Below are 115,343 nucleotides of genomic sequence, written 5' to 3'. Positions count from 1 at the left end.
TGACAAGTACCGTCGCCGCCACTGGTGGCACGGGCACGTTCACGTACCAGTGGGAATCATCATCGGACAACACTACCTGGGGGGCAATTTCCGGCGCCACCGGCGAAAGCCTCACGCCCGGTCCGCTCACGGCCACTACTTATTTCCGGCGCCTGGTGCGCTCCGGGCCGTGCGCCTCCTTATCCAGCACCGTTACAATAACCGTGGCTCCCGCCTTAACGGCTGGTAGCATTGCTGCCAACCAAGCTCTCTGCGCCGGAGGAACCCCGGCTCCGCTCACCAGCGAAACGCCGGCCACAGGCACCGCAGATAACATCGCGTATCAATGGGAGTTATCGGCGGATAACACAACCTGGACGCCTATCAGCGGTGCTAATGGGCCAGCTTACGCGCCAGGTCAGTTGAGCGCTACCACTTATTTCCGGCGCCGGGCCAGTTCAGGCACCACTTGCGCCCCTGTCTTTTCCAACGTCGTTACTATTACCGTAGCCCCGGCGCTGACGGCCGGTACCATTGCCGCCGACCAGACCGTGTGCGCCGGCGCTCCTGTTGCGCCACTCACCAGCACGGCCCCGGCCACGGGTGGAACGGGCACGTTTGCTTATCAGTGGGAGTCATCCGGAAATAACGCGGACTGGGCGCCTATCGTGGGGGCCACGAGCGAGACCTTTGCACCTGGGCCGCTTACCTCTAACACCTATTTCCGCCGCCGCGTAGCGTCGGGGACCTGTGCACCGCAGTATTCACCCTCCGTCGCCGTTATAGTGTTGCCGAACCTGACGGCCGGTAGCATTGCCTCTAACCAGACCCTCTGCGCCGGAGGAACCGCAGCTCCGCTCACCAGCACCAGCGAGGCCGGCGGCGCGGGCAATATCGTCTACCAGTGGGAGTCAACCGTGGATAATGGAGCCTCCTGGACGCCTGTTAGCAGTGCCACCGGATCAACGTATGCACCGGGCACGCTCAGTGTTACCACTTCCTTCCGCCGGCAGGCCAGTGCGGCTGGTGCCTGCGCTCCAGTCTTTTCTAATGTCGTGACCATCACCGTCCTGCCTGCCCTTACGGCCGGCACTATCGGCACCGACCAGACGCTGTGTCCGGGCGCCACTCCCGCCTCCCTCACCAGCACGGCAGGTCCTGGCGGGGGCACGGGCACGTTTGCTTATCAGTGGGAGTCTTCTGGAAATAACGCGGATTGGGCGCCCATCGTGGGAGCTACCGACGCCGGCTTTGCACCCGGCCCGCTTACGTCCGACACCTACTACCGGCGCCGGGTCACGTCAGGCACCTGCGGATCGGTGGTTACGCCCTCTGTCTTTATACGGGTACTACCGGCGCTGACCGCGGGTAGCATTGCCGCTAATCAAACCATCTGCGCGGGCGCTACGCCGGCTCCGCTCACCAGCACCGGCGAGGCCAGCGGGGGCACGGGCACGTTTGCTTATCAGTGGGAATCGTCGGCTGATGGTGTTAGTGCCTGGGGGGCAATTCCGGGCGCTACCAACCCGACTTTCGCACCCGGCCCGCTGACGGCCACCACCTACTACCGCCGCCGGGTGACGTCGGGCACTGGCACCTGCTCTATCAGCTTTTCCAACGTCGTGACTATCCAGGTACAGCCCGTTGTGACGCCTAGCGTGAGCGTAGCGCCGCCACCAGTGCAGTGCCCCGGCACGGCCCTGACCTTCACGGCCGTAGCCACAAATGCGGGCCCCGCGCCGACGTTCAGCTGGCTGGTGAACAATGTAGCCGTTGCCAGTGGGCCCACGTTCACCAGCAGCACCTTGGTCACGGGCGACCAGGTGCGGGTAGAGGTAACGCCCACGGCGGGTCTGTGCAGCGCGGCTCCGGCCGTGGCAACGGTTACGGTGACGCGCACCCCGACGCCGCTGCCCACGCTGGCCATTGCTGTGCAGCCGGGCGGGCCCGTGTGCCTGGGCGCGCCACTTACGTTTAGCGTAGCCAGTGTAACTGAGGCTGGCCCGGCCCCAGAGTACCAGTGGCAGATCAACGGCAACGACGTGAACGGCGCCACCGGCCCGGTCTTTACCAGCACGACGCTGCGCGAAGGCCAGACCGTAACTCTGCGCCTGCGCACGATCAATGCCTGTGGCCAGCCCGTTACGGCCGTATCCAACGGCGTGCCTGTGCGCATCCAACCGCCGGTTGACGTGGATGCCGGTCCCGACAAGGAGATTCTGGCCGGCACCTCGGTTATCCTGGAAGGCCGCGCCGGCACCTACCCCGTGACGTGGACGCCGGCGACGGGCCTCACGATTTCGCCCAACGACCCACTACGGCCGCGGGCCGCGCCCACGGTGACCACAACCTACACCCTCTCGGCCGGAGAAGGCGGCTGCGCCGATAGCGACCAGGTGACGGTGACCGTGCGGCCGGCTATCCGCATTCCCAACGCCTTCACGCCCAACGGCGACGGCCGCGACGACACCTGGCAGATTGAGTTCATCGAGCAATACCCCGACAACACCGTGAACGTGTTTAACCGCTGGGGGAACAAGGTTTTCTCGGCTACTAATTATAGCCGGGCTAATGAGTGGCGCGGTGATATGAACGGCCAGCCCGCGCCGGTCGGCACTTACTACTACGTCGTCGTCACGAAAGGCCCACTGGGCAAGTCCTATAGCGGGTCGATTACGATACTGTACTAATCAACTGGCTGGTGGCGACCAACGCCGCCAGTTCACCTTTCTTTTTTGCTGGACTTATAAGGCAAACCCTGTTATGAAAAGAGCTCTATCTCTACTGCTGCTGCCGCTGCTGCTACTGGTGGCGGCGCCCGCCCGTGCCCAGCAGCAGGCGCAGTACAGCCAGTACATGAACAATAATTACATTCTGAACCCGGGCGCAACGGGCGTAGAGGATTACATCGATATCAAGTTCAGCTACCGCACCCAGTGGACGGGTCTGGAGGGGGCGCCCAAAACTTACTACGTCAGCGGCAGCTCCTCGCTGGGCAAGTGGCGCACCACCACCAAACGTACCCTGCGCGACCGGCGGCGGCCGTTTCACGCCCTGGGGGGCCTTGTGTACAGAGACGAAACCGGGCCCACGAGCCGGACCGGCGCCTATGTTTCCTATGCCTACAATCTGGTGCTCCGGCCCGACCTGCGGGCGGCGCTGGGCGTGTCAGTCGGCATGCAGCAGTTTGCCGTCGATGGGCAGAAGCTGCGGTTCTTCGACCCCACAACCCAGGCGGCCAGCGCCGCCTCGCAGGTGCTGGATGGGTCGGTGGGCCTGTGGGTGTACAGCTCGAGATTCTACGTGGGCCTATCCAGCGCGCAACTGCTAGCCAATAAGCTCGACTTTTCCTACGGTCCTAATCAGCTGGGTGAGGGCGCGCCCGGCAACTCCCTGAAGCGGCACTACTTCGCCACGGCCGGGGTGCGGGTGCCGCTTAGCCGGGAGTGGTCGTTGGTGCCGTCGGTGCTGGTGAAGGCCGTGAACCCGGCCCCGCTTTCGGTTGACATCAATGCCAAGCTCAAGTACCAGGATTTGCTGTGGGTGGGCGTGTCCTGGCGCGCCTTCGACTCGGCCGTGGCCATGGTGGGCCTGAGCTACGAGCAGCTTACCTTGGGCTACTCCTACGACGCCGGCCTCTCCGAACTAGCCGGCTACCACGGCGGCAGCCACGAGGTGCTGCTGGGATTGCGCCTAAAGAAAAAGGCTCAGACGGTGTGCACCAATCGGTTCTGGTAATATTTGCCCCCCAGCGCCTCCGTAGCCAATTATCCTTGCCGGGCCCGCGCCTTTAGCTGCTCACTGCACCTCCTACTTGTGGAGTGGATGCAGGCCAGGGTAGGGGAGTAAGAACCCGAGCGTGCTGCCACAGATGGTAGGGAGGTTGAACAGGTGCAGCCAGAATTCTCAGATCCTGAGGGCTGAAAAAGCCCCCCAGCTGCTAGCAGAGACCGAAAGCTAAACTAGCAAACGCGGGAGGTATTGGAATACATAACCAGGTAGGAGGCAGTACGCGGAGGAAAAGACAGCCGGGCGCCATGCTGCAAGTAAAAACGGTGGCGGCGAAGTAGGTCGGCGCTTACTTGGAGCTTTTAAATGCAGAGGCAACCTGCTGCCTTATACCCATCGGTGGCCGCATTCCGAGTGGGGGGCTTTTTCCTTCTGCTGTCAAGCTTTGTCCGCGTAACCCAATGCCATGCCTCCTCCCTCTGACGCTACGGTGTTTCACCGCTCCACTCTGCTCACCCAGCTCGCCGGCCAGCCCAACTGGGATTTGATCGTCATTGGGGGCGGAGCTACGGGCCTGGGCGTAGCCCTGGACGGGCTCAGCCGGGGCTACCGAACGCTGCTGCTCGAGCGGGTGGACTTTGCCAAGGGCACGAGCAGCCGCAGCACTAAGCTGGTACATGGCGGCGTGCGCTATCTGGCCCAGGGCGACGTGGGGCTGGTGCGCGAAGCACTCATGGAGCGGGGCCTGTTGCTCCAAAATGCCCCCCACCTGGTTACCAATCAAGCTTTTCTTATTCCCGTCTACTCCTGGTTCGATGCGGCCTTCTACACCGTGGGCCTGAAGCTCTACGACTGGCTGGCCGGCTCGCGCAGCCTGGGACCGTCGGAATACCTGAGCCGGGCCGAAACGCTGCAACGCCTGGGTAATGTACGCTCGCAGGGCCTGCGTGGCGGCGTGCGCTACCACGACGGGCAGTTTGACGACGCCCGCCTGGCCGTAAACCTGGCCCAGACGGCCATCGAGATGGGCGGCACAGTGCTCAACTACATGGCTGTGCGCGGGCTGCTAAAAAATGCGCAGGGCCGCGTGTGCGGCGTGCAGGCCACCGACGAAGAAACCGGCCGCCCCTACGAGTTGCGGGGAAACGTCGTAATCAACGCTACCGGCATTTTCATCGATGAGATCCGGCAGCTTGACACACCTGGCACGCACCCGCTGGTGCAGCCCAGCCAGGGCGTGCACCTCGTAGTGGACCAGTCGTTTTTGCCCGGCAGCGATGCCCTGCTGATTCCCAAAACCGATGACGGCCGCGTGCTGTTTGCCGTGCCTTGGCAGGGACGAGTGGTGCTGGGAACGACGGATACGCCCCTGAAAGAGCCCAGCTGGGAGCCGCAGGCCCTGGAAGCCGAAATCGAGTTTATCCTGCGCACCGCTGGCCGTTATCTGGCGCGCCCGCCCGGGCGCCACGACGTGCGGAGCGTATTCGCGGGCCTGCGCCCCCTGGCCGCCGCGGCCGGCGCCACCCCCACCAAAGACCTCTCGCGTAAGCACCAGATTCTGGTTTCTGCCGCGGGCCTGATTACCATCAGCGGCGGCAAGTGGACCACCTATCGCCGCATGGGCCAGGACGCGGTAGATCAGGCCATTGTGGTGGGAAATTTGCCCCCGCAACCCAGCCGCACGGCCCAGCTGGCCATTCACGGCTCCCAGGCTACGCCCGACCACACCCACCACCTCGCCGGCTACGGCCGCGACCGGCCCGCCTTGCAGCGCCTCCTGGAAGAGCGGCCAGCGCTGGGGCAGCGCTTGGCGCCGGAGCTGCCATTCCAACAGGTACAAGTGGTGTGGGCTGCCCGCTATGAGCTGGCCCGCACCGTTGAGGATGTGCTGGCCCGCCGCGTACGCGTACTTTTTCTCGACGCCGCCGCGGCCGTGCACTGCGCCCCCGTAGTGGCAGCCCTGCTGGCTGAAGAACTAGGCCGCGACGCCCAGTGGGAGCAGCAACAGGTGGCGGCCTTCACCGCCCTCGCCCGATCTTACCAACTCATCACCCCGGAATGACTTCCATGAATGTAATCTATGTGACGGATTTGATCGGAACCGGCGTATTCGCCATATCCGGTACGTTAGCCGCTTTGCATAAAAAGAAAGACCACGATATTCTCACCCTGTTCATCTTCGCGTTTGTAACCGCGGTTGGCGGAGGCACCCTGCGCGACGTCATCATCCACGCCTACCCGGTGACTTGGATCAGTGACGCCAACTACCTGATAGTCATTCTGGCCAGCGCCCTGATTGCCATTGTTTGCCGCCGCTGGTGGTTGGGCATCCTGCAACGCCCCTTGCTGGTGTTCGATACCCTCGGAATCGGAATTTTCACTATTCTGGGCCTGGAGAAAGCCCTGCACGCGGGCGTGAATCCGTGGGCGGCGGTTTTGCTGGGTATCGTTTCGGCACTGTTTGGCGGCGTTATCCGCGATACGCTCGCCAATGAGGTTCCCTTGGTATTTGAGCGACAATTGTATGCTACTCCCTGCCTGACAGGCGCACTTCTGTATGTTTTGGCCCTCAGGCTGCAAATAGACCCAACCGTTACTTTTCTGGTGTCGGTTGGCGTGATTACGGGCTTTCGACTACTGGCCGTGAAGAAAAGCTGGTCGTTGCCGCCAATTCGGGTGTAACGTAGCTTTTACTATTGTTTTACCTATCCGGTAGAAGGGGAGACGTTCGCAGCCTCTTGCCGCGCGGCCCATACGATGCCTGGGGGGCTTTTTCAGCATAACAATTGAGGCTGAAACTGGGCAAAAAAGCCCTCCATATCTACACTATGTCTCCTGCAAGCAGTTTACGCCCTTTTGCTTAACCCGGAAGATGCAGTTGAGTAACGATCAGTAGTCCTAATTCGGCTCCCATCAGGAAGAGCACCATCTGCCACCAATACAGGCGCTTGAAGTAGCCTCCCGGCTGGGGCCACCACAACACTACCGGCAGAAATAACGGGACAAAGCTTTCACTCAAGGTGTCGCCCGTCGACCGCAGACTTAGACTCGTGACGATGGCCAGTCCGGCGCCCGCCAGCAACAGATACTGCTGCTAGCGGGGAATCTCGGGAATCATGATACGGGCCGGTTAGTACGTCTGGTTGGCCCCCGCCACCGTGTAGATCGGGTCTTCCATAACATTGACGTCAATGATGGATCTGGCATTGTCCAGCAGCTTCCGACAATCAGGACTCAGGTGACGCAGGTGCACCTTCTTGCCGGCCCGGTGGTAGCGCTCCGTCAGTTTGTTTAAAGCTTCAATGGCCGACATATCGGCCACCCGGCTTTCTTTGAAGTCGATGACGACTTCCGAGGGGTCGTTCTGTACATCAAACTTCTCGCTGAAGGTTTGCACCGAGCCAAAGAACAGCGGCCCGAACAGCTCATAGTGCTTTACACCGGCTTCATCGTTGTACTTGCGCGCCCGGATGCGGGTGGCGTTTTCCCAGGCAAAGACCAAGGCAGCAATGATAACGCCGATGAGCACGGCCAGGGCCAGGTTGTGCAGGGCTACGGTAATGCCCGTCACCAGCACCATCACCAGTACATCGGAGGCGGGCATCTTACCAAACGTCTTCAGCGAGGCCCACTCAAACGTGCCCACTGATACCATAATCATCAGGCCCGTGAGGGCGGCCATGGGTACCCGCTCAATAAAAGAAGCCCCGAACATGATGAAAACCAGCAGCATAACTGCCGCCACAATGCCGGAAAGGCGGGCGCGGGCACCCGACGAAATGTTGATCAGACTCTGGCCAATCATCGCGCAGCCGCCCATTCCAAAAAAGAAGCCCGAAGTAATATTGGCTACGCCCTGCGCCACGCACTCTTTGTTGGTGCGGCCCCTCGTTTCCGTGATTTCGTCAATAAGGTTCAGGGTGAGCAGGCTTTCAATCAGGCCCACACCTGCCACGATGGCCGCATAGGGGAAAATCAGCGCCAGCGTTTGCAGATTGAACGGCACAGCTGGAATATGGAAGGGCGGAAAGCCGCCTTTAATGGAGGCAATATCTCCGACGGTTTTGGTATCAATACCCAAGCCGATAACCAGCGCCGACACCACCAAAATAGCAGCCAGAGAAGCTGGAACGGCCTTCGTCAGGCGCGGCAACCCTACGATAATGGCTATGGTGAGACCCACGAGCCACAGCATAGTAAGTAAGGGCGTTCCCGTTAGCCAGTGGCTTACCCCAGCAGCGTCCATCGTCTGAAACTGCACGATCTGGGACAGGAAAATAACAATGGCCAGCCCATTGACGAAGCCAAACATCACCGAGTGCGGCACCAGGCGAATGAACTTGCCCAGCCGAAACACTCCGGCCAGTATCTGCAGAATACCGGCCAGCACAACGGTGGCGAAAATGTACTCTACCCCGTGGCTTTTGGCCAGAGCTACCAACACCACGGCAACTGCCCCCGTCGCCCCGGAAATCATGCCTGGCCGGCCACCTAGCAGGGAGGTAACGAGCCCCATCACAAAGGCGGCATATAAGCCCACCAAAGGCGGTACTCCCGCAATGAGGGAGAAGGCCACCGCCTCCGGAATCAAGGCCAGGGCTACTGTGAGGCCCGAGAGAATTTCATTCTTAAAATTTATTTGGTACTGAGTGAAGTATTGAAGTACTTGTTGCATAAAACGCACTGAGAATGGACAAAAGGAAATCTGTCTGCTTTCAGTTGAAAGCAGGGAGAAGAATATCTAAAGCCAAACTTCAGGGCGGAGTAAGCTGAAAAATGGAGGCGTGATGCAGGGGCATAAGCAGAGAAGAAGTGCCTGGAGGTGAATGTCAAGCGAACCCAATCAGGCTAACACTTCGAAGGATGACTCTGACAGTTTATTTTTGAATGATGGGCATTTAGAGCAGCGGCTTCCGGGCTCGCACCTCGGCCACCCGGCGGGCCAGATCCTGACTATGCAGCGGAATACCCCGCGCGTTTAAATGCGTCGCATCGTGCCAGTACCGCAGGTTGTTGGAAAGCTCGGCAATGGGCTGTTGGGCATAGTTGATATAGAGAATAGATTCAGCCCGCAGCACAGAATCAACCAGGGCGGAAGTGGCCGCCAGATGGCGCGGCCGCTGATAATAGGTGGCGGTAAAGCAAATCAACTCTATCTGCTCCTGTTTGCAAATGGCAATAAACTCGCTTAGATACCGCAGATGGGCCCTATTGAGGTAGGGAGGTTCCGCGTTAAGCTTTTCCAGCGCATAGAGCGTGCGTGCGCTATCCTGAGGTGAGGGCGTTTCTGGCTCATAGCCTTGATTAAGAGGCGCATCGGGCTTACTGCTCACGTAGTTCTTGGCGAGGCTCGCCACGTTGCTGTTATGGCGGTACAGCGCAAAGCTGAACTTCAGCGGCGCCAGCCACGTCCATTCGTTGGTATAGGCCGTCACAAGCGGGTTTTGCCCATAGTAATACTTCAGATACTGAATGTCTTCCGGGTAGCTGGGACGCAGATACTCATCCAGATCGACGTGCAGCAGAATCGTGCGGGGCAGCTTTTGCTTTTGCCGCAGGACACTCAGCAGGGCCGTATGAAAAATCTGCGTGGTGCCATGATGGCCAAGGCTGAACGTGCCCGGGCCCAGACTATCAGGGCAGATATTAGACACCAGCCGCGAGTCGCCCATCAATACGATGGGGGGCGGAAGCAAGTCCAGGTAGGTATTGACTAGGCCTCCTCGCTGGCCGTTGCGGACCCGCTCGTACAGATTATCCAGCAGCCACGCGCCGCCGCGATCCAGCGAAAAAAGCCCCCCCATAAAGAGCAAAAAGAAGATGGTGAAGTTCTTCATAACGAGTAGACGAGGAGGTTAAAACTGAAAATAAATAAATTGCCCCCCAGAGCTGACACCGAAGCACAAGAGCACAACGACCAGCCCCAGGGACACAGCCAGCGGCTTGGCCCACCCGTTCGTCGGAGCCAGCAAGTGAAAATCGTGGCGGCGGAGGAAGGCATATTCGAGCAGCAGCAGCACGGCTACGCGAGGCATAAACGTGCCCAGCTTTTCCAGGTCTAGCGCGGGTGGCGCCGTGTGCAGCACCTCCGTCACGTGGGTCACGACATACCATGCTTGCTCAAAGGTAGTCGCGCGAAAAAACACCCAGGTCAGGCAAATAAGGTGGAAGGTGAGGAGCACCCGCAGGAGTTTAACAGGCCAGCTTAGCGGCTCGCCAACACGTACGCCGAGAAGTTTTTCTACGCTCAAATACAAGCCATTGAGAAAACCCCAGATGACGAAATTCCAAGAGGCTCCGTGCCATAATCCTCCCAGCAGCATGGTTAGCATGAGGTTGCGGTAGGTAAAGATTTTGCCCAACCGACTGCCCCCTAGCGAGATATACAAGTAGTCGCGCAGCCAGGTAGAAAGGGAAATATGCCAGCGCCGCCAGAACTCGGTGACGCTCTTGGCAAAGTACGGTAGGCGGAAATTCTCCATTAGCTTAAACCCCATTACCTGCGCCGAGCCCAAGGCAATGTCGGAATAGCCGGAGAAGTCGCAGTAGATCTGGATGGCAAAGGCATAGGTAGCCAGCAGCAAGGACCACCCGGAGTGCATTTCATAATTATTATAAACTGAGTTGACGTACCCGGCCAGCACATCCCCGACCACTACTTTCTTGAACAAGCCCCACAGTATACGTTGTAAGCCCATCACCACCTCATTGAAGTCGAAGTGCTTTTCCTCGTGAAACTGCGGCAGCACGTTCTGGGGCCGCTCAATTGGCCCGGCCACGAGCTGAGGATAGAACATGACGTACAACGAGTACAGGCCCAGATGACGCTCCGCCGGAAAGTTGCCCCGATACACTTCAATGGTGTAGCTCATGGCCTGAAACGTGTGAAACGACAAGCCAATGGGCAGGATAATGCCTAAGTAGGGCAGCTCATATTGCGTGACGTGAAGCGAGTCGAGCAGGGCCCCCACGTTATCGAGAAAGAAATTGTAGTACTTGAAGATGGCCAACACCCCCAGGTTAGCTATTAAGCTAAGGATAAGAAATTGCTTGCGCCGCGGTCCGGTAGCCTTTGCAATCTGTATACCTGCTACATAGTCGATGAGAATGGTGAAAAACAGAATCAGGATGTAGGCCGGAATAAAGGCCATATAAAACCCGCAACTGGCTCCTAGCAACAGCCACCATCGATGACGGTGGGGAAGGATGTAGTACAGGGTGGTGACAACCACGAAAAAAACGAGGAACTCAAAGGAATTAAAAAGCATAGCCAGTCAAGGCACGGCTGCTGGAGCTGCACCAAGTATGAAATTCAAACAGGTAATAGAATAAAGCTTTTAACTGCCTACGCCCGCAGGCACGGCAAAGCAGGGCCACCAGGAACGCCTAGCTAGCCGGTATTAAATAACAGGCTCCCTTTACAGGAGCCTACCGCGTCAAGGCGGGGTAAAAAATAAGATGTGACTAAGCAACATTAATAATAATATGTTCGGGAAATAGGGAGTACTGCAGTAGAGAATGCTACAGGACGATTCGTAAAGATGCAAAAGTAGGCTGAACGAATCACTAAAAAATGTATAATTCGGACTTCCTGGTATTTCTACTTAATCTGCTACCGGCTCTGGTTTCGCCCGGTCAGTGTTTAATGAAGCGCACACGCCTGGTTCCTGCCTGAAGGTAGTAAAGCCCCTGACTAAGCTGGGAGATATCGAGCGTGATCTGCGTACCCTCGGCCACCTGACGGTCGACCACTTGACCGCGTCCGTTCCAGATAGTAATCGGCGTTTGGCTAACAATACCGCTCACCGTTATTATTCGGTCCGCCGGGACCGGACTAACAGTTAATTCAGACTGATGAATCGGCGAGACCGTTACGACGCCGGAGAATCTAACGACCCCATTGGTATCGGTTTGGCGCAGGCGGTAATAAATTTTTGGATGGGTAAGCGCAGTAGCATCTAAAAAGGAATAGCTACTTCGACTAGCAGTAGTACCCCGGCCTACTACTTGCCCTACGGCAGCAAATTCAGTTCCCGTCGTGCTCCGTTCAATTGTGAACCCAGCATTATTCTGCTCGCTGGCCGTGACCCACTGCAGCTGTATGCCATCCGGCACCGCCCGAGCGTCAAATTGGACTAGGCTAACTGGTAGCGGCCGCCCTAGCAGCGCGTTGGATTTTAAGGCTGCTAGCCAGCGCTCTGCCATTTTTTCCTCCCCTTGCTCGTTTGGATGCAGCTTATCGTAAAGGTCCTCTGAACCGAAACCTGTATAATGATCGACGATAATTATCGACGACTCATCTGTGGTTTTCGCGCTTGCTAAGGCCGGAAGCAAGGCGTTAAACGCAGGTATCTTATTTTGAACGTCATTGTTTGTAAGATCGGTTGGTAATACCTGAGCTACAAGTACACTCACCTTCGGGTTAACCGCGCGCAACGCATCAATCAGTTTGCCTATATCGTCGCGGGTATCCTCCACACTAGAGGTACCTAAAAGGTCATTGGTACCAGCATGGAGGAGCACAATGTCAGGCTGAGCGTAAGCCGCCCATTCCGGGATATAGGGGAGCAATTCATCCGCTCGCAGGCCCGAGGCTCCGTCATGGTTGGGGTCAAAGTCCTGGAAGATAGTAGCCCCTCCCTCATTCGTGTTTTTAGAACCCACAAAATCGACGTCATACTTCTCCTCCTGCAACTTGAGCCACAGAGGACGACGATATGTAGTGTGCTCCGGGGTTCCGTGGGTAATCGAGTCGCCTAAGAGCATTATCTTGACTTGCGCTCTGCTCTGCAGCGCTGGCAATACCAAAAAACATACTAGGAATACCATTAAGGAGCATAAACTCCTTCGGATTGGGGCAAGCAGCGAAGTAGAATTATACGGGACAGGGGTCACTGTAGTGGTTTGTCGGCGTCGTAGCAAAAAGGGCAGCTCCCTATACGAAGTAAAAGTGTAAATGGCTCGTTTTAGAGTCTCTTAGTCACCTGTAAGGCGTTTACCGATAGTATAGCCTAATTTATGGGTGGTATGTAAAACAAGCCTGCCGCAGGCATGCAGTGCATACTAGAGGAGGGTAAAAGACCGCAAGTTGAAGAAAGTTTATCCAAACTTAATCAACTGCAGTTTTATGAAAGAGGATTTAATAGGAAAGCTCCCGTCATCAATAAGTACTGCTATAAGGTGTAAGAAGGGTTAGATAATAAGTCATCCTATGATATGAATTATATATTATATTTGTTTAGTGATATGAGTTAGTCGTCTGCCTTCCTTTAGCTTAACCATATGAGAGCAAAATTCAGTGACCATCCTTTAACAAGACGACATAAGCGGCTAAGCTATCGGCTAAGGTTAGGGCTTGTTCTTGTCATTGGGTTTATGCTAATCTTAGCCATTGCCTACTTGGTAAATCGGGGCTATCGCTATCCAGACAAGCGGACCGATTGGCGAAGTGAAGTGCCACGTGATTAGGTGCGTAAGAGAAACGGTTGTTATAGATACCTTATTGCGGTGGCTTTGGTCAGTCAGCCAAAACACCACGATGAAGGACAGAATAGCCGAACGGGCCACCAAATGAACTTCCTGCTCGGCCAGCTGGGGCAGAATTGTGCGTTCCAGCCCTACCATGCCGCCCTAACTGGCATTCACTAAAAACAGGAGGATAAATTGTTGCCAGTTTTCGCGCAAGCCGAGTCGAGGAGACATGGGGCACTTGAAAGGAGATAAAGCAGGAAAGCCCGACGCGGGTCGGAGGCAGGCGGCCGCGGCCAGACCAAGTTAATGCGGCAGCTTTTCGCGCAGGGCGCTGTAGGTCCAGGTGCCGGCCAGGGCGGCCAGAATCAGCACCGCCGCACCGGCCACCCCACTGCCCAGCTGCGCGAACAGCGGGCCGGGGCAGGCGCCGGTCAGGGCCCAGCCCAGCCCGAAGATGATGCCGCCAATCCAGGTGCCGTGGTTGTACTTTTTATCAGCAATGGCGATGGGCTCCCCGTTGAGGCTTTTCACGTGGTTGCGCTTGATAAGCTGAATGGACACCAGGCCCACCAGAATGGCCGAGCCGATGATGCCGTACAGGTGAAAGCTCTGGAAGCGGAACATCTCCTGGATGCGCCACCAGCTGATGACTTCGCTTTTGGTCAGGATGAGGCCGAACAAGACGCCCAGCACCAGTTATTTCAGATTTTTCATGGAGGGGGAGGTTAAAACAGCAACGGGTAAAACACCCAGGTCATGAGCAGGCCACCGATAAAGAAGCCGATGACGGCGACTAGCGACACCCACTGCAGGTTGGAGAGGCCCGAGATGGCGTGGCCCGAGGTGCAGCCCCCGGCGTAGCGGGTGCCGAAGCCGACCAAAAAGCCCCCCAGCACCAGAAACACCCAGCCTTTCCAGTTGGCCAAGTTTTCCAGGGCAAACAGCTCTTTGGGTAATAAGCCCGAGAAGTCCGTCAGGCCCATCTGGGCTTTCAGGTCGCGGACCGTTTCGGCCGAAATGGCAATGGTATCGGGGTGGCCCAGCACCTGGTAGCCTAAAAAGCCCCCCACCGCAATGCCGAGCACAAAAAACAGGTTCCAGATTTCGGCACGCCAATTATAAGTCAGAAAGGGAATGCCCGCGGGCACGCAGGCAGCGCACACGTGGCGCAGCGAGGAGCTGATACCCAGGGCTTTGTTGCCGATGAGCAGCAACGCGGGGACGGTCAGCCCGATCAGGGGGCCGGCCACGTACCAGGGCCAAGGCTGGCGAAGTAACTCAAGCATAAAGCAGAAAAATCAAAAGAAAAACAGGGAAAAAAGTGGCCTGCGGCATGGGCTGTCAGGCCGGCGGGCAAGGAGCCGGGGGCTAGCGAACCAGCTTCTCGGGCCAGTCCATGACGCCGCCCAGCAGGTTAGCGACGGTCGTAAATCCGGCGCCGGTAAGCTGGGCGGCGGCCGTGGCGGAGCGGGCTCCGCTGCGGCAGTACACGTAAGTGGGCTGAGCTTTATCCAGCGCGGCCACGCGCCGGGCAAACTCAGGGCTGGTCACGTCGAGATTGACGGCCCCGGGCAGGTGGCCGGCGGCAAACTCATCAGGCCGGCGCACGTCCAGCAGCAGCGCGCCGGGCTGGCGCAAGCCGGCGGCAAACTCGGCCGGTTTTAGGTTTTGGTAGGCTTTCGAAGTTGAATTAAATAGACCGAACATGGCTGGGGTAGGTTAGAAGGGTTAAGTGCAGGAAGCAGGCTGCCGCCCCGCCGGGGCCGGACGGCAGCTCACGCTGGCAGAATTAGTGGGCCGCGGCTGCGGTCTGGAAGGACTTTACGGCCTCGTTTAAGTCCAGCACCTTCGTGCCCGGCAGGGCCGGCGCCACGATGCTGGCCCCGGCGGCCGAGCGGTAGCCGCCGGCGCAGTGCACCACGACGGGCTTCCCGGCCGGGATTTCCTGCACCCGCTCGCGCAGCTCCGGCAGCGGAATGTTCAGGGCGCCGTCAAACAGCGGCTCGGCCTGGGCTTCGGAGGCATTGCGGATGTCCACGATGGTGTAGGCTTCCGGGTGCTGGCGGAACTGCTCCACGTCCAGCTTCGGCAGGGTTTCATCGTTGGCAGGCGTGCCCACCAGCGCACCCTTTATCAGGGCTTCGTAGCCGATTTTGGCGGTTTTCTGAATCAGGTCTTCCCGGGCCGCCTCATCGGCTGCTACCAGGTAAAACTTCTCCTCGGGGCCGACAATGGAACCCAGCCAGGTTTCAAATTTGCCCCCCAGCTGAATATTGAGGGCACCGGCCGTGTGGCCTTGCTTGAACTCGGCTTCGGGGCGGGTGTCCACCACCAGCACGCCGGGCTCCGGTTGAACGTCGGCGGCAAGGCGTGGTACCTGCTGCACGCTGAGCGCATAGGCCGGGGCACCGGCTTTATTCAGGGCCACATCGTAGCCGAAGTACTTGGGAATGAAGGGCTGATCAGCCAGCAGCTCCTGCACAAATGCCTCCTCGGTTAAGGGCCGCAGGGCATAGTTGCCGATTTTCTCGGCCCCGATGGTGCTGCTGTTGGCCCCGCTCAAAGCTTTGCCGCAAAGCGAGCCCGCGCCGTGGGCCGGGTACACCAGCACGTCATCGGCGAGCGTCATCAGCTTTTCGCGCAGACTGTGGTACATCTGCTTGGCCAGCTCTTCGCGCTTGGCCATAATGTTGCCGGCCTTTTCGCGCAGGTCGGGGCGGCCCACGTCGCCGATGAACAGGGTATCGCCGGTAAACACGGCCACATCCTGGCCTTCGCGGCTGAGCACAATGCTGATAGAGTCGGGGGAGTGACCGGGCGTATTCAGAGCCCGGAAAGTCAGCTTGCCTACCGTGAACGAGTCGCCTTCATCGAAGGCCTCAAATGCATAATCGGCTCCCAGCAGCTTGCTCACCCGGATGATGGCGCCAGTTTGCTGGGCAATTTCCAGGTGGGAAGAGACAAAATCGGCGTGAGGGTGGGTTTCAATGACGCTGACAATCCGGGCCTCATTCGCCTTCGCGTAGTCGTAATAGGGCTGCGGGTCACGCGCGGGGTCAATGAGCACGATTTCGCGGGCGCACTCACTGAGAATAGCATAGGAGAAGTGGGCCAGGCCCTTGTCTTCAAACTGTTCGATTTTCATAATAGGAGTAGTTGGGAGGTGAGGAAAGCAGATGAAAAAGCGGTGATGGCAGGAAATGAGGGGGAATCCAAAAAGCAGCCAGAATTGAGCTTAGGTGGTAAAAACCAGTTCGCGCAGCAGAATAAAGGCACCCATGGCCAGAGTAAACCAGCCGAAAGCCGGCTTGAGCTTGGCGCCCGGGATGTAGCGGGCCAGGAAGGTGCCCAGCACAATACCCCCCACAGCGAAGGCCAGGAAGCCGAGCAAAAAAGGCCAGGCAATGGGGGTGCCGGCGCTCAAATCCCCGGTGAACCCGATGAGGGAGTTGACGGCAATGATGACCAGGGAGGTGCCCACCGCTGTTTTCATGGGCAGGCGGGCAAACAGCACCAGGGCGGGAATAATCAGAAAGCCGCCGCCCGCGCCCACAAAGCCCGTGAGTACGCCCACTACAGCGCCCACTGCCAGGATGAGCGGGTAGTTCACGCGGTGCTTGTGGTGCATGTCGTCGTCCAGGATTTCCTCGGCCTGCTTGCTGCGGATCATGGAAGCGGCGGCCACTACCATGAGCACGGCAAAGGCCACTAGTACCAGCAGATCTTTGGTGAAGGCAATGCTGCCCACCGTAAACAACTCGTGCGGAATGGCGGGCATCAGGTACTTGCGGGTCATAAATACCGACACCAGCGAAGTGGCCAGAAACACCAGGGCCGTGGGAATGGACACCAGGCCCTTGCGGAAGTAGCCCGAGGCGCCCACCACCGAGGTAGAGCCCACCACAAACAGGGAGTAGGCCGTGCTCAGCACCGGGCTCACGCCCATCAGATACACCAGCACCGGCACGGTGAGAATGGAGCCGCCCCCGCCCATAATGCCCAGGGAAAGGCCGATAAAGATGGCCGCGAAGTAGCCGACGAGGTGTAACATGCGAGCTTATGTGAATGTATGTAATTATGAAAAGATGTTCATGTATATGGTCAAAAAAAGGCCGGCTCCGATTACAGGAACGTGCAGCTGGCCAGGCACTGAATCACGTCCACTACTTCGCGCATTTTCAGCGAATAAAAGATGTTTTTGCCGTCGCGGGTGCTGCTCAGAATGCCCTTGAGCTTCATGCCCGTCAGGTGGTGGGAAAGCAGGCTTTGCTCCACGCTCAGCTTTTCGCTGATATCAGTAACCGAGAGGCTCTCCTGACCCGAGAGCAGCTGCACAATGGCAATGCGGGTAGGGTGGGCCGTGGTCTTGAGGATGAAGGCCACCTTCTCCATCTTTTCGGTGGTCAGATTTAAGTCAGTGGGCGCGGTAGTGGGTGTCATATGGCGCTTCAAATGTATGATCATTTGTTCATGTATACAAAGGTCCCGGGTGTATTGGTTCCAATGCTGTTATTTTCCTCTCGGGAATGCTGCCAAGCTTTCGCAGAAAAAGCCATCGAGTTACCACTCCCCATTGTCATTCGCCTGGTCGGATTCATAGCACTTTAACAGCTAGCACTACTTCACGCCCTTGCTGGGCAACGCCACGATAAAGGTGGAGCCCTGGCCCGGCTGGCTTTCCACCCGGATGCTGCCCCCGGCCTGGTCCACGATTTTTTTGACCAGGTACAGGCCCACGCCCGAGCCTTCCACGTGGGTATGCAAGCGCCGGAATAAGGTAAAGAGCTGCCCCTGCTGCGCCGTATCTAGGCCCAGACCATTGTCCTGCACGCGCAGCACTATCTGGCCCTCGGTGCGCTGGCTGCTCACCCGCACCAGGGGAGGGCGGTCGGGGTGGCGGTACTTGAGGCCGTTGCTGACCAGGTTGAAGATCAGGCTGCGCAGGTTCTTTTCCGAGAAGACCAAGGAGGGCTCACCCGCAAGGTCTACCTCGATCTGGCCGCCCGAGGTGGTGAGTAGGGGCTGCAGGTCTTGGCGCACGTCCTCGACCACGGCCGCTAATCTGACGACTTGCCGCGAGTGGGTGACTTCCTCCTTCATGGTCCCGATTTCGGTCAGGCTGTTGAGCGTATGGCGAAAGCGCTCAATCGCCTGCTTCATCATCTCCAGGATGCCCGGTACCTGACCCGCTTGCTGGGCCGCGGGGGCCAGTTCCTGGGTTAAGGTCAGCACCAAGCTTTCCAGATTCACGATGGGCGCTTTCAGATCGTGGGAGGCGGCGTAGACAAAGCTGTCGAGCTCCGCATTGGTCTGCTCTAGTAGGGTATTGGCCTCCAGCAGCTCTTCGTTAGTGATGCGCAGCTCTTCGTTGACCACGGCCAACTCCTCGTTGGCGGCCTGTACCTGCTGTTGCTGCTGCAGCTGCTGCGCTTCGAGGTGTTTGCGGGCCGTGATGTCTTCCAGGGTCGTGTAGCCCCAGTCTTGCCCGTCCTCGGTGAACAGGACGGAGGTTACCCGGCACCAAAAGTGGAGACCATTAGCCCGTATAAAGTAGCTTTCGAGCACATAGGAGGGCAGGTGGTGAGACCATAAGGCTTCGCGCAGGCGGTTCCAGTCGGCTTTATAGTGAGGGTGAACGAAGTCCAGGATAACCCGGTCCAGCAGCTCCTCGGGGCTCTTGAGACCCAGCATAGCCGCAATGGCCGGGTTGGCCTGGCGGATAGTTAAATCGGGGCCAATGATTTTCTGGCCTAGCGGGGAGGCTTCAAACACACTGCGGAAGCGCACCTGGCTGTGCTGGTAGGCCTCAGCCAGGGCCTGATACTCGGCCTGGACGACGCGCTGGGCCTTCAGGAGCGCTATTTCGGCCCGAAGGGCTTGGTTTTCCACTTCCAGGGAAGGGCGGTCAGAGAAAGACATAGCAGAGTGAAAAGCAACGTCAGGGAAGCCAACAGAAGATACTAAAGGAAGTGGTACGTAACGGATAAACGTCCGGACGCTACCCAAGCATAACTCAAAAATAAAAATACCAGCTACGCGCCTCGTTTGTGCAAAGGTATTTCAGGCATAAACCTGCAACCTTTCTAAGGAAAATAAGCTGGAACCCGGCGTAGGATTCGACGGACAACTAATCCAGAAAGCTCATGGATGGCATGCCGATGGGAGCTCCGGGGGGCATTTCTGCCGCCGGTGGGGCGGTGAACGACTTTGGGTCGGCGCGGAACTGCTCGATCTGCGACAAGCCAAAAAGCAGGTTGGCTTGCTGCGGCCCTTTGCCCCGCTTGGCTTCCTTGCGCATCCACTGTTGTAAGTCGTCTATGGCCAGCAAGGCCTGTCCGCGCACGCTGGCGGAGGCTCGGTTGTCGGCCGCGAGCTGTAGCAGGTACTTCAGGGTCAGGTTGTTGACCACCGTTTGGAGCGCGCCGGCGTAGCCGGTTTCGGGCTTGGCGCGCCAGGTACGATCCACCAACCGCTCAACTACGGGCAGGAACCCAGGCTGCCGACTGTCGCGGGCCTGGTATTCGATAAGGCGCGCGGCGCGCTGCGGGTTGAGCAGGGAGGCGATAGTTGGGCCGGCGGCGGCTTCGGCGGCAGCCAGCGGATCGAAGGTGGGGCCGGTGTAGCCCGCAAAGGTTTCCAGCGTCTTGGGGTAGCCCGATGGCCGGGGCGGAATTTTGGCAATCAGCGCCTCAGGCAGCTGTAGCGCGGCCGGCGTGACAGTGGTTAGCAGCGCCTCAAACGCCTGCCACTGCACGGCCGGGTCCACCATCTGGGTCGGAGCCTGACCATCGTTTTTCACGGCGTGAGTGAAAAATTGCCCCCCAAGCGATTTGGCCACAGCTTCTACCTGGTAGCGGTGGAGCAGATACATGGGCACCAGCACTTCTTCCAGCGTAGCCATGGGCGCCTCGGAGCGGATGGCTTTTTCAGAAAACTGGTCGAGCACGTGGCGGCGCACTTTCATCAGCGTGGCTAGCTGAGCAATTGGGTCGGTGCCGTCTTCCCACTGGTTGGCGGCCGGGTGCGCGTAGCCACCAATGTCGGGGATGAAGCGGTGGCCCTGCTGCAAAGTCTCCTGCATGATGCGCTCGAGCGCCTGGTTTTCGTCGGTGCCCTTGGGGAAATCGGCGTATCCCCATGTTATGGCGCGCTTGTCCCAGCTGCCGATGCCCACGGCGTAGGCCTGCGATAAGTCGAGGGTGCCGTCGGGCTGCAGACTGAATCGCGGAAACGGATAATCCATCACCGAAGCGCGGTCTTTGGTGCTGGCGGTAAAGTTGTGGTGCAGCCCGAGCGTATGACCGATTTCGTGGGCCGACAGCTGGCGAATACGAGCCAAAGCCATCTGCTCCATTTTGTCGGATACGGGCTTGCCATCTTCGTAGGGCTGCAATAAGCCCTCAGCAATAAGGTAGTCTTGCCGGTGCCGGTCGGCGCCCAATGACACGATGCCTTTGATGATTTCACCCGTGCGCGGGTCCACGTAATTGGCCCCGTACGAATAGGCCCGCGGCACGCCCGACCGGTTGATCCAGTTGACCATATTGTAGCGGATGTCCATAGGGTCGGCGCCCACCGGCAGCTCTTTTATCTGGAAGGCATCCTTGTAGCCAGCTGCCTCAAAGGCCTGATTCCACCACGCGCCACCATCCAGCAGGGCTTTTTTGATGGACGCCGGCGCTCCCCGATCGACGTAGTACACAATAGGCTTCACGGCTTCGCTGACGGCGGCCGTGGGGTCCTTCTTTTCGAGGCGGTGCCGCACAATGAAGCGCTGCGCCAGCGGCTGACTCATGGGGGCGGCAAAGTCCAGGTAGCTAAAGTCCTGGAAGCCGGAGCGGGGGTCAAACTTGCGGGGGCGAAATCCCTTTTCGGGTAGCTCAATGAAAGCTTGGTGCATCTGCACGGTCACGGCGTTCGGGTCGGGCGCAATGGAGTAGTCGGCGCCGCGGCCGGGCGTGCTCGTAAACGTAATCATGGCCTCGAACTCCGTGTTCTTGGGGAAGTTGCGCGTGTTTTCCAGGTACACAGCCGAGCGCGACTCGTCGACTTTGTAGGGGATGGGTTGCCCGGTGCCGGGGCCGCCCATCAAACTGGAGCCGGGCCCCTGATACCCGCGGCTGCCCAGCCCTTCAGCAATTTTCTGGCTGTCGCGCACCAGAAAAGGCGTGAGGTCGATCAGCACTTTCGAGCCTTCCGTGGCCACCGGCGCGAATCCCCAGATAACGGACTTAGCAAAGGCATTATCTACTGCGCGCTGCTCGTCGGCGTTGTCGGTCACGGCCCGGTAGTCGTAGTTGGGCTCGATGAGCAGGATTTTGCCCCCCACCCGAATAAACTTGGCAATGGCCGAGCTGCTCTGGCCCCGCTCAATGCCTTTGCCCACGCTGCTGGCCAGGGAGCCGAAGTACAAAAACTCCTGGTCGAACCGCTCAACTTCCAGGAAAATTTTGCCCGTTTTCTGGTCGTAATAGAAAGGAAAGTAGCCGTCGAACTTCTGCATGCCTTTGACCTGCGCGGCCAGCGAGCCGGTGGGCTTGGCGGCGGCTTTGGTGGCCGGGGCGGCTTGCTGGGCAAGCGCTGCCGGTCCGTGGAGGGCCAGCAAGCCGATGATGAGAAGTTCGAAAGAATTGCGTGTAACGTGCTTCATGCAGGAAAGGAGTAGGGACGCGAGGTAAGGCAAGTAAGGTTACAATAATTTAGGGAAGGAACCCAATTATCAGCGTTTTAGACATCGTGGGGGGCAAATTTGGCTAGTAGTCCTGCCAGCTTACTGCGCAGAGCCGCGCCCCGATCCTGAAGCACAAGCAATGCCGGTTCGAAAGCAGGTCAGGTTCCGATTTATCATAACAGTACAGGAGAGTCGGGGCGGGGAATTACTGCTCCTTACACTTGCAAATGCTTTTCTCGCCTAACGTCCCACACTCGCCTGCGCCGCACCAGAGGTATACTTAAGGGTACATGCGGCTGTGCCAATCCTCACAACATGGTTCTGCGCTACGTTTTTCTGCTCCTGGGGCTTCTGGCTATCAGTCTGCAATCGGTTGCTGCGCCGGGGGGCAATTTTAACATTCGCGACTACGGAGCCAAAGGCGACAGCGCCACCCTCGATACCGACGCGATAAACAAAACCATAGAGGCGGCCGCCAAGGCGGGCGGGGGCACGGTGTACTTTCCGGCCGGCACTTACCGCAGCTATTCTATCCGGCTGCAAAGCCGCATTTCGCTTTATCTGGATCAGGGAGCAACGCTGCTGGCCGCCACGCCGGTAGGCGAAATCGGCTACGACGCGCCGGAGCCGGGCGCGGGCAACAGCTTCCAGGATTTTGGGCACAGCCACTGGCACAACAGCCTCATCTGGGGCGAAAACCTGACCGATATTTCCATTCTCGGCCCCGGCACCATTTACGGCCACGGCCTGACGCGGGAAGGGCCGCACCGGGCGCCGGTGGGCAATAAAGCCATTGCCCTGAAGCTCTGCCGCAATGTTATTTTGAAAGATTTCACGATGCTGCTTGGGGGGCATTTTGCGCTTCTGGCCACAGGCGTCGACAACCTCACCATTGATAATCTGAAGATTGACACCAACCGCGACGCGCTGGATATTGACTGCTGCCGAAACGTGCGCATTTCTAACTGCACCATCAACTCGCCCTGGGATGATGCTATCTGCCTGAAAAGCTCGTTTGCGCTGGGCTACGCCCGGGCTACCGAAAACGTCACGATCACCAACTGCCAGGTCAGCGGCTACGACCGGGGCACGTTGCTTAACGGCACCTGCCAGCGCAAAGAAGCGCACCTAGTGCCTGACAAGGAAGGCCCTACCGGCCGCATCAAGTTCGGCACCGAGTCGAACGGGGGCTTTAAGAATATTGCCATCAGCAACTGCGTGTTTGAGTACTGCCGGGGGCTGGCGCTGGAAACCGTAGATGGTGGTCTGCTAGAAGACGTGACCATAAGCAACATCACCATGCGCGACATCATCAACGCGCCCATTTTCCTGCGGCTGGGCGGGCGGCTGCGGGCCCCGGCCGGCACCGAGATTGGCAAGTTGCGCCGCATCAACATCAGCAACGTGAACGTGTACAACGCTGATTCGCGCTTCGCCACGCTCATCAGCGGTCTGCCGGGCCACCCCATCGAGGATGTCCGGCTCAGCAACATCAACATCTGGTACAAGCTTTTGGAAGCAGCTGATGCCAGCGCTATACAAAAGGTTGTGCCGGAGCATGAAAAGGACTACCCGGAGCCCCAAAAATTTGGGGTGATACCTGCCTACGGCTTTTTCATTCGGCATGTGAAGAACATCGAGCTGAGCAATGTAAGCGTGAAGTTTCTGGGTCAGGAAACGCGACCTGTCCTTCTGCTCACCGATGTGCAGGGGGCCACGCTGCGAAACGTAACGACCCAAAAGCCCCCCACGGCCCCCACGCTGGTCCTTAGCGACGTGAGCAACCTGACGATTGCAGACAGTGAGCATCTGAAAAATCAGAAGCTGCGCCACGTAAAATCGAAGGCATTGTAACGTAAAATTTGCCCCCCAACTATGAAAACGTATGTTACGCTCGCCTTTCTCAGCTGCGCTGTTTTGCTCACCGACGCGGCTCAGGCCCAGATTGGCCGGCGCTTTCCCTCGGAGCGCAAGGTGGTGAAAGACCCCGTGACAGGCACCATGCTCACTTTCCTGACCAGCACCCCGGCCGGCGACTCCAAGATTTACCCCACCCACAACCAGTGGACTTCCGATGGGCAGTGGCTGATTTTTCGCTCCGGCCGGGTGGAAGGGGAGGCCATGGCAGTGAATGAGAAAACCGGCGACATGGTGCAGGTATCAGAAGGCGGCTACACGGGCATGCTGAATGTGGCCCGCAATGCCATGAAGCTCTACTTTATGCGCCGTCCGCCCGGCAAGTCTGCCCCCACTAAAGATGCCGCAGCGGGCCCGCCAGCGCCAACATCTCTGCAAATTGTAGAGGTGGATCTGGCTAAGCTCTTTGCCGACAGCCAGGCCGGTAAAGTGAAGTCGGCCAAGACCTACCAGCGCGTGTGCGGCACCACGCCCGCCGCCATACAAGCCGGTGGCGACATGGCTCTCGACGGCGACGAAGCCTGGGCCTACTTTCGCGTAGGGAAGGAAGAAGCCGCCCGACATTTGCCCCCCGAAACGAAGCTGGAACCCAATTTTGGCCCTCGCAACATGGGCGCTGGGCCATCCGGCATTGCCGCCATGAACATCAAGACCGGCGCCATCAAGCACGTCGTGTCGGTGCCGTTTCAGATTGGGCATATTCAAACCAATCCGTGGGTGCCCGGCGAGCTGGTTTTTTGCTGGGAAACCGGCGGCAAGTCGCCCCAGCGTACCTGGACGGTGCTGGCTGACGGCACCGGGCTGCGCCCTCTGTACCCCGAATCGGAGTACGAATGGGTGACGCACGAAGCTATTATTTCCAAAGATGAGACGGCCATGGCCATTATGGGCCACCGTAAAATACCGGCCGCCGCTACAGAAGTAGCCGCAGGTACGCCTGTGAGCGGGGCCAATCCCGGCCAGGAAGCCGCTTGGGGGCCATCGGGCACCCGCGAAAAACCAACTGGCCTGGCCATCGTCAACTTTCGCACCCGGGAAGTGGTGATTGCCGGTCAAACACCCAGCGGCAGCGGCCTCTGGCACGTAAGCGGCTCGCCCGATGGCCGTTGGGCCGTGGGCGACGACTTCGCCCGCAACGTCTACCTGATCGACCGGCACACCCGCGAAATGCTGCTGCTCTCCGCCGGCCACAAACAAACCGCCGCCGACCACCCGCACCCCACCATGAGCCCCGACGGCACCAAAATCGAAATCCAATCAGCCATGCTATCCGATGACAACAAGAGCATGAATATCTGCATCATCCCAGTGCCGGAGGAATGGCTGAAACGGCAGTATAAGTAAGCCTGGGGGGCTTTTCGTAAATAAGAACGTCATGCAGAGCGGCAGCGAAGCATCTCGCGTGCTGACGAGAAATTACTACTCTAATGGCGAGCGAGATGCTTCGCTGCCGCTCTGCATGACGTTCAATTGATGTGCGCTATATGAAGGCTTTTGACTTCTGGAAAATTGTCTCAAAAATCATTTTTGGCACTTGTGCGCTTACTCTGGCAAGTGCAGCTCCGGTTTTTGCCCAGGAAGACCGGGGCTACAAAGTCTACCAGTTTCCGGCCAACATGATTCCTCGCATTGATGGTCAGACTGATGATTGGGACAGCTTCCCCAGCGAGTACGTAGTCGGCACCGACCAGCTGTGGGACGACTCAAAGCGCTACCCCAAGCCCGACGCTACCAACCTAGACGTGAAAGTGCGCGTGGCCTGGGTGAAGGGCCTGAACCGGCTTTATTTCTTGTATGAGGCCTACGACAACTACTGGGACTTCACGCTGCCCGGCCTGCACAACGACACGTTCGAAATCATCGTCGACGGTGACTTATCCGGCGGCCCGCTCATTGCCGAGCAGCACCCCAACCAGAACTTGCCGCTGATGGAGCGGTACTTTGACTTTCACGGCGTGCACGCCCAGAACTACCACATTTTCACGCCGGCCGTGGGCAAAGACTGGGCTCTGGCCTGGGGCAGTCAGCCCTGGATTAAAGAGCTGCCCTACGCCAACATTGCTTATTCCTATGACTTCAAGCCCGGCCAGCCCGGAAAGCTGGTAGCCGAGTTCTGGATTACCCCTTTCGATTACGCCGGAACCGAAGGACCCGCGCGAGCCGTGGAATCGGTGCTGACCGACAACAAGAAAATCGGCCTCACCTGGGCCGTGATTGACTACGACGACGTAAACGACGAGCGTAAAAAAGGCTTCTGGAACCTGTCCAAAAACCACAAAATGTACGGCAATTCCAGCCTGGGGACCATTTTTACGCTCCTGCCGCTGGCCGAGAAATACCAGCCGAAGCTACAGGCCCAATGGTCATTCAGCGTGACTGATATGGCGCAACGACAAGTAACCTTCAGGGACGAAAGCCACGGCAGCATTAAGCGCTGGCACTGGGATTTTGGCGACGGCACCACATCCAAGGAGCAAAGCCCGGTGCACCGCTACAAGGAAGCCGGCAAGTACATCGTCGTCCTGAACGTGGAAGGACCGGATGGTAAATCCCGTATGGCGAAGGTGTGGGATGTGGCGGTGAAGTGAATCTTAGTCAGCTATGGAATAGCCTAGAAGAGTATTAGCGAAGATTGATTACTTGCTTTAATGGGTTGTCGTTATCCACAAGGTACTTCTTATCAATCTGTAGATTGCCAATGATGTCTCGGAATAAGTCACCTCGGTAATCCTTAAGCCGGTCCTTACCGAAAAGGATACGAAACTGATATAATTTACTGTCGTTCACATACACCAAGCAATAGCCCTTGTACGTCTTACCATGCGCAAATAGACCCACGTTTCGTTCGATGGCAAAAGCTTTTTGCATTACCAATTTCTTCAGTGTATCACCTTCGACTACGCGAAAATTTGGAAAGGCACTCTTCGCCAATTCCTGGGCAAGTGCAGGGTAGTCCAGAGAGGAGTTGTCCTTTATCAAGCGGCTAAAAGTGACGCGCTCAATACTATCGAGACTGTTGGGCGGCAGCAGGACTAATTCTTGGCCGCTATCTTGATTAACCAAATGTGCCTTCCAATTAGGAGGTACACAAATTACTTCCCGACCAGACTCAAAAACTGACCAATTAGCTAATTCGAGGCTATTGTCTCGCTCTATATTAAAGGAAGTGACAGTTGCCGTGTCAACCTGCATTTGTGTTGCCGCTTTTAATTGTTCATCGCTGACATTTGGTCTGCATTGTGTGCAGATAGAGGCTATTGTAAGTAATAGGAGTATGCGGAAGAGCGAAATGCTATTTAAGAAGTAAGTCATTTTACGGTAACTGGTTCTGCCCGTAAAGATTCATTAAATCAGTAAAGCATTCCAGCTTCTCAAGTTATAACTACTTCAACGTCTGCACTGAGCTGTCATTGATGCCATACGGGTGCTGCTTGAGTAGCTGGATAGTTTCAGCCCCAGCTAACAGAACCGGGCCGTAGCCGTGGGCAGCGTACAAATTCACTGGTCGGTAGTAGTAGAAAGCGGGGTCGAAGCCCATGCCGGTGCCTACGCAGGTGCCTTCTACCTGTCCCTGGGCGTTTACTTTAGTGCTGACCGCGTTCCAAGCCAATAGAGCCATGGGGCCGTAGGCTTTGGCATCGAGCCAGCCTTGGTTGATGGCGTGGGCAATGGCGTAGGCGTAGATGGCGGTGGCGGAGGTTTCGAGGTAGGAATCGGGGCGGTCGAGGAGCTGGTGCCAGAAGCCGCTGCCGGCTTGTTGGGCGGCGAGGCCGCGGGCGTGGGCGCGCAGCAGCTCCAACACGGCCGGGCGACCGGGATGGTCGGCGGGCAGCACGTCGAGCAATTCAACTTTTGTCAGCAGTGCCCAGCCGTTGGCGCGGGCCCAGTGAAACTCCGGATGTACGCTCATTTCCTGCACCCAGCCGTGCATATACAGCCCCTTCGACTTATTGAACATACGGGGGGCAAATTGGGTGACTTGCTTCACAGCCTCGTCGTAGTAGCGCCGCTCGCCGGTGAGCTTGCCCATCTGGGCCAAAGCCGGCACGCTCATGTACAAATCGTCGAGCCAGAGCGTGTTCGGCTGGGGTCGGTTGCGGGCCAGGGTGCCGTCGGCCAGGCGGAACTCCTTGGTCATGATGAAGTCCATGAAGTTGTTAATCATGGGGCGCAGGTCGGCCGAAGTGTTGGCGCGCTGGGTTTTAATCATGGCGGCGCACAGCGAGCCGGCATCGTCCAACGCTTTCGGATACAGCACTGAGCGCATGGGCGTAGGGGCCTCGGGGTTGGTTTTCTGATAGGCACTAAAGTAGGGGCCTAGCTCGCTCAAAAACTTCAGGCGGCTCACAGTATAGGCCGCGTACTTTGGGTCGCCGGTGGTTTCGCTGGCCCGCAGCATGCCCGAATACGTTACACCCCACTCGTAGCTGGTGAGGCGGAAGTCGCCGGGGCGAATGATGGCGTCGGGCGAGAATTTGCGCCGGTCGGTGATGGGCGCGTTCGTGTTTTTATCGACCAGCTCAGCGGGCGTGGCGGTGTTCAGGTAGTTGTACACACGGTCCAGCACTTGCTTTACTTCCTCGGCTTTCACCTGCCCGTAGGGTATCGGGTAATCAGGCTTGAGCAGGTGCAGCGGCGTGGTGGTGTCGTTGGTTTTGGGTGGGGTGGTTTGCGCCAGCAGGGGCGCAGTGTTCAGCAACAACGCCAGCAGGGGCAGTCGGGAAAGCGTAGAAGAAAGGCTCATGCAGTTTGAGGCAGATAGCGGAAGAAAAAACCGATTGTTTTGCATTCCTCCGACAACATCCCAACGAAGCCCGGCGAGGGAGGCAGGGCTCGTTGCAGTGGTCTGGGGGGCATTTTTTAACCCAGAGAATGCACTACTACCGCAGGATAGACAAGAAATACCGGCCAACATACCTGCACCGTACTGTCGCTGCCGATTACAGCTATTCAGCGGGTATATATCACGCGCACTTTTGTGAAAGCAGAGGTAGAAAAAGTCGTACTTATATTAAGGTGCAATCTTCAGTCAGTCCTTCCTATTCACCTTCCAAAGTCCCCAGCCGTTCTACTCCCATGACTACGATATCACAACATGAACTGGCGGCGGCGCTGGCAACCAATACCCCACCGGCTGAGCGCCTGCAGCGCGCCCTCGATCTGGTAGGGCCACATTTGCTGGTAGATCGGTGCTTTCTGTACGTGCGCGACCCGTCGCAGGGGCGCGGCCGCATTGCCTTTGTGTGGCGCAAGAACGCTACTGTGCCCGATCCGCGCCACGACTGGCAGAATGATACGGGCGACTTGCCCCAGGAAGATCCGCTGTTTCGGGCCGCGCTGGCTGCCCGGCCTTCGGTTTACGTCGAAGATGTCACTCAGGCGGGGCCGGACGTGCTCAACCAGGACTTTGAGCGCCGCACCTTCGGCCACCGGGCCCTGGTGCACGCCCACATCACGGAGCAACAGCAGCTGTGGGGCATTTTGCAGCCCTGCGTATTCGGTGCCCCGCGGCCCTGGACGCCCGCTGACCGGGAGTACATTGAAGCTGCCATTCCCCTCTTGCTGCCAGTCATTCAGGACTATATACGCTCGCTGAGTAAGGTGTAGCCATTCGTTAAGCGCGGGGCTGCAACAGCTTCGCAATGAGGCCCGTCCAGCCGGTTTGGTGGCTGGCGCCCAGGCCCTGGCCGGTGTCGCCGTGGAAGTATTCGTGGAAGAGCAGATAGTCGCGGAAGTGCGGATCCTGCTGCAGGCGCTCGTCAGCGCCCAGGGCCGGCCGGATGCCCGCTTCGTTGCGCAAAAACAGCTGGGTTAGGCGCGCACTCAACGCATCAGCAATTTGAAGCAGAGTGCAGTACTGGCCCGATCTGGTAGGGTATTCCACTTGAAAATCGTCGCCGTAGTAGTGGTGGAAGCGCTGCAACGACTCGATGATCAGGAAGTTGATCGGCAGCCAAATTGGCCCCCGCCAGTTGGAATTACCCCCGTACATGCTCGTTGACGATTCGCCCGCTTCGTAGCTCACTACCAAGTCCTGACCGGCGCAGTGAAATTCATAGGGGTGATCCAGGTGGTAGCGGGACAGGGAGCGGATGCCGTACTCCGACAGAAACTCCGCTTCATCGAGGGCCCGGGCCAGCAGGCACTTCATGCGGTGGCCGCGCAGCAGGGAAAGCAGGTGCGTGGCTTTCCGGCCCGGCTCATGCCAGCGCGACACCAAACTGGCCAATTGGGGCCGGTTTTCCAGAAACCAGCGGAGCCGGGTCCCAAACTGGGGTAAAGATTGGAGGAGCTCGTCGTCCAGCACTTCCACCGCAAAGAGCGGAATCAGGCCAACCAGGGAGCGGGTTTTCAGCAGCTGCAGGCCATTGCCGGGGGTGTGGAGGGCATCGTAGTAAAACTCGTCTTCCTCGTCCCAGAGGTCCTTGTGGGCCTGGTCCATGTTGGTCATGGCACCGGCGATGTAGAGGAAATGCTCGAAGAACTTGCTGGCCAGATCCTGATAAATCGGGTTGGTGCGGGCCAGCTCCAAGGCCATGCGCATCATATTGAGGGCGTACATGGCCATCCAACTGGTGGCATCGGCCTGCTCGAGGCTGCTACCCCCAGGCAGTGGGGCCGAGCGGTCAAACAAACCAATATTATCCAGTCCTAAAAAGCCCCCCTCAAAGATGTTGCGGCCGCTGCGGTCTTTACGGTTCACCCACCAGGTAAAGTTGAGCAACAGGCGGTGAAACACCGTGGCCAGAAAGTCGGTGTCGCCGGGGCCGCCGCTGTGCTTCTGACACATCTTGTACACGCGCCAGGTGGCCCAGGCATGCACGGGCGGATTCACGTCGCTTAGGTTCCACTCGTAGGCCGGCAGCTGGCCGTTGGGGTGCATATACCAGTCCTGACAAAGCAAACGCAGCTGGTGCTTGGCAAACTCGGGGTCAAGCTGGGCCAGGGGCAGGCAGTGAAAAGCGAGGTCCCAGGCCGCGTACCAGGGGTACTCCCATTTGTCGGGCATCGAGATGATGTCGGCATTGTTCAGATGCGGCCAGCACGCGTTGCGGCCGTGTTGGCGCTGGGCGGGCGGGGGAGGCGTGGCCGGATCGCCTTCCAGCCACTGCGGCACATCGTAGTAATAAAACTGTTTGCTCCAAAGCATACCGGCAAAGGCCTGCCGCTGCACGCGGCGAGCGTCGGCACTGGGTAGCGCGGCCTGCACGACGGCGTAATACTGGTCGGCTTCCTGGCGCCGCTGCTGCAAAAGCTGATCAAAGTCGGCGAAAGGTTGCGTTTGCCCAGCCGGTCCCAACCGTACGCGCACCAACTGCGAGGCGCCGGCCGAAATAGTAAGCGGGTAGTGGGCCGCCGCCTTAGTACCGACCTGCGCCGTATTGATAGTGGCCGCTCCGTGCACCAGGTAATCATTGATGCCATCCTTAAAATACGCTGTTGGCGCCATGGGGGGCGTTTTGTAGAGGCGCTGGGTGTTTGTTTCGTTGTCGCAGAAGAGCAGCGTCGGCTCCTGGTCGCAGTACAGGCACATCTCGTCCAGCTTATGATGATGCACCGCAATAGCGCCGCCCGCCGGCTCGGCGGCCAACTGGGGGCGGTAGTCGTTAAGGCCCCAGGCCCAGGTATTCCGAAACCAGAGCTGGGGCAGCACGTGCACGGTGGCCGCCACGGGCCCCCGGTTGTGCACCGTGATTTGCAGCAGGATGTCGTCGGGAGCTGCCTTGGCGTATTCAATGGACACGTCGAAATAGCGATTCTCGTGAAAGGCCTCCGTATCGAGCAGCTCAAACTCGGGCTCGTGGCGACCCCGGCGGGCGTTTTCCTGCACCAGCAACTCGTAGGGAAAGGCGTGCTGCGGATACTTGTACAGCTGCTGCATGTACGAGTGCGTGGGCACGTTGTCGAGGTAGTAGTACACCTCCTTTACATCTTCGCCGTGGTTGCCCTCCGGGCCGCTCAGCCCAAACAGGCGCTCTTTCAGAATGGGGTCGTGCCCGTTCCACAACCCCACCGCGAGGCAAAGCAGCTGCTGGTCATCGGAAATGCCCCCCAGGCCGTCCTCGCCCCAGCGGTAGGTGAAGGAGCGGGCCATATCGTGGGTGCAGTGCTGCCAGGCCTGGCCGTCGGCCGAATAGTCTTCGCGCACCGTGCCCCACTGGCGCTCCGATAAATAAGGCCCCCAGCGGCGCCAAGGGGCGCGGGCCGTCGGGGCCGCCGCCAATCGTTCGTGTTCGGCCGTCATACGGATATAAGAAGCGTGCTGAAGGAAAGTTTGAAACAGGCCGGAGAGAATCCTGGGCCAGGGTGAATGTAGGGAAAAGGTCGTGCTTCCGGGCGCTGCCTCCACTATACGCTTTTTACGGCGCTTGGGCAGGCTCGGCACAGACGAAGAAGTAGCCTCTGCGCCAGCCGTGAGGCAATTCTTCGGGGCCCCCAGGGCGTGCCTTCCTGCTGAGCATCAGGGCAAAGCATGCACAAGAATGCGCATGCTTTGCCCTTTTATTATTATCTTATAATGATTTTCCCTCCTCGTTCCCAAAGCCCCACCCCATGAATATGCTGTCCGGAATTCACCATAAAACCAAGCTGGCGTTTCTGTTTCTCGGTATCGTGCTGACGATGGTTGGCAGCAGCCTGTGGGAAACCCGTCAGCTGCACGACATGAACACCGCCGTCGCCTCCCTCTATCAGGACCGACTCCAGCCTGCCGCGGGCTTATTTGCACTCAACGACCGTATGTATGCCAAGCGACAGCTGCTGGAAACCCATCTGGCCGCGCCGGCCGAGGCAAGCCCCCGCCACACTCAGGCTCAGCTGGCCAGTCACAACCAGGTAATTGACTCCCTGCTGCGCAGCTACGAGGCCACTTACATGGTGGCCGAGGAAGATCAGGTATTTCAGTCCGTGAAGGCCAGCCTCACCCGCTATAACCTGCTGGAAGCTAAGTTGCTGCGCGCGGGTGCGCCCACCTCCGCAGCCCTAACCCAAGAGCTGGCTGCGCAGTTTGACCGCATTCATGCGGATGTGAGCCGCCTCACCCAGATTCAGCTCCAGGTGGGCAAGCAGCTCTCCCGCGGCTCGGCAGTAGCCGATGGACAAGTCACGCTGCTCAGTCAGGTCAAAATCGCCCTGCTGGTGGTTCTCACGCTGGCCATTCTGCAGGCCATAGTGATGGATAAACACCCATTGCTACCCAAAAACCTCAAAAACTTCCGCCTCAACTAAGGTAGCTACTGGCCCCGGTGCTTGCCCGACCGATGGCGCAACACCTGCGCCTCCAGGTAGAAGATGATTTCCTCCGCAATATTCTTGGCCTCATCGCCAATGCGGTCGAGCTTACGCACGAGCAGCAGAATCTGCAGAGCCTGCTGCACCTGCTCCGGATGATCCTGAATATAGGCCGCTAGGGCAGAGTGCGCCTGTACATTGTTGTCGGCCAGCACTTTCACCTCCCTGAACATGCGCCGGGCCAGCTGGCTGTCTTCCTGCTCAAAAGCCCCCTGAACCATTTCCAGCAGCATCGTGGCCTCCCGGCACATCTCATCTAGGCGGCTGATGGCCAGCAAATGAGGATCAAATTTTTCCTCGGCCTTCAGCACAAAACGCCGAACAAACTGGGCCATGGCCTTGGCCGCGTCGCCTACGCGCTCCAGACTGGTGTTGATTTTCAGCACGGCCAGCACAAACCGCAGATCGATGGCGACCGGCGTGTGCAGGGCGATGATGCTTTCGCAGTGCCGCTCAATTTTCAATTCCCCGGCATTGATGCGCTTTTCCTGCCGCGACACCTCCTTCACCAGCGCCGAATCAGGCGTATGCAACGCCCGCTGGCTGCGGTGCAGCTGCTCCAGTACCAGCCCCCACATGGCGTGAACCTCCTGTTTAAGCTGCTGAATTTCAAGTGCTAAGTGAGCCATTTTGGTAGTAGATGGTGGAAGCCCTGCTGACTGCGGCGGCTGACGCTAACCATGAAATCAGCCAAAGCGGCCCGTGATGTAGTTCTGCGTCTGCTCGTGGCTGGGCTGAGTGAAAAGCCGGCCCGTATCATCGTATTCTATCAGGTGGCCGTAGTTGAAGAAGGCCGTTTTATCGCTCACGCGGCCGGCCTGCTGCATGTTGTGCGTCACGATAAGAATGGTGTATTGCTGCTTCAGGTCATAAATCAGCTCCTCGATTTTGGCCGTGGAAATTGGGTCCAGGGCCGAGGCCGGCTCGTCCATGAGCAGAATACGGGGCTCCACGGCCAGCACCCGCGCGATACACAGGCGCTGCTGCTGCCCCCCCGACAAAGCCAGCGCCGACTTGCGCAGATCGTTTTTTACTTCCTCCCAGAGCGCGGCCTGACGCAGCGATTTTTCGACCACCTCATCGAGCACGGCCTTGCTGCGCACGCCCTGCAGCACTAGCCCATATGTGACGTTGTCGTAGATGCTTTTCGGGAACGGATTCGGTCGCTGAAACACCATGCCTACGCGCTTGCGCAGCTCCTCTACGGCCTGCTGGGGGGCATATATATCCTGGCCCTGAATGAGAATGCTCCCCTCGTGACGAAAGTCGCTGATGAAGTCATTCATACGATTGAACAGCCGCAGAAACGTGGATTTGCCGCAGCCCGAAGGACCAATCAAGGCCGTCACCGTATGGGCTTCCATGGTCATAGATATGTCCTGCAGCACCTGGTTCGTGCCGTAGTACACACTCACATGTTCAACCTCCAGTTCGGGCATCAGGCAAGGTACGTTTTTGAGAAGCTACGGCAGGTGCCGCCGCCAGCGGTTACGCAGGAATATAGCCAGGCCATTCAGCCCAAACGTAATGAGCAGCAGCACAATAATAGCGGCGGCGGCGTTGATTCCGAATGCCTGCTGGGGGCGCGAAATCCAGTTGAATATTTGAACGGGCAACGCCGAAAACTCGTCCAGGGGGCTTTTTGGCGCAAACGGCACGTAGGCCAGCACCCCCAGCACGAGCAGCGGGGCCGTTTCGCCCACCGCCCGCGACAAGGCCAGAATAATTCCCGTAAGAATGCCCCCCATAGAGGCCGGCAGGACCTGGTACCAGATTGTTTGCCAGCGCGTTGCGCCCAGCGCAAACGAGGCTTCGCGCAGCGTTTTGGGTACGGCCCGGATGGCCTCGCGGGTGGCTACAATGAGAATAGGGAGGATGAGCAGGGCCAGCGTGCAGCTGGCGGCCAGCACGCTGCTGCCCATGCGCAGAAAGCGAACAAAGATGTTGAGCCCCAGCAAGCCATAAATCACCGACGGCACCCCGGCCAGGTTGGTAATATTGATTTCGAGCAAAGCCGACCAGCGACTTTTGCGGCCATACTCCTCCAGGTAAACGCCTGCTGCCAAACCCACCGGCACCGCAATCAGAGCGGTGAGCACCATAATCCAGACGGTGCCCAGTAGGGCCGTGTAAATGCCGGCCCGCTCAGGAAAGCGCGAAGGCAGAGCACTCAAAAACTGCCAGCTGAGGCGGCTCAGGCCCGTGCGCAGAATATCGAGCAGAAAAACGGCCAGCAGCAGCAAGCCAAGCAAGGTAGCCAACAGGCCCACCGCGCGGAAGGCGCCGTCGAGCAGGCGGTTGCGGGTCATGTTACTCATATTGTTCCCGGAATTTCTGGCGGAACCAGTACCCCACGTTATTCAGCACCAGGGTAAGCACAAAGAGGGTGATGCCGGCGGCAAAAATGGTGTCGTACTCCAGGGTGCCGTAGGCCACGTCGCCGGAGCTGACCTGCACGATATAGGTGGTTATGGTCTCGACCGGCACCAGCGGATTGGCCGTCAGGCGAGGCTCCTGTCCGGCCGCAATGGCTACAATCATCGTCTCGCCGACCGCCCGGGAAATGGCCAGTATCACCGATACCGTGATGCCCGACGAAGCGGCCGGAACCACTACCCGCATGGCCGTTTGCAGACGCGTGGCGCCCAGCGCGTAGGAGGCTTCGCGCAAAGAGCGGGGCACGGCCGTCAGCGCGTCTTCGCTAAGCGAAGAAACTAGGGGCAGAATCATGATGCCCATCACGCTGCCCGCCGACAGGGCATTAAATCCGGCCATGCCGGGTATCAGTCGTTGCAAAAACGGCGTAACCACGGTCAGGGCAAAAAAGCCATAGACCACGGTGGGCACCGCCGCCAGAACTTCGAGCAGCGGCTTAATGACATTACGAAAGCCAACAGTCGCATACTCATTGAGGTAGATGGCAATGATGAGGCCCAGCGGCAGGGCCACGGCAATGGCCACGCCCGTGGTCAGCAAGGTGCCCGACACCAGCGGCAGAATACCGAAATGCTTGTCAGCAAATAGGGGCGTCCACTGCGTATCAGTCAAAAACGTGCCCAGCGGCACCTGCCGGAAAAAATGAGCCGCTTCCACGGCCAGCATCACAATAATGCCCCCCGTGGTGAGTACGCTGATACCTGCGCTCAGCGCCAGCAGGGCTTCGATGAGGCGTTCTCGCTGTTTCATGGCTGGCAGAAAGAATGGGTGAGGCGGTTACCGCTGTTGGGTTACAAACTCGTCGAAGCGGGCCTGCTGGCGCCGGTATTCCGTGGCGGGCAACGGAATATACCCCACCTCACGCGCCAGATCTGGGGCCTGGGTCAGGTAAAAGCGAATGAAGGCCTGCACCTCGGGGCGGCGCGCGGCCACGCTGCTCACGTACAAAAGCAAGGGGCGCGACAGGGGCGCGTACGTGTTGTTTTTAACGGTTTCGACGGTGGGTACTATCGGCCCGGCGCCATTATGGGGCTGCTCGTCGTCGATGGGCACGAGCCGGAGGGCCGCCTGGTTGGCTTCGTAGTAGGCAAAGCCAAAGAAACCCAGCGCCAGCGGATCGGTGGAGACGCCCTGCACCAGCACGTTATCGTCTTCGCTGGCCGTATAATCGCCCCGACTGGCATGGCGTTGGCCCACGACGGCCTGAGTGAAATAGTCGTAGGTGCCAGAGGCGGTGCCGGCCCCAAACAGATGGATTTCGGCCGCCGGCCATTCCGGCCGAATCTGGTTCCACCGCATGATGCGGTGCTGGGCTGCCGGCTCCCATATTTTCTTCAGCTCGCTCACTTTCAGGCTCTTTACCCACGTATTGCTGGGGTGCACCACCACCACCAATCCATCAAAGGCCACTGTCAGGGGCAGATAATCGATGTCCTGACGGTGGCAGTCCTGGCCTTCGCGGTCGGTGATGGGCCGCGAGGCGTTGGTTAGGTCAATCTCCCGGCGGCAGAACTTCTGGAAGCCGCCCCCGGTACCCGACACGCCCACCGTAATCCGCGCCCTTGGATGTTGCCGCGCGTATTCTTCCACCACCGCCTCCGTGATAGGAAATACGGTGCTGGAGCCGTCGATGCTGATTTTTTGGCTGGTCGATTCCTCGCCGCACGCCGTTGCCAGCAGCGCCAGCAGGAGGGGAGTTCCTCTGAGGAAACCAGATCTGAGCGGATGGGTAGCAGCGTATCCCATGGTCGAAGAAGCACTGGTTACCAGATTTGCCCCCCAGACTGCTTTGACGGCTTTCTCAGGGTGAAATAGCTTAAGTGAAGCGAATTAAATAAAGCGCCCGTGGCTCGCGCCCTTTTGGCTAAATGCGTAAGAGATAGAGCAGTAGGAGCTGGGGCGGCCTCGAAAGCTAAGCTAGCCAGAAAATTAAACTAATAAAATAATAACTTGTGTTTTAAGGCTATCCATGCGGCCTTAACCTACTTCGTTCAGTGGCTCTCGGCAAAGTATGCGCGCGGCGGTACATGGGGGGCTTTTTTGCTGCTGGCTATGACCGACCATCCCGCATCCTTGCTTTTTGCCGACCGCTACGGCACCCAAATAGCTGAACTGCTGAGCGAGCTGACCAGCCTGCGCCAGGATATGGTGAGCGGAACCGAGCTGGCCGGGAGCCGGCTGGCGCAGGTACACCCCACGTTTCGGGTGAGTGCCCACAACCTGCTGCACTACCTGGCGCTGCGCCGCCACGATTTGCGCCCCCTGCAGCAGCGGCTGGCAGCGCTCGGGCTTTCGTCTTTGGGACGCGCCGAAGCTCATGCCCTGGCCAGCGTGGACGCCGTGCTGGCCGTGTTGCACGAGCTGGCGCAGCCCGGCACATCTCATCCGCTTCCTGCCGATGCTATTGCCCCGGACTTCACGAGTGGGGGGCGTTTGCTGGCCGAGCACAGTGAGGCCGTGCTGGGGCCGGTGCCCGCCACGCGCGACGTGCGTATTATGGTCACGCTGCCCGGCGAGGCGGCCACAGATTACGCGCTTGTGCGGGATTTGCTGCGCCAGGGCATGGACTGCGTGCGCATCAACTGCGCGCATGATGACCGGGCGGCCTGGCAGCAAATGATTGACCACCTGCGCCAGGCCGAGCAGGAGGTAGGCAGGTCCTGCAAGATCTGTATGGATTTGGGGGGCGCGAAGCTCCGCACCACCGGCCTGCCCCCGGCACCGGCCGTGCTGCGGATCAGTCCCGTGCGCGACGAATTCGGGCGGGTGCTGACCCCGGCCCGCCTCTGGCTTACCAGTAAGGAGCTACCGCAGGCGGCGCTGGCGAGCGGGACGGTGCGCTTGTTCTTCCCCCAGGCGTGGCTGCGGCAGCTAAGCCCCGGCAATGCCGTTCGGTTTCGGGATGCAAGGGGCAACAAACGCAAGCTGCGCGTACGCAGCACAAATGAGCAAGGATGCTGGGCCGAGCTGCGCAAAACGGCCTATCTGGTGCCCAGCACCCGCTTTCGGGGCCCCGAGGCGAAAGCCACGCTACAGGAGCTGCCCCCATCAGATTCGTTTTTACTGCTTCGCCCCGGCGATGAGCTGCAGCTGACGCGCCGCGCGCTGCCTGCTGCCGTAGCCGACGGGATGCCCGGTACCGCTCTGGCACCGGCCGTAATCGGCTGCGCGCTGCCCGAAGTGCTCGACTACGTAAAGCCGGGCGAGCGTATCTGGTTTGACGACGGCAAAATCGGCGGCATCGTCGACCGCGTGGAGCCGGATATACTGCACGTGCGCATCACTCAGGCCCGGGCAAAAGGCGAAAAGCTACGCAACGATAAAGGCATAAACCTGCCCGACAGTAACTTATCCTTGCCTTCGCTTACGGCGAAAGACTTAGAAGATTTGGCTTTTGTGGCCCAGCACGCCGATATGGTCGGCCTCTCGTTTGTGAGCAAGGCCACCGAGGTAGAGCAGCTACAGCAGCACCTGTCCCGCCTGACGGAGCGCGCCGTTGCTATTATTCTCAAGATTGAAACCCAGCGCGGCTTTGAAGAGCTGCCGGCGCTATTGCTCAGCGCCATGCAGGCGGGCAGCTGCGGCGTGATGATAGCGCGTGGCGACCTAGCCGTGGAGTGTGGGTTTGAGCGGCTGGCCGAGGTGCAGGAAGAAATCCTGTGGCTCTGCGAAGCGGCCCATGTGCCCGTAATCTGGGCTACGCAGGTGCTGGAAAGCCTGGCCAGCGGCGGCTTGCCGTCGCGGGCCGAGGTGACGGACGCGGCCATGAGCGACCGGGCCGAGTGTGTGATGCTTAATAAAGGCCCCCGCGTGGTGCAGGCGGTACAAACCCTCGACAGCATTTTGCGACGCATGCAGGGCCACCAGCGCAAGAAAAGCGCTATGCTGCGCAGTTTGCACGTGGCCCAGACCACCTGGCATCTGGAGCGCGCCACCTCTTAGAATAGCGAACCACTGCCCCACGCGCCCCTGATTTCATAGCGGCTGGGTGCTACCGACTTTTTGTGCTGGTGGCTTGGAATGCGTGGCGTCTAAGAGTTGATTGAAACTGTGTAACCGACCAAAAAAGCCCCCCAGCAATCAGCAAGCAAGCCGTTTACTGGTTTTCACGGATGCTTTTCAATCCTTTCGTCCAGCGGGCTAATTCCCGGAGCATCGCGTCGAGCGCTTTTTCCGAGATGTCGTTTGGTGCCAGGTGATCATCCTGAATGAACTCGGTGAAAAAAGGAATATTAACGGCCTCCACCAGCGGCACCACCCGGTACGAGGAAAGGTCGTTTTTGAGCGCATTCCAGGCCCGCGTGCCGGCCGATACGCCGCCGTAGCTGACGATGCCGGCCGCCTTGTAGCCCCATTCCTTCACCAAGTATTCGAGGGCGTTTTGCAGGGGCGCGGGGTAGCTGAAGTTGTATTCGGCCGTCACGAAAATAAAGGCGTCCGCCTCCGCGATTTTGGCGCTCCACTGCTTCGTGTGCTCGTGTTCATACTTCTGCTGGGCCGGATGATGGGGCTCATTCATCAGGGGCAGATTGATGGTTTGCAGGTCCAGTATCTCAACGTTGAATTCGCCGTGCTTTCTCGCTTTTTCGGCCACCCATTCGGTTACTATTGGTCCCTTGCGGCTAGGTCGTACGGTGGCCGTAATGATTTTCAGGTTGTACATAGAGGGGAGTTTGGTTGGTACGGTCAGCGAGAATAGGAAATATTCCCCTAAGCACCTGCGTGGGGGGCAAATCTGCCCGGAATGTTACGCTCTTTCCAGCGCGGCGCGGTCCCAGTGGGCCAGGGTGGCCGCCGCTTCGTAGGTGCTTTGCAAAAAGTGGAGCACGGCCTGCCGCGGATCGGGAGCCGTGCGCGCGGCTTCGTAGGGCAGCAGAAACTCGCCCATGTCCTGATTAAAAAAGCCCCCCACGGGCTCTATTGGCGCGTTGGCGAGTTCCGGCAGGCCAGGGTAGGCGTAGCTGTAGAAGGCCGCTTCCTGCCCATTACCGCCGGGCCACCAGCCGGCGGCAATCTGCTCCTCCGAATACGATTCGCGGGTCACCCAGTCGGCCAGGTGGGGGATGCCGCCCGGATGGGGAGGCGCCGGCCGGCCCGAAAAGCGCGTGACGGCCAAATCGAAGCTGCCCCAGAAGAAATGTACCGAGCTGCATTTGCCCCGAAAGCGGCTACGGAACTCCTGCAGCACCTGATCGGCCCGCAGCAGTACTTCCCAGAAGGTTTCCGCGGCGCGGGCGTCGTAGGCACGATGAATTTGGTCTTGGGTGAAAGGCGTAGTGTCTTCTATCTCCACCGGCACCGGCCACAACTTTACCGCAATGCCGGCTTCGCGCAGCAGACCGCGGTAGGCCTGGTAGAAATCGGCCACGGACCGGGGCTCCAGGGCCAGCTCGTGGGTGCGGCCGTCGGAGGTATGCACGCGCAGCTGATGCGCCCTAAAGTCGAATACGACCTCACAGCTGCCCGCCGCGTAAGGCATAGGCCCGGTCGATAGGCCTCGTGGCGTGACGTAGAGCGGCACCTGCCACCAATGGTTGAGCATCGGGCTCAGCGCCAGGCGGGTTTTGCCCACAATTTGGGTCCAACGGTGCAGCGTCTCGCGCGTGTCAGTCCAGGAGTCGGCCGGCAAGGCGGGCCATTGGGAGGCTAAGGCGTTGTCTGTCATGAAGAAAAGATAAGATGAACCAGGCACAAATCCTCCCTGCGCCGGCACGTATGCTTGACCTGGAAACGCCTTAGCCGTCGGGAAATCAGCGAGTACAAAAGCTTTCCGTTGATTGCCGCTGCTGGCTGCTGCGTACCCTTGGTCAGCTTTTCCGTACGTATTCTTATGACTAAAATCGCTTTAATTGTTGGTGCCAGCGGCATCATTGGCAGCAATCTGGCCCGCGAGCTGATCTCCCAGGGCTGGACCACCTACGGTTTGGCTCGTACTCCCAAAGACGATGTGACCGGGCTGCGTCCCGTAGCTGCCGACTTGCTCGACCCGGCCAGCCTTGCTACCGCCCTGGCCGACGTAGCGCCCACGCACGTCTTTCTCACCAGCTGGATGCGCCAGGACACCGAGGCCGAGAATATTCGCGTGAACGGCGCCATGGTGCGCAATCTGCTGGACGCCCTCGCCCCCAAGCAGTCGGTGCAGCATGTGGCACTGGTCACGGGTCTCAAGCACTACCTCGGACCGTTTGACTCCTACGCTCGGGCTGGTTCGCTGCCGCCAACGCCATTGCGCGAGGAGCAGCCCCGATTGCCCATCGAGAATTTCTATTATGCTCAGGAAGATGAGGTGTACGCCGCTGCGGCCCGCGATGGCTTTAGCTGGAGCATTCACCGCCCGCACACCATTATTGGCCAGGCCGTGGGCAACCTGATGAACATGGGTACCACGCTGGCCGTGTACGCCAGTATCTGCAAGGAAACGGGGCGGCCGTTTCAGTGGCCGGGTTCCGAAGCGCAGTGGAATGGCCTGTCCGATGTAACCGACGCCCGCGTGATTGCTAAGCAGCTGGTGTGGGCGGCCACGACGGAAGCCGCCAGGAATCAGGCGTTTAACATTACCAACGGCGATTACTTCCGCTGGAGCTGGCTCTGGCCGCGGCTGGCCGCCTGGTTTGGAGTCGAGGCCGCCGGCTTTGACGGCACTGTGCACCCGCTGGAAGCGGCAATGGCCAATGATGCGCCGCTGTGGCGCGAGATGGCGGCTCGCTACCAGCTAAATGTGCCTGAACTCAGCCAGCTGGCTTCTCCCTGGCACACTGATCTGGACCTGGGCCGACCGATTGAAGTGATGACGGATATGTCGAAAAGCCGCAAGCTGGGCTTTACGGTATATCAGGCGACCGAAGATTCCTTTTTCGACTTGTTTGCGCAGCTACGTACTGATAAACTCATTCCATAGGCGTGCTTTTAGTTAATGAACCTATATAATGCAGCCTTTTGCCTTACTTATCATAACACTGAAAAAGCCGCTCCCCAATAGGGAACGGCTTTTTCAGTGTTATTCAGATCTGTAACTATATGCTATGGCTTTCTCCCCGCAATGAAAGATTGGCTATGCTTGCTTCATTCCTGCTTCTTCACGTGCTTCCTTCAGCCAGGCCCGCGCTTCCTGTATATCACCAAACATGCGCATTTGCAGGCCCTCGCCGATGCCAATGTGCATCGCCTCCGCTGAAAGGGCCGCCATTGACTCGGGGCTAACTACTTGGGCAAAATGAGTGAGGCCCTGCGCTATGGCGCGGGGCGCCCAATCCGTGACAATCCACTCCACGGCGTGGTCCCAGGGGCCAATTACTTGCCGGTTGTCGTTGAGCAAATAGGGGCAGGCGTGAGCCTGAAGAGGGTGCAGACACGCATCGGCGCCGGCAATAATACCGATATAGGTTTGGTAGCCAATCCAATTATTATAGACCCAGCGGTTGACGGTATCGTACTCAATGGTAAGATAAACTTTACCGAATCCGTTAACTATTTCTGTGGGCATGAGGCGATAAGTAGGAGGCCGATCTTCTGGGAAAGGCTAGGTAAGCAGGAATAGTCCTGCTATCGGCAAGCTGACTAGAAGTAAGTGGCTTAGAAAGTGCCGTAACCCATAACTCTGGTAAGGCAGACAAATTTGCCCCCCACGACCGAAACGCTAGGGCAAGTACACCAAAATAAGCTGATTTATACGGCTGGCAAACCGGCAGCCTTACGCTGGGCTAGGCGCTGGCCTGCTAACTGGTTGCTGCCCAGAACGATGGTTGCGTAGCCCACGGGCGCTTCGGTGTAGCGCAGGGTCACTTGCTGGCCGAGCCACCAGGAGGTTTGGGCTTGGCCGGGGCTCTTGGAAGGGCCATATTGAGCACTGAGCAGCTCACGGATGCCGCGGCAGTTGGCCTCGCCCATCATACGCAGCTCAATGTAGTAGAGCTTGTCTTTGTAGAAGCCGTAGGTGATGCCGGTGAGTCTATGAGAACCGACTTTGAGGTTGTCGGTGAGGTAGTTATAGAACTGGGTCTGGGTAGCGGGGTCGGTCCTGACCAGCTCCAGGTCGCGGAACTTGCTTATATCGTCGCCGAACGTGGCTTTGCCGAACCCGTTCTGGCTATCGAGGGCGCGCAACGAAGGCGAGGCAGCGCGCGCAGCCTTTTTGGATCTAACGCTTTGAGCCTGGCTACTTTGCCCAGACCAAGCTAGTAATCCCAGGAAAATAACCAGCTTTTTCATAGACAGCCCAGTGTGCGAAATGGCAAAAGAACCACGGAGCGGTAAATCTACTATATTCTGCCAGTAGATAGTTGTTTTGGGGGGCTTTTTTCAAGCTGATTTTCGCTTTTTTAGCAGGCTTTCAGGTATTGGTTTGGATTTTTACAGGAGGATAGAAATTCCCTTAAACGCGATCTTGTGTTTTTGTAAATAACTGATATATAAACCTATAAGAATACTTGCGGCGTGCACTACGGTAAAAGCCTGTTGGAAAGCAGTCGAGCTTCTTGTTTTCTGGCTGTCGCGCTAACTACGGCTTGGGAGCCGGCAAAGCAGGAGGAATGGAGGCGTCGTCGGGGAGAAGCTCGGCACCGCTGCCAGCATCGGGAGCAATGATTTTCCAGACGGCGCGCTTCAGCTCGTCCAGGCGATGCAGGGCATCCGTGACGCTGTCGTGGTTTTTTACCTTCTCAAAAAAGCCGGTTTTGACGCCCACCTGAATCATTTTTTCCAGCACAAACGGCAGAATCCAGCCCACAACGCTGCTGGCCAGCGCCCCGCGCAGGCCAATGCGCATAAGCAAACGGGTAGTCATGCGCTTGAGCAGGAGGGCTTTGGCGGCGGGCAGGGCCTTGTCGGCCAGAAAATCGGCTACAAGCTGCGCGTTTCCATTCTTAATTTCGGCGCGCAGTACATCCTGAATCGTATCGAGGGCGGTGCGGGCTACTTTTTGGAACAGCAGACCGGTTTGCCAGGCGCGAAGCCCGGTGGCCCGAGCGGCGCTGAAGATGGTAGGAAACAGGTTTATTTTTTTCATGACAACTCAAAAAAGCCCCCCAGACGACGTGGGAGCGCAAGACAGCGAAAAGATACGGCAGGATTTGGATCGAAATGGATGCACGGACAGCGCAAAGCAGTGGAAGTGCGTTAGCGGTGTAGAGACGCCATATTTGGCGTCTCGTCGTTAAACGATTGGTATCGAAGATTCAGATAAACCACCAGCAGCAACGGCGTAGAGACGCCAAATATGGCGTCTCTACGCCGTTCTTACGAGGCGTTTCAGGTAATTAACAAACGGAGTACACATGAAATCAGAGCACATGAAAGCCATTATCGTCGCGCAGGCGGGTGGGCCGGAAGTATTGCAGAGTGGGCAGCGGCTGCGGCCTCAGCCGGCCGCCCACGAGGTGCTGGTGCGCGTGCACGCGGCGGGCGTCAACCGGCCGGATGTGCTGTTGCGCCAGGGCAAATACGCGGGTAGCGGCAGCGTGGAAGGCCTAATTCCGGGATTGGAAGTAGCCGGCACCATAGCTGAGTGTGGTGCGGCGGTAACGCGCTGGCGCAAAGACGACGCGGTGTGTGCGCTGGTGGCAGTGGGCGGCTATGCCGAGTACGTGGCGGTGGATGCCCGCCACTGCCTGCCGGTGCCCGCTGGCTGGAGTTTTATAGAAGCTGCGTCCTTGCCCGAAACCGTGTTTACGGTGTGGCACAACGTATTTCAGCGCGGACAGCTGCAACGGGGCGAAACGCTGCTGGTGCACGGTGGAAGCAGCGGTATCGGCATCACGGCCATTCAGCTGGCGCATGCGCTGGGCTCCCGGGTATTCGCTACGGCCGGCTCCGACGAAAAGTGCGCAGCCTGCCTTTCCCTGGGCGCTGACCGCTGCATCAACTACAAAACCGCTGACTTCGAAGCCGAATTGCAAGCCGAAGGCGGGGTAGATGTAGTGCTGGACATGATAGGCGGCGACTATACGCCCAAAAACCTGCGCCTGCTGCGCGACGATGGCCGCCTCGTATTTATCAACGCCATGCAGGGCGCCAAAGCCGAGTTCAACGCCTTGGAAATCATGCGTCGCCGGCTCACCATCACCGGCAGTACCCTGCGGCCCCGCAGCGCCGAGTTCAAGGCTTCGCTGGCGGCTGCGGTAGAGGAAAATGTGTGGCCCCTGCTGACTGGGGGGCTTTTTAAGCCGGTTATTTATAAAGTATTTGCCTTGGATGAAGCTGCAGCCGCGCACCAGCTAATGGAAAGCAGCGCACACATTGGCAAGATCATGTTGCAGGTAGAAGAAGCCAATTCCTAAGACGATGTGCAAACTTGCTTTTAGGCACTACGCCGCGTAAAATCCTCTACCACTTGTAGACACACGGGCGCTGGCACCTGCACTGATTTGCCGGTGGGCGTAAGCTTGCCTGTTTCGCGGTCAACGCGGAAGGTAACGATGTTGTTGGTGGCCTGATTGGCAACGAGCACAAGCTGGCCCGTCGGGTCGATGGTGAAGTTGCGGGGCTTCTGACCGAGGGTGGGCACATGCTCAACCAGCGTGAGGCGGCCGCTGGGAATGTCGATGGCGTATACCACCAGGCTGTCGTGGCCGCGGTTGGAGCCGTAGAGGAACTCACCGTTGGGCGACACGTGAATGTCGGCGCAGGAATTCTCCCCAGTAAAGTCGGAAGGCAAGGTGCTGAGCGTCTGGATTTCCTGAAACGTGCCGGCGCCTTCGTCGTAGCGCAGAGCGGTAATCGTAGAGTTCAGCTCATTGATAAGGTAAGCCAGCTGTCCGCCGGGGTGAAACGTGAGGTGGCGAGGGCCAGCGCCGGGCGCAGCAGTGAAGGCCGGGGTAGCGCGAGGTACTAAAGCGTCTTCTTTGGCATCGAGCTGGTAGCCGTATACTTTATCGGTGCCTAGGTCGACCGCGAAAACGAAGCGGTTGGCCGGGTCGGGCAGGATGCAGTGAGCGTGGGGGGCTTTTTGGTTTTTGTGGGGGCCGGAACCTGTGTGCTGTTGCGTATCGGCAATGGGAGCCAATTCGCCATTGGGCTCAATCGGCAGCATGCCCACGTTGCCCCCCAGATAGCTGGCTACCAAGGCATAACGATTCATTCTATCCAGGCTGATATAGCACGGAGCCGACCCCAGCGCCGACTGCTGATTCAGCAAAGCCAGGCCCCCGGTTTTCTGATCAATAGCAAACGCGCTGACGGCACCGCTGGCTTTGCCCTGAAAATCAGTGGTTTCATTAACCGCGTACAGATGCTCGTGCCGGGAGTCGAGCGTGAGGTAAGATGGGTTCGCGCCCGCTTTGGTCGCGCCCAGGCGGGTAAGCGCGCCGGTGCTCACATTCAGCTTGTACAGAAAAATGCTGTCTTCCTCCGGCTTGGCATACGTCCCGACGTACAGCAAGTACTCATTCGCGCTCTGGGGGGCTTTTTCGGCAGTTATCATAGACGCGCAGCTTGAGAGTACCAAGGGCAACCCCGCCAGCCCCAAACCAGCAACTTGGAGAAAATGACGGCGGGAGTACGGCAATGAGGTCATAGGAGCAGGAAGGTGGAAGTAAGGGTAGGCAAGGTAGGAAGTGGCAATGTACTATTTACACGGTTGTAGAGACGCGACACAATTAGCCACGGCGCTTGCTTGTCAGCTATTAAAAAGGCCGTCATGCTTCGCTGCGCTCTGCATGACCGATAATGTGGAAACGGTTCGAATGATGCTCATGTGGGATGCTGCGCTCTTTGTAAAAAGCTGATTGAGTATAGCGCAATAATTGCTAAACCTCAAAACCCTCCGGGAAGCCGCCGGTAGCTTGTACCTTTGCTGCTCCGCAACTTTCCCTTCGCCCTGCTGGTTTTCTCCCCAGAAAATTGCCCCCCAATGATGAACAAAACCTATTGCCCCAGCCTGACCGAGTACCAGCGCCGCCTTTCGCGGGAAGTCAAGATTGGCGACGTGCCGCTGGGGGGCAAAAATCCGATTCGGGTGCAGAGTATGACCACCGTGGATACCATGGACACGCTCGGCTCGGTGGAGCAGACCCTGCGCATGGTAGAGGCGGGCTGCGAGTACGTGCGCATCACCGCGCCCAGCATGAAAGAGGCTCAGAACCTGCTGGAAATCAAGAAGGAGTTGCGCAAGCGCGGCTGCAATGTGCCGCTCATTGCCGATATACACTTCACGCCCAACGCCGCCGAGCTGGCCGCCCGCATCGTGGAGAAAGTGCGCGTGAACCCCGGCAACTATGCCGACAAAAAGAAGTTCGACTTCATCGAGTACACCGACGCCACGTACCAGGACGAGGTAAACCGCATCCGCGAACGGTTCCGGCCGCTGGTCCAGATCTGCAAGCAGTACGGCACGGCTATGCGCATCGGCACCAACCACGGCTCTTTGTCCGACCGTATTTTGTCGCGCTACGGCGATACGCCGTTAGGCATGGTGGAGTCAGCGCTGGAGTTTCTGCGGCTGTGCGAGGAGGAGAATTACTACGATGTGGTGCTCAGCATGAAGGCCTCCAACACGCAGGTGATGGTGCAGGCTTACCGCTTGCTGGTGCAAAAGCTGGACGAAGAGGGTTTGCAACCCTACCCGCTGCACCTGGGCGTAACCGAGGCCGGCGAAGCGGAAGACGGCCGCATCAAGTCGGCCGTGGGCATCGGAACATTGCTCGAAGATGGCATCGGTGATACCGTGCGCGTGTCGCTTACCGAAGCCCCCGAAGCCGAAGCACCGGTTGCCAAAGCCCTCATTGACCGCTACACTAACCGCGCCGCCGAAGCCAAACCGATTGCGCCGGTGACGGAAGTGCCCATTGACCCATTTCAGTATCACCGCCGCATTACGCGCGAAGTGCTCAACCTTGGGGGGCAAAATGTGCCGCGTGTCATGGTCGATATCTCGCGCCTGTCGTCGGTGGAGTATGCCGATTTGCGCGCCGTGGGGCAGTTGTATTCGGTGTTTCTGGACAAGTTTCAGATGAACGACCTGGGCGCCGACTATATCTACAGCGGTCAGCGCCCGGTGCCGTTTATGCTGCCCAATGGCCTGAAGGAAGTAGTAGACTACCAAGCCTGGATCGATGCCGGCTGCCGCGCCGACCATTTCCCAGTGCTCACCCAGGCCGAATACGCCACCGCCGGCCCGCAGCATACAGAGCTAAACTTCGTGTTTCAGAACCTGGAGTCGCTCACGCCGCCGGCCCTCTACCAGCTTCGCGCCGACTCCACGGCCGTCATTATCCTTTACACCGATAATGCCCACGCCATGCCGGAACTCCGGGGGGCTTTTTTCCGGCTGATCAATCATGGGGTAACTAACCCGGTCATTATCAACCGCCAGTACCCGGTGCTCACGTCCGAGCAAACCCAGCTCTACGCCGCCACCGACGTCGGCGGTCTGCTCCTCGACGGTCTCGGCGACGGCGTGGTGCTCAGCACCGAGTTGCTACCCGAGCGCGCCAAGGAAGAATGGCTGCCTACCATCGACCAGCTCAATCAGCTTTCCTTCGGCATCTTGCAAGCGGCCCGCACGCGCATGAGCAAGACGGAGTACATCAGCTGCCCCAGCTGCGGCCGTACCCTCTTCGACCTCCAGGAAACCACCGCCATGATCCGCAAGCGCACCGACCATCTCAAGGGCGTCAAAATCGGCATTATGGGTTGCATCGTGAATGGCCCCGGCGAAATGGCCGACGCCGACTACGGCTACGTGGGCGTGGGCAAAGGCAAAATTGCCCTCTACCGCGGCCAGGATGTCATCAAAAAAGCCGTACCCGAAGAACTAGCCGTGAATGAGTTAATTGAGCTAATGCGCGAAGACGGCCGCTGGATTGAGCCTATGCGGTTGGAGGAGCCGGTAGGAGTGTAGATTCTCAAATATGAAATAAAGGGAGTGCATCAGCGCATGTGTTCAACTCCCAGCTTTCTAAATTAAAGACATCTATTTCACTATAAAAATGAGTAACAATAATTTATAAATGGGCTCCAAAAATAAATCCAAAAATAAGAATGGTTTAGAATTGGGTGAGTTAATTTTCTGGTTAATGGTGATTGGAGCAGTTTCGTACACAACAAAAAACATCATTAAAAATAGCCTTCTTGAATCCAATTACAAAATAATAGACGCGGTGATAATTGATTCTAGAAATCCCCTGGGTAATAGTAGGATACCTCGAGAGTTCACTTACTCTTATCGGTTTTGTTTGGGTGATGATTGCTACACAAATAATTCCTTAGACACAGGTTATAAGATCGGTAATAGGGTTAAAGTAAAATATTACGAACGTTATCCTGCTTTTAATGAAATATATCGTGACAAAAAATAAAACTGGATGCACTGATCGGATATGTTAAACCAGTTCATAATTTTATTATTTTTGCTGCCTCAGCATATAATTTAGGAAGCTAAAATGATTAAAAGAGGCCACTTCTGGTATTGATTAAATTAGTGCAGTTCAAAAACGCTTTACAAAAGGTCCGTTATTTGCTTTCTAGCTCTGCTCGACTAGAAACCATGAAGAACTTCATTGCATTGATCCTGGTATGCCTTCTGTGCGCCGCCGCTGCGCAGGCCCAGGATATACAGTCTATCGGCAAGGATAGAAAGGCCATCAAGAAGGACGTCCGCAAGCGCGACAGAAAGTATAAAAAGCTGCGCGTAGACATGGCCGCCGACGGCACTGATATCGAATGGTATCAGGCCGGCGACAAGAACCCGGAGAATGCCACGATTGGGTTTGGCTTCCGCAATGACGTCTGCGTAACCACGCTCACGGCCCTCGCAGACTCAACGAGCCTCTTGAAGATGCAAACGAAGCTGAACGCCCGCAATGTGCAAGCCGATGAAGGCGTGTGGGATTCGAACGACGGTAAATACCGTACGAATATTACCACCAGTCCCGGCCAGTATTACGTGATTACGCGGCGGCGAAAAGGGTAGGAGCACCACGTTCTTACAAGCAAAAAGGACCCTGAAGTAAGTGGCTTCAGGGTCCTTTTTGCTTTGCTGGGGGGCTTTTTTAGCCAAGAAACGGTTGTGTTAAAACATATCAAGTAGCTGGTCGTCTACTGCTGTATGAAGATAAAAGCTATTCTGACCGGCGCGACGGGTATGGTGGGAGAGGGCGTACTGCACGAGTGCCTCAACGACCCCGATGTGGAGCAGGTGTTGTCCATTAGCCGCAAGCCCTACGGTCTGAGCCACCCCAAGCTGCGCGAAATCATCCACAGCGACTTCCACGATTTATCGGCCATACAAGACCAGCTGACGGGCTACAATGCCTGTTTTTTCTGCCTGGGCGTGTCGTCGGTGGGGATGAAGGAGCCGGAGTACCGCCGCCTTACTTTTGACCTGACTATGCATTTCGCTCAAACCGTGCTGTCCCGCAATCCGGACCTTACGTTTTGCTACGTGTCGGGCACCGGCACGGATGGCACCGGGAAAGGAAAGCTAATGTGGGCGCGGGTGAAAGGGCAGACGGAAAACGCGCTGTTGCAGCTGCCATTCCAGAAAGCCTACATGTTTCGGCCCGGATTTATGCACCCCACTAAGGGCCTGAAAAACACGCTGTCTGCTTACACTTATATTTCCTGGCTTTATCCGGTGATGCGGCGGCTGTTTCCCAAGTATGTTTCTACGCTGCGAGAGATGGGCCTTTCCATGATTAACGCCGTGCGCCACGGCTACCCCAAGCGCGTGCTGGAGGTGCCGGATATCGTGGCGCTGGCCAACGCCAAAGGTTCGGCTTAAACCGGCTGTGGGGGGCAAATCCGCGTAGAAGGCGTACTACAATTGTCCGAAATCTGCCTTCTACATGATTCAAACCGTCATTTTCGACATGGATGGCGTGCTCGTTGATACCGAGCCGCTGCATCGCGACGCCTTTTTTCAGCACTTTGCCGAGCTGGGCGTAACGCTTACGGCTGAGAAATACGCCACTTTCCTGGGCTCCTCTACCCGCAATATGTATCAGCAGTTCAAGGAAGAATTTGGCCTGACCGAGGACGTAGAGACGCTGATGAGCCGCAAGCGTGAGTTCTTCGGCAAAGCCTTCGACGAATCGACCGACTTGGAGCTGCTGCCCGGCGCCCGCGAGCTGGTCCTAGACCTGCACAAGGCAGGCATGCCGTTGCAGCTGGCCTCGTCGGCTTCCAAAGAAACGATTCACCGCGTGTTTAAGCGCTTCGAGCTGTATCCCTACTTCGATAATTTAGTTAGCGGAGAGGATTTTCCGCAGTCGAAGCCCAATCCGGCGCTTTTTCTGCACGCCGCGAAGCTGGCTGGCAAACCTCCGTACGAGTGCCTGGTAATTGAGGATTCGGCCAATGGCGTGAGCGCCGCCAAAGCCGCCGGTATGTACTGCATCGGTTTCAGCAGCCCGCATTCCGGCGGCCAAAACCTGCACCACGCCGATCAGGTAGTATCCGATCTGCGACACCTCAATGCGGAGTTGATTCTGGGGCTTTCAACGCCGGTTGGTTCTGTAGTAACAAAGTAGAGACGCCATAGTTGGAGTCTCCTCGTTGAACGATTGGCGTAAACTAAGGTCGAACGGCTCAAACGAGGAGACTCCAACTATGGCGTCTCTACCTTGTTCTAAATAACTCAGCCAGCCGTAGAACTTCGGAGAAGCTCCCTGTCAATGGAAAAGCGTCTGCTAACCTTGCTCGAACTAGGCTTGCTCATTTACATGCTGCGTGGCAAGCCAAACGTTGAGCGGATACTTGCGCTGCTGCCCGCCGCTGAAGTAGAAGAAATGGACGATGGCGGTATGGGCAGCTTGCGCTTTGTCAGCAACAAGCAAAACCGGCGTTTGGGAAAAATAGTAGCTGAGCTTTGGTATAAGGATGTAGACGAAGTGCCCGTGCTGGCCTCACTCTATCTGGATACCGAAGGCGACTTGTATGAGCTGGACAGTTGGAAAGCGGATTCTACGCCGTTGAAGCGCATACCCAATTTCTGACTTGGCTTACTTGCACTTCTCCTTGCGCCGCGTGTCGATGATGTGCACGATTTTCCAGCCCTCGGCCAGCTTCACCAGCTGAAACGAATTGTAGCCGCAGTGGCTGAAGGTGGTGCCCACATAAAACTGGTACGGCGTCCAGACGCTGGCCAGGTTGGCGTCGATAAGCACCTGCTCGAAGGTGATGCGCTCATCGTACACTTCTTTGTGCGGCGTACCAACGCTTTTCAGAAAACCCGCCACTTTCTCCGTCTGCACCTGCGTTTTGCCCTCGCGGTTGGCAATCACCTGAAACACCGCTCCGGGGGCCAAGGTGCTCCGTGCCATCGTGCTGTCGCCGCGGCGCAACCCGTCGAAAAAGGTGGTGATAGTTTGCTTAACGGCGGCAGTTTCGGTGGCGCTGGCCTGGGCAAAAGCAGCAAAATTGCCCCCCAGAAGGCAGGCAGCGAGGAGAAGTTTTTTCATGAATGCGAGGTGGGAGAAAGTTGCGAAGTTTACTACGACAATAAGGACGCGGCTGATTAAAGGTAAGCTGCGCAGTTGCATTTATGTGCTGAAAAAAAGCCCCCCACAGCGTATTTATTCACGCAAAAAAAGGTGTTTGCCACTTCTGAGAAGGACAAACACCTTTTACCGGATTGCTATACCTTTCTAATTGCTAATTTGGTGTTAGGTCAAGGTCAGCAATTACATTACCTAGTTCTTTACCCATCTCTATAGAAGCAATCTGTGTAAATGGATAGTGTATGCCAGCGTAGACCCTGGAATAAGCAGCTTCTTCTCTCATGGCCGAAATAGATGGATACTGCCGGGTAGGTAAACCTTTCCAAGCAAACGCGTTGTCTGTTACCGGAACATCGCCGAATTCTCTTATTAGCACTTGCGTAAGAGGAGCGTTTATTCCGACAAGCCCGGAAGGATACTCAGGGTAAGGAGGCGAGGCCAAATACGATTGCCAGGTTGGATCAATGTGTCGCTGGATATACGTAACCGGGCGAATAAGATTATACTGAAATTTGCCTCTAAAGGTATTAATAGGGCCGTCCTTCATCGCAATGCCGGTTTTGGCATACACTTCTGCCGCCCGCCCCAGCCTGGCATTATGACTTCTCAACAGTCCGGTTGTAATAGAAAGCAGATGGTAGGGGGCCGGAATGCCTACGCCCGCTACCCCCCCTTCAGCCCACCAGTCTGGTATTGCTTTTTGCTCTGGGGTTAAGGCTTTACCAATATCATACACTGCTTTTGCCTCTTTATAAAAGGCAGAGGATGGATCTTCTGAATAAGCAATTGGTGGTGGGGGAGCAGTTGCCGTTAAGCTGTAGGCCAGAAAAGGCCTTGAGTTCTGTAAAAAAGGCCCTTGTGGAGCGGCAAAGGCAGGGGGTGTACGCACCCAGGAACCGGGAAATTCCGGTAGCACATACCCTTGGCTGCCTAGATTAAAGTTATCGGTGGTGGACCAGTTGTAGATAGCACTCGCAACGGCTCGCCCGTGAGCTTGCGAACGGGTTAACACGGCATCGGCGGTACTTAGTCGGTAGCGGTTGTTGTAGGCGTTTTCTAGCGAGTCCATCCGAGCCTTATCCTCGTCGGTCAGGCCCACTAACAATTGCTTGTACATACTGGCCAGGGCCGCATTGGCACTGGCGCCCCACACATACTCCCGGCCCGGCTCCGGGGCGGGCATGGGGGGCATTTGGTACAGTTTAGTAGATAAACTGATGGCCCCTCTGATGCCCGGCCGCACGGTCTCGTACAGGCCGACGCCGATGTACCCGAAAGCCCGGTTGTTGGCGATGGTAACGGGTAAGGGGTTTCTACGCAGTTCAATTTTTGCAATCAAATCATACCAGTCGTACACGACGTTGGCACTTTCCTCCTGGGCGGTTTTTGATGGCTGGTGAAATATTTCCTCGTACAGCTCGTCGCAGCTGTAGAAGAACATTGCGGACATGAAAAGCACGAACAGACGAGCTGCTTTTCGGTGGCTGTTCATAGATGTAAGTTTCATAGCGAATAATTGGTTTGGTGAAAGAATGCCGATAGAGTAATCGCAAGAAACTCAGGCGCGGATTGTCTATTGAGTGGACATTCTGATTTCCAAGTGTGACAAGCGAGGGAACGGCTTCTATTGCCTACTATGCGCATAGAGTAGCGCAAAGCCGTTGGCGCGGTTCTGTACGTCCGGTGGGGGACTTTTTCGGACGAATCCGGATTCAAGGAGTAGTTACTTTCTGTTCATATAAATTAAGTAAATATTAATATAAGTCAAAATATTATTTGATTAATTATAATTAAATAAAATCGTTATAATGAGTTTAGCCGTCCTAAAAATTGGCTTTCTGAGGTCGTAAACCACTTTTCTCCCTTTGGTGGAAGGCATAAGTTTATGTAATTATTTTACCTTGCAACCAAATCATTCCGGGCTGCCGGATGTTCTTAATGCATACCAAAAGCCACTGCAATGAAAGGTCGTAACCTGTTTAATTTCGGTCCTGCCCTCGGTTATTTCTTCCGCAAGAATGACCCGAACCGGCACACCAATTTCAACCTGCGTACCATGCATTTCATCAATAAGCTTTCCATGGCTATGTTCCTGGTTTGCTTGCTGGTAATGCTGTTCCGCTACGTGCTCTAGTCTAAAAAATGAACATCGAAGATTATCGCGACTACTGTCTGCTCAAGCCCGGCGTAACCGAGGAAACGCCCTTCGACGAGGACACGCTGGTATTCAAGGTGGGGGGCAAAATCTTCGCCCTTACCAGTATCAGCCAGTACGGCAGCGTTAATCTGAAGTGTGACCCCGAGCGCGCCGTGCAACTCCGCGAGGAGTTCGACTACGTGTTGCCGGGATACCATATGAATAAGAAACATTGGAACACCGTTGTCATTGGCAGCGGTGTATCTGCTTCTCAGCTCCGCGAGTGGACCGATCATTCGTACGATCTGGTGCGAGCGTCACTGCCCCGCGCAATCCGCGAAGAACTCGCGAAGGATAGTTAAGACTTCGCTGTAAGACGCTTTCGCTATGAGGCCGTGCCGGCTAAACCACATAAGGTTTGGCTGGTACGGCTTCTTTTATTTGAGAACTTGTTTTTAGAATATTTTATATATACATTATAATTATACACATTATGCGAGCCTGTTATGAGTCGATATCTACCTACTATAGCGGTGCTGGCCATCATAAGTGGAGCCTTATCGGGCTGTATGACCACCCGCATCGCCACCATTTATGACTGCGACACGGTAGCGAATGACCCAAATAGTACTAAAGTCGTTACGTCGTATTTCTGGGGCCTGAAACAGCCGGCCGATATCAAGCCACCCTGCGATTCGCGCTTTAATCACCTGAACAGCGTTACGGTAAACACCAACTTCGGCTACTTCCTGCTTTCCCTGGTCACGGTAGGCGTCGTGACGAAGCAGCGGGTAAGCTGGTGCTGCGCGCCCTACACGCCCGCCGTTGACACACTGGGGCTGGGACCCGTAGCAAGGCCCGAACTCCGTTTATCCGTCCGCCCATGAGCCTGCCCAACGGAATGGAGGCGCTCCCAATGGCGGAGTGGACCAACCGGCACGAGAACTTCACGCAGCGCCTGCAACCCAGCGCCTGCTTTAAGCTGCGCATTCCCAACCTGCCTACCAGCCAGGCGCAGTACCGCCAGACGACGGCCAACTTCCAGTGGCTAATTCGGTACGGCATTGAGCACAACGTGCGCCTGCGGGCCATCGGCAAGGGCTGGTCGTTTTCGGAAGTGTGCGTAACCGATGGCGGCTTGGTAGATACCATGGCTTTGCGGCAGTCATTTGCCCTCCAGCCGAGTATGGTAGCGCCGGCTTACCAGAGCGCCGGACGCACGGCCGATAATCTGTTTTTTACGGAGTGCGGCATGAGCATCATTGGGCTGGAGCAGCAGCTGGAGCCCCGCAAAAAGTCGGTGCGGGCGTCCGGGGCCAGCAACGGGCAAAGTATTGTGGGCGCATTATCCACGGGAACACATGGGGGGGCTTTTCGCTTCGGCTCCATTCAGGAAACGGTGGTGGGCCTGCATATCGTCACGGGCCCCGACCGGCACGTGTGGCTGGAGCGGGCTTCATATCCGGTGGCCGCGCCAAAATTCACGGACTGGCTGGGCGTAACCGACGTGTTTCGCGACGACGACCTATTCAATGCGGCCTTAGTCAGCTTCGGCAGCTTCGGATTTATTCATGGGGTGCTGCTGGAAACGGAGCCGCTTTTTTTGCTGGAAGAATCCAGCTCGCCGCGCGTGCCCTACCGCGAGGGGCTAAAGCGGCTCATGACCAACCTCGACCTGACTGGCCTGAAGCCGTGGCTACAGCTTCCGCTCAACGACCCCACGCGCCAGCCTTACCACCTCACCATCATCATCAATCCTCACCAGTTCGACCCCACGGGCGCCGATCCGAACCGGGGCGTGTTTGTGCAGCTGCTGTTTAAGGCGCCGTACCGGTCGGTGTATCCACGGCGGCCGGCGCCAGCTTCAGGTTTTATTTATGGTGATAGTTCTCTGGGTTTGATTTCGACGGTGCTCGACCATTTAGGCAATGCCGGCGTGGCGTTGGTGCCCACGCTGGTCAATCGGCTGTACCCGCTGGCCTTGGAGCGCAACAACGGCACAGCCGGCACCATGAGCGAGACCTTCGACAACACCAACATCCGAGGCAAAGCAGCCAGCGCCGCCATCGGCATAGACAACCGCGACGTGCTCCGCGTGCTGGCCGAAGTCCACTCGCTCAACCAACAGACGCCCTTTCCCGGCGTGCTGGGGTTGCGGTTTGTAAAAGGCACCAAAGCTACCCTGGGCTTCACGCGCTTCCCCGTCACGGCTGTGTTGGAGTTCGACGGGGTAGAGGCCCGGGTCACGCGCCGGTTTCTGGAGATGATCTGGGCCCGCCTGGAAATCCTGAACATCGCCTACACGCTGCATTGGGGCAAAATCAACTTCAACCTGACTAAGCCGCGCCTCCGCAAAATGTACGGCGACACCGCCGTAAACCAGTGGCTCGGCTGCCGCCACCGCCTGTTGGACGCTCCTACACGCCGGGTATTCACTAACCCCTTCATGGAGCGCTGCGGCTTGGATAAAGATCCGGCGCAAGTGCCTGTGGTGTAGGGTCGCCTCACCCCCCGGCCCCCTCTCCTAAGGGAGAGGAGGAGCCTGACGCTTGGCCTGCTCAGCACCTTCGGCTCTCGCCTCAGATACTGCTACCAATCTTAGATTATTTGGAAAAGCAAAAAGCCCCCCAGAGATACTCTGGGGGGCTTTTTCTGAGGTAAAGCGAGTCGAGCGGTAGCGGTTACGGAGGCGCTAGCCGACGTAGCCGCGTAAAACGACTAGCGTCAGGCTCCCCCTTTCCCTTAGGAGAGGGGGCCGGGGGGTGAGGCCAATCGTGGGGCTCTACACTACCACATTCACCATCCGGCCGGGCACCACGATTACCTTTTTCGCTGCTTTGCCTTCGCTGAACTTTTCGAAAATCTCGGAGGCCAAGACTTCCTTCTCAATATCAGCGGCAACGGCAGCGGCGGCGAAGGTCATTTTGCCGCGCATCTTGCCGTTGAAGGAAATGGGATAATCGATGCTGGCTTCTTCGAGGTATTTCTCCTCGAATACTGGGAATTGAGCGTTAGTAATGCTGCCGGGCTCGTGACCTAGTTCAGCCCACAGTTCCTCGGCCAAGTGAGGTGCGTAAGGAGAAATAATTACCGTGAGTGGCTCCAGAATAGCGCGCTTGTGGCAATTCAGGGCCGTTAGCTCGTTCACGGCAATCATGAAGGTGCTGACGGAAGTGTTGAACGAGAACCGCTCAATGTCTTCCTGCGCCTTTTTGATGGCTTTGTGCAGAGCCTTCAACTCGGCAGGCGTCGCGGCCTCGTCGGTGACGGCTAACTTTCCATCTTCGGGGTGGAACAAGCGCCAGAGCTTCTTTAGGAAGCTGCTCACGCCGCTCATACCGCTGGTATTCCAGGGCTTGAACTGCTCCAGCGGCCCCAAGAACATTTCGTAAAGACGCAACGCGTCCGCGCCGTAACGATTGATCAACTCATCTGGATTGGCTACGTTGAAGCGGTTTTTCGACATCTTCTCAACCTCCCAACCGCAGATGTACCGCCCATCATCTTCAGTGATGAATTCTGAATTAGTAAAGTCAGGACGCCACCGACGGAATGCTTCCATGTTCATGAAATCATTCTCCACAATGCTTATATCCACGTGCAGAGCAGAGAAACCCTGAAAGCCATCGACATGATTAATAACAACGCCCAAATCGCGCTTATTAAACTCAGCAGGATAGTTTTTTATAAAGTTCTTAATCTCATCAATTGTAGATGCATCACCAGCTTCATACTTATCCAGCTTACCTTTTGATATAAAAATTGCAGGCGGAAAATACTTCGATAAAGCTGATTGCGAGCTTTGTCTTGAATCCACATTCCAAGTCAGATTCAATCGATACACGAAGTTCGAGCGGCCCAAAATCATCCCCTGATTAATCAGCTTCTGGAAAGGCTCGTTGCCACTGACGAGGCCCAGATCCTTCAAAAACAGATACCAGAAACGGGCATACAGCAAGTGGCCAGTAGCGTGCTCTGCTCCCCCCATGTAGAGGTCAACGGTTTGCCAGTACTGCTCGGCTTCCTCGCTCACAAACCGCTCGTCGTTGTGCGGGTCCATATAGCGGAGGTAGTACCAGCTAGAGCCGGCCCAACCGGGCATAGTGCTTAGCTCGAAGTCGAACTTGCCGCGGTACTTCCAATCCTGCGCGCGGCCCAGAGGCGGCTCGCCGGTTTCGGTGGGCTTGTACTCGTCGATTTCGGGCAGCACGATGGGTAAATCAGCTTCGGCAACACCATAGGCCAAACCTTCCTTATAGTAAATCGGGAGGGGCTCACCCCAGTAGCGCTGACGGCCAAAAATGGCGTCGCGCAGGCGGAAGTTTACCTTGCCTTTACCCAAGTTGTGCTCTTCCAGCCAAGTAATGAGCTTGTCGTTGGCTTCTTTGAAGGTGAGGCCGTTGATGAGCTCAGAGTTGATGTAGCGGCCTTCCTTGGTGGGGTCGGCTTGCTGATCGAGGTTCTGCTGAGCGTCGGTGACGGCGATGATAGGCAGGTTGAAGTGCTTGGCGAAGAGGTAGTCGCGCTGGTCGCCACTGGGCACGGCCATCACGGCGCCGGTGCCGTAGCCAGCTAGCACGTAGTCGGCCAACCACACGGGCACAGGCTCGGCACTCACCGGATTGATAGCGTAGCTGCCAGTAAATACACCCGACACAGTTTTGGTGTCGGCCATACGGTCGCGCTCCGAGCGGCGCTTACTGGCCAGCACGTAGGCTTCTACGGCTTCTTTTTGCTCGGGCGTAGTGAGCTGGGCGGCCAACTCGTGCTCGGGGGCCAATACCATGAAGGTGGCGCCATAAATTGTGTCGACGCGGGTGGTGTACACCTTAATGCCCTGCTGGGGGGCATTTTGGAGCGGAAACGTAACCTCAGCGCCCACCGAGCGGCCGATCCAGTTCCGCTGCATTTCCTTCACCGGCTCGGGCCAGTCGATGGTGTCGAGGCCCTGAAGCAGGCGGTCGGCGTAGGCTGTGATGCGCAGGTTCCACTGGGGCATCAGGCGGCGCTCGACGGGGTAGCCGCCGCGCTCCGAGAGGCCATCTTTCACCTCATCATTGCTGAGCACTGTGCCCAGGGCCGCGCACCAGTTCACGTACGTATCCGACTGATAAGCCAAACGATAGGGGTGAACCGCGTCGATGCGCTGCTTCTCGGTCATCATCTGCCACTGCCCGGCCGTGAAGTCGTGGCGCTCGTCGGCGTCGCCGGCGGCACGCACGCCGGCGCTGCCTTTCTCGCCAAAAATATCCTGCAAGGTGCGGATGTTCTCGGCGCGGTTAGTTTCCAGGTTATACCAAGAGTTGAACAGCTTGAGAAAAATCCACTGCGTCCACTTGTAATAGCTAGAATCGGAGGTGCGAATTTCGCGGCTCCAGTCGTAGCTAAAGCCCAGCGACGAAAGCTGCTCAATGTATCGCTGAATGTTCTCGCGGGTGGTCTTCTCGGGGTGCTGCCCGGTCTGGATAGCGTACTGCTCGGCGGGCAGGCCAAATGAGTCGAAGCCCATGGGATGCAGCACGTTAAAGCCCTGCAAACGCTTGAAGCGCGACACAATATCGGAGGCAATATAGCCCAGCGGATGACCTACGTGCAGGCCCGCGCCTGAGGGGTACGGGAACATGTCGAGCACGTAGTACTTGGGCTTGTCGAAGCTGTTGCTTACCTCGAAAGTTTTATGTGTTTTCCAGTGGGCTTGCCACTTTTTTTCAATTTCCTCGGGACGATACGCGGGCATTAGCAGGAGTTTAGGCTGTTCTGAACAGGCGAAATTACGCAAAAAGCCGCGCGGCTCCTTGATAAATAGCCTATGGTAGCTACAAGGCAGGTTCCGTCAGCTCTGGGGGGCTTTTTTAGGCGCATGCTGAGGTTGCCACACTATCTGTCATGCAGAGCGGTAGGGAAGCATCTCGCTCACGGTAGTGGGATTACTAACCTCTCGTCAGCGCTAACGAGCAAGGTCAGTATATGCCTAAATACCCAACTCAAACTGAAACACGCCGCCCCAGCGGTTGCCGGGCGCGTCGAGGTCCCAGTTGCCGCGGGCGGGTTGGTAGCTGGCATTGAGCTGGGCTTTCACGCGGTGCTTGCGCAGGTATTTGGTCAGGCCAAACTCCAGTACGTCCTGCTGATCAACTTGCTCTCTGAGCACACGATTGGGCTGTAGCCAGGAGTAGCGCAGGGCTGGCTCCCAACCGGAGGGAAAATAGTAGGAAAGCTGCTGATTAAGTCCTTGTCCTACAAAAGCATAGCGCAGGTCGTTGGTAGAATCGTAGGTGAAGGGATTGGGACTGGTGCGGCGCATGTATTCCGTCTGATAAGCCCAACCCTGGTATTTCACCATCGCATCGGTGATAAAGGTGCCCAGGTCGACGGGGCTGTACAGCTCCACGCCGAGTTGGCCCCCACTGCGTACGGTTTGCCGGTTGTAGCTGTAGCCCGCCGCCAGCGAAACTTTGGGGGTAGGCTCGCGCTCGATGTCGCCCTCCGAATAGTCGCCGCCGCCCTTAAAGGCGCCCAGGGGCAGCAGCTCGGCGCGGCCCGTGTAAGCCAGGCCCGGACCGGAGCCGTTTGGCCCCCGGCCCTCACCCGTGGTAATGGCGCCTTTCAGCGAATACAAGGCAACCGGGCCCAGCGGATGGGTATAATATGCCTTAATGCCAAAGTCGCGGTCAATGGTGAGGGCGGCATTCACAATAGAGCGCTCCGCAAACTGCAATTGACCCGAGGAAACAACCCGCTGACGGTTACCGGGCTGCTTGTTTAGCCCAAAAGCAAAATAGAGGTTGGGCGTAACATTATAAAAAATGACCGCATCACGCACGATGTTGGCCACGCCCAAGGATTCAAAATCCTGGTCGCCGCGGGAAAAGGAGAGTTGCAGACTGTAGCCGAGTTTTTCCGTAAGTACGTAGCCATCAGCGCGCAGGCGCAGACGGCGCACGCGCGCATCATATTCCCGCACGCTCAGGTCGGTGCCCGACTTAGAGATAAAGCCCGCCCGGTTTTGCATGCGGAAGCGAAAGTTGATGTAAAACAGGGAATCAGCTGAGCGGAATTCCATGCCGTTGAAGCGCATTGGCCGCTCATCATTTTCGACCTGGGCCCGCGCTTCCTGATTAAGACCCAATAAAAGCCCCCCACTCAGGCCAGCGGCTAACAATAAACGTCGTTTCATACGGCCGCAAGTTCGGAAATCGGGCGTGGTCGATAACCAGAAATTTAAATGTGGCGGTCGTGCAGAGCGGGAGCGGAGCATCGCGCGGGATCATGTGTGAGCACTGATCCCGCTAAACACGCGAGATGCTTCGGCTTCGCCTCTGCATGACGTTCAGGTTTTCTGATTTGCTTACAATAACACGCCCGCCAGCGGATTTTTGCCCCCCCAGGTGCCTTCGCTGCTCAGCACCCGAAACCGGGCAAACAGCTCTTCGCCGTACCATTTTTCCTGCCGCGTCAGCCGGATAACCTCCTTGTGCGTGGCATCGCGGTACGCATACTGCTGCATGGCCTGCGCCGACTCCCAGATGCTGAATGTGGCCTGCCGCACCACCGGCAGCTCACCCAGCCCCACGGCTCCCAGCACGCCCTGCGCTTTGGCTATGGCGGCGCTGGTAGGGGCCACGTACCGCCAGAAGCGCGGCGTTTTCCACCACCGAATGGAAGCACGGGTCAGCACGGCCACCGGCCCGTCGCTGGGGGGCATTTCTACAGCGTAGTCAAATGGATTGGTGCCGTCCCAAAGTCCATGCGCTTTGATAGGAGCCAGATGCGCCGTCCAGATTTCCTGGCTCTGGCGCTGGTACTCAACCCACAGCGGATGCGATGCAAAAAACGCTGCGGCCGCCTCCGCCGATTCCCACACCGCCATCATCCCGTACAAATGCAAGTTGGGCCGCAGCCCAAACCCGTTGTCGGCCCCGCTGCCTAGCAGCTTGAAAAACCGCAGCCCCGCCACCTTGCGCAGCGGAGCCTGCGAAGTGCCCATCTGAGCCAGCCCCCAGCGCTTCTGGCCGGGCGCAAGGCCAAATAATGAAATAGTAGTGAGCGGGGAGGAGGTCAAGCGAATGGTATTCAGGTCTGAAAATTAATATGTAAACCTAAAAGAACGTCATGCAGAGGCGGAGCCGAAGCATCTCGCGTGCTGACGAGAGGTTAGTAATCCCACTACCGCGAGCGAGATGCTTCGGCTCCGCCTCTGCATGACGTTCTGATAAAAACGTAATCATGAAAACTAGTAAGCAACAAAAAAGGGCCAGAATTGCTTCCAGCCCTCTCGCATAGCTCAGAAAAGCACTATTTGGGGTTTACTTTGGTATGCTCGTCGCCGGTGGGCTGGTACCGCTCGCCGGTGGCTACGGCTTTCACATAGCCGAAAGCGTGCACCAGTACGTTGCTGGGCTGATCCCAGTACTCGCCGCGCTGTATGTCTACTTTGAGCAGGGAGATATTCGGGTCGTCGGAGCCTTTAGGAAACCAAGTACGCAAGCCTTCATTCCACAGCTCTTTGATTTTCTCGCGGTCATTTACGATGCTGGCAATGCCCGAAATGGACACGTACAGGTTGTCATTAGGCTTGGAGTAGCCCAGGTTGATGTGCCGATCCTGCTGCACCTCATCGATTTTGGCGGAGTCGCGCTCCGTGAAAAACCATAGCGTGCCGGTATTCTCGGGCTCGTGGGTGTACATCGGGCGGCTATGCAGGGTACCATCGGGCTCGATGGTGGTCATCATCGCGATTTTGATGTCTTTGATACGGTCAATCAGCTTGGTAACGTCGTTACTTACGGCTACGTGCTCGGCCATGATTTCTAGGGTTTTGGTGGTGTTTGGAACAGTACCTGGAAATACGGCCGGTGGGGCCGAAGGTTCAGGGCTGTCGAGCTTTTCGCCCTTTCCCAACTGGTCCGGATGTACTTTTGCCCCCCATGAACTTTCTGGCCCACCTGCTGCTCTCTGGCTCGCCCGCCGCCCCCGATTACGCCGATATCGTGGTGGGCAACTTCGCGGCCGAAGCCGTGCGCGGCCGGGCCGGGGTGTTGGCCTACCCGCCCGCGGTGCAGCGCGGCATCCGCCTGCACCGCTTCATCGACTCGTATACCGATGCCCACCCGCTGGTGCGCCGAACCACCGCCCGCCTGCGCGGCGCCGGCCTGGGCAAGTGGGCCGGCGTAGTCTCCGACGTTGGCTTCGACCACCTACTGGCCCGCGACTTCGCCCACTATCACCTCGACGACCCCGCGGAACCGCTGCCCGCCTTTGCCCAGCGCCACTATGCCCTGCTGCACACCCGCCGCCACGAGCTACCCGAGCGCCTCCGCCACCTGCTCCACTACATGCGCCGCGATGATTGGCTCACCGGCTACGCCCGCCCCCAGGGCCTGGAACGCGCCCTGCTGGGCCTTAGCCGCCGCGTACCCAGCGCCGAAATACTAGCCACCGGCGCCGCCGCATTTCTGGCGGAGCTGCCGGCGTATGAAGCGGATTTTCGGGCGTTCTGGCCGGAGCTGAGGGAGGCGGCAAGTCAATCCGTCAACAGCGCATAATAAGGCTGACGTCAGAACTGGCGCGAGCTTGCAGCTCGTGACTACCATGCCGGGAGGCTGCGCCTCCCATGCTAGAACAAAATCGTTTTGGTAAAAGGTGATTTATTGCAGTTCCTGCTTGCCGCTTTGCGGCAGTGGAGGTGCAACCTCCACAATATGGCTAATCACGAGTTACGCTTTGCTAAACTCGCGCTATTTAGAGGGAGATGCTAAACTTGCAATAATTACTATTATATTAATAATAAAAAAATCCTTAAAGATGAATAATGTAAATATTGCGACTATAATCTTAATTACTCTAGTACCAATGATACTAGGGGGCTGTCAAGATAATTATGCTGAAAAGAAAGATTTTAAAGAAGCTAGCCAAGTAGCTAGTAGCAAAGACACTATCTTTTCATTAGAGCCCTTTGATGCTTTTTATAAAAGATTTACGAATGACAGCATATTTCAAATACAAAGGATAAAATTTCCTTTGCCTGGAATAAATACTGATGGAATGGATGTAAGTGATACAATTTATTATTGGCAGAAAGGTAAATGGAGAATGTTTAAAGGAATTCCAAGTGATATTGATACTATAAACTTTGAGGTGAAAAAAATACGATCAGATACCATTGCTATTAATGAGGTGTCGCAAAAACATGTTTCTTTTAGTTCTAAATACATTTTTAAGCCCAAGGAAGGTAGATGGTATTTGGTTTACTATGAAGATATTAATCTGTAATTGTTAAAGACAGAAAAAATCTTTGAAACATTAATATCTTCATAGTAAACAAATAAAAAACGGGACTTTATAGCCCCGTTTTTTATTCAAATCAAATAGTAATCCTTAGTGGTGATGTCCACCTTCGCCGTGCACGTGGCCGTGAGCTAGCTCTTCCTGTGTAGCGTCGCGGACGGCGGCTACTTTACCGTCGAAGTGCATGACCATGCCGGCCAGGGGGTGGTTGAAGTCCATTTGCACTTCCGTGTCGCCGATGGACACTACTTTGCCTTGCATCTGGTGGCCTTCGTTGTCGGACATGGGCAGGAAGTTGCCTTCCTGGAGCATCTCCTCATCTATCTGGCCATCCACTTCAAATACCTGCTTGGGGATGCCCACTACGGCTTGCTGGTCGTAGTCGCCGTAGGCCTGGTCAGGGGTGAGGGAGAAGTTGAAGGAGTCGCCGGCTTGTTTGCCATCAAGCTGATTTTCAAACTCCTCGGGCAAGCCGCTGTGACCGAACAGAAACACCATGGGGCTGTCGGCCTCAGCCGATTCTACCAATACTTTTTCGTTGTTCTCGTCCGTCACGCTGAGGTCGTAGGTGATGGTAACGACTTTGTTTTCGCTGATTTGAGCCATACTGCAGGGGGACTGAAAAGTCCTGGAATGTGGGTTGGAAATGGGTTTCGAGCGGCTAGTTACGGAAATGATGCCTAATGCCAGCGCTACCCTCTGTGATACTGCAACCCAGGCGGTGGGGTTTTGGAGAAGTAAAAATTTGCCCCCCGCCAAACGAGTTTGGTGGCAGGCCGTTAACCTAAACCGTAGAGTACTAAAAACCAATTACCTGCCCAAACTACCCTATGAAAACCAACCTCATAACCCTTCTGCTTGCCTGCGGAGGGCTGCTGGCCAGCTGCCAGTCAAACTCCACCAAAACCGAAGCGACCGATATGCCCGCTGCCGCTGCACCCGCCGATACGGCCGCAGCCACCCCAGATACTATAGCCCAAGTCGGCAGCCCCAAGCTGCTGCACACCCTCGATGAGGCCCACAACACGCCCGATGGTATGGCTTTGGCGCCTAACGGCAACATCATCCTGTCTGTGCCCAATCTGGCCAATAATTCCTATCCGGCCGTGCTCATGGAAATGACCGATACCAGCCTGATACCCTACCTGACCACTTTGCCCCCCGAGCCCACTACCAACAAGGCAGCCCCCATGGACCTCGCCTTCGGACCCGACGGCCACCTGTACTACGCCGAGAATCAGTACGAAAACGACAAAAAATTCAAATCGCGGCTGATGCGGGTGCGGGTGGAAAACGGCAAGCCCGGCACCGTAGAAACGGTGGTCGACAACTTTGCGCTGGCAAATGCCGTGGTTTGGAAAGAAAATAAGATTTATGTAACTGACAGCCAGTGGGATATGCCCAACGACGACAAAGGAAGCGCCGTGCTGGTGTTTACTTTGGATGAGCTAAACAAGGGCGTGGTGCACCTAAAACCCAAAACCAAGGACCCACATGTGTTGGCCACCTTCACCACTCAGGTCAACGAAACCGGCCTAGACAACGGCGCCGACGGCCTCGACTACGACAGCCGCGGCGACTTCTACACCGGCTCCTTCGGTGACGGTACTTTCTATAAATTGACGATGAAGCCCAATGGTACGTTGGCCAAAAAAGAAGCCCTCAAGCTCACCGGCGACAAAATAACCTGCGTCGATGGCCTCGTCATCGACCGCGCCACCGACAAAGTCTACGTCTGCAACTCCCGCGACAACGCCATTCAGGTTATCAACCTGAAAAACAACTCGGTAACCACCCTGGCCAAAAACGGTGACACCAACGGCGCCAATGGCCTCCTCGACCAGCCCGCCGAAGTGCTGCTCAACGGCAAGCGTCTCTATGTGACCAACTTCGATAAGCCGGAGAAGAACTTTGTGAATACAAAGTCAGACGCGCCGCATACGATGTCGGTGATTGATTTGAAGTAGCCTCACCCCCCAGCCTAATTTCGCTTAAAGCGCGAAGTCCCGCGGAGCGGGGCGCCAGACTACTCATGCTACGCGGCTACGTTGGCTAACGCACCCGCCACTAATCTAGCAGTAGCATAGAGTACTATATCTAGCATAAAAAGCCCCCTAGAATAGTTCTGGGGGGCTTTTTTTGCTAGATATATTCGGTTTCTGTACTGAGGGCGCGGGCCGGAGAGGTAGTGTTGGCCATGTCCATACAGCATATGAAAGAACCGCCTTTCATCCATTTTATGGATTGTGCTATAGAAGATTAAATCGTGATTTCTAGTAGATTTTAAAATTTATAAAGAAGTTACTTAAATGGCTTTATAATTCATTTAAACCCGAAATTCAGGCTTTATAATTGTACTATATTTATGTAAGACTTGGTTTGTACTATTTGAACTTTTACTTCATCAGCTATAGGCGTATGCGTCAATACTTTACATGTAATATTTTATTTTTTCTATCTATTTGGGTTTTCCTTGGGATAGGCAGTGGCTCAACGGTGTGGGCACAAGCACCAACTGTAGTAAGCATGCAACCTGTGCGTCATGCGGCGGCAGCACCCCGCGTGGAGCCCGTGACATTGAATTTTACGCAAGCTATTACGACCTCCTCGGCTACTAATCTGCGGGTTTATGGTAGTCAGGGACGCGGCCTGCTTTCCGGTCGGCTTAACGGTGGCCACACATCTACGCTGGTCTTTTCGCCAGTTCAGCCCTATGCTCCTGGCGAGCGCGTAAGCGTAAGTATACCTACCACGCTTACGAGTACGGGAGGTATAGGGGCCAGGCGCCATGTATACACCTTTACAGCTGCAACTGCGGGATTAGGGCAAGGTTTCTTCCTCGACACAACTGAAGTTGCTCCCACTAACTCCCGCGATCAATTACTGGGAGACCTTGATAATGATGGCGACTTAGACCTAGTGACCTCGTCGGGATTGTTCGGCATGTATTCATACATGAATAACGGCCAGGGGCACTTTACGCCACTTTTCAATTCCGTTGTAGGAAGTACACCTAGTGGAGCTACTCTGGCCGATATAAACCAGGATGGCTATCTAGACTTGCTGGCGGGCGATGCTGATAACGCCACCGTAGGTATTGGATTTGGCGACCATGCTGGAAGTTTCGGTTTCCTCAATTTAGCTGGACAATTAGTATCAGTGGGCGCACGACCAGTAAGCGTGGCTACCGGCGACGTAGACGGCGATGGGGACCTGGACTTTGTGTCGGCTAACCACTGGGGTAATTCCGTGACGGTAGGCTTCAATGGTGGTGCCGCTCAACTTTTTAAGTTTACCGCTACCGCTAGTGTAAGCGTAGGTATAGAGCCTACTACGGTGCAGCTGGCTGACTTGGACAATGACGGCGACTTAGATGTTCTCACCAGCAATAGTGGCAGTAATTCGGTTAGTATCCGGTTCAATAATGGGCTTGGCGGCTTTAGCGGCACTACGAGCGTGGCGGTAGGCGGGGCGCCTTCTGACCTGGACCTAGCTGACCTAGACCTGGATGGCGACCTGGACTTGGTTACCGCCAACGCAGCTGATGGGACGGTGAGCGTGCGCCTTAATAGCGGCTTGGGCGGCTTTACTGGTACTACTACCTTAGCCTTACCGCCTGGTAGCACTCCCACGGGGCTACGTACTGGAGACGTGAATGCTGATGGCGCCCCAGATCTGGTTGTAGCACAGGGCCGCGGGGGGCAAATTATTACGTTTCTTAATAATGGAACAGGTGGTTTAGCTGCTCAATTTGGAGCGTTAGAATTAACGGCCAAGTTTGGGTTGCCCACCTCCTTAGGCGTAACGCTAGGGGACGTAGACGGTGATGGTGACCTGGACCTAATCACGGCTGATGAGCAGCGGGGCCGCGTAATATTGGGCCGAGATGGATTAGCTCCATCAGTAGGAATTCCCACCTTAAATGCCTTTTCGCCAGGGGCTGGGCCAGTAGGAGCCACCGGCATCCGCCTAGCGGGCACCAATCTTAGTAGCACTACCGGCGTTTATTTCAATGGCGTAAGTGCGCGCTTTGTGGTTAACTCTAATTCGCAGGTGGTGGCAGTAGTGCCGACCGGTGCCAGCACGGGACCGCTACGCATCACTACCGTAGGAGGCTCAGTGACTTCCGTCCAACCCTTCGTTGTGACAGAGGGGCCTGTGCCTCCAGTGCTTGTAACGTCTACTACACCACAAGCAAATGCCCTCAATGTAAGTGCTACCGCAAATCTACAGGCTACCTTTGCTAGTCCGATTACCGACTTGTCGGCTCCTGCCATGCACGTATTTGGTTCGCAACGGCGGGGGCGGCAGCTGGGGGGCATTAGTGGTGGAAACACTACCACCTTGAGTCTGACTCCTAACCCAGCTTTTGCTCCGGGCGAACACGTAGCGTTAAGCCTGCCAGCAGGCCTAACAGGAACTTCAGGTGGTTCGGTGCAGCCCCGGGTAGTAGAGTTTCGGGTGGCAACGGGCGGCTCAGGCGAGGGCATCTTCGCGGAAGCGGGTAGCACGAGTATCCCGCTACCAACGCCTTCGGTTGGAGTACGAGCAGCCGACTTAGATAACGATGGCGACCTCGACCTTATTAGCAGCCCTCAGGTCACCGGTTCGGGTACTCTGGAATTGCGCTTCAATGACGGACAGGGCCGCTTTAGCCCGATGGCAAGTAGCGCCCCGCCTGCCCTAGTAGGTGCCTCAGGCGAGATACTGCCTGTCGATGTGGATGGGGATGGCGATTTCGACTTGCTCGTATCAGAGGGCTATTCGGACGCCTTGAGAATACCCCGCATTAGCGTGTGGCATAACAACGGACAGGGACGCTTCACACCTGGTACACCGTTCTCTGTTGTGCGGGAGGCAACCAAGATACGCGTGGGCGACTTAGATGCTGATGGTGATCTGGACATAGTTTTCCGGGAGGACAACGATATAGTGCGGGTAGCTCTCAATAATGGAAGCGGAACGTTCACCTTAGCCGGCATAGCTAACTGTCCTAATATCTATCAGTTGCGCCTAGCCGACCTGGATCGGGATGGTGACCTTGATGTATTGGCCCTGTCTTCGCCTTGGCAGGGCGACCAGCTGGTGACTATCCTAAATGACGGACGGGGTGGGCTTACCGCTCAAACTCCAGCACGGATTTTTTTGCCGCGAAGTGTACAAGACTTAGCCGTGGGTGACCTTACGGAGGACGGAATTCCCGATGCGGTAGTTGTTGCTTACAACTACGGCAGCACCACTGCTACCTTGCCTGGCATGCTGGCCATATGGCCCGGGCAAGGTACTGGGCAGTTTGGTCCCCGCTCCACCCCAATTGAAGTCGGTGTGTATCCGCGGTCCGTCAGCTTGGCTGATGTCAACGCGGACGGTCACCTTGACATACTAACCCTCGCCGCAGGTGGCAGCGACGGATCGATTCTGCCGCCCGCTGAGTTAAATGTACAGCTAGGCGACGGGCATGGGGGAGTACACCAACCGAATACTCAAATTTTAGCTGCGCAAGGCAACCTAGTATTTAGTTCTGAGTTGGGAGACTTCGATGGAGATGGGGACTTAGACGTTGTATATAATAATCGGGAAAATAATGCATTAACTGTCCGGTTTAACCAAGGGCGCCCGGCTCCAACAGTGACTTCTTTCTCGCCAGCACAAGGCTCCGTTGGCGCGCGCGTGGTGCTGAGCGGCACTAACCTAAACAGCGCCCGGCAGGTAACTTTTGGGGGTGGGGCAGTAGCGGCCGTGCAGGTTTTATCACCCACTCAATGTGTGGCTATTATACCCGCTGGAGCAGTTTCCGGCCCGCTGCTTGTTACGACTCCGGGCGGAACGGGCAGCAGTGCGGGCAGTTTTACAGTAGTTGAACCTGTAGCCGCAATAAATCTTAGTCCTGCTCGCAACTCCCTGCGTGCCCCTAATAACGCGGATGTGGTTTTGCGCTTGAGTCAAAGCTTGGACGCTAACGCCGCTGCTGCCCTGGTCGTAACTAGTGAACAGCGGCAGGGGCGTCGTACAGGCACTGCTAGCGGTGTGGGCACGGCGGAGCGGCGTTTTGATCCAGCTCTGGATTTTACACCAGGTGAACGGGTGCAGGTTTCGTTGCCCGTACCCAGCCAACTATCCTCCAATACAGCTCAGTCCCAGGTATACGACTTTACTGCCGCCACGGGTGGACCTGGCCGCAATAACCTGCGCTGGGCAAGCTACGTGGCATTTGGTAGCGGCCCCACTGGAGATTTTGATGAAGATGGAGCTCCTGACTTAATAAACAGTGAAGGAAGAGAGGACCGCCTGCGCCTATTGTTTAATGATGGCAAGGGCCATTTTGGGGTGCGCACTACTACACTGGCTAACCCATTGATACGGGCTCTAAAAGTAGCGGACATCAACGGGGATGCTCACCTGGATCTGGTTATGAGCGAATACGTCACACGCAATTCAAACAACCGGGAAATTAATCGCCTCGTCTGGCGAGCTGGCACGGGCACGGGCAGCTTTGGCCCAGCGCAGCTGGTACATCAGGTAAGCGGCACAGCACCGAACATAGTCATTGGCGATTTAAACGGGGACGGCTTACCCGACATAATGGCCCTGATCCGGGAGGTGGATAGCGTTATGGTTTCCCTGAATTTGGGCAATGGAACCTTTCTACGGCAGGCAAATGTGGCTTCGGCGCCCTATGCCATGGCTATAAGCTTAGCTGACATCAATAATGATGGAATGCTCGACTTACTGACCTCGGGTACCGGTACTGCCTTTCTTTACAAAAGCCTAGGAATGGGAAATGGAAGCTTTGTGCCACAGCCCCCGCTGTCATTGGGTGGGCAGACGGGCGCCGCAATAGAGGTCGGTGACGTTGACTCCGATGGTAACCTCGACTTAGTTTTAGGTACCTCGGGAAGCGCAATATTATATCGGGGTGACGGGCGGGGTGAGTTTGGCCCTATGCAGGTGATAGGCTCATTGGGAAGGTCGAGCTATCTGCGCTTAGGCGACTTTGATGCTGATGGTGACTTCGATCTTCTAGTGGCAAATAATGAGCGCTATTTAGGGGTTCACTTGCTCTCCAATGACGGAGCAGGAAACTTTAGTCAGGCTGCCGTAGTGGGGGAGAATACCAACCCAGACCATGTAACCGTAGCTGATTTTGACCTCGATGGCAGCCTAGATATCGTTTTGGGTGGTGACAGCTTGACTGTTCCTGGTAGACTTGATACGAAGACAGGTCTGTTTACCTATTTAAACCATTCTATTGCGCCCGTTATTGTAGGATTTACCCCCCAGAGTGGCAGCGCAAGTGCCGAAATCACGCTTTCAGGACTAGGACTAGGCAGCGTGACCCGCGTAACAATAGGTGGAGTGCCAGTAGCCTTTACGGTAGAGTCGGAGAGCCAACTCAAACTCACTATTGATCCTAATACGGCTACTGGCCTAATTGTCGTTACTTCACCTCATGGCGTGGCTACGAGTACTAGTCCGTTCACGGTACCAACGCCTTCCATTACGAGCTTTACGCCCGGTAGCGGCGCAGTGCACCGGCTGGTTACGGTGACGGGGACTTATTTTGGCGGCGTTACTGCCGTGCGCTTCAACGGTGTGACGGCCCCTGGCTTCAAGCTACTGTCCGGCAATCAGCTTACAGTGTTGGTGCCCGCTGGCGCTGGCACCGGCCCTCTGAGCATTACGACGCCCAGCGGTACGGCTACTAGCCGCGAGGTATTTACATCTTCGACTGCAACGGGTTTGTTGCCCAGCCGAAATGGCCTTAATGTGGCCCCTGGTGCGAATCTAACCATGGAATTTTCGCAACCTGTGAGCGCGTCCGCCGCTGCTCATCTGCGTGTATATAGCAGCCAGCGTCAGGGCCTGCGAGCCGGTGTACTGACTGGAGCTGGCACAGGCTCGCTCACCTTTAACCCTACCTTGGACTTTGTTCCTGGTGAGTTGGTGAGCGTGACCTCACCCGACGCGCTTTTGGGGGTACAAGGCAAGACTTCGTCCAAGCAGGTGTACCAGTTCAGGGTGGCTACAGGCGGCACTGGGCAGGGCACATTTGTCGCTGATTCCGATTTGCCCCTCAAACTCACTTCCTCCGCTATCCGGCTGGGTGACATGGATGGTGATGGTGATCTGGATATGGTACTCAGTGTAGACACCAATGGTGACGACTATGTTGCGGTGGCCCTCAACACGGGCAACGGTAAATTTGCCCCACCGGTCTATACGCGGATAGAACACGCTTATGCCTGCTTACATCTCGGGGACTTTGACGGAGACGGAGACCTGGATGTAATAACCTCCGAGGGGAGCAATGTTGTTGTTTTCTCCAATGACGGGACTGGGCTACTTAGTCTCAAGCAGAGACTGTTGCCACTAGGGGGAGTAAGAGGCAGCATCCATGAGTTCCCTGTGGAGGTAGGCGACATAGATGGGGATGGAGACCTTGACATAATAACGGGCAACTCAAGCCAAACTGCTATTTCAACACTACATAACGACGGAACTGGCAACTTCAGCGCTGAGCCGCAGCAGCAGATGAGTAGTTCATTTTCATTCATTCGCCTCGGTGACGTCGATAATGATGGTGACTTAGATCTGCTGGCAGCACCAGTGGGTACTTTAAGTCGAACTAACCACGTGCTAACAGTGCGGCTCAATGATGGCAACGGCAAATTTATTACCAACGCTGACGTAGTATTAGATAGGGCACCTACCACCCTAAAGCTTGGTGATATGGACGGTGATGGCAACCTGGATGTTGTACTAACTGACCGACCAGATTTTAGGCAGTGGGGAATAACAGTATTGCTCAACGATGGCACAGCGCGCTTCGCCAGTGCCGGACAGCGTCGGTTCATTTCTGCCAGCAATGATGTTGCCTACGTACTAGAATTGGGCGATGTAGATGCTGATGGTGACCTAGATGTCTTGACGTATGGCTTTGATTTTACTGCCAATGCTACTCAGAGCGTACGTTTATTTCTCAATGATGGGCGCGCTACGCTCACTAGTATGGCGGGTTTCTCCAGTCTTGGTGTACAATGGGACTTGATTTTGGGCGACGTTGATGGTGATGGTGACTTGGACTTGGTTACCGATGATAATAGAGGCCGCGGTGGGGTCACCATCCGACTGAACGGTCGCGGAGTGCCTTTAGCAACAAGGACCAGCACCCCGCTAGGAGGACTCGTTACCTTATATCCAAACCCTGCACACCAACAGTTTAATGTTGGGCTACCCGCCGGGTTGCTAATGCAGGCCGGGACGCTTGCGTTGCTCAATAGTCTCGGACAAGTAGTACATGAGCAAGGTATCTCTGCTGCCCCGGTGGGTGGTCAAGTATTTGTTTACCCGCGTAACTTATCCCCAGGGCTCTATTTTGTGCAGCTTACGATAGGGGAAAATCAACAGGTAGTAGGGCGTATTCTGTTACAGTAAATGGTAAAGTAGAGCAGCGAGATACCTGCACAGTTAAAGCTAACAGTCTATCTGTCGTTGATCTTCTCGTGGTTTAACATGTAAAAAGCCCCCCAGAAATATTCTGGGGGGCTTTTTAAATGTTAAAAATATCATAAACGCTGCTGCCAAATCGGTAGTAGTAGCGGAGGCAGGAACCGACATAGCCGCGCCATTAGGCTCCCCTTTTCCACGGGAAATGGCCCACGTGAGGCCCTACTGCATCTCCCAGGCCGTTCTATACGCCCCGATACTCTCCACATAATCCAGAAAGTCCTTGTAGAAAGGGTGCCGACCCAGCGTGCTGGAGTCACCTACGATGAGGAGCTTGCGGCGGGCACGGGTCATGCCTACGTTCATGCGACGGATATCGGAGAGGAAACCGATGTCGCCGGCTGAGTTGGAGCGCGTCATCGATACGCAGATAATATCGCGTTCCTGGCCTTGGAAGGCGTCCACGGTGCCCACGGTGAGCAGGCGGTGGGTGGTCATTTCGGCTAGCTCAGGCGTTTCTTCTACTTTGTCCTTCAGGTAGTTGATCTGGGAGCGGTAGGGGGCAATTACGCCCACCGTTAGCAGATCTTCCAGGTGGTCTTCGGGCACGTAGGCGGCCAGCAGCTCGGCCAGGCGGCGTAGGAGTAAGTCGGCTTCTTCGGGGTTAGCCACGGAGCGGCTTTCGGCGATGCCCATTTCCTGGAAGCCAAAGCCGGCGGTGTCCAGAAACTCTACGGCCAGGTCGGGGGCGAAGCGGAGGTCGTAGTCGGGGAGGTCGGCGTGGCGGACGGTGGAGTGGGCTATGAGCTTGTTGTCGTAGAACTGGGCCGAGCTGAAGGCCATAATCTGCTCGTGCATACGGTATTGCACTTCCAGCATACGGGCCACGTCGGGCTGGCGCTGAATGCACTTTTCGAACAGCGTTTCGCGCAGACCGTCGCGGGCGGCTTGCTCACTTTTCACCGTGGGGGGCAATTGGCAGTGGTCGCCGGCCAGCACCACGCGGTTGGCGCGGGTGATCGGAATCCAGCAGCCGGGTTCCAACGCCTGCGCGGCTTCGTCGATAAAGACGGTTTCGTAGGTGAGGTGGCGAATGGCGCGGTTGCCGGCACCCACCAGCGTGCAGGTGATTACCTGCACCTTATCCAGCAAATCCTCCGTGATGTAGCGCTCCAGCTGATCCGATTCCTGCAGCATCTGGTGAGCCTGCTCTTTGAGCATGCGCCGCTGCTCGCGCTCTTCCCACCCGAAATGGCGCTTGAATTTGCCGGCCATCTCACGGTATTGCTCCGCCGTCTGCCGCATCGATTTTAGCTCCGAGTAGCTCTTATGATTCATAATCTGAGCGTCCAAGGTATGCTCCAGCAGCAAATCGGACACGCGCGAGGGGTTACCCATGCGAATGACGTTTACGCCGCGCTCAGCTAGCTTTTCGGTGAGCAAGTCCACAGCCGTATTGGAGGGCGCACACACCAGCACCCGCCGCTCGCGCCGGATGGTTTCGATGATGGCCTGTACCAGCGTAGTAGTTTTGCCCGTGCCGGGAGGGCCGTGAATAATAGCCACATCCTGCGCCGCCAACACGTGGCGCACCGCGGCAAGCTGCGACTCATTCAGCGGGCTCGGATAGTACAGCATGGCTTCTGCATCGGGCTTAAAACGGGCTAATTTGCCCCCCAGCAGCACATCGCGCAGGTCAGCCAGGCGCGACTCATACGCACCCATGACTTTGCCCAGGGCGTAGTCCATTTCACGGTAGCTAACCTCATCAAAGGTCAGATCAACGCCCAGCTTGCCTTCGTCGACCCAATCGGGGAGGTCTTCTTTATTAGTGGCGAGCAGGATTTTATTGCGGCGCACGGCCGTAATCACGCCGTTGAGCGTGGGCCGGTCGGAGCCGGCGCGGTTGGGAATATTACCGAAGAGGGCGGCATTACGGCCCACTTGAAATAGGTGCAGACTGTTTTGGCTGGCCGGGCGCTCCAATTCGAGCACCAGCTTGCCGCCAAAGCCTATTTCTTCTTTCGTAATCTTAACCGGATACCAAGTCAGGCCGCGGTGCTGGCGCTCGGCGATGGTCGTTTTGGCACTCTTGATTTTAAACTGCTCCAGGTCTTCCTGCTGCTCCAGCTTCAGCAGGGCCTGCACCTTGCGCAGCTCTTTTTCCAGCGCGTAAGGGTCGGTGAGGATATGTTGTTCAGACAAAGGAATCGGGATTGGATAGATCGTTGGTAACAACGAAAACGGAGAAATAGTGGCTGAAGGCAGAAAGGATTTTTGCGAGAATCAGCAATGATCCTAATACGAGTTAGTAGCTATGAAAGAACTGTCTACTCAGCCGCTATAGTCACTTCCACAGCCGGCAACCCTTCCGCACTAGCCCGCAGCGTAATCTTACCTGCCTGCTCACCCGACTTCACTATAACCAGCGCCCGCCCTTGCCAGGCGTTCCGCTGGGGGCGCTGGTAGCTCTCGATGCTGGTGGGGTTGGCATTGCCCACGCCGACAATGGTACCGGGGCCGCTTAGCTCAAACTTCAGGGCGTTATCAGCTTTGGGGTGGCGGATGCCTTTGCTGTCGACTAGCTCTACGGTGATATAGCTCAGGTCCTGGCCGTTGGCGCGGATGGTTTGGCGGTCAGGGGTGAGGGCGAGGCGAGTGAGTTTATCCGCCGATTGTAGCGTGGCTGTAGCTACCTCTTTAGCGCCGGTGCGGCCGATGGCTTTTAGCTCGCCAGGTTGGTAGGGCACGCTCCAGGTGGCCATGAATTTGGTGGCGCGGGTGGTGGGTTTTGTGCCGAGGCTTTTGCCGTTCAGGAAAAGTTCAACCTGCTCGCAGGAGGAATACACATCCACGGTCAGGGGCTTATTTTCCTGGCCCGGCCAGGTCCAGTCGGCGAGCACGTCGTGCCATTCCCACTTGCTCCATTCTTCCTTCTGGTTGGGGTTCAGAGGGAAAGAGGGCGTGGGGGGCTTTACGAAAAGCGAAACCTGGTTTTCTTTCCAGAGCGCATCGCGGTAGTAGGACTGAGGCCGCTTCCAGCCGCAAATATCAATGTCGCCGCAGAAGGCGAGGTTCCAGGGGTAAAAGCTTTGGTACTGCCAATAGCCCAGCCAGCCAATGCTGGCCTCGCCGATGTAATCCACGGCGGTCCAAACGAAGTCGCCAATCACGTAGGGATAATCTACCACACCCATCCAGCTGCCAAATGCTTCCAGCGGATACGACTCCGCGCCGTACATCACGCGCTTGGGCAGGCGGGCGTGGTCCTTGGCGTAGATATCCTTCTGGTGATGGTCGCCGCCGGCAGCGTAGTTGTAGCCGGCCACGTCGAGCACGGCGAAGTAGGGGTCTTTGTCGGGGCCGAGGCCATTGACGGCGGCGGTAATGGCCCGCGTGGAATCAAGGGTGCGAATGTAATCGGCGAGCTGGCGGGCGGTTTTTACGCCTTCAGGCTTGCCGCGCTCCGGTATCTCATTGCCCAGACTCCAGAGAATGATAGACGGATGATTTCGGTCGCGCAGCACCATGCTGGCCACGTCTTTTTGCCACCACTGATCAAAGTACAGATGGTAATCGTAGGGGTTTTTGCCTTGTCGCCACATATCAAAAGCCTCGTCGATGACGAGCATGCCCAGCCGGTCGCAGGCGTCGAGTAGGGCGGGTGAGGGCGGATTGTGGGAGCACCGAATGGCGTTGTAACCGCTGGCTTTGAGCAACTCAATCTTGCGCTCCTCGGCCCGGTCGTAGGCGCGGGCGCCTAGGGGGCCGTTGTCGTGGTGAATACAGCCGCCTTTCAGCTTCACGGTCTGCCCATTTAGCTGAAATCCGTTTTTGGCATCGATAGAAATGGAGCGAATACCAAACGGCGTTTCTACCTGATCGATGAGCTGCTGGCCCTGATAAACTTCCGTCAGGGCCATGTACAGCGCCGGTTTCTCCACCGACCACCGCTCCGGCGACTTCACCGCCAGGGCCTGCACGAGCGTAGCCGTAGAGCCAGCCGCCACCGTTTGCTTCGATTCGGTGCGGGCCACCTCGCGCCCCTGGGGGCTGCGCAGAGTGGTAACAAGCCTGATTTGCGCCGCCTGAGGGCTCTTATTGGCTACTTTGGTCTGGGCTTTTACCCGGGCTTCGGTCGGGGTTATCTTCGGCGTCGTGAAAAAAGCCCCCCAGGGCTCCACATGCACCGGGTTTTGCACCGTGAGCCACACGTGCCGGTAAATGCCTGAGCCAGAGTACCAGCGGCTGTTCAATCCCTCGTTCCTGACCTGTACGGCCACCACGTTGTTGGCCCCAAACTGCACTTTGTCGGTGATGTCGTACCAGAAGCTGGTGTAGCCGTAGGGGTTCGTGCCCAAAAGCTGGCCATTCAGCCAGACTTCGGCATTCATATACACGCCATCGAACTGAAGCTGAACGCGTTGGCCTTTCTGGGTAGCGGGCACCACAAAGGTTTTGCGGTACCAGCCGGTGCCGCCTGTGGTAAAGCCGCCGTTTACCTGGCTAACGGCGTCGGGGTTGAAAGGAGAGGCGGTGCCCGGCATGTCCTCGATGCTCCAGTCGTGGGGCAGGTCGAGGGTGCGCCACTGCTTATCGTCGAAAGCGGGTTTTTCGGCCCCCTGCGCGCCGCCCCGATGAAAGCGCCAGCCAGCATCAAACAGAGTGGTTTTGGCGGGGCGGGTTTGGGCGTGCAAGGTCATGGAAAGCAGCAGGGAGAGCAGAATCAGGGTTGACTTCATAGAGCAGGCAAAATGGTATAGCCTTCCGACAATACTCGGGTATTTTTCGTAGCCAACCAGCATTTATCTTATCCCGAAAATTCCTTTCCGCACTGCTGACAAGCGTAAAGCGTAGTGCCCGCATAAAACAGCCGTTTCCACCACGCTTGCCGTAGTGCCGGCGTCGTATCGAGGGAGCCGCAGCGTGGGCAGCGGTGCAATGCTGGCGCGGCGCGCCGCTGCTCAAAGGCAACGACGATTTGGTGGGCAGCCGGGGCCTCGTCTTCCTCAATCAGGAGCTGATAATACAATCCTTCCCCGAAGGGCAGAGAAGGCGGCCCGCAGGTTTTGACCAAGGCCGCAATTTCAGCTTCCCGCAGCTGATTGTACAGATCCACGGCTTCGGCGTACGTCAGGTATTGCGCAGCCGGAAGTAGCATCTTGGAGCCGCTGGGGTGCTTTTTTGGTTAAGTAAACGCTTGGAGAGACGCGAAGTGTCGCGTCTCTCCAAGCGTTTGGGGGCAAATTTATCGGCGGGCGCGGCGGGCGGGGATGCGCTGGCGCAGGCGGAAAATATAGAATAGAAGGCCGGCGCTAAGTACGGCCAGAGCCACGGCCAGCATCTCGCGGCTGGTGCGGTCGGCTTCGGCTTCTTTAGCGGCGGCTTGGGCATCGAGGAGCTTTTTTTCGCGCTGCTTGTCGCGCATCTCCAGGTTTTGGATCTGGTTTTCCAGGTCGTAGAAGCGCTGCTGGGTGCTGCTCTGGTCGGTTTTGGCTACGGTAATCTGCTGCTGAGCCTGCTGCTTTTCGGCCACGATATTAGCGGTGCGGCGCAGGGCATCGTTCTTCACGGCCTGCACAATTTCGGTGTCTTTGCGGATGATGCCTTTCAGTGTTTCCACCACTTCTTGCAGGTCTTTTTTGGAAGGCTGATTGCCAAAAAGACTGTTGCGGCGCGCGTTGGCTTCTTCGTACTGGCGCACTAACAGTTCCCGCTCCTGAATCAGGCGGGTAACGGGGCTGGGCTCCGCAACCGAAACATTTTCAGGTGTTTGAGCCTCAGCGAAGAAGGTGATCAGGAGGAAAAATCCGGAAAGCAAGCGTAGTTTCATACGGCAAAGTAACAACAGCATCTTGTTACTCAGCTAGCGGCCGGCTGCGGTGCTGAAACGGAACGGCCCGACGATAGTCTTTGCCCTTGCTGCGCCGCTGCCACAGAATGTAGCCCAGCAAACCCGCGCTAAACAGGGCCAGGCCGATGGCTAGCATCTCGTGCCGGGTGCGAACCTGCTCGGCTTCGGCGGCGGCGGCCTGGGCTATCAGCAGGCGGGTTTCACGCTCTACTTCCAGCTTTTCGCGCGCCATCTCCCTGATTTGTAGCTCCTCGATCTGGTTTTCCAGAGCCTTATACTGCCCATTTGTAGCCTCCACGGCCTTTGTTTCGGCCTTCTCGCGGGCCACTTCCACCTGCGCTAGTTTGGGCAGAGTGCGCTGCCTCACGGCCTCCAGAATCTCCGTGTCTTTGCGAATGATGCGGCGCAGGGCCGCATTTACTTGGTTGAGGTCTTTTTTGGAGGCTTTTTTTCCAAACAGGCCATTGCGCTGGGCGCTGGTTTGCTCGTAGGCCCGCATCAGCTGCTCCCGCTCCCGAATTTGGCGCAGCAACGGGTCGTTTTCGGCTGCCTGAGCCAGCGCGTTGCCGCCCACGACCAGCAGCGTGATGATGAAAAATAAATACCTCTTGAAACTCATATGGCACTTTAACGGCGAAGTGCGCCTCGTAGTTTGTACGGGCTCGGGCTTCTCTTGAAATCCTCAAATTAGCCCCCCAGCACCGCCACGGGCTGCCTGATTTCCTTGGGCCGGTGCTTGTAAAAATACAGAATCAGCAGGGGCAGCAGGGTCAGCTCGGCCACGACGCCGAAGAGCAGCGTCAGGCCGATGAGCAGGCCCACGTAAAACGTGCCGTCGAAGGAGGAGAAAATCAGGGTAGAAAAGCCCCCCACAAGGATGGTAGACGTGACGATAACCGCTTTGCCGGCCATCAGGTAAGTGCGGCGCACGGCCCGAAACAGATTGGGTTCTTTGAGTAATGTCAGCTTTAACTTGCTGATAAAGTGAATGGTATCGTCCACGGCAATGCCGAAGGCGATAGTGAAAATGATGCTCGTGCTAACCTTCATATTCACGCCCGCAAGTCCCATCACGCCCGCCACTACGATGATGGGCACCAGGTTGGGCACCAGCACCACGGCCGTCATGCGCAGGCTGCGAAACAAGGCCAGCACAATCAGCGTGACCATGACAATGTCGATGCTCATGCCCACAATCATGTCGCGGGTGAGGTTTTCGTTGTTTTTGTCGATGAGGTTGGCCGAGCCGGTGAGACGGGTTTGGAGGATATTGGCGTCGATATTCTGGGCCAGAAACGTGCGCAGCTTGGCATTGGCCGCGTCGGCGCGAATACTGCCAACGTCCGACATGCGGCCCGTGATGCGACCTTCGCGGGCGTCGGGCTGCACCAGGGAGCGAAACTCCGGCAGCTTCCGGAACAGCTTGACTTTAGCCACAATGCGGCGCAGCTCAGCCTCCGAATCGGGCAGGCGATATTCTGCCACATCGCCGCCGTTCAGCGCCTTCCGCACCGACTTTACGATGGTAACCGGCGAGGCCAAAAAGTTCAGGCCGTAATCCTGCCGAAGATAGATTTCGACGCGCTCAATCTGGCGCAGCACCGCCAAATCGTAGATGGTGCCGCCGTTTGCCGGCTTCAAATCCAGCTCGAAAGGCCGTACGCCGGCGAAATGCTGCTCAAAAAAGCCGAAGTCCTGCCGTACCGGGTCGCCCTCCGACAAGTCATCGAGCAGGGCCGAATTAATGCGCACTTGCATGGCCGACGCAATGGACCCGGCAATGATTAGCCCCCCAAGCCCAAAAACCAGCCGCCGCCGCACCAGCACCCAGCGAAACATGCGACCCAGCACGCCGTCCCAGTCGTGGCCGTGCTGGCGAGGTACGCGCAGCTGAGGCTTGCGTAACAGCAGGAGTAGAGCCGGCAACAGCGTGAAGGTGAGCACAAAAGCCAGCAGCACCGAGATGCCTGTGAACAGCCCGAAGTTGTGAATGGGCCGGATGGAGCTGGTCATCAGGGTAAAAAAGCCGATGCTGGTCGTCAGGGCCGACAGGCCGGAGCCGAAGCCCGATTCGCGGATGGTGGTGCGCAACGCCTCACTTTTGGGCGCGCCGTAGCCCAGCTCCGTCACGTAGCGCGTGATGAAGTGAATGGTATCGGACATGCCCACCGTAAACATGATAACGGGCAGCAAAGCTGTCATCAAATCGATGCTAACCCCGCAGGCCGACATCAGCCCCAGCCCCCACAAAATAGCCCCCAGCACCACTACCAGCGGCAATATCACGCCCCACCACGTCCGAAACGTAAACCACAGCAGCCCCGTGACCAGCAGCACCGATAGGCTCATAAACAGAATCATTTCGCGCTGCAACCGGTCAACAAACACCGATTGGGCCACTAGCTTGCCGGCCATATGGTAGTCACCTTCCGCGAAGCCAAGCTGGGTGAGCCTGGTCGTCAGGCTGGTCATCAGCGAGTCGCCGGGGGGCTTTTTCAGGTCGGGCGCGGTCTGGAGCAGCACCGTGACGGCCTTGCCATCGGCGGCAAAAAGGTTGCCCACTAAGCCCGGCGTGCGGTAGATGATGGCCGAATCGGCGGGTAGGCGCGCGGGCTCATCCAGGTGCAGATACGGAATGTTGAACACGCCCAGGCCTTCCACCACGGGGTTGGTAAGCGTGGTGGGCGACGTGACCTGCTCAACGTAGCGCTGGCGCTGGGCAAAGCGCGTAAACGAATCGACGCGAGCCAGAAACGGCGCATTGAACACGCTGCCATCGGCCGGTGCTTCCAGCCCGATCAGCACGTAGTCGTTGTCGTTGCCGAAGCGCTTGGAGTACTGCTCGTAGTAATCCAGGTCGGGGTCGCCGGCAGGGTAGAAGTCGTTGAAATTGTAGTTGAAGCGCAGCTGGGCCACGTAATACACGCCCAGGGCCGAAATGAGGGCCAACACGAGCAGCGTGAGGTAACTAAGTTTGCGAAGGGGCATTCGGGGTAGCTAGAACGGGCAAAACAGCGGCGCGCTTGGCGCTTTGAACCACTGTTTGTACTTTAGAAACGGCGGAGACCAATGGATACCACTAGAAAGGCGCAGCCAAGCCAACCACGCCCCGCCAGGTTTTGTTTCCTCACTTTTACTTCTTCCCCGTTTATGAAAAACGCCCTGCTGGCCCTCGCCCTGTTTGTTTTCGTTGGTACCGCCACCGCCCACGAGGGTAAAGACGAGAAGAAGGCCAAGAAAACCGCCGCCAAAACCTGCAACATGCCCGAGAAAGGCACCGCTGCCTGCTGCATGAAGAAAGACACAAAAACGGCCGTCGTGAAAGCCACCCCAGCGCCGGCCGCCGCGCCAGTTACGAAGTCGCTGTAAAGCATTAAAGAAATAAAAAGGCATCCACTTTAGCGGTAAAAAGGCTAAAGTGGATGCCTTTTTATTTTACGTACTACTTTTATCTACTTTAAGAGAATGCGCATATAATGAGAATATTCTATCGATTTTTTATTGGAGTCTTCTTGTTACCACTTACTATTTATATTCTTTTCTGGTTGCCGTTATTATTTATTCCTTCGTGTCAGGAAGCTGAGGCAAAAGTTACTTTCTATGATACTGTAAAATATGAGCTGAATGTTAGTCCTAATGTCTTTGTCGGTCCAAAAAGAATAAATTCGGAAAAATATCAATGGTATCTGCTTAAAGGGTCTTCAGATACAGTTTTCGTCACAGTTGATATTCATCCTCATAGTCTTGGATTACTTAACTCATTAGGCCTAGACACAAGTAAACCTGACAGTGGTACAACTGAGTGGTTAAGAAAGCATCATCCACGTATCAATAAATGAGAGAAATAAAATTTAATCAACACTTAAAATATATTAAAGGTCTAGCTATACTGCTTTTTATGGCCGCTATGTATTGTGGTCTGGCAACTTTAGATGTTATGGTCAGTCTTAAATATGAAACTAACAGTATGGAAGACTGCATATCGAGTATTACTGGCTATAATTTGTGTTTTATGTTGAAAGTCTATCCGATTGCTGGCGTTAGCTGTTGTCTATTAGCAATGGGATTAGTGGCATGGAGACAAGCCCTTAAGAGATAGTGTAGCCTGCGCAACAGATGCTTTGGAATACATCATATTTCCCATGATTTCCTTACCTACTTATTTATCAAGGAGTATATGAAAGTGCCTGAAAAAGCCCCCCAGCCCCTCTCCGCCGCCGACGTTGACCGCATCATAGAAATGGGCTGGGAAGACCGCACGCCTTTCGAGGCCATCGAAGCGCAGTTTGGCCTGGCAGAGAAGGACGTTATTGCGCTGATGCGGAAAATGATGAAGGCGTCCTCTTTCCGGATGTGGCGCAAGCGCATGACCGGCCGCAGCACCAAGCATCTGGCGCTTCGGGCTGATGATATGGATGGGTTTAAGAGCAATCAGCAGCGCGCTATTTCAATGAATAAGATCAGTAAGCGGTAGTATAAAAAGTCGTTATAAGACCTCCTTCTATCGCAAAGTCGTTGTAGAGAGTAGCTAAAGTGAACAGGAGAAGGCACGCCTGTGAGCGGGGCTTCTTTGTTGATTAGAGTGCCGTAGCCATTATAACTGGCAAAAGGGAAGGAATTATCAATAGGCTGTGATAACATATATCTTAAATGGCACGAGCCTTTACAAGAAGTCGGATAGAAATTTAACAATAATTAATAGTACTAGTCTGATATTTTTTTGTAGCTTAGACAAGTTAACACGGCTGCTTCTCTTCTCCTTTGTGAGTATAAAAGGATTACTGCTCCTCGTGCGCCCTGCCGGTGCCCCCTCCTCGCTGCCACTCTAAGTCGGTCCTTCTTAAAGCCTGCATTTTTAGAAACAGCTACACCTAGGCGTATCAGCTCGTGGTCACTCACGCCTGTGGTAGCTAACCTATCCTAACCTGTTTATTTCTATGAAAACGTTAACTCGCTTTCCCTCCCTGCTACGCCCGTTACTGCCGCTGCTCTGCTGCCTGCTTCTGGCCACGGCCTGTCACGAAGATGGCACCCTGGTGCCCTTTCCCGTCGGCGGCCGCCAGGCCGTGCTGACCTGGAATACCGCGGGCACCGTGGCTGTGGCCCGCATGGCCGATCCTACCACGGGCTTTTTTATCCTGCCCCACCCCGAGGCGCGCATCTATGCCATCGTGAACTTATCCATGCACGATGCGCTCAATAACATCCAGCGCCGCTACGCGCCCTACGCCCTGCAAGGTCCGCTGATGCCCCTGGCCTCGCCCGAAGCGGCCGTGAGTACGGCCGCCCACCACGCCCTGGTGGCCGTGCTGCCCGAGCAAAAAGCCTACGCCGATTCCCTCTACCAGGTCTCGCTGGCTTCCATTCGCGACGGCCAGGCCAAGACGCTGGGCATTGCGTTAGGCCACGCGGCGGCCCAGGCCGTGCTGGCCACCCGGGTGGGCGACCGGTCCGATGTAGCCCAGATTCCCTACACCCCGGGCAGCAACCCCGGCGACTACCAGTTTACGCCCCCCTTTGACGCTCCCCCCTTCAACGGCTTCTTTGCCCTGGCCGGCTGGCGGGACGTACGGCCTTTTGCCTTAACCTCGGCGGCTCAGTTTCGCCGCGTGCCGCCCCCGGCCCTGACCTCGGCGGAGTACGCGGCCGATATCAACGAGATCCAGGCGCTGGGGGGGGCTGTCAGCACCCAGCGCACGGCCGAGCAGACGGCCATCGCCCTGTACTGGCTGGATAACTCCCCCTTGCAGTGGAATCGCATTGCCCGCGCCGCCCTCGCTAGTAACCCCCAGAGTGCCCACGGCACGGCGCGGCTGCTGGCGCTGGTGCAGGTGGCCGAGGCCGACGCCTACATTGCCATGGCCGACACCAAGCTGGCCTTCCCGCGCTGGCGTCCCACCACGGCTATTCAGCAGGCGGATCGGGATAACAACCCCCTCACGAGCCCGGATGCGAGCTGGGTGCCCTTCGCCTTTCCCACCCCGCCCGACCCGGACTATGTGTCGGGCCACGCCGTCGCCGGCGGGGCGGCCGCGGCCGTGCTGAAGAATTTTTTCGGCACCGATGCCGTGCCCTTCGCCATCACCAACAACGCCAGGCAGACCCGCGGCTTTGCCGGCTTCACGCCCGCGGCCACCGAGAACTCCGTCTCGCGCATCTATGCCGGCTACCATACCCGTTCCTCCGTCGTCCAGGGCCAGACCATGGGCGAGCAAATCGGGGCCTACGTCTTCCAGACCCAGCTGCGATAAGCACCCCCCTCGCGACGACGTATTGTACATCTCACCCTATATTCCGGTGAAACCAATGGCTGCCAAAGAACCAAACCCACCATCTGCTCCGGCTTTCCCGGAATGGCTGCCTAATCCGATTTCTGTCCTAGGCAGCGTACTCGCCCGAAAGACAGCGCTAGCTTTCCGCCTCAGCCTCTTGCTCACGGCCAGTATGTTGCTGCTGGCGTGTGAAGAAGACACACGCATCCCAGGATTTCCCTCGCCTCCCCTGGTGGTGACGGAGGCGACGCCGCATGGCTGGACCTATGAGACCATGGGAGTGCCGGCAACGACCACGGTGAAGTTTTCTCCCGGACCTGCCACGCCCATACTAGGCACTGGCAGCGTGCGGTTCACCACGACGGCCACACATAATCACAGTTTTAACTTCTCTCGCGTTCGCAACACGCAGTATGCCGGCACCTTGCTGTCGAGTATTACCGAGCTATCCTATGCTACCTTCGTCGAACGCCGCGATACCCTAGTCGATACTCCTTTCTTTGTACTGCATGCCGACAACAACGGCGATGGGACGGCCGATGATATCCTTAATTTTACGCCTTGGTATCAGACTGCCCAGTTTATCGTACCTGCGGGAATATCAGTACCTGAGCAGTGGGTCAGCCGGAATAATACATGGCAAACCTGGGACGTCTTGCACGGCGGCTTTTTTATCGTGACCGATGTGCTCAGTGATCCCGATAATAACGGCCGCCTGATTACGCTCGCTTCCTATATTCAGAAGTATCCGCACGCCACGATTCGCAACGTGGGTAACGGGCGGGGGGGCATTCGGGTCGGGCTAGGAGGACCTACCTTTGCCAATAACTTTATCGGCTATGTCGATAATGTCAAGATTGGTATCGCGGGGCAGACGACCACCTATGACTTCGAAAACTGAACAGGGCGGTGTGTAATGATTGATTTTCATACTTCGCGATGTACAGCAGAAGCCCAGCATCAAGATGGTCCAAATTTCATTTCTACGAAAACAGAAAAGCCGCCCCAAACCGGGCGGCTTTTTCTATTTTTGACAACTCGACCTATCCGCACCTCTTTCCAGCCAGCTTCGGCGGGCGCTATTCTTCTCATGCAGCAGTACCTCGACCTCGTTCGTCATATCCTCGACCACGGCACCACCAAAACCGACCGCACCGGCACCGGTACGCTCTCGGTGTTTGGCTACCAGATGCGCTTCGATCTGGCCCAGGGCTTCCCGCTGGTTACCACCAAAAAAGTCCACCTCAAGAGCATCATTCACGAGCTGCTGTGGTTTTTGCGCGGCGACACCAGCAATAAGTCGCTGGAAGACGTGGGCGTGAGCATCTGGCGGGAGTGGGCCGATGCCAACGGCGACCTAGGGCCCATCTACGGCAAGCAGTGGCGCAGCTGGACGGCCCCCGACGGCCAAAGCATCGACCAGATAGCCGAAATGGTGCGCCTACTTCGTACCCAGCCCGATTCGCGCCGCATGGTAGTATCGGCCTGGAACGTAGCCGACCTGCCCCTGATGCGCCTGACGCCCTGCCACGCCCTGTTTCAGTTTTACGTAGCCGACGGCAAGCTTTCCTGCCAACTCTACCAGCGCTCCGCCGACGTGTTTTTGGGTGTGCCTTTCAACATTGCCTCCTACGCCATGCTCACGCTGATGATGGCCCAGGTAACCGGCTTGGAGCCCGGCGAATTCATCTGGACTGGCGGCGACACGCATCTGTACTCCAACCACCTGGAGCAAGCCCGCCTCCAGCTTACGCGCGCCCCGCGCCCCTTACCACAGCTGCGCCTGAAGCCAGAGGTGACGGATATATTCGGCTTTCAGTATGAGGACTTTACCCTCGAAAATTACGAGCCGCACCCAGCCATAAAAGCGCCTGTGGCCGTATAGTCGGAGGTTCGCTGGTTTGGCGAAGCATTGATTGCAAAAGACGCTTAGGCTGAATACTGCGAAGCAGCCCGCGAACGGATGTTGTGTTTGTAATCGTGGGTAAGCCTGCGGGAAGTGTTGCAACCATTTGGCTGGCGACTCACCTCAAATAGGAGGCTGCGTGACGTTTCGCAAGGGGGAATTTATTTGCCGGGACAGACGTAGCATTACAAGCCGGGAAAAATTTGCCTCCCAGCATTCGTTAACTCACAAGTAGTAAGTACTATGAAGCCTAGTGCCGCGACTCCCGCCAGCCTGAAGCACAACGGATTATTGCTGCTCATCGGGTGCTTGCTGCTGGCCCTGATGGCGGCACCCGCTGCCCGTGCGCAAGGCAGCTACAACCGCTGGACGGCCCAGCCGCCCGCGGCTATTGAGCCCTTGCAAAAGAAGCAGCGGGCCCCGAAGCCGCAGCCAGCCGTGGTGCCCGATACAACGGAGCAGCCGCGCGTGGCCCAGTCTAAGCTGCTGAAGCGCGGCCTGGGCAGCCGCATGCGCCAGGGGCAGTCGTTGCCCGAAGACAGTATTTCAATGGTGTTCTTCTCCCAGAATAGTCGCTACCCATCGGCGGCGGTGCAGGCTCGAGCTGAGGCCAAGGTCGTTATCAGGCTGCAGGTAGCGCCGGATGGTCGGGTGAGTCGGACGTCCGTCGTCACTCTTACGCCGGCGCCCAACCCGTACCGCGATGGGCCCGTACCGGCTCCGGCCCTGCAAGCACTCGCCGATGAAGCGCAGCGCGTGTTTCGGATGCTGCGTTTTGAGCCCGGCCCCCAGACCTCGGAAGAAGATTTAAGCGCAAACTTCTCTATTCAATAAAGTTTAGACGGCCGTTCCTTATATTGCATTTAATATTATAAACCTCGCTAACTAAGGCCTAACTAACTAGCTGTACATTATTTAGTATAATTATTTGTATAAAAATAAAATTATACAAAGTCTAAATCCGAACCTTTACGTTTTTCGTAGCTGCCCGCGTGATACCTCGCGACTACTTTTCCATCTACGTTACCGAATCAGAGCAAAGTGTGCTGACGCGTCAGCACCGGGCATGGGTAGCATTGTATGCGCTGCACGCCGGGCAAGGCCCTCGTGCGAACGTATTACGCACCAATGAGGTAACCGAAGCTGATCTGCTGGAGTTTGAAGACAGCTGGCGCAAGCTGCGGCGGCGAAATCTTCCGCAGCTGCATCAATAGCTTGCTTCCCAGCGTAGTAGCTGGGTTACCAAAGGATGCGGTTCGGGGGAAAAGCTGGTTTCACCCACTTGCCAGATAGGGCGCACCGTTGCCACATTTGCCGTAAACACGGCCTCCGCAGTAAGCAGCTCTGTTACCGGATAAAGGCCTTCCTCGACAGGAAATCCATGTGCCTGAGCCACGCTCAGCAAGTGAGCCCGGCGGACGCCCGCCACGCACCCCGTACTGATGGCAGGCGTGTGTAGGCATTTATTCTTCACCCAAAAAATTGCCGCTGCGCCCGCTTCGGCTACGTGCCCTGCGCTGTCCAGCAGCAGAACCTCGTCGAGGCCGCGGCCGGCGCGCTCCTGGGCAGCCATGACGTAAGTAAGCGCATTAGGACCTTTGCAGAAGCTGAAAGGCGAGAAGTGCGTGCGTAAGTGCTGGCTAAAATCGGCGCGGGCGCCAGTGGGTGCGGCCGGCTCGTAGGCCGTTGCGGTGAGCAAATAATCGGCTGTTGGAGTGACCGGCGTGTATAAGCCTGCGCCTGCCCTCCATAGCTGGAGGCGCAGACGGGCCGCTGTAAGGTTTTGGGCAGCTACTAATTGGTCAAAAATGCCCCCCAGACTATCTGGCGTGCCCAGCTCGGCAGGCAGAGTCAGGTGCAAAGCACTGGCGGCGGCCTGCATCCGGTGCAGATGATAGGAGAGGAGGCGCACCCCACCATCGGCCCAGATCAGTGTCTCAAAAAAACCGTCGTTGTAAAACAGGCCCCGATTGGGCAAAGCCAGCTTGAAAGCGGCTTCATCCATCAGCTGGCCGTTGTAGATAAGGTAGGACAAAGCAGGCGCAAATAAGGTGAAAGAAGAGGCTGAGGAACCAAGTGGTACCACTATCGTTGCTGATGTCTGCTAGCAATATAAAAAGCCCCCAGCCAGCTTGTTAGCTTCGCTGTCCTTCGGGTCAACGATAGTGGTGCCACGACCCACAAAAGTCGTGGCACTACCCAACGGCTTTGTTTACAACAGCGCAAACCGCTTGCCGGGCAATGCTTTCACTACGCCCCTAAACTCCAGACCCAGCAGCAAGCTAGCCGCCTGATTAACGGGTAATTGCGCTTTCCAGCTAAGATTATCCAGTAGTTCTTCCTGTAAGGCGAGCACCTGAATAAGCTGAAATTCCTCCGTGGAAAAATCGTCGGCGTCGTAGGTGGCTGGGGGGCGTTTTTTGCCGGTTTGGTGCAGGGCCGCGTCCCAGTTGAGCACTTCCTCCAGGTCGCGCGGCTCGGCGTACATGGCGGCTTTGTTGCTTTTGATCAAATGGTTGCAGCCCTCGGAGGTGTCGGTGCCGAGGTTGCCGGGCACGGCCAGCACGTCGCGGTTATAGCTTAGCGCAATTTCGGCCGTGATAAGGGCGCCGCCTTTGCGCGCCGCTTCCACAACCACAGTGCCATCGGAAAGGCCGGCGATAATACGGTTGCGCGCCGGAAAGTTGTAGCGGTCGGGCTGGGTGCCGAAGGGAAACTCAGTGAGCAAACCGCCTTGGGTAATCATTTTCTCCGCCGTTTTGCGGTGCGCGGCGGGGTAGATAATATTGAGGCCCGTGGCCATTACGCCCACTGTTTCCAAGCCTTCCTGCAAAGCAGCGCGGTGCGCAGCAATGTCGATACCGTAAGCCAGTCCGCTGACTACAAGTGGATTATGTGTCACCAAGCCCTGCACAATACGCTCCGTTTGCTCGCGGCCATAATCGGTAGCTTTGCGAGTACCGACTAAGGCTACAGTTTTAGAATGGTTGAGGTCGGCGGTGCCTTGATAATAAAGCAGCGCCGGCGCATCGGGAATTTGCTTGAGGCGAGTCGGATAGCGCTTGCTGGTATAAAAAAGCAATTGCACCCCATCTTTTTCCGCCCGGCGCAAGGTGGTTTCGGCCAGAGTAAGCGCTTTACCGCGCTCCGCGCCAGTGAGCGTAGCCACCGTCGTGTTGCCGACGCCGGGAATCTTGCGGAGCTTGCCGGGGGGCAAATGCAGCACGTTTTTGGCCGAGCCGCCGTAGCTCATCAGCTGACGCGTAAGCTGGGGACCGATGCCGGGAAATAATGTTAGAGCAACTTCGTAGAGTAACGTATCGTCGGCGGGCATGAAATGAAAAGCGGGATAGAAGCAGATAGGAAGCTATGCTTTCCCCCAGTCAAATAGTACGCCACGACTAAAACTGAATCGCTCGCACCTTCTCCCAACATTATGCTAAAAGGCGGTCATGCAGAGCGGAGCGAAGCATCTCGCCAGCGGTAGTGAGATTAGTAAGTAGACATCAGCATGCGAGATGCTTCGCTCCGCTCTGCATGACGTTCTGATTAAATATTATTGTGCCTTGCTAATAGCATCCAGCTCTTTCTTCATGGTAACCATGAATTTGCGCACTTTCTCCAGGCTCTGAATCACGTCGATTTTTTCCTTGAGCTGGGGGCCTTTTTGCTTCATCAGGTCGCGGGCGCCGGGGATGGTGTAGCCGCGCTCCTTCACCAGATGGTAGATGGTGCGGAAAATATCGATGTCCTGGGGCGTGTAGAGGCGGTTGCCTTTTTTGCTTTTGCGGGGGCGCAATTCCTCAAATTCCGTTTCCCAGAAGCGAATAAGTGAGGGCGCTACGTTGAATTGCGCGGCTACCTCGCCGATGGTGAAGTACTGCTTTTCGATGTCGCGTTCTTTGTAGGGCATAAGGCTAGCGCGATGTAGCGCGAACTTTTAGTTCGCGTACCGTTGAGTGAATGGCTGGGGGCATTTTTGCAGCAAACCTGACGAAACGCGAACGGAAAGTTCGCGCTACTATCAAAGTCGGCTAACTTTGCCGCTAACGCCATTAATTTAATGGCGAAAAGTAGCCAAAATCCAGCCAGCCGCCAACTTTCCGGCGGCGCGGCCGGCTTCGTTCCACGATTCCAACGATTCCCTAAGCTTCCGCTTAGGCTACCTGCCATGTCACTTCCCTCGGCCCACCACGTCCGCCAGCAATTCCTCGACTTCTTCGCCTCCAAAGGCCACCACATTGTACCCTCGGCGCCTATTGTGGTAAAAGACGACCCCACGCTGCTGTTCATCAACTCGGGTATGGCCCCGTTTAAGGACTATTTCCTCGGCAACAAGCCCGCGCCCTTCAAGCGCATCGCGGATACCCAGAAGTGTCTGCGCGTGTCGGGCAAGCACAACGACCTGGAAGAGGTAGGCTACGACACCTACCACCACACCATGTTCGAGATGCTCGGCAACTGGTCGTTTGGCGATTATTTCAAGAAAGACGCCATTGCCTGGGCCTGGGAGCTGCTCACCGAAGTATACAAGCTGCCCAAAGACCGCCTCTACGTCACCTACTTCGAAGGCGACCAAGGCGACGGCCTCGGCGCTGATACGGAGACGCAGGAACTGTGGCGGCAGTACGTGGCCGAAGAGCGCATTATGCCCGGCAACAAGAAGGATAACTTTTGGGAAATGGGCGATACGGGCCCCTGCGGCCCCTGCACCGAAATCCATATCGACCTGCGCGACGAGGCCGAAGTAGCCCAGAAATCGGGGCGGGAGCTGGTAAATAATGACCACCCGCAGGTAGTCGAAATCTGGAACAACGTGTTCATGGAATTCCAGCGTCTGGCCGACAAGTCGTTGGTAAAGCTGCCGGCCCAGCACGTGGATACAGGTATGGGCTTCGAGCGTCTGATGATGGCTGTGTCGGGCGTGAAGTCGAACTACGACACCGACGTTTTCCAGCCCCTAATTCAGTTTATTGCCTCGGAAGTTGGTCTGGAATACCACGGCACGGCCCCGGCCACCGTGAATGACCAGCCCACCACGGAGAACGAGAAAACGGACATCGCCATCCGTGTAATCGCCGACCACATCCGCACTATCAGCTTCACAATTGCCGACGGACAACTGCCCAGCAACGTGAAGGCCGGCTACGTGATTCGCCGTATCCTGCGCCGGGCCGTGCGCTATGCCTTTTCCTCGCTGAATCAGAAGCAGCCTTTCCTCTATAAACTGGTGCCCGTGCTGGCCGACCAGATGCGCAGCATTTTCCCCGAACTCAAGCAGCAGCAGCAGTTTGTGCAGCGCGTGATTGAGGAGGAAGAAATTGCCTTCCTGAAAACGCTGGAAAACGGTCTGCGCCGCTTGGACGCTTTGGAGGCAACGGCCAAAGCCAATGGTAACCGCATCGACGGCGCTACGGCGTTTGAGCTGTCGGATACGTTCGGTTTCCCGCTCGACCTGACCGCCCTCATCGCCCGCGAAAAGGGTCTGACTGTGGACGAGGAAGGCTTTAAGAAAGAATTAGAAGCGCAGAAAAGCCGCTCGCGCAACGCCCAAGAGGCTGAGCAAAGCGACTGGACCATCGTAACTGAATCGGAGGAGCAGCCCGCGTTTGTAGGCTACGACCTGGAGGAAGCGCCAGCCCGCATTCTGCGTTACCGCCGCACCGACCGCAAAGGCAAAACCGAGTATCAGGTTGTACTGGATCAAACGCCGTTCTACGCAGAGTCTGGGGGGCAAATTGGCGACACGGGCTACCTGGAGTCGGACTTGTCGAAGGTGCGGGTGATTGACACGAAAAAGGAAAACGACCTCATCGTGCACACCGTCCTGGATTTGCCCGAGGATCTGGAGGCCAGCTTCATCAGCCGCATCGACCACGCCCGCCGCGACCAAATTCGCCGCAACCACACGGCTACCCACTTGCTGCAAGCCGCTCTGCGCGAAATAGTAGGCTCCCACGTTGCCCAAAAAGGCTCCTTAGTAAATGAGAAGCTCCTGCGCTTCGACTTCAGCCACTTCACCAAAGTAACCGACGACCAACTGCGCCAGGTAGAAACGCTGGTGAATGAACGAATTCGTCAGCAAATTCCGCTGGATGAGCGCCGCAACGTGCCGATTGCCGAGGCGAAAGAACTAGGCGCCACCGCCTTATTTGGTGAGAAGTACGGCGAATTTGTGCGCGTCATTACCTTCGACAAAGACTTTTCCGTAGAGCTTTGCGGCGGCACCCACGTGCGCACCACCGGCGACATCGGCTTCTTCAAAATTACCTCCGAATCGGCGGTAGGCGCCGGTGTGCGCCGCATCGAAGCCGTAACGGCCGAGGCTGCCGAAGCTTACGTGAACCAGCAGCTAGACTTGCTACAGCAGGTGCGCGAGGCGCTGGGCAACCCACAACATCTGCTGACCAGCATCGAGAAGCAAACCGAAGAAATTGCTGGCCTGCGTAAGCAGATTGAGCAGTTTGCTCAGCAAAGTCTCAATCAGCAAAAAGAACAATTAGCATCTCAGGTGAAGCCACTGAATGGCGTGAATTTCCTTGCCGCTCAGGTGCAGGTTAACTCTGCCGATGGTCTCAAAACGCTGGCCTTTAACCTACGCCAAGCTGTGCCTAACCTAGTGCTGGTGCTCGGAGCCGAGATTGAAGGGAAGCCACAGTTGGCTGTGATGCTAGATGATGCACTAGCTGCGGGGGGCAAATTGAACGCTTCCACGCTGGTGCGCGAGCTGGCTAAGGAAATTCAGGGCGGCGGCGGCGGTCAGCCATTCTTCGCTACTGCGGGGGGCAAAAATGTGGCTGGGCTCGGCGCGGCTATTGGCAAAGCGGAGGAATTGATAGGGAAGGGGTTAGGGTAAAGGCTCTAAAAACATGCTTATGCGTTGCAATATGCTCCTGCTTTGCTGTCTGTTAATGCCTATGCACTTGCTAGGGCAAACTGCTGGCACCAAGGTAATGGCGTACTTCGACGCACAAAATAGAAGACTTATAAATTCCGTAGGCGCTTCATACGCTGTCGAAACAAAGTTCACTGATAGTTTAAGGGCTGTTGAGACGTGGTATTTCGCTCCAAAAAAAGTTAGGGAAGTTGCCTCCTTTTCTAACATCCGCCGCCGTATTCGGGATGGTGAGACGGTGGTATACTACGATAATGGGAGCGTCAAGCGCCGTGAGAGCTATCAAGACGGGGCACGTCAGGGCGAGGGACTAGCTTACTATTCGAACGGTAAAATTCGCCGCCGAGACAGATATGAAAATCAAAAGCGAGTGCTTCAGGAATGTTTTGATGAATCTGGTGGCGCCATGAACTGCGATACCTTGGACCGTCGCGCTTGCCCTAACCAAGTACCTTTCACTCAGCAGACTACCAATGTGCGTTATCCTGCTAAGGCCCTAAAACTTGGCATTGAAGGCGTAGTTAAGGTGAAATTTGTAGTAAATCGGACTGGTCAACTAGTTGATGTTTGGGTAGTTGAGTCCCCTTCACCTTTACTAGATGTTGAGGCAATAGCGGCGGTGCGCAGAATCAAGCAGTGGCGAGTCGGGCTGATAGACTGCGACCCTATGGACACATTCTACACCCTGCCACTAACATTTAAGATAAATTGAAAAGTGTCCGCTTCGCTTCTCTTCTCTACAATACTATTAGTTAAGTAAACCACTGGAACTCGTCAAGCATATTACGATTAACAGGAACGAGAAATAAAACGTAGCTGCTGTGCCTTACCTTCGCAAGTAGAAATCAGCCGCCAAATCAGCGTAAATCTGCGATTCATGGACGAAGCAATAAAATCAAAATACCAGCCTGTTATCGGGCTAGAAGTGCACGCACAGCTGCTCACGCACAGCAAAATGTACTCGTCGGATGAGAATGAGTACGGTGCGCTGCCAAATCATAACCTCTCGGTAATTACGTTGGGCCACCCCGGTACGCTGCCGCGGGTGAACTACTCGGCCGTGGAGTTTGCCATGAAAATGGGCTTGGCCACCAACTGTCACATTACCCGCGACAACCTATTTGCGCGCAAAAACTACTTCTATCCTGACCTGCCCAAGGGCTACCAGATCACCCAGGATAAAACCCCAATCTGCACCCAAGGCCACGTCCCGATTCGCTTGAGTGACGGTACCACGCGGGAAATTGGCGTGACGCGCATTCACATGGAGGAAGACGCGGGCAAATCCATGCACTTGGCGGGCGAGGTAGAAACGCTGGTGGATTTGAACCGCGCTGGCGTGCCGCTAATTGAGATTGTGTCGGAGCCGGACATTCGCAACGCAGAGGAAGCCTACGCTTATTTGGCCGAAATCAAGAAGCTGGTGGTGTACTTGGGTATTTGCGACGGCAACATGGAGGAAGGCTCGCTTCGCTGCGACGCCAATATCTCGGTGATGCTGCGCGGGGCCGATAAGTTCGGGACCAAGGTGGAGGTGAAGAACATGAACTCCTTCCGCAACGTGCAGCGCGCCATTGAGCACGAGATTGAGCGGCAGATTGCCATTCTGGAAGCCGGCGAAACCATCGACAGCGAAACGCGTGGCTTCGATGCGGCGTCGGGTACTACCAGCGGACAGCGTAGCAAGGAGACGATGAACGACTACCGCTACTTCCCGGAGCCAGATTTGCCCCCCGTGGTCATCGATGACGCCTGGTTGCACCGCGTGCAGGCCGAATTGCCGGCACTGCCCCAACAGCTTTACGCGCGCTTTACCGGCGAGCTGGGTTTGTCGGATTACGATGCATCGGTGCTCACGGACCAGAAGGAAGTGGCCTTGTTTTTCGATGAGCTTACGCGCCTGACCACCAACGCCAAAGCTGCCGCCAACTGGGTGATGGGGCCGGTGAAGTCGTATCTGAATGAGCGCGCATTGCCGATGAGTGAGTTCCCGCTCACCACGCAGCACCTTGCCGATATCATTCAGCTTATCGACGAAAACAAGATCAGCCATTCGGTTGCTTCCAAGCAGCTGTTCCCGTATTTGCTCGAGAACCCGGAGAAAAGAGCCCCCCAGGCCGCCCAAGAGCAAAACTTGCTACAAGAGTCGGACGAGGCAGGCTTGCTGGCAATGGTCGAGCAGGTGCTGGCCGCAAACCCCGGCAAAGTAGCTGAGTACCGCGCCGGTAAAAAAGCCCTGACCGGCATGTTTATGGGCGAGCTGATGAAGCTTACCGGCGGTAAAGCCGACCCCAAAGTAGCCAACCAGCTGCTGCGCCAAAAATTGGACGCCAGCGTGTAATTCAATCCCAGGGGCGTGCTTTGCCAAGCGTGCCTCTGGGGTTATAAGTTAGGTCAGACGCAGGTTGTGGAACCTCATGAACCGAATCGGGTTTAAATAAGCGTTCCCATATGGCTGCCGATTTACGCGATAATCGGCAACTTGCGGCCCCAAATCGGGTCTGTAACTGAATTTTAGCTGCCCCGACTTGGCATATCAACCGAGATGATGAAGAAAATGAAGAGCATTCTGCTATTTGCCGCCGTGCTAGGCATGGCTAATGCCTGTAACCGAGCTACGGCTCCCACGTCGGACACCGCTAATGCTACTACGGGCGAAGGCTATCAGGTTACGGGTCAACTGACCAACGCTCCGGCTGGAACCAAGGTGTATCTGGCGGAACTGGGCGAAACTCAGTTTATTTCCCGCGATACGGCTACCGTTGACGAAAAAGGCGCTTTTACCCTAAAAGGTGCTTTGCCGGAAGCCGGGCTGTATCAACTCAAAACAGACGACGCCAACCAGGTGCTGCTGGCCCTCAACAACGGCAGTCAGGTGCAGCTAAGCGGCGATGCCGCGCAACTAGGCACCAGCTACACGGTGAAAGGCTCCCCCGATTCGGAGCTATTACAGCGCCTGATGCGCGAGCTGGACAAAACCAAAAAGACAGTAGAAAGCCTGGGCGAGCGCTACAACCAAGCGGCACAGGCAGGCCGTGAGGACACCATGCGCGTCATCAGAGAGCGCTTCACGACGGTGCAGGCCCGCAACATCGCTGGTATCAAGCAGCTGGTGCGTCAGAACCCCAATTCAGTCGTGTCGGCCTTTGTGGTGGGCAACGTGCTGAATCCGGATGAGCAGTTCCCGTTCGCTGATTCCATGGCCACGCTGTTCAAGAAAACTTTGCCCGACTCGCGCTATACGCAGTCCTTGGTGACGCGGCTGGATGTGCTGCGCCCCACGGCCGTGGGTGTGGTTGCTCCTGAGATTCAACTGGCATCGCCAGCCGGTGCCCCCGTGGCGCTGAGTAGCCTGCGTGGCAAGTACGTGCTCATTGATTTCTGGGCTTCGTGGTGTGGCCCCTGCCGTCAGGAAAACCCGAATGTGGTGCGCATGTACAACAAGTACAAAAGCAAAGGCTTCGAGATTTACGGCGTCTCCTTCGATCAGGATAAAACCAAGTGGGAGAAAGCTATTGCTAAAGATGGTCTCACCTGGACCCACGTTTCCGATCTGAAAGGTTGGGAAAGCGCAGCCGGCCAGACCTACGGTGTAAAGTCTATCCCCCAGACTATCCTTCTGGACCCACAAGGTCGCATCATCGCAAAAAACCTGCGTGGTGAAGAACTGGAGGAAAAGCTAAAGTCAGTGCTGGCAGCCAACTAAGGCTCCAACTTCCTAAGACCAGAAAAAGCCCCCCGGAAAGATTCTGGGGGGCTTTTTTATGCTTTTTTATTTTTCCGTTTGTCATCCTGAGGCACGAAGGACCTTGTAGCAGTTGCATGACTTGTTTCAGTGCGAGAAGCTCCTTCGTGCCTCAGGATGACAATTACTTTTGACGATAACAGTGACAACGACTGCGAGCGAGATGCTTCGTGCTGCTCTGCATGACGTTCTAGTGTACTTATGCTTCTATATTTTCGGCTAACTCAAAAACATACGCTGCATAGCTTGCCAAAGCAGCTTTTTGCGGCTGGTATCTTCCTCCAGTAACTCGATTTCGGCGGCGGGCAGGTAGGCGACATCGTTTACCAGAAGCACCGGCTCATACAGCTGCGTTTTGTACACGGCGACATCAAGCAGGTTTTTGCCGAAGCCAATGATTTGCTTGGCCGCCAGTTTTTGCCGTAAGGTGCTCAGGGCCACGGGCAAATGCGACTCTACGTTGATAATAACCACATCCTCCACAATCAGCCGAATAGCCTTGAGCAGGTTGTTGAGAAACACGTTTTTGGGCAGCCGCTGAAACCGTACCGGATCCATGCGCACGATGATAACAAGGCCATTAGCATTGCTGCCGAGCGTAGAATACGGCGTTTCGGTAAGTGGCGGCGCCGTTCGCTGCGGCTGGTCTGACACGGGTGGGGCAGGGGGAGCAGGAGCGGGACTTACCGGGGCTGAAACGGCCGGCGTGGGGGGCAAATTCAGGCCCGCCATGGAAGGCAGCTTCGCGGGCGCGACGGGTTTTACCGCTAAGGGTGGAACTGGCACAGGCGGTGCCGGTGCCGCAGGTGTTGGTGGCTGAGGAGTAGCAGGGGGCACCGACGCAACGGGCGCCGCAGGAGCAGCTGGGGCGGCGGCGGGCAACTGGGGGGCATTTTCATCTGCCTCCGCCACCACGTACAGCGATACGTTGGTGTAGAAATTCTGAAAAAAAGCCAGCGATGCCTCGTGCATATAGAATTGATGGTTAAATGGTTGGAGGGTAAATGGCTGGTCGTTCGCGGGTCTTGATGGAGAACCAGGCGTTTACCCTTCAGCAATTTAACTATTCACCTTAATCCAAATCAAAAAGGGCTTTAAGCTCCGATGCTTCTTCGGGCTTCATGCGGCCACCGAGCACCAGGCGCAGCTGACGCCGCCGCAAAGCACCATCATACAAGCGGATTTCCTCTTCCGTTTCGGCCACGGCTTCCGGCACATCAATCGGGCGGCCCGACTGATCTACGGCCACAAATGTGAAGAAGGCCTCGTTGGATTTGACTTTGGTACCCGTCGGGATATCCTCGGCCCACACGTCGATATGCACTTCCATCGACGAGCTAAAGGAGCGCGTCACCTGGGCCTGTAAGGTTACCACGTTGCCGAGACGAATGCCGGCACTAAACGACACATTGTCCACGGAAGCCGTGACAACGATGCGGTTGGAGTGTTTTTGGGCCGAAATGGCGGCGGCGATGTCCATCAGATGCATCATGCGGCCGCCCATCAGGTTGTTGAGCGTGTTGGTATCGTTGGGCAGCACCAGCTCGGTCATGTTCACGAACGAGTCTTTGACGGGCTTCTGTTTGCGCATTGGGGTAGAAAGAATAGGCTAATGAAGCCGCGAAGATAGGCGGCTGCGCCGGGTATATCCTATCCGCTTACCCACCCCAGCCGGCCCGGCCCAGCAAGGGCACGAACCGAAACTCCTCGAAAATCTCCCGTGAAAACTCGTCTTCGCTCTCGCGCACCACGCGCATCATGCGCTGCACCTGCGCATCACCGACCGGAATAACCAGGGCGCCGCCGATGCGCAGCTGCCGCAGCAGCGGCCGTGGAATATTGGGCGAGCCGGCCGTCACCAGAATCTTATCGAAGGGGGCTTGGTCAGGCAAGCCCAGCGAGCCGTCGCCGCAGACGAGGTGCGCCTGCTGGTGCAGGGCCGCCAGGCGCTTGCGGGTGCCTTCAAACAGCACAGGGTTGTACTCGATGCTGTAAACGTGGGGCGTAATCTGGAGCAGCACACAGCACTGATACCCCGAGCCGGTACCAATTTCCAGCACTTTATCGTCGGGCGTAAGCCGGAGCAGCTCTGTTTGGTATGCTACGGTGTAGGGCTGCGAAATCGTCTGGCCCTCGCCAATCGGAAAAGCCTTGTCCTGATAGGCGTGCGCCTGAAAAGCGGGGGCGAAGAAAAGGTGGCGCGGCACGGTACCTATGGCCGCCAGTACCTTCTCATCGCGAATACCTTTGCGGCGAAGCTCTTCCACAAGAGCGCGGCGTAGGCCGCGGTGTCGGTAGCTGTTAGCGTCCATGAGATGAATACGGAGTGGTAGGGGCAGGAGGCCGGAAAATTCCGCTTTAATGCTCTACCTTTGGCTACTCCGAAAGACAGCAAAATTGCCCTCCAGCGCAGCTCTGACGGCGAAATTACGCTTTCGTTGGCATTGCCACCCCACCACCTACTTGTTGCCGGTCTGAAAGGTCCGGCTTGTTTGTCCGCCCTTGATCCGTACCATCCAAAAGCTGAAGCTGATAGGCGCCGACTTCGGTGCGGCCCTCCTGGCCTGGATATGTTTTTTTCTGCTGCGCAAATACCTGCTCAGCGAGATCAATGAAGGCTACGTTTTCACCGAAAGCGTGATGTTTTCGCTCACGGGTTCGGCTGTTGTCATCGCTTCCTTCTGGCTGGTTCTCTATGCGCTGATTGGGGAGTATCGCGATATTTTTCGCAAATCCCGTCTGGCCGAAATCATTGGGCTGGCGCGCGTGTCAGTAATTGGGGCGATTGTGATTTTCTTCGCTTTTCTGCTCGATGACGAAGGCGTAAGCAGCTATCAGCTTTACTACAAAACGATTTCGGCGTACTTCCTGCTGCATTTCTTTATCACGGCGGTGCTGCGTACCTGGGCCGTGAGCAGCATACAGAAGCTGGTGCGCGGTGGCGTGATTTCGTTTAATACGCTGTTGGTTGGCTCCAATTCTCTGGCCCACGATACCTACCACGAACTGGTGCGCACGAGTCGGCATCTGGGCCTCAAACTCGTCGGGTTTACGCCCGTGGGCGACACTATCGATGACGCTCTGGCTGAAGCCCTGCCGCGCTGCGACGGCTACCAGCGCCTGCCGACCCTCATTCGCACGCTGGACATCGAGCAAGTAGTAATCGCGATTGAGCCCAGCGAGCACCGCATGATTCAGGAGCTGCTTGCGCTGCTGGAAGGCACCACTGCCCGCGTAAGCGTGCTGCCCGACCTCTACCAGATGCTGCTGGGCTCGGTGAAGGTTAACCACCTGTTTGGCACGCCGCTCATCGAGATAAAGCAGGATTTGCTGCCGCTGTGGCAAAAGATTCTGAAGCGCCTGATCGATGTACTGGGCTCGGGCTCGTTTTTGCTGCTGGGCTGGCCGGTGTATGCCTTTACGGCCGTCATGGTTAAGATGTCCTCGCCGGGGCCGATATTCTACGCACAGGAGCGCATCGGACGGCACGGCGTGCCCTTCCGAATCTATAAGTTTCGCTCTATGTACGTCGACGCCGAGGACTGCGGCCCCGCCCTCAGCTCCGACCGCGACCCGCGCATCACACCCTGGGGCCGCTTTATGCGTAAGGTCCGCCTCGACGAGCTGCCTCAGTTCTGGAACGTGATCAAGGGCGATATGAGCATTGTGGGCCCGCGCCCGGAGCGGCAGTTTTTTATTAATCAGATCACCAAAATTGCCCCCCACTACCGCCACCTGCACCGCGTGCGTCCCGGCCTCACGTCGCTGGGCCAGGTGAAGTACGGCTACGCCGAAACCGTTCCGCAGATGGTCGAGCGCCTCAAATTCGACATTCTTTATATCGAGAATATGAGTTTGGCCATGGACTTTCGTGTGCTTCTCTACACGCTCAAAATCATTATTCAGGGCCGGGGTAAATAGTGATTGTATTACCCTTGTTTAAAGGTCGGCACAGCCAATATGCGTCTCTACAAAACTTCATTTTGCGGCGCAACCGGCTCTACTGGTAGGTTGGGCAGGGATGGATTGTACTGCTCAATTGCTTCCTCTACCGTCGATACGGTAGTATGACCGCTCAGCATGCGCTCGGCCTGGGCGTGGTCGAGGGCACCTTCGTTGTGCGCCAGGAAAATGGTGGCCACCCCGTTGCCGATGAAGTTGGTAATGGAGCGCGCCTCCGACATAAAACGGTCGACGCCCAGCAGCAAAGCTAGGCCTTCTACCGGAATCACCTTGATAGCGGTGAGCGTGCTGGCCAGCACCACAAACCCCGAACCCGTGACGCCGGCCGCGCCTTTACTCGTCACCATCAGGATGCCGATTACCGTCAGAATTTGCCCCCCGGTCAGCGTAATGTTGTATACCTGCGCCAGAAACAGCGTGGCCAGCGACAGGTAAATGGTGGTGCCATCGAGGTTGAACGAGTAGCCCGCCGGCACTACCAACCCCACTACCGGTTTGGCGCAGCCCATGCGTTCCAGCTTCTCCATCAAGCCCGGTAAGCCGGCCTCCGAGGAGGAAGTGCCCAGCACAATCAGCAGCTCCTCTTTGATGTAGCCCAGAAACGACAGCAGCTTCAGGCGGCAATAGCGCAAAATGCCCCCCAGCACCAGAAAAACAAACAGGGCCATGGTGATGTACACGGTCGCCATGAGCTTGCCCAGCGGAATAAGCGTCTCGACGCCGTACTTGCCAATGGTGAACGCCATGCCGCCAAACGCCCCAATGGGCGCAAAGCGCATCACCCAGTGCAGCCCCAGAAACACGTAGCGCGAAGCCCTCGTTAGCCGGTCGATGATGGGCTGGCGCCGGGCGTAGCGACTCAGAAAAATGCCCCCCACAATGGAAAGAAGCAGAACCTGGAGCGTCAGGTTGTCGGCCAGAAACTGAAGCCAGGAAAATTCGCCCGCTTTCTGCGTGTACTGGTTAATGCTCGCGCCATCGGCGCTCTGAGGCACTACGCCCGCGCCCGGCTGAATGAGGTAAGCTACGCCAATGCCAATGAGCAGGGCCAGCGTAGTCACGACCTCGAAGTAAATCAGCGCCTTGCCGCCAATCCGGCCTACCTTCTTCAAATCACCCATGCTGCTGATGCCCAGCGTGATAGTGAGGAAGATTATAGGGTTGATGAAGAGCTTAACGACGTTGATAAAAGCCTTCCCCAGCACATCCATCTTCACGGCCGTATCAGGCGCAAAGTGCCCCAGCAACGCCCCGGCTATAATGGCGGTCAGCACCCAGAAAGTGAGGTTGGTGACGATTTTTTTCATGAAATCAACCTGTAGTAGAAGTAAGGACAGAAGGCGGGCGCGGCTGTGGAGTGTAACTATACCTACTTGCCCCTCGTCAGGTTAAGCAGCACCACAATAGTCGGCATAAAGAAGCTGCTCAGTATGCTGCCTTTTATTCAGCAGAAATCTTTTTCTGGCCTTATGTTGTTTCATGCGCTTATCGATAGTCACAGTTTCAGCAGGCGTACATTTGTACTCTAATAACCAGCGCAGCAACACGTGTTTACAGGAATCATAGAATCGCTCGGCACTATCACGGATGTGCAAACCGAAGGCACTAACCGCCATTTTACGGTGGCCACGCCCTTTGCCCACGAATTACAGATTGATCAAAGTGTCGCCCACGATGGCGTCTGCCTGACGGTGGTGGCCGTGGATGCGGCCGCTGGCACGCACACCGTAACCGCCATCGACGAAACGCTGCAAAAAACCAACCTGGGGAAGTGGCAGCCCGGCCGCCGCGTCAACTTAGAGCGGTGCCTATCGGCCAGCGGCCGCTTCGATGGCCACATCGTGCAGGGCCACGTCGACCTAACAGCTACCTGCGAAAGCGTAACCGACCAGAATGGCTCCTGGGTGTACCGCTTTCGCCACGAGCCCGGCCCTGGCCGCGTGACGGTGGAAAAGGGCTCCATCAGCATCAACGGCACCAGCCTCACCTGTTTCGACAGCACCGACGACGGTTTCAGCGTGGCCATCATTCCCTACACCTACGAGCACACCACCTTCCAGGACCTGCGCCCCGGCGACCTGGTAAATCTGGAGTTTGATATTGTAGGGAAGTACGTGGCCAAGCTACTAGGCAAGTAAACTCGTCGGCCAAAAAAGCCCCCCGGCAGGTATTTTCCTGGCTTGGGGGCTTTTTTGTTTAAACGGCTGGCTCACTGTGCCACCACCGCCTTTCCCCAATTTTATACAGCTCGGCACAGCCCCAGGCGGCTAAGCAGCCCAGCAGGGTGCCGGCTGCTACATCGGAAGGATAATGCGCGCCTAGATAAATGCGGCTGTACGAGACAATTACGGCCCAAAGCAACACTACAATCTTGATCAGCCAAAATCGCTGCGGGAGCACCAGAATCAGAAAGACGGCCAGCGAAAAGGCGTTGGCCGCGTGCGAAGACAGAAACCCAAATTGCCCCCCACAGCCGTGCACTAGGTTCAGCGTTTCCGATAAGTCGGGGTCGTGGCAGGGGCGAAGGCGAGCAAAAAAGGGTTTGAATATGCGGCTGGAAATTCCATCTGAAAGCAATATGCTGAGCCCCAACATGGGCAGCAGCAATAAGGCGCGGCGCTTAAATAAATAGCCCAGCACAAGAGCCATTACAAAGTAGGCCGGAAACCACACGAAGCGGTCGGTGAAAAAGACCATCCACTTGTCCATCAAAGATGAGTGGCTGTCGTTTGCGGCTATCAGCAGCCAGCGGTCCAGGGCTTGAAGTCGTTCGATCAATGAGAGCGTGAATAAGCGGGCAGAGTCAGGACTTGGGGGGCATTTCGGCCCATAATACGCCTTTGCGCAGCCAGGCCAGGGTGGCTGCCTCCGGCGAATGGGGCTCGGGTTGCTGGTCGTAATGCCACTCGCAGCGGGGCGGCAGGCTCATCAGAATGCTTTCGGTGCGCCCGCCCGTTTCCAGCCCAAATCGTGTGCCACGGTCGAAAGCCAGGTTGAACTCGGCGTAGCGCGACCGGCGCAGCATCTGCCAGCTTTCCTCTCGCGGGCCATACAGCAGGGGGGCATTCTGGCGCATCAGCTCTGTGTAGGTAGGGCCAAAAACGTCGCCTACTTCCTGCACAAAGGCAAAAAGCTTGTCAGCCGAACCATGCGGCCCCACGGTCAGGCGGTCGAAGAAAATGCCCCCCACACCGCGGGTTTCCTGGCGGTGAGGCAAATAAAAGTAGTCGTCGGCCGTCGCGCGAAAGCGCGGGTAATACGTGGCGTCGTGCCGGTCGCAGGCAGTTCTCAGGGTTTGGTGAAACCAGCGGGCTTGCGCCTCATCCACATAAATCGGGGTCAGGTCGATGCCGCCGCCAAACCACGCCTCACCATTGCCGGCCTCAAAATAGCGCACGTTCATGTGGATAATGGGCACGCGCGGACTGCGCGGATGCATCACAACGGATACGCCCGTGGCGAAAAAACGCGGATCGGGCATGAGCAGCACCTTGGCCGCCTGGGCGCTCATCTCGCCGTGCACGGCTGAGAAGCCCACGCCGCCCTTTTCTAGAATGGCCCCATTCTCCAGCACCCTTGAAACACCGCCGCCCCCGCCGGGCCGCTCCCAGGAGTCGGTGCGAAAAGTAGCGCCACCGTCGGCCGCTTCCAGTTGGGCGCACAGACGCGTTTGAAACGCCCGCATCCAGTCCTCAACCGCAGTGCGTAGCGTGCCGGCCGGCGCAGCGGCAGCCGTAGTTTCTTCCATATTTTGGCTGTTTAGCATAGAACTCATATCGGATAAGCTGGCCAAATAGGTGGTCATGCAGAGCAGAGCGAAGCATCTCGCCCGCGGTCATCTGATTACTACTCCAGCATCAGCACGCGAGATGCTTCGCTCCGCTCTGCATGACAGTCTGACTAAGGTTAGGAGGATCAAAATTACGCAGAAAACCTGCCGCCTCACCAACTCTGCCCCCGATGCCGTAATTTCGCCTTCCCACTTTCCCGCCGTTCATGCTGAACTCGACCGCCCACTCGCCCGATACCGAATTTGCCCCCCACGCACCCGCTATAGCCGCCACCAATCCTACCCGCGAAACGCTGCTGCGCGCCTACCGCCTCATGCGCACGGCCGACGAAATGGCGCGTCTTTACGAAGAAAACAAAGCCGTAACGGCCAAGTACGTGCACGCCACGGCCCGGGGCCACGAGGCCATTCAGCTGGCCGCCGCTTTCCACCTGCTGCCTACCGACTACGCCGCGCCTTACTACCGCGACGATGCCATGATGCTCGGCATGGGCATCACGCCCTACGAGCTCATGCTTCAGCTGATGGCCAAGCGCGACGACCCGTTCAGCGGCGGACGCACGTATTATTGCCATCCGTCTTTGCGCCGGGCTGGCTTCCCTACCATTCCTCACCAAAGCTCCGCCACCGGCATGCAGGCCATCCCGGCTACAGGTATGGCGCACGGAATCAAGTATTTGGAGGGTCAATTGGTAATTCGTAATGAAGAATTAAGAAGTAAAAATTCGCAGGATGGCGACTCGGCTTCAACAGTGCCAGCCTCAGCTACTAATTCAAAACCTCTGGTTTTGTGCTCCATTGGTGACGGCGCCATGACGGAGGGGGAAGTGTCGGAGGCGCTGCAAATGGCCGTTTTGCATCAGTTGCCCATTATTTATCTGGTGCAGGACAACGACTGGGGCATTTCGGCTACCGGGCGGGAGATGCGCGCTATGGATGCATACGAGTTTGCGGCCGGCTTTAAAGGACTGCACCGCCTGCGCGTGGATGGCGCTGATTTTTCGGCATCGTATTCGGTTATGAGTGAGGCGTTTGCTTACGTTCGCCACACCCGAGGCCCGGTGTTGGTACACGCCAAATGCCCGCTGCTGGGCCACCACACCAGCGGCGTGCGCCGCGAGTGGTACCGTGGCGACAACCTGGCCCAGCACACCCCCCAGGATCCATTGCCCCGCCTGCATCAGCAGCTGCTTCTGCGCAGCTTCACCAAACGAGAGCTGGAGCAGGCGGCCACCGAAGCCGCCGCCCTTGTGCGCGCCGATTATGAGCGTGCTCTCCTCGCGCCCTCGCCCGACCCCGCCACCTTCGCCGACCACGAATTTGCCCCCCAGGCCGTGACCGAGGAAGCCGGCGAACGCACACCCGCCGGCGCCGACAAAGTGCTGATGGTAGATGCCGCCCTGCACGCCGTGGATGATATTCTGCGTGAGTTTCCCGAGGCGCTTTTCTACGGGCAGGACGTAGGCGGCGAGCTGGGGGGCGTTTTTCGCGAAGCCGCGCTGCTGGCCAAGAAATACGGCGATGCGCGCGTGTTCAATACCCCGATTCAGGAGGCTTACATCGTGGGCAGCACGGCCGGCATGAGCGCCGTGGGGGCGAAGGCTATTGTCGAGATTCAGTTTGCCGACTATATCTGGCCGGCCCTCAATCAGCTGGTGGAAGAGCTGTCGAAGTCGTGTTACCTGTCGAATGGGCAGTTTCCGGTGCAGGCGCTTATTCGGGTGCCCATTGGCGCTTACGGCGGGGGCGGACCTTACCATTCGGGCTCTATTGAGAGCACGTTGCTTACTATTCGGGGCATTAAAGTGGTATACCCGAGCAACGCGGCCGATATGAAAGGCTTACTGCGCGCCGCTTTTCTCGACCCCAATCCGGTGGTGCTGCTGGAGCATAAAGGTCTGTATTGGAGCAAAGTACCCGGCACCGAAGACGCCAAAACCATCGAGCCGGCCGCGGGCTACGTGCTGCCTTTAGGCAAAGCCGCCATTGCCCAAGCCGCCGACGCTGAGCAGCTTCGCCGCGGCAATACCTGCGTGGTGGTTACCTACGGCATGGGCGTGCATTGGGCCAAAACGGCTAGCCGGCAGTTCCCCGGACAGGTGGAAGTGCTGGACCTGCGTACCCTGAACCCGTTGGATTTTGAAGCCGTACAGGCCGCCGTCGTACGCCACAGTAAAGTGCTGGTGCTCACCGAAGAGCCGCTCATGAACTCTTTTGCCGAGTCGTTGGCGGGTCGTATTCAGCGCACCTGCTTTCAGCAGCTCGATGCGCCCGTCTTTACGCTAGGCGCTGCTAATTTGCCCGCTATTGCGTTGAATGTGGATCTGGAGCGGCAGATGTTGCCTAGTTCCGCTAAGGTAGCCGTGGCCTTGCAGGAGCTATTGGAGTATTAAGGGTGCCCTTTATATGAAGAGTTAGCTTAAAAAAGCCCCCCAGACGAGTTCTGGGGGGCTTTTTTTTGTTTGCCAACGGCTAATTCTTAACCAGCTTCAGTAGTTGATGGAAATTGCGGTTCGCAACCCGAATCATATAAGTGCCCACCGGATAAGTTGCTGTAGTTAAGCGGAAAGGAGCGCCACCGGCCGCCTCGAAGCGAGCGAGCATTCGTCCGTCGGCCCCATGAATCTCGATGGTATAGCTTACCTGTGGCAATCCCGACAGATCAATGGTAGTGTACTCATTGGCAGGATTGGGGTAAAGGGTAAGCAGCGCGGCGGGCTGGGTGATGAAGGTAACGGGCTTCACCTCGCTCAGCGTTACTTTATCATCCGTATCTACCTGGCGCAGACGATAATATACCGTGCCGGGCGTGGCTCCCACGTTTTTGTCGCGGAAATCATAGGCCTGGCGCTGGGTGGTAGTGCCGCTGCCCAGCCGCTGCCCGATCACTGTAAATTCCTGCCCGTCGAGGGAGCGCTCAACGTCAAAGCGTGCATTGGTTTGCTCCTGAGCCGTGGCCCAGGAAAGAAGTGCATCGCGCCCGGCAGCATGGGCCTGAAAGTCGATAAGTACCACGGGCAGAGGTGCTGGTGCTGCCGGCGCTGGGCCTTTCTCGGGCGCTGCAATCTTCACTGGCTGAGGCACAAAGCGGAAATCGGCATCCGCCTGGGCTGGGTCGCGGCGGGGAGCTTTAGAGGGCGTTCCACCATAGGCAGCGTCAAAAATATCAACTAGGCCATTGGCGTTGTCGTCGTGGTAATGCGCGTTGCCCGGATCGAGGAAGTTGGGAATCTCATCGCCGTCCGCATCTTCCAGCCATGCCGGAGCATTGCCAACGGCCGCATAATAGGCTGCTTTGCTTGGGTTAGCAGCGGCGAATTTTGCCCCCCGAGCTAGCAAATCGTCAAGGCTGCTGTTGTTATGGTTGTCATCAAAGCCTTCCTCCCAATCAGCCAACGCATCATTGTCAGCGTTCAAGTCGAGCAGGTCGGCTACGTTGTCAAGGTCGCTGTCTGCAAGGGTAGCGGCGCTTATTTCGGTGCCAGCTACGGCTGCTTTTCCTGTAGCCGCATCAATGCCGGGGGCTGAATCATAGGCGTTGTCCAGGCCGTCGTGGTCGAAGTCCAGACCCGAAGGCGCGCGGTAAGCGGCTGTGGTTTGGGCTTCGCGGTTATCCAGAATCCCATCGTTGTCGGAGTCCAGATCGAGCATGTTGCGTACGCCATCGTTGTCAGCGTCGGCATTGGCAAAAATCGTCTGGCGGCTACCTGCGCTGAGCTGGGCAGCTACTGGCATTCCATGCACATCAACGGCTCCGCCAATGCGGCCAGCGCCCGGCTGATACTGAGCGGGCTGGGCGTAGTTATTAGCCTCCAACGCATCTGTGATGCCGTCGCCATCCGAGTCCGCATCCTGATGGTTGGGGGTGCCGTCCAGGTCCAGGTCAAAGAGGTCGTTTATGCCATCACCATTCACATCGCGAAAGCCCCCCACGCCGGGCACCATGAAGGAGCCAGCCAGATAGCGCGGCGTGCCATTCACCAGCACATCGGGGTCGATGCCAAAGCTTTCCGCTAAGTCCGTGAGGCCGTCGTTGTCGTCGTCAATATCGGCCAGATCATCTACGCCATCCTGGTCAAAATCGCAGCTGTAGGCATAGGTATAAATCGATTCGCTGGGGGCCGAAATAAAGCCGTAGGTCCAAGTGTTTATCGTGTAGTCGTTGCCGGCTTCGTTGCTGTCGTCGCCCCAGCGGTGCACTCCCTGATAGGCGGCTGTGCTGGAAATAACACCATCAGTGCGCACGCTGGCCATGTCAGGAGCGGGGCGGGTTTCGGGGAAAAACTGCGGTTTGGCCGCCGTAAGCCGCGAGTCGTCCCAATAAAGGCGGTCGTAGTACGTATTGCCCCCCACCGATGGGCGGATATTCTGCACCCGCAGCCCACTCGAATTGCCCTCCACATCATACACAGGGAAGTTTACGGGCGCTCCCTGGCTCGTGAAGGAAAGCTTAATGGGCAAGCCGGCGGCTACTAGCTTGCCCGCCCGGTCAAGTCCATTCCATACCAGTGTGTTGGCTCCGGGCACCACCGCTTGCTCCAACAGCACGTCGTCGCCATCCTGTACGCCGTTGCTATTTAGGTCAATCAGAATAGCCACAGTGCCCGTTTCGTCGGAAACGGTGGTAAAGGCTACCTTGCCAAGGCCGCCTTCGCAGAAACCGCGCTGAGAGGTGACAAAGCGCGGCGCAGGTGCGCTGGGCCACAACTCTTTATCAGGATTGTTGACGAAGTTCGGGTACTCAGGATAGCCTGTATTGCCTGCCTGGCTGCGGCGCCGCTCCGCGAATGTAGTGCCGGTAGCCGCGCTGGATCGGGAGCCATTGGCGTTCGAAACAAAGTAAAACACGAGTGGCCGAATCCCGGCCAGCTCAATCTGCTTCACGTAGTACTGGCCCCGGTGCTGGGGGCTCTCTATCAAAGGGAAAAGGGCGAAGTTGGCCGACAGCCGGTTCTCATAGCCCGTGCCGCCCGACGTAGTGGTAGTAAACGACCATAGCTTGCTGAACAAACGCCCTGGCTTTTCCTGCCCGGCGGCGTCACGCACGGTAAAGTCCCAGAAGTCGTACTCCGAGCGCACGGCGCTCATAAAGTTGGGGTTGCGGGCACCTAAGTCATTGAATCCCGGCTGAGTGCCTTTGTTGGTAAACTCACCTTCCTGGGTGAACTCCACGTAGAAATCGTGGGTGGCACCGGTGGTATTCGTGTACGTCAGGGGCTCGTAGCCGCCGTCGCCGGCCGCGGCTGATGGCCCTATCTCGTGCTGAGCGGTGTTGGCAATTACGCCCGCCTGATTGGTCAGCAAGCCCGCCTGGCTTAGGGTGGCCGGGTCACGCAGCAGCTTGTTTTGGCTGACGATAGTGCCCGCGCCGGCTCCGTAGCGGAGAGTAAGCAACAGGTTGGCGTGCGTGCCGCCGCCAATCCGCGCTACGCGATGTACTCCGTAGTTGAGCGTTTCACCCGCCTTCAGCCGAATGTGCAGGCGGTAATCTTCGAGGAAAGGAACATCACTGGTGCCCCAGGCAAGCGGCTTCAGGAAGCCCAAAGACAAATTTAGCCCCCCAGTAGCGGCGTTGACATCGTGGGTTAAAAAGCCAGCCCGATCGTTTCGCGGATCGGTGAGCGAGTAGGGCAGGTTGGTGGCAGGGTTAACGGCCCGGTTTGGAGTAAGCTGACGGGAGCCTTCCGCCAATAGCAGGTAAGGAGCCAGTGCCAAAACTGATACTATAGCGCGTAAAAGTATTTTCATACAATAGAACTAGGCGATAGGAGAAGCAGACCAGAGCCTACCCAGCGCGGCCCGGATGAGGAAGCCTGCGCTGCCCCACGCCCAGACCCAGGCAGGAGAAACACAATTAACAGGAAGAAGAGAAGCTAAATCAGAGTGCTCCTAAAGTAGAAATATATCTGCCTCTCACAGCTAGTTGTGTGAGCTTCTGAATAGCAAAATTATAGCCATAAAGCGCCTATATAAGCATTTTACGCACTTTATATTGGTAAAAGCCTAAATGATTTCAACGCATTTGTTGCGCACTTTTATGACTTAAATAATAAAAGCTTTAATAAATTCAACTTGGTTAAATCCTAGAAGGGATAACCAATGCCGAGGTTGAAAGCGGTTTGGTCCTCACTTTTGCCCAGGAATTTGAAATTGCGGATGGCCCATTTCTCCCCGTCTGGCGCTGTGGGGTCGTATACCTTGGTGGCTACGTCGAGGCGCAGAATCAGGAAGGAAAAGTCGAGCCGGATGCCCACGCCGGAGCCCACGGCAAACTGCTTCCAAAACTGATCAGTCTTAAATTGAGCGTTAGAGCGCGGATCGCTTTGCAAGGTCCAGACGTTGCCGGCATCCGTGAAAACGGCTCCGTTGATGAAGCTATACACTGGGAAACGGTACTCCACGTTGGCCTCCAGCAGCAGCTCGCCGGGTTGCTCCAGGTTGTAGTCGCGAACTATTGTGCCATCATCAAGGCGGGTGGTGGTGTAGGCACCGGGGCCCAGGCGGCGCGGCTTCCAGGCCCGGACGCTGGAACTGCCCCCGGCAAACAAATACTTGTCGTAGGGAATAATCAGCTGGCTGCCCGTAACGTTGCCGTCGGCGTCCTCTACATCGGTGCGGGTGAGCGCGCGGGCAATGCCGCCGTTGAAACGGTATACGAAGAAAGTTTTGGGGCCCAGCTTATGGTAGCGGCGGTAGTCGGCCGTGAACTTGGCGAAGTCGTACACGTTCAGGTTGATACGATTCTGGTAGAGCGCCCGCGTGAGGCCGCCAACCTCCACAAACAGGCGCAGAAAAGTAGCGTCACGCGTCTGGTTGAAATCGTTGGAGTTGAAGAGCGACGTGGCATTAATACTAGGCACGTACAGTTGCGTGAAGCTGCGAAACAGTGGTGAACCTTGTTCGGCTAATCGGTTGAGGCGCACTTGAAATGAGTCGGAAACAGCGGACGCATTAATAATGCTTACGTCGATGGGGGTGAGCACCCATTGATGATATAAAGAACGCTGCCAGATGTAGTCGAAAGTGCCCTCCAGGTTGGTACGCGTATACTCGGGGCGCTGCACATAGGTGTAGGTAAGATTGAGGCGGGTGCGAGGGTTGTAGCGCGACAGAATGCGTCCCGAGCGCCAGGGCAGAATAAACTGCGGGATAACTAGGTTAATATTGCCCCCCAGTTGCGTGGTAAGCACGGTTTCGGGGATATCGCTGCCTGTTACGCGATTGTATTGCCCTTCAAAACCAGCCCGCACACCAAACTCCAGCACCTCGGCCCCACCGAACACATTCCGAACTTTCAGGCGGGCGTTGACGAAAGGACCCACTTGCTCGGCCACGTAGGTAGCACCAAACTCTGTCAATTCCTGAAAGCGTTTGTGCGGCGAAGCATTTACTACTGCGTCGAGCTGGTAAGTGGTATCAGTACCAAGAGCGGGCTCTACCTTGACGTAGTTGATATTGTTGAAGCGAAATACATCGAGGTCAGCCAGTTGGCGCTGGGTAAGCTGGGTATTAGCCAGACTATAGCGCTGCTCGGGGCGCACTGTCAGTTTACGGTCGAGCACACGAGTACTGAAGCGGTGGCGAAAAGCCAGATAGTACACGGAGTCGCGCAGGATAGTGTCGCGCTTCACTCCAAAACGTATGGCTCCGGCGTCGGTCAGAAAATTTACGTGACGAACAGAGTACACATGGTGCTCAAGGCCCGGCGCCGGATTGGCGATGAGTGTGCGAAGCTGCACTGTGTTGGGGGCAAAGCTCGTGTCGGCCTCAAGGGTAATGTATTGTTGACGAAAATCGTAATAGCCCTCGTTTTTGAGCAGGATTTCCAGACGAGCGCGTTCCTGCCCAATCAGGGTTTCATTGTAGCGTTGGCCCAGCTGTAGCAGCGACGCTTTCTGGTTGGCTCGCACCACGCGCGCCACCCCCGAATCGGGGATAACATATTCGAGCTTGGCATACGTGAAGGGCGCGTTCTCGGTGATGTGATACGTCACGGTCACCATGCGCTTGCGGACGGTATCGGTGGCCGTGACGCGGCTGCGAAAAAAGCCCTGCGACTTCAGATAAATGCTGAGCTGCTCCACCGTCTGCCGAGTCAGGGCGGAGTCGTAAACTACGGGT

General features: G+C 56.9%; 91 protein-coding genes (2 of these 91 running past the window's edge). 40 read left to right on the top strand and 51 right to left on the bottom strand.

All coding sequences use genetic code 11. The features are described 5' to 3' along the window. From IEW06_RS16045 to IEW06_RS16030, 4 genes are all read left to right on the top strand, one after another. A protein-coding gene (locus IEW06_RS16045; protein WP_188548577.1) for a DUF8696 domain-containing protein crosses the window boundary here: on the top strand, window positions 1-2,669 show its 3' portion. The gene continues 1,867 nt to the left of window position 1, outside the view; the window shows 2,669 of its 4,536 coding nt (coding positions 1,868-4,536); its start codon lies beyond the left edge, outside the window; the stop codon is at window positions 2,667-2,669. Window positions 2,670-2,742: 73 nt separating this feature from the next. Continuing rightward, window positions 2,743-3,717: a PorP/SprF family type IX secretion system membrane protein gene (locus IEW06_RS16040; RefSeq protein ID WP_188548576.1), complete on the top strand. Its 975-nt coding sequence runs from the start codon at window positions 2,743-2,745 to the stop codon at window positions 3,715-3,717. Between the two features lie 457 nt (window positions 3,718-4,174). Continuing rightward, a complete protein-coding gene (locus IEW06_RS16035) occupies window positions 4,175-5,770 on the top strand; it encodes a glycerol-3-phosphate dehydrogenase/oxidase (protein WP_188548575.1) in 1,596 nt (531 codons plus the stop codon). Then, window positions 5,767-6,390 carry a trimeric intracellular cation channel family protein gene (locus IEW06_RS16030; RefSeq protein ID WP_229743146.1) on the top strand — a complete coding sequence of 208 codons (624 nt, stop codon included), beginning with the start codon at window positions 5,767-5,769 and terminating at the stop codon, window positions 6,388-6,390. The genes IEW06_RS16035 and IEW06_RS16030 overlap by 4 nt, the downstream gene beginning before the upstream one ends. 448 nt (window positions 6,391-6,838) lie before the next feature. On the opposite strand, the gene IEW06_RS16025 is transcribed toward IEW06_RS16030, so the two are convergent. The 13 genes from IEW06_RS16025 to IEW06_RS15965 all read right to left on the bottom strand — a co-directional run bounded on the left by IEW06_RS16025 (window position 6,839) and on the right by IEW06_RS15965 (window position 21,829). Then, window positions 6,839-8,383, bottom strand: a complete 1,545-nt coding sequence (locus IEW06_RS16025; protein ID WP_187731806.1) for a SulP family inorganic anion transporter — start codon at window positions 8,381-8,383, stop codon at window positions 6,839-6,841. Between the two features lie 223 nt (window positions 8,384-8,606). Beyond that, window positions 8,607-9,545: a hypothetical protein gene (locus IEW06_RS16020; protein WP_188548574.1), complete on the bottom strand. Its 939-nt coding sequence runs from the start codon at window positions 9,543-9,545 to the stop codon at window positions 8,607-8,609. Window positions 9,546-9,563: 18 nt separating this feature from the next. Continuing rightward, window positions 9,564-10,976, bottom strand: coding sequence for an MBOAT family O-acyltransferase (locus IEW06_RS16015; RefSeq protein ID WP_188548573.1), 1,413 nt, complete (start codon window positions 10,974-10,976; stop codon window positions 9,564-9,566). Between the two features lie 367 nt (window positions 10,977-11,343). Beyond that, complete coding sequence (locus tag IEW06_RS16010; RefSeq protein WP_187731808.1) at window positions 11,344-12,537, bottom strand: GDSL-type esterase/lipase family protein; 1,194 nt, start codon at window positions 12,535-12,537, stop codon at window positions 11,344-11,346. Between the two features lie 555 nt (window positions 12,538-13,092). After that, a complete protein-coding gene (locus IEW06_RS20940) occupies window positions 13,093-13,332 on the bottom strand; it encodes a hypothetical protein (RefSeq protein ID WP_187731809.1) in 240 nt (79 codons plus the stop codon). A gap of 150 nt (window positions 13,333-13,482) precedes the next feature. After that, on the bottom strand, window positions 13,483-13,872 hold the full coding sequence (locus IEW06_RS16000; protein ID WP_308422031.1) for a DUF6691 family protein: 390 nt from the start codon (window positions 13,870-13,872) through the stop codon (window positions 13,483-13,485). Between the two features lie 32 nt (window positions 13,873-13,904). After that, window positions 13,905-14,465, bottom strand: a complete 561-nt coding sequence (locus IEW06_RS15995; protein WP_188548572.1) for a YeeE/YedE family protein — start codon at window positions 14,463-14,465, stop codon at window positions 13,905-13,907. Window positions 14,466-14,547: 82 nt separating this feature from the next. Next, entirely contained in the window at window positions 14,548-14,886 is a 339-nt protein-coding gene (locus IEW06_RS15990; protein ID WP_187731810.1) for a rhodanese-like domain-containing protein, read from the bottom strand. Between the two features lie 82 nt (window positions 14,887-14,968). Then, window positions 14,969-16,324 (bottom strand): rhodanese-like domain-containing protein, encoded by a 1,356-nt coding sequence (locus tag IEW06_RS15985; protein ID WP_187731811.1) that lies wholly within the window; start codon window positions 16,322-16,324, stop codon window positions 14,969-14,971. A gap of 90 nt (window positions 16,325-16,414) precedes the next feature. Continuing rightward, complete coding sequence (locus tag IEW06_RS15980) at window positions 16,415-17,230, bottom strand: sulfite exporter TauE/SafE family protein (RefSeq protein WP_187731812.1); 816 nt, start codon at window positions 17,228-17,230, stop codon at window positions 16,415-16,417. 71 nt (window positions 17,231-17,301) lie between these two features. Then, window positions 17,302-17,619, bottom strand: coding sequence for an ArsR/SmtB family transcription factor (locus IEW06_RS15975; protein WP_223284510.1), 318 nt, complete (start codon window positions 17,617-17,619; stop codon window positions 17,302-17,304). A 177-nt stretch (window positions 17,620-17,796) separates the two neighbouring features. Beyond that, entirely contained in the window at window positions 17,797-19,098 is a 1,302-nt protein-coding gene (locus IEW06_RS15970) for a sensor histidine kinase (protein ID WP_187731813.1), read from the bottom strand. Window positions 19,099-19,306: 208 nt separating this feature from the next. Further along, window positions 19,307-21,829, bottom strand: coding sequence for a zinc-dependent metalloprotease (locus IEW06_RS15965; protein WP_229743145.1), 2,523 nt, complete (start codon window positions 21,827-21,829; stop codon window positions 19,307-19,309). 336 nt (window positions 21,830-22,165) lie between these two features. Between IEW06_RS15965 and IEW06_RS15960 the strand changes: the two genes are divergently transcribed. The 3 genes from IEW06_RS15960 to IEW06_RS15950 all read left to right on the top strand — a co-directional run bounded on the left by IEW06_RS15960 (window position 22,166) and on the right by IEW06_RS15950 (window position 26,355). Continuing rightward, window positions 22,166-23,704 carry a rhamnogalacturonidase gene (locus IEW06_RS15960; RefSeq protein WP_187731814.1) on the top strand — a complete coding sequence of 513 codons (1,539 nt, stop codon included), beginning with the start codon at window positions 22,166-22,168 and terminating at the stop codon, window positions 23,702-23,704. Window positions 23,705-23,725: 21 nt separating this feature from the next. Continuing rightward, the gene (locus IEW06_RS15955; RefSeq protein ID WP_187731815.1) at window positions 23,726-25,111 is read left to right on the top strand and encodes a TolB-like translocation protein; all 1,386 of its coding nucleotides are present in this window, start codon (window positions 23,726-23,728) and stop codon (window positions 25,109-25,111) included. A gap of 140 nt (window positions 25,112-25,251) precedes the next feature. Next, window positions 25,252-26,355 carry a PKD domain-containing protein gene (locus IEW06_RS15950; RefSeq protein WP_187731816.1) on the top strand — a complete coding sequence of 368 codons (1,104 nt, stop codon included), beginning with the start codon at window positions 25,252-25,254 and terminating at the stop codon, window positions 26,353-26,355. 34 nt (window positions 26,356-26,389) lie between these two features. On the opposite strand, the gene IEW06_RS15945 is transcribed toward IEW06_RS15950, so the two are convergent. Then, window positions 26,390-27,079, bottom strand: a complete 690-nt coding sequence (locus IEW06_RS15945; RefSeq protein WP_187731817.1) for a hypothetical protein — start codon at window positions 27,077-27,079, stop codon at window positions 26,390-26,392. Window positions 27,080-27,149: 70 nt separating this feature from the next. Then, window positions 27,150-28,511, bottom strand: a complete 1,362-nt coding sequence (locus IEW06_RS15940) for a glycoside hydrolase family 88/105 protein (RefSeq protein ID WP_188548571.1) — start codon at window positions 28,509-28,511, stop codon at window positions 27,150-27,152. A gap of 332 nt (window positions 28,512-28,843) precedes the next feature. Between IEW06_RS15940 and IEW06_RS15935 the strand changes: the two genes are divergently transcribed. Next, window positions 28,844-29,374, top strand: coding sequence for a GAF domain-containing protein (locus IEW06_RS15935; RefSeq protein ID WP_187731818.1), 531 nt, complete (start codon window positions 28,844-28,846; stop codon window positions 29,372-29,374). 7 nt (window positions 29,375-29,381) lie between these two features. Here IEW06_RS15935 and IEW06_RS15930 read toward each other — a convergent pair whose 3' ends face one another. Beyond that, window positions 29,382-32,012 (bottom strand): MGH1-like glycoside hydrolase domain-containing protein, encoded by a 2,631-nt coding sequence (locus IEW06_RS15930; RefSeq protein WP_188548570.1) that lies wholly within the window; start codon window positions 32,010-32,012, stop codon window positions 29,382-29,384. A gap of 308 nt (window positions 32,013-32,320) precedes the next feature. On the opposite strand from IEW06_RS15930, the gene IEW06_RS15925 reads away from it, so the two are divergent. Then, window positions 32,321-32,995, top strand: a complete 675-nt coding sequence (locus IEW06_RS15925; RefSeq protein WP_187731819.1) for an MCP four helix bundle domain-containing protein — start codon at window positions 32,321-32,323, stop codon at window positions 32,993-32,995. A 5-nt stretch (window positions 32,996-33,000) separates the two neighbouring features. Here the strand turns inward: IEW06_RS15925 and phoU are convergent, their stop codons facing one another. From phoU to IEW06_RS15900, 5 genes are read right to left on the bottom strand one after another with little or no spacing between them, the layout of a single operon-like run. Next, window positions 33,001-33,687, bottom strand: coding sequence for a phosphate signaling complex protein PhoU (gene phoU, locus IEW06_RS15920; protein WP_187731820.1), 687 nt, complete (start codon window positions 33,685-33,687; stop codon window positions 33,001-33,003). A 57-nt stretch (window positions 33,688-33,744) separates the two neighbouring features. Beyond that, window positions 33,745-34,497, bottom strand: coding sequence for a phosphate ABC transporter ATP-binding protein PstB (pstB, locus tag IEW06_RS15915; protein ID WP_188548569.1), 753 nt, complete (start codon window positions 34,495-34,497; stop codon window positions 33,745-33,747). Window positions 34,498-34,521: 24 nt separating this feature from the next. Next, window positions 34,522-35,376 carry a phosphate ABC transporter permease PstA gene (gene pstA, locus IEW06_RS15910; RefSeq protein WP_188548568.1) on the bottom strand — a complete coding sequence of 285 codons (855 nt, stop codon included), beginning with the start codon at window positions 35,374-35,376 and terminating at the stop codon, window positions 34,522-34,524. Beyond that, entirely contained in the window at window positions 35,369-36,244 is an 876-nt protein-coding gene (gene pstC, locus IEW06_RS15905; protein ID WP_187731821.1) for a phosphate ABC transporter permease subunit PstC, read from the bottom strand. The genes pstA and pstC overlap by 8 nt, the downstream gene beginning before the upstream one ends. Before the next feature lie 27 nt (window positions 36,245-36,271). Further along, window positions 36,272-37,240, bottom strand: coding sequence for a PstS family phosphate ABC transporter substrate-binding protein (locus tag IEW06_RS15900; RefSeq protein ID WP_188548567.1), 969 nt, complete (start codon window positions 37,238-37,240; stop codon window positions 36,272-36,274). A 306-nt stretch (window positions 37,241-37,546) separates the two neighbouring features. Here IEW06_RS15900 and IEW06_RS15895 point away from each other — a divergent pair, with 306 nt between their 5' ends. Then, complete coding sequence (locus IEW06_RS15895) at window positions 37,547-39,436, top strand: pyruvate kinase (protein ID WP_187731822.1); 1,890 nt, start codon at window positions 37,547-37,549, stop codon at window positions 39,434-39,436. A gap of 154 nt (window positions 39,437-39,590) precedes the next feature. On the opposite strand, the gene IEW06_RS15890 is transcribed toward IEW06_RS15895, so the two are convergent. Together IEW06_RS15890 and IEW06_RS15885 are read right to left on the bottom strand one after the other, a co-directional pair. Next, window positions 39,591-40,157, bottom strand: a complete 567-nt coding sequence (locus tag IEW06_RS15890; RefSeq protein WP_187731823.1) for an NADPH-dependent FMN reductase — start codon at window positions 40,155-40,157, stop codon at window positions 39,591-39,593. Window positions 40,158-40,241: 84 nt separating this feature from the next. Next, complete coding sequence (locus tag IEW06_RS15885) at window positions 40,242-41,159, bottom strand: DUF5996 family protein (protein ID WP_187731824.1); 918 nt, start codon at window positions 41,157-41,159, stop codon at window positions 40,242-40,244. A 165-nt stretch (window positions 41,160-41,324) separates the two neighbouring features. On the opposite strand from IEW06_RS15885, the gene IEW06_RS15880 reads away from it, so the two are divergent. Beyond that, the gene (locus tag IEW06_RS15880; protein ID WP_187731825.1) at window positions 41,325-42,392 is read left to right on the top strand and encodes an SDR family oxidoreductase; all 1,068 of its coding nucleotides are present in this window, start codon (window positions 41,325-41,327) and stop codon (window positions 42,390-42,392) included. 153 nt (window positions 42,393-42,545) lie between these two features. Here IEW06_RS15880 and IEW06_RS15875 read toward each other — a convergent pair whose 3' ends face one another. The 3 genes from IEW06_RS15875 to IEW06_RS15865 all read right to left on the bottom strand — a co-directional run bounded on the left by IEW06_RS15875 (window position 42,546) and on the right by IEW06_RS15865 (window position 44,498). Then, window positions 42,546-42,977, bottom strand: coding sequence for an STAS/SEC14 domain-containing protein (locus tag IEW06_RS15875; protein WP_187731826.1), 432 nt, complete (start codon window positions 42,975-42,977; stop codon window positions 42,546-42,548). 182 nt (window positions 42,978-43,159) lie between these two features. After that, window positions 43,160-43,702, bottom strand: a complete 543-nt coding sequence (locus IEW06_RS15870; protein ID WP_187731827.1) for a hypothetical protein — start codon at window positions 43,700-43,702, stop codon at window positions 43,160-43,162. 289 nt (window positions 43,703-43,991) lie between these two features. Beyond that, window positions 43,992-44,498 carry a hypothetical protein gene (locus tag IEW06_RS15865; protein ID WP_187731828.1) on the bottom strand — a complete coding sequence of 169 codons (507 nt, stop codon included), beginning with the start codon at window positions 44,496-44,498 and terminating at the stop codon, window positions 43,992-43,994. A 283-nt stretch (window positions 44,499-44,781) separates the two neighbouring features. Here IEW06_RS15865 and IEW06_RS15860 point away from each other — a divergent pair, with 283 nt between their 5' ends. Continuing rightward, complete coding sequence (locus tag IEW06_RS15860) at window positions 44,782-45,768, top strand: NAD(P)H-quinone oxidoreductase (RefSeq protein ID WP_187734305.1); 987 nt, start codon at window positions 44,782-44,784, stop codon at window positions 45,766-45,768. 20 nt (window positions 45,769-45,788) lie between these two features. On the opposite strand, the gene IEW06_RS15855 is transcribed toward IEW06_RS15860, so the two are convergent. After that, on the bottom strand, window positions 45,789-46,910 hold the full coding sequence (locus IEW06_RS15855) for a lactonase family protein (protein ID WP_229743144.1): 1,122 nt from the start codon (window positions 46,908-46,910) through the stop codon (window positions 45,789-45,791). 432 nt (window positions 46,911-47,342) lie between these two features. Between IEW06_RS15855 and ispG the strand changes: the two genes are divergently transcribed. The 5 genes from ispG to IEW06_RS15830 all read left to right on the top strand — a co-directional run bounded on the left by ispG (window position 47,343) and on the right by IEW06_RS15830 (window position 52,422). Beyond that, window positions 47,343-49,328, top strand: a complete 1,986-nt coding sequence (ispG, locus tag IEW06_RS15850) for a (E)-4-hydroxy-3-methylbut-2-enyl-diphosphate synthase (protein ID WP_187734306.1) — start codon at window positions 47,343-47,345, stop codon at window positions 49,326-49,328. A gap of 645 nt (window positions 49,329-49,973) precedes the next feature. After that, window positions 49,974-50,399 carry a hypothetical protein gene (locus IEW06_RS15845; RefSeq protein WP_187731829.1) on the top strand — a complete coding sequence of 142 codons (426 nt, stop codon included), beginning with the start codon at window positions 49,974-49,976 and terminating at the stop codon, window positions 50,397-50,399. A gap of 135 nt (window positions 50,400-50,534) precedes the next feature. Beyond that, window positions 50,535-51,209 (top strand): NAD-dependent epimerase/dehydratase family protein, encoded by a 675-nt coding sequence (locus IEW06_RS15840; RefSeq protein ID WP_187731830.1) that lies wholly within the window; start codon window positions 50,535-50,537, stop codon window positions 51,207-51,209. A gap of 64 nt (window positions 51,210-51,273) precedes the next feature. Further along, complete coding sequence (locus tag IEW06_RS15835) at window positions 51,274-51,957, top strand: HAD family hydrolase (protein WP_187731831.1); 684 nt, start codon at window positions 51,274-51,276, stop codon at window positions 51,955-51,957. Between the two features lie 144 nt (window positions 51,958-52,101). Further along, window positions 52,102-52,422, top strand: coding sequence for a DUF6984 family protein (locus IEW06_RS15830; protein WP_187731832.1), 321 nt, complete (start codon window positions 52,102-52,104; stop codon window positions 52,420-52,422). Between the two features lie 6 nt (window positions 52,423-52,428). Here the strand turns inward: IEW06_RS15830 and IEW06_RS15825 are convergent, their stop codons facing one another. Together IEW06_RS15825 and IEW06_RS15820 are read right to left on the bottom strand one after the other, a co-directional pair. Continuing rightward, entirely contained in the window at window positions 52,429-52,887 is a 459-nt protein-coding gene (locus IEW06_RS15825; protein WP_187731833.1) for a nuclear transport factor 2 family protein, read from the bottom strand. A 193-nt stretch (window positions 52,888-53,080) separates the two neighbouring features. Next, a complete protein-coding gene (locus tag IEW06_RS15820) occupies window positions 53,081-54,433 on the bottom strand; it encodes a vanadium-dependent haloperoxidase (protein WP_188548565.1) in 1,353 nt (450 codons plus the stop codon). Between the two features lie 453 nt (window positions 54,434-54,886). Between IEW06_RS15820 and IEW06_RS15815 the strand changes: the two genes are divergently transcribed. From IEW06_RS15815 to IEW06_RS15800, 4 genes are all read left to right on the top strand, one after another. Then, a complete protein-coding gene (locus tag IEW06_RS15815) occupies window positions 54,887-55,060 on the top strand; it encodes a DUF6728 family protein (RefSeq protein WP_165963537.1) in 174 nt (57 codons plus the stop codon). A gap of 8 nt (window positions 55,061-55,068) precedes the next feature. Continuing rightward, on the top strand, window positions 55,069-55,425 hold the full coding sequence (locus IEW06_RS15810; protein ID WP_187731836.1) for an MmcQ/YjbR family DNA-binding protein: 357 nt from the start codon (window positions 55,069-55,071) through the stop codon (window positions 55,423-55,425). Window positions 55,426-55,569: 144 nt separating this feature from the next. Beyond that, window positions 55,570-55,950 (top strand): hypothetical protein, encoded by a 381-nt coding sequence (locus IEW06_RS15805; RefSeq protein WP_187731837.1) that lies wholly within the window; start codon window positions 55,570-55,572, stop codon window positions 55,948-55,950. Continuing rightward, a complete protein-coding gene (locus IEW06_RS15800; RefSeq protein WP_187731838.1) occupies window positions 55,947-57,560 on the top strand; it encodes an FAD-binding protein in 1,614 nt (537 codons plus the stop codon). The genes IEW06_RS15805 and IEW06_RS15800 overlap by 4 nt, the downstream gene beginning before the upstream one ends. A gap of 285 nt (window positions 57,561-57,845) precedes the next feature. Here IEW06_RS15800 and IEW06_RS15795 read toward each other — a convergent pair whose 3' ends face one another. The 4 genes from IEW06_RS15795 to IEW06_RS15780 all read right to left on the bottom strand — a co-directional run bounded on the left by IEW06_RS15795 (window position 57,846) and on the right by IEW06_RS15780 (window position 63,964). Then, entirely contained in the window at window positions 57,846-60,800 is a 2,955-nt protein-coding gene (locus IEW06_RS15795) for a leucine--tRNA ligase (RefSeq protein ID WP_188548564.1), read from the bottom strand. Window positions 60,801-61,034: 234 nt separating this feature from the next. Next, window positions 61,035-62,240, bottom strand: coding sequence for a porin (locus IEW06_RS15790; protein WP_223284514.1), 1,206 nt, complete (start codon window positions 62,238-62,240; stop codon window positions 61,035-61,037). A gap of 171 nt (window positions 62,241-62,411) precedes the next feature. After that, window positions 62,412-63,125, bottom strand: a complete 714-nt coding sequence (locus IEW06_RS15785) for a spheroidene monooxygenase (RefSeq protein WP_229743143.1) — start codon at window positions 63,123-63,125, stop codon at window positions 62,412-62,414. A gap of 233 nt (window positions 63,126-63,358) precedes the next feature. After that, complete coding sequence (locus IEW06_RS15780) at window positions 63,359-63,964, bottom strand: pyridoxamine 5'-phosphate oxidase family protein (protein ID WP_229743142.1); 606 nt, start codon at window positions 63,962-63,964, stop codon at window positions 63,359-63,361. A gap of 26 nt (window positions 63,965-63,990) precedes the next feature. Here IEW06_RS15780 and IEW06_RS15775 point away from each other — a divergent pair, with 26 nt between their 5' ends. Together IEW06_RS15775 and IEW06_RS15770 are read left to right on the top strand one after the other, a co-directional pair. Next, window positions 63,991-64,608, top strand: a complete 618-nt coding sequence (locus tag IEW06_RS15775; protein ID WP_187731843.1) for an acyl carrier protein phosphodiesterase — start codon at window positions 63,991-63,993, stop codon at window positions 64,606-64,608. Window positions 64,609-64,786: 178 nt separating this feature from the next. Continuing rightward, complete coding sequence (locus IEW06_RS15770) at window positions 64,787-65,335, top strand: DUF4348 domain-containing protein (protein WP_187731844.1); 549 nt, start codon at window positions 64,787-64,789, stop codon at window positions 65,333-65,335. A 105-nt stretch (window positions 65,336-65,440) separates the two neighbouring features. Here IEW06_RS15770 and IEW06_RS15765 read toward each other — a convergent pair whose 3' ends face one another. Beyond that, window positions 65,441-65,956 carry an FKBP-type peptidyl-prolyl cis-trans isomerase gene (locus IEW06_RS15765; protein WP_187731845.1) on the bottom strand — a complete coding sequence of 172 codons (516 nt, stop codon included), beginning with the start codon at window positions 65,954-65,956 and terminating at the stop codon, window positions 65,441-65,443. A gap of 224 nt (window positions 65,957-66,180) precedes the next feature. Between IEW06_RS15765 and IEW06_RS15760 the strand changes: the two genes are divergently transcribed. Together IEW06_RS15760 and IEW06_RS15755 are read left to right on the top strand one after the other, a co-directional pair. Continuing rightward, window positions 66,181-67,317: an NHL repeat-containing protein gene (locus IEW06_RS15760; RefSeq protein WP_187731846.1), complete on the top strand. Its 1,137-nt coding sequence runs from the start codon at window positions 66,181-66,183 to the stop codon at window positions 67,315-67,317. Window positions 67,318-67,768: 451 nt separating this feature from the next. Then, window positions 67,769-74,785, top strand: a complete 7,017-nt coding sequence (locus IEW06_RS15755) for an FG-GAP-like repeat-containing protein (RefSeq protein WP_262891924.1) — start codon at window positions 67,769-67,771, stop codon at window positions 74,783-74,785. Window positions 74,786-75,019: 234 nt separating this feature from the next. On the opposite strand, the gene IEW06_RS15750 is transcribed toward IEW06_RS15755, so the two are convergent. The 6 genes from IEW06_RS15750 to IEW06_RS15725 form a co-directional block, all read right to left on the bottom strand. Beyond that, window positions 75,020-77,002, bottom strand: a complete 1,983-nt coding sequence (locus tag IEW06_RS15750; RefSeq protein WP_188548562.1) for an AAA domain-containing protein — start codon at window positions 77,000-77,002, stop codon at window positions 75,020-75,022. Window positions 77,003-77,127: 125 nt separating this feature from the next. Further along, window positions 77,128-79,539: a glycoside hydrolase family 2 TIM barrel-domain containing protein gene (locus IEW06_RS15745; protein WP_187731851.1), complete on the bottom strand. Its 2,412-nt coding sequence runs from the start codon at window positions 79,537-79,539 to the stop codon at window positions 77,128-77,130. Window positions 79,540-79,607: 68 nt separating this feature from the next. Continuing rightward, window positions 79,608-79,958 (bottom strand): eL43 family ribosomal protein, encoded by a 351-nt coding sequence (locus IEW06_RS15740; RefSeq protein ID WP_188548561.1) that lies wholly within the window; start codon window positions 79,956-79,958, stop codon window positions 79,608-79,610. Window positions 79,959-80,045: 87 nt separating this feature from the next. Continuing rightward, window positions 80,046-80,630 carry a hypothetical protein gene (locus tag IEW06_RS15735; RefSeq protein ID WP_187731854.1) on the bottom strand — a complete coding sequence of 195 codons (585 nt, stop codon included), beginning with the start codon at window positions 80,628-80,630 and terminating at the stop codon, window positions 80,046-80,048. Between the two features lie 25 nt (window positions 80,631-80,655). Beyond that, the gene (locus IEW06_RS15730; RefSeq protein ID WP_187731855.1) at window positions 80,656-81,270 is read right to left on the bottom strand and encodes a hypothetical protein; all 615 of its coding nucleotides are present in this window, start codon (window positions 81,268-81,270) and stop codon (window positions 80,656-80,658) included. Between the two features lie 68 nt (window positions 81,271-81,338). Beyond that, complete coding sequence (locus IEW06_RS15725) at window positions 81,339-83,639, bottom strand: efflux RND transporter permease subunit (RefSeq protein WP_188548560.1); 2,301 nt, start codon at window positions 83,637-83,639, stop codon at window positions 81,339-81,341. A gap of 162 nt (window positions 83,640-83,801) precedes the next feature. Between IEW06_RS15725 and IEW06_RS15720 the strand changes: the two genes are divergently transcribed. The 8 genes from IEW06_RS15720 (at window position 83,802) to IEW06_RS15685 (ending at window position 90,043) form a co-directional block, all read left to right on the top strand. Beyond that, on the top strand, window positions 83,802-84,020 hold the full coding sequence (locus IEW06_RS15720) for a hypothetical protein (protein WP_187731856.1): 219 nt from the start codon (window positions 83,802-83,804) through the stop codon (window positions 84,018-84,020). 143 nt (window positions 84,021-84,163) lie between these two features. Continuing rightward, complete coding sequence (locus IEW06_RS15715) at window positions 84,164-84,490, top strand: hypothetical protein (RefSeq protein WP_187731857.1); 327 nt, start codon at window positions 84,164-84,166, stop codon at window positions 84,488-84,490. A gap of 338 nt (window positions 84,491-84,828) precedes the next feature. After that, window positions 84,829-85,125 carry a TIGR03643 family protein gene (locus tag IEW06_RS15710; RefSeq protein ID WP_187731858.1) on the top strand — a complete coding sequence of 99 codons (297 nt, stop codon included), beginning with the start codon at window positions 84,829-84,831 and terminating at the stop codon, window positions 85,123-85,125. Window positions 85,126-85,588: 463 nt separating this feature from the next. Further along, entirely contained in the window at window positions 85,589-86,902 is a 1,314-nt protein-coding gene (locus IEW06_RS15705; protein WP_188548559.1) for a vanadium-dependent haloperoxidase, read from the top strand. A 55-nt stretch (window positions 86,903-86,957) separates the two neighbouring features. After that, the gene (locus tag IEW06_RS15700) at window positions 86,958-87,824 is read left to right on the top strand and encodes a hypothetical protein (RefSeq protein WP_187731861.1); all 867 of its coding nucleotides are present in this window, start codon (window positions 86,958-86,960) and stop codon (window positions 87,822-87,824) included. Window positions 87,825-88,013: 189 nt separating this feature from the next. Further along, window positions 88,014-88,808, top strand: a complete 795-nt coding sequence (locus IEW06_RS15695; RefSeq protein WP_187734308.1) for a thymidylate synthase — start codon at window positions 88,014-88,016, stop codon at window positions 88,806-88,808. A gap of 264 nt (window positions 88,809-89,072) precedes the next feature. Further along, entirely contained in the window at window positions 89,073-89,663 is a 591-nt protein-coding gene (locus tag IEW06_RS15690; protein WP_187731862.1) for an energy transducer TonB, read from the top strand. Window positions 89,664-89,821: 158 nt separating this feature from the next. Next, window positions 89,822-90,043 carry a hypothetical protein gene (locus IEW06_RS15685; RefSeq protein WP_187731863.1) on the top strand — a complete coding sequence of 74 codons (222 nt, stop codon included), beginning with the start codon at window positions 89,822-89,824 and terminating at the stop codon, window positions 90,041-90,043. On the opposite strand, the gene IEW06_RS15680 is transcribed toward IEW06_RS15685, so the two are convergent. The 3 genes from IEW06_RS15680 to IEW06_RS15670 all read right to left on the bottom strand — a co-directional run bounded on the left by IEW06_RS15680 (window position 90,037) and on the right by IEW06_RS15670 (window position 92,742). Further along, window positions 90,037-90,864: an aminotransferase class IV gene (locus IEW06_RS15680; RefSeq protein WP_188548558.1), complete on the bottom strand. Its 828-nt coding sequence runs from the start codon at window positions 90,862-90,864 to the stop codon at window positions 90,037-90,039. The two genes, IEW06_RS15685 and IEW06_RS15680, sit on opposite strands and share 7 nt — an antisense overlap. 177 nt (window positions 90,865-91,041) lie before the next feature. Next, window positions 91,042-92,163: a DNA-processing protein DprA gene (gene dprA / locus IEW06_RS15675; protein ID WP_187731865.1), complete on the bottom strand. Its 1,122-nt coding sequence runs from the start codon at window positions 92,161-92,163 to the stop codon at window positions 91,042-91,044. 222 nt (window positions 92,164-92,385) lie between these two features. After that, window positions 92,386-92,742, bottom strand: coding sequence for a MerR family transcriptional regulator (locus IEW06_RS15670; protein WP_133272670.1), 357 nt, complete (start codon window positions 92,740-92,742; stop codon window positions 92,386-92,388). A 258-nt stretch (window positions 92,743-93,000) separates the two neighbouring features. Between IEW06_RS15670 and alaS the strand changes: the two genes are divergently transcribed. The 4 genes from alaS (at window position 93,001) to IEW06_RS15650 (ending at window position 99,430) form a co-directional block, all read left to right on the top strand. After that, window positions 93,001-95,685, top strand: coding sequence for an alanine--tRNA ligase (alaS, locus tag IEW06_RS15665; protein WP_187731866.1), 2,685 nt, complete (start codon window positions 93,001-93,003; stop codon window positions 95,683-95,685). A gap of 55 nt (window positions 95,686-95,740) precedes the next feature. Continuing rightward, window positions 95,741-96,436: an energy transducer TonB gene (locus IEW06_RS15660; RefSeq protein WP_188548557.1), complete on the top strand. Its 696-nt coding sequence runs from the start codon at window positions 95,741-95,743 to the stop codon at window positions 96,434-96,436. 165 nt (window positions 96,437-96,601) lie between these two features. Beyond that, window positions 96,602-98,065: an Asp-tRNA(Asn)/Glu-tRNA(Gln) amidotransferase subunit GatB gene (gatB, locus tag IEW06_RS15655; protein ID WP_187731868.1), complete on the top strand. Its 1,464-nt coding sequence runs from the start codon at window positions 96,602-96,604 to the stop codon at window positions 98,063-98,065. Window positions 98,066-98,269: 204 nt separating this feature from the next. Next, on the top strand, window positions 98,270-99,430 hold the full coding sequence (locus IEW06_RS15650) for a TlpA disulfide reductase family protein (RefSeq protein ID WP_187731869.1): 1,161 nt from the start codon (window positions 98,270-98,272) through the stop codon (window positions 99,428-99,430). Window positions 99,431-99,688: 258 nt separating this feature from the next. Here the strand turns inward: IEW06_RS15650 and IEW06_RS15645 are convergent, their stop codons facing one another. From IEW06_RS15645 to IEW06_RS15635, 3 genes are all read right to left on the bottom strand, one after another. After that, entirely contained in the window at window positions 99,689-100,441 is a 753-nt protein-coding gene (locus tag IEW06_RS15645) for a hypothetical protein (RefSeq protein WP_188548556.1), read from the bottom strand. A gap of 100 nt (window positions 100,442-100,541) precedes the next feature. Beyond that, window positions 100,542-101,060, bottom strand: coding sequence for an acyl-CoA thioesterase (locus IEW06_RS15640; RefSeq protein ID WP_187309392.1), 519 nt, complete (start codon window positions 101,058-101,060; stop codon window positions 100,542-100,544). 67 nt (window positions 101,061-101,127) lie between these two features. After that, window positions 101,128-101,781, bottom strand: a complete 654-nt coding sequence (locus tag IEW06_RS15635) for a protein-L-isoaspartate(D-aspartate) O-methyltransferase (RefSeq protein WP_187731872.1) — start codon at window positions 101,779-101,781, stop codon at window positions 101,128-101,130. Between the two features lie 190 nt (window positions 101,782-101,971). On the opposite strand from IEW06_RS15635, the gene IEW06_RS15630 reads away from it, so the two are divergent. Beyond that, complete coding sequence (locus IEW06_RS15630) at window positions 101,972-103,390, top strand: sugar transferase (RefSeq protein WP_223284517.1); 1,419 nt, start codon at window positions 101,972-101,974, stop codon at window positions 103,388-103,390. Window positions 103,391-103,437: 47 nt separating this feature from the next. Here IEW06_RS15630 and IEW06_RS15625 read toward each other — a convergent pair whose 3' ends face one another. Continuing rightward, window positions 103,438-104,739: a cation:dicarboxylate symporter family transporter gene (locus IEW06_RS15625; RefSeq protein ID WP_187731873.1), complete on the bottom strand. Its 1,302-nt coding sequence runs from the start codon at window positions 104,737-104,739 to the stop codon at window positions 103,438-103,440. A gap of 240 nt (window positions 104,740-104,979) precedes the next feature. Between IEW06_RS15625 and IEW06_RS15620 the strand changes: the two genes are divergently transcribed. Beyond that, entirely contained in the window at window positions 104,980-105,570 is a 591-nt protein-coding gene (locus IEW06_RS15620) for a riboflavin synthase (protein ID WP_187731874.1), read from the top strand. 58 nt (window positions 105,571-105,628) lie between these two features. On the opposite strand, the gene IEW06_RS15615 is transcribed toward IEW06_RS15620, so the two are convergent. Together IEW06_RS15615 and hemF are read right to left on the bottom strand one after the other, a co-directional pair. Then, window positions 105,629-106,210 carry a phosphatase PAP2 family protein gene (locus tag IEW06_RS15615; protein WP_187731875.1) on the bottom strand — a complete coding sequence of 194 codons (582 nt, stop codon included), beginning with the start codon at window positions 106,208-106,210 and terminating at the stop codon, window positions 105,629-105,631. Window positions 106,211-106,235: 25 nt separating this feature from the next. Further along, complete coding sequence (gene hemF / locus IEW06_RS15610) at window positions 106,236-107,180, bottom strand: oxygen-dependent coproporphyrinogen oxidase (protein WP_229743172.1); 945 nt, start codon at window positions 107,178-107,180, stop codon at window positions 106,236-106,238. Window positions 107,181-107,428: 248 nt separating this feature from the next. Here hemF and IEW06_RS15605 point away from each other — a divergent pair, with 248 nt between their 5' ends. Continuing rightward, a complete protein-coding gene (locus IEW06_RS15605) occupies window positions 107,429-109,615 on the top strand; it encodes an alpha-ketoacid dehydrogenase subunit alpha/beta (RefSeq protein ID WP_187731876.1) in 2,187 nt (728 codons plus the stop codon). A gap of 79 nt (window positions 109,616-109,694) precedes the next feature. On the opposite strand, the gene IEW06_RS15600 is transcribed toward IEW06_RS15605, so the two are convergent. Both IEW06_RS15600 and tamL read right to left on the bottom strand, forming a co-directional pair. Beyond that, window positions 109,695-112,970, bottom strand: a complete 3,276-nt coding sequence (locus IEW06_RS15600; RefSeq protein WP_188548555.1) for a T9SS type A sorting domain-containing protein — start codon at window positions 112,968-112,970, stop codon at window positions 109,695-109,697. A gap of 335 nt (window positions 112,971-113,305) precedes the next feature. Continuing rightward, a protein-coding gene (gene tamL / locus IEW06_RS15595; RefSeq protein ID WP_188548554.1) for a translocation and assembly module lipoprotein TamL crosses the window boundary here: on the bottom strand, window positions 113,306-115,343 show its 3' portion. It continues 452 nt past the right edge of the window; only the last 2,038 of its 2,490 coding nucleotides appear in the window; its start codon lies beyond the right edge, outside the window; it ends in the stop codon at window positions 113,306-113,308.

Origin of the sequence: Hymenobacter qilianensis, assembly GCF_014638675.1 — a bacterium.
GTDB lineage: Bacteria > Bacteroidota > Bacteroidia > Cytophagales > Hymenobacteraceae > Hymenobacter > Hymenobacter qilianensis.
This window is presented reverse-complemented; position numbering and strand designations above follow the sequence as displayed.

Coding starts and splice junctions, on each gene's coding strand:
- IEW06_RS15890 (WP_187731823.1), bottom strand. CDS start 40,157: ATGTACAACCTGAAAATCATTACGGCCACCGTACGACCTAGCCGCAAG.
- IEW06_RS15625 (WP_187731873.1), bottom strand. CDS start 104,739: ATGAAAAAAATCGTCACCAACCTCACTTTCTGGGTGCTGACCGCCATT.
- IEW06_RS15600 (WP_188548555.1), bottom strand. CDS start 112,970: ATGAAAATACTTTTACGCGCTATAGTATCAGTTTTGGCACTGGCTCCT.
- IEW06_RS16025 (WP_187731806.1), bottom strand. CDS start 8,383: ATGCAACAAGTACTTCAATACTTCACTCAGTACCAAATAAATTTTAAG.
- IEW06_RS15925 (WP_187731819.1), top strand. CDS start 32,321: ATGAATATGCTGTCCGGAATTCACCATAAAACCAAGCTGGCGTTTCTG.
- IEW06_RS15900 (WP_188548567.1), bottom strand. CDS start 37,240: ATGGGATACGCTGCTACCCATCCGCTCAGATCTGGTTTCCTCAGAGGA.
- dprA (WP_187731865.1), bottom strand. CDS start 92,163: ATGCCCGCCGACGATACGTTACTCTACGAAGTTGCTCTAACATTATTT.
- IEW06_RS16015 (WP_188548573.1), bottom strand. CDS start 10,976: ATGCTTTTTAATTCCTTTGAGTTCCTCGTTTTTTTCGTGGTTGTCACC.
- IEW06_RS15760 (WP_187731846.1), top strand. CDS start 66,181: ATGAAAACCAACCTCATAACCCTTCTGCTTGCCTGCGGAGGGCTGCTG.
- phoU (WP_187731820.1), bottom strand. CDS start 33,687: ATGGCTCACTTAGCACTTGAAATTCAGCAGCTTAAACAGGAGGTTCAC.
- IEW06_RS15940 (WP_188548571.1), bottom strand. CDS start 28,511: ATGAGCCTTTCTTCTACGCTTTCCCGACTGCCCCTGCTGGCGTTGTTG.
- IEW06_RS15645 (WP_188548556.1), bottom strand. CDS start 100,441: ATGCACGAGGCATCGCTGGCTTTTTTTCAGAATTTCTACACCAACGTA.
- IEW06_RS15930 (WP_188548570.1), bottom strand. CDS start 32,012: ATGACGGCCGAACACGAACGATTGGCGGCGGCCCCGACGGCCCGCGCC.
- IEW06_RS15895 (WP_187731822.1), top strand. CDS start 37,547: ATGACCGACCATCCCGCATCCTTGCTTTTTGCCGACCGCTACGGCACC.
- IEW06_RS15810 (WP_187731836.1), top strand. CDS start 55,069: ATGAACATCGAAGATTATCGCGACTACTGTCTGCTCAAGCCCGGCGTA.
- IEW06_RS15975 (WP_223284510.1), bottom strand. CDS start 17,619: ATGACACCCACTACCGCGCCCACTGACTTAAATCTGACCACCGAAAAG.
- IEW06_RS15705 (WP_188548559.1), top strand. CDS start 85,589: ATGAAAACGTTAACTCGCTTTCCCTCCCTGCTACGCCCGTTACTGCCG.
- IEW06_RS15635 (WP_187731872.1), bottom strand. CDS start 101,781: ATGGACGCTAACAGCTACCGACACCGCGGCCTACGCCGCGCTCTTGTG.
- IEW06_RS15970 (WP_187731813.1), bottom strand. CDS start 19,098: ATGTCTTTCTCTGACCGCCCTTCCCTGGAAGTGGAAAACCAAGCCCTT.
- IEW06_RS15650 (WP_187731869.1), top strand. CDS start 98,270: ATGATGAAGAAAATGAAGAGCATTCTGCTATTTGCCGCCGTGCTAGGC.
- IEW06_RS15795 (WP_188548564.1), bottom strand. CDS start 60,800: ATGCCCGCGTATCGTCCCGAGGAAATTGAAAAAAAGTGGCAAGCCCAC.
- IEW06_RS15700 (WP_187731861.1), top strand. CDS start 86,958: ATGGCTGCCAAAGAACCAAACCCACCATCTGCTCCGGCTTTCCCGGAA.
- IEW06_RS15835 (WP_187731831.1), top strand. CDS start 51,274: ATGATTCAAACCGTCATTTTCGACATGGATGGCGTGCTCGTTGATACC.
- IEW06_RS15725 (WP_188548560.1), bottom strand. CDS start 83,639: ATGCCCCTTCGCAAACTTAGTTACCTCACGCTGCTCGTGTTGGCCCTC.
- IEW06_RS20940 (WP_187731809.1), bottom strand. CDS start 13,332: ATGGTAGGGCTGGAACGCACAATTCTGCCCCAGCTGGCCGAGCAGGAA.
- ispG (WP_187734306.1), top strand. CDS start 47,343: ATGAACAAAACCTATTGCCCCAGCCTGACCGAGTACCAGCGCCGCCTT.
- IEW06_RS15605 (WP_187731876.1), top strand. CDS start 107,429: ATGCTGAACTCGACCGCCCACTCGCCCGATACCGAATTTGCCCCCCAC.
- IEW06_RS15945 (WP_187731817.1), bottom strand. CDS start 27,079: ATGACTTACTTCTTAAATAGCATTTCGCTCTTCCGCATACTCCTATTA.
- IEW06_RS15860 (WP_187734305.1), top strand. CDS start 44,782: ATGAAAGCCATTATCGTCGCGCAGGCGGGTGGGCCGGAAGTATTGCAG.
- IEW06_RS15640 (WP_187309392.1), bottom strand. CDS start 101,060: ATGCGCAAACAGAAGCCCGTCAAAGACTCGTTCGTGAACATGACCGAG.
- IEW06_RS15790 (WP_223284514.1), bottom strand. CDS start 62,240: ATGAAACGACGTTTATTGTTAGCCGCTGGCCTGAGTGGGGGGCTTTTA.
- IEW06_RS15880 (WP_187731825.1), top strand. CDS start 41,325: ATGACTAAAATCGCTTTAATTGTTGGTGCCAGCGGCATCATTGGCAGC.
- IEW06_RS15840 (WP_187731830.1), top strand. CDS start 50,535: ATGAAGATAAAAGCTATTCTGACCGGCGCGACGGGTATGGTGGGAGAG.
- IEW06_RS15815 (WP_165963537.1), top strand. CDS start 54,887: ATGAAAGGTCGTAACCTGTTTAATTTCGGTCCTGCCCTCGGTTATTTC.
- IEW06_RS15885 (WP_187731824.1), bottom strand. CDS start 41,159: ATGACAGACAACGCCTTAGCCTCCCAATGGCCCGCCTTGCCGGCCGAC.
- IEW06_RS15950 (WP_187731816.1), top strand. CDS start 25,252: ATGAAGGCTTTTGACTTCTGGAAAATTGTCTCAAAAATCATTTTTGGC.
- IEW06_RS16035 (WP_188548575.1), top strand. CDS start 4,175: ATGCCTCCTCCCTCTGACGCTACGGTGTTTCACCGCTCCACTCTGCTC.
- IEW06_RS16020 (WP_188548574.1), bottom strand. CDS start 9,545: ATGAAGAACTTCACCATCTTCTTTTTGCTCTTTATGGGGGGGCTTTTT.
- alaS (WP_187731866.1), top strand. CDS start 93,001: ATGTCACTTCCCTCGGCCCACCACGTCCGCCAGCAATTCCTCGACTTC.
- IEW06_RS15800 (WP_187731838.1), top strand. CDS start 55,947: ATGAGCCTGCCCAACGGAATGGAGGCGCTCCCAATGGCGGAGTGGACC.
- IEW06_RS15740 (WP_188548561.1), bottom strand. CDS start 79,958: ATGCTACTTCCGGCTGCGCAATACCTGACGTACGCCGAAGCCGTGGAT.
- IEW06_RS15820 (WP_188548565.1), bottom strand. CDS start 54,433: ATGAAACTTACATCTATGAACAGCCACCGAAAAGCAGCTCGTCTGTTC.
- IEW06_RS15995 (WP_188548572.1), bottom strand. CDS start 14,465: ATGCTTGAGTTACTTCGCCAGCCTTGGCCCTGGTACGTGGCCGGCCCC.
- IEW06_RS15720 (WP_187731856.1), top strand. CDS start 83,802: ATGAAAAACGCCCTGCTGGCCCTCGCCCTGTTTGTTTTCGTTGGTACC.
- IEW06_RS15690 (WP_187731862.1), top strand. CDS start 89,073: ATGAAGCCTAGTGCCGCGACTCCCGCCAGCCTGAAGCACAACGGATTA.
- IEW06_RS15805 (WP_187731837.1), top strand. CDS start 55,570: ATGAGTCGATATCTACCTACTATAGCGGTGCTGGCCATCATAAGTGGA.
- IEW06_RS15955 (WP_187731815.1), top strand. CDS start 23,726: ATGAAAACGTATGTTACGCTCGCCTTTCTCAGCTGCGCTGTTTTGCTC.
- IEW06_RS15990 (WP_187731810.1), bottom strand. CDS start 14,886: ATGTTCGGTCTATTTAATTCAACTTCGAAAGCCTACCAAAACCTAAAA.
- pstB (WP_188548569.1), bottom strand. CDS start 34,497: ATGCCCGAACTGGAGGTTGAACATGTGAGTGTGTACTACGGCACGAAC.
- IEW06_RS15845 (WP_187731829.1), top strand. CDS start 49,974: ATGAAGAACTTCATTGCATTGATCCTGGTATGCCTTCTGTGCGCCGCC.
- IEW06_RS15980 (WP_187731812.1), bottom strand. CDS start 17,230: ATGTTACACCTCGTCGGCTACTTCGCGGCCATCTTTATCGGCCTTTCC.
- IEW06_RS15965 (WP_229743145.1), bottom strand. CDS start 21,829: ATGAAGCACGTTACACGCAATTCTTTCGAACTTCTCATCATCGGCTTG.
- gatB (WP_187731868.1), top strand. CDS start 96,602: ATGGACGAAGCAATAAAATCAAAATACCAGCCTGTTATCGGGCTAGAA.
- IEW06_RS15670 (WP_133272670.1), bottom strand. CDS start 92,742: ATGCCCTACAAAGAACGCGACATCGAAAAGCAGTACTTCACCATCGGC.
- IEW06_RS15875 (WP_187731826.1), bottom strand. CDS start 42,977: ATGCCCACAGAAATAGTTAACGGATTCGGTAAAGTTTATCTTACCATT.
- IEW06_RS15765 (WP_187731845.1), bottom strand. CDS start 65,956: ATGGCTCAAATCAGCGAAAACAAAGTCGTTACCATCACCTACGACCTC.
- IEW06_RS15730 (WP_187731855.1), bottom strand. CDS start 81,270: ATGAGTTTCAAGAGGTATTTATTTTTCATCATCACGCTGCTGGTCGTG.
- IEW06_RS15745 (WP_187731851.1), bottom strand. CDS start 79,539: ATGAAGTCAACCCTGATTCTGCTCTCCCTGCTGCTTTCCATGACCTTG.
- IEW06_RS15935 (WP_187731818.1), top strand. CDS start 28,844: ATGACTACGATATCACAACATGAACTGGCGGCGGCGCTGGCAACCAAT.
- pstC (WP_187731821.1), bottom strand. CDS start 36,244: ATGAAACAGCGAGAACGCCTCATCGAAGCCCTGCTGGCGCTGAGCGCA.
- IEW06_RS16040 (WP_188548576.1), top strand. CDS start 2,743: ATGAAAAGAGCTCTATCTCTACTGCTGCTGCCGCTGCTGCTACTGGTG.
- IEW06_RS15735 (WP_187731854.1), bottom strand. CDS start 80,630: ATGAAACTACGCTTGCTTTCCGGATTTTTCCTCCTGATCACCTTCTTC.
- IEW06_RS15775 (WP_187731843.1), top strand. CDS start 63,991: ATGAACTTTCTGGCCCACCTGCTGCTCTCTGGCTCGCCCGCCGCCCCC.
- IEW06_RS15660 (WP_188548557.1), top strand. CDS start 95,741: ATGCCTATGCACTTGCTAGGGCAAACTGCTGGCACCAAGGTAATGGCG.
- IEW06_RS15985 (WP_187731811.1), bottom strand. CDS start 16,324: ATGAAAATCGAACAGTTTGAAGACAAGGGCCTGGCCCACTTCTCCTAT.
- hemF (WP_229743172.1), bottom strand. CDS start 107,180: ATGGAAGAAACTACGGCTGCCGCTGCGCCGGCCGGCACGCTACGCACT.
- IEW06_RS16010 (WP_187731808.1), bottom strand. CDS start 12,537: ATGGTATTCCTAGTATGTTTTTTGGTATTGCCAGCGCTGCAGAGCAGA.
- IEW06_RS15960 (WP_187731814.1), top strand. CDS start 22,166: ATGGTTCTGCGCTACGTTTTTCTGCTCCTGGGGCTTCTGGCTATCAGT.
- IEW06_RS16030 (WP_229743146.1), top strand. CDS start 5,767: ATGACTTCCATGAATGTAATCTATGTGACGGATTTGATCGGAACCGGC.
- IEW06_RS15865 (WP_187731828.1), bottom strand. CDS start 44,498: ATGAAAAAAATAAACCTGTTTCCTACCATCTTCAGCGCCGCTCGGGCC.
- IEW06_RS15825 (WP_187731833.1), bottom strand. CDS start 52,887: ATGAAAAAACTTCTCCTCGCTGCCTGCCTTCTGGGGGGCAATTTTGCT.
- IEW06_RS15830 (WP_187731832.1), top strand. CDS start 52,102: ATGGAAAAGCGTCTGCTAACCTTGCTCGAACTAGGCTTGCTCATTTAC.
- IEW06_RS15870 (WP_187731827.1), bottom strand. CDS start 43,702: ATGAAAAAGCTGGTTATTTTCCTGGGATTACTAGCTTGGTCTGGGCAA.
- pstA (WP_188548568.1), bottom strand. CDS start 35,376: ATGAGTAACATGACCCGCAACCGCCTGCTCGACGGCGCCTTCCGCGCG.
- IEW06_RS15710 (WP_187731858.1), top strand. CDS start 84,829: ATGAAAGTGCCTGAAAAAGCCCCCCAGCCCCTCTCCGCCGCCGACGTT.
- IEW06_RS15855 (WP_229743144.1), bottom strand. CDS start 46,910: ATGATAACTGCCGAAAAAGCCCCCCAGAGCGCGAATGAGTACTTGCTG.
- IEW06_RS15695 (WP_187734308.1), top strand. CDS start 88,014: ATGCAGCAGTACCTCGACCTCGTTCGTCATATCCTCGACCACGGCACC.
- IEW06_RS15755 (WP_262891924.1), top strand. CDS start 67,769: ATGCGTCAATACTTTACATGTAATATTTTATTTTTTCTATCTATTTGG.